This is a genomic window from Amycolatopsis samaneae (genome assembly GCF_039541975.1).
In the GTDB taxonomy this organism is placed as follows: Bacteria; Actinomycetota; Actinomycetes; order Mycobacteriales; family Pseudonocardiaceae; genus Amycolatopsis; species Amycolatopsis samaneae.
This window is the reverse complement of the sequence record NZ_BAABHG010000009.1, coordinates 335,755-448,037: the sequence shown is the minus strand read 5'-3', so window position 1 is coordinate 448,037 and position 112,283 is coordinate 335,755. Positions and strand designations below refer to the sequence as shown.

At 70.5% G+C, this 112,283-nt stretch carries 111 protein-coding genes and 1 tRNA gene (2 of these 112 only partly in view); 75 read left to right on the top strand and 37 right to left on the bottom strand.

Annotated features, from left to right (window positions below; translation table 11 throughout):
• Positions 1-930: the final stretch of a glycosyltransferase gene (locus ABD987_RS25800; RefSeq protein WP_345398774.1), read on the top strand. 2,280 nt of this gene lie to the left of the window's left edge; 930 of the gene's 3,210 nt are visible here — the last part of the coding sequence; the start codon falls outside the window, past its left edge; its stop codon occupies positions 928-930.
• 1 nt (position 931) lies between these two features.
• On the opposite strand, the gene ABD987_RS25795 is transcribed toward ABD987_RS25800, so the two are convergent.
• Positions 932-2,095 (bottom strand): hypothetical protein, encoded by a 1,164-nt coding sequence (locus ABD987_RS25795; RefSeq protein ID WP_345398771.1) that lies wholly within the window; start codon positions 2,093-2,095, stop codon positions 932-934.
• A 129-nt stretch (positions 2,096-2,224) separates the two neighbouring features.
• Between ABD987_RS25795 and msrA the strand changes: the two genes are divergently transcribed.
• Positions 2,225-2,893 (top strand): peptide-methionine (S)-S-oxide reductase MsrA, encoded by a 669-nt coding sequence (msrA, locus tag ABD987_RS25790; protein WP_345398768.1) that lies wholly within the window; start codon positions 2,225-2,227, stop codon positions 2,891-2,893.
• A 19-nt stretch (positions 2,894-2,912) separates the two neighbouring features.
• Here msrA and ABD987_RS25785 read toward each other — a convergent pair whose 3' ends face one another.
• Together ABD987_RS25785 and ABD987_RS25780 are read right to left on the bottom strand one after the other, a co-directional pair.
• Positions 2,913-3,173 carry a Txe/YoeB family addiction module toxin gene (locus ABD987_RS25785; RefSeq protein ID WP_345398765.1) on the bottom strand — a complete coding sequence of 87 codons (261 nt, stop codon included), beginning with the start codon at positions 3,171-3,173 and terminating at the stop codon, positions 2,913-2,915.
• Positions 3,170-3,421 carry a type II toxin-antitoxin system Phd/YefM family antitoxin gene (locus ABD987_RS25780; RefSeq protein WP_345398762.1) on the bottom strand — a complete coding sequence of 84 codons (252 nt, stop codon included), beginning with the start codon at positions 3,419-3,421 and terminating at the stop codon, positions 3,170-3,172. The genes ABD987_RS25785 and ABD987_RS25780 overlap by 4 nt, the downstream gene beginning before the upstream one ends.
• A 171-nt stretch (positions 3,422-3,592) precedes the next feature.
• Here ABD987_RS25780 and ABD987_RS25775 point away from each other — a divergent pair, with 171 nt between their 5' ends.
• From ABD987_RS25775 to ABD987_RS25745, 7 genes are all read left to right on the top strand, one after another.
• Entirely contained in the window at positions 3,593-3,838 is a 246-nt protein-coding gene (locus tag ABD987_RS25775; RefSeq protein ID WP_345398759.1) for a helix-turn-helix domain-containing protein, read from the top strand.
• A 128-nt stretch (positions 3,839-3,966) separates the two neighbouring features.
• Positions 3,967-4,110: a hypothetical protein gene (locus ABD987_RS25770; RefSeq protein WP_345398756.1), complete on the top strand. Its 144-nt coding sequence runs from the start codon at positions 3,967-3,969 to the stop codon at positions 4,108-4,110.
• Between the two features lie 141 nt (positions 4,111-4,251).
• Entirely contained in the window at positions 4,252-4,857 is a 606-nt protein-coding gene (locus ABD987_RS25765; RefSeq protein ID WP_345398753.1) for a hypothetical protein, read from the top strand.
• Positions 4,858-4,870: 13 nt separating this feature from the next.
• Positions 4,871-5,224, top strand: a complete 354-nt coding sequence (locus ABD987_RS25760; RefSeq protein WP_345398750.1) for a hypothetical protein — start codon at positions 4,871-4,873, stop codon at positions 5,222-5,224.
• 214 nt (positions 5,225-5,438) lie between these two features.
• A complete protein-coding gene (locus ABD987_RS25755) occupies positions 5,439-5,978 on the top strand; it encodes a DUF2716 domain-containing protein (protein WP_345398747.1) in 540 nt (179 codons plus the stop codon).
• Between the two features lie 46 nt (positions 5,979-6,024).
• On the top strand, positions 6,025-6,426 hold the full coding sequence (locus tag ABD987_RS25750) for an immunity 7 family protein (RefSeq protein WP_345398744.1): 402 nt from the start codon (positions 6,025-6,027) through the stop codon (positions 6,424-6,426).
• Positions 6,427-6,502: 76 nt separating this feature from the next.
• Positions 6,503-6,796 carry a YiaA/YiaB family inner membrane protein gene (locus ABD987_RS25745; RefSeq protein WP_345398741.1) on the top strand — a complete coding sequence of 98 codons (294 nt, stop codon included), beginning with the start codon at positions 6,503-6,505 and terminating at the stop codon, positions 6,794-6,796.
• Between the two features lie 76 nt (positions 6,797-6,872).
• Here the strand turns inward: ABD987_RS25745 and ABD987_RS25740 are convergent, their stop codons facing one another.
• The 3 genes from ABD987_RS25740 to ABD987_RS25730 form a co-directional block, all read right to left on the bottom strand.
• Complete coding sequence (locus ABD987_RS25740; protein ID WP_345398738.1) at positions 6,873-8,345, bottom strand: phosphocholine-specific phospholipase C; 1,473 nt, start codon at positions 8,343-8,345, stop codon at positions 6,873-6,875.
• Between the two features lie 150 nt (positions 8,346-8,495).
• Positions 8,496-9,089, bottom strand: coding sequence for a lytic polysaccharide monooxygenase auxiliary activity family 9 protein (locus ABD987_RS25735; RefSeq protein ID WP_345398735.1), 594 nt, complete (start codon positions 9,087-9,089; stop codon positions 8,496-8,498).
• A 358-nt stretch (positions 9,090-9,447) separates the two neighbouring features.
• A tRNA-Gly gene (locus ABD987_RS25730) sits at positions 9,448-9,520 on the bottom strand.
• A gap of 190 nt (positions 9,521-9,710) precedes the next feature.
• Between ABD987_RS25730 and ABD987_RS25725 the strand changes: the two genes are divergently transcribed.
• From ABD987_RS25725 to ABD987_RS25715, 3 genes are all read left to right on the top strand, one after another.
• On the top strand, positions 9,711-11,324 hold the full coding sequence (locus ABD987_RS25725; protein WP_345398732.1) for a sigma-70 family RNA polymerase sigma factor: 1,614 nt from the start codon (positions 9,711-9,713) through the stop codon (positions 11,322-11,324).
• Between the two features lie 114 nt (positions 11,325-11,438).
• Positions 11,439-11,879, top strand: coding sequence for a DUF983 domain-containing protein (locus tag ABD987_RS25720; protein WP_345398729.1), 441 nt, complete (start codon positions 11,439-11,441; stop codon positions 11,877-11,879).
• A 27-nt stretch (positions 11,880-11,906) separates the two neighbouring features.
• The gene (locus ABD987_RS25715; RefSeq protein ID WP_345398726.1) at positions 11,907-12,767 is read left to right on the top strand and encodes an Fpg/Nei family DNA glycosylase; all 861 of its coding nucleotides are present in this window, start codon (positions 11,907-11,909) and stop codon (positions 12,765-12,767) included.
• A gap of 363 nt (positions 12,768-13,130) precedes the next feature.
• Here ABD987_RS25715 and ABD987_RS25710 read toward each other — a convergent pair whose 3' ends face one another.
• Positions 13,131-14,243, bottom strand: a complete 1,113-nt coding sequence (locus ABD987_RS25710) for a serine hydrolase domain-containing protein (RefSeq protein WP_345398723.1) — start codon at positions 14,241-14,243, stop codon at positions 13,131-13,133.
• A 188-nt stretch (positions 14,244-14,431) separates the two neighbouring features.
• On the opposite strand from ABD987_RS25710, the gene ABD987_RS25705 reads away from it, so the two are divergent.
• The 7 genes from ABD987_RS25705 to ABD987_RS25675 all read left to right on the top strand — a co-directional run bounded on the left by ABD987_RS25705 (position 14,432) and on the right by ABD987_RS25675 (position 22,074).
• Positions 14,432-15,736 (top strand): GAF domain-containing sensor histidine kinase, encoded by a 1,305-nt coding sequence (locus ABD987_RS25705; protein WP_345398868.1) that lies wholly within the window; start codon positions 14,432-14,434, stop codon positions 15,734-15,736.
• Positions 15,737-15,753: 17 nt separating this feature from the next.
• Entirely contained in the window at positions 15,754-16,611 is an 858-nt protein-coding gene (locus tag ABD987_RS25700) for a S49 family peptidase (protein ID WP_345398720.1), read from the top strand.
• An 85-nt stretch (positions 16,612-16,696) separates the two neighbouring features.
• Positions 16,697-17,530 (top strand): LytR/AlgR family response regulator transcription factor, encoded by an 834-nt coding sequence (locus tag ABD987_RS25695; RefSeq protein WP_345398717.1) that lies wholly within the window; start codon positions 16,697-16,699, stop codon positions 17,528-17,530.
• A 13-nt stretch (positions 17,531-17,543) separates the two neighbouring features.
• Positions 17,544-18,044 carry a hypothetical protein gene (locus ABD987_RS25690; protein WP_345398714.1) on the top strand — a complete coding sequence of 167 codons (501 nt, stop codon included), beginning with the start codon at positions 17,544-17,546 and terminating at the stop codon, positions 18,042-18,044.
• A 30-nt stretch (positions 18,045-18,074) separates the two neighbouring features.
• Positions 18,075-19,865: a sodium/solute symporter gene (locus ABD987_RS25685; protein ID WP_345398711.1), complete on the top strand. Its 1,791-nt coding sequence runs from the start codon at positions 18,075-18,077 to the stop codon at positions 19,863-19,865.
• Between the two features lie 254 nt (positions 19,866-20,119).
• On the top strand, positions 20,120-20,473 hold the full coding sequence (locus tag ABD987_RS25680; RefSeq protein WP_345398865.1) for a DUF485 domain-containing protein: 354 nt from the start codon (positions 20,120-20,122) through the stop codon (positions 20,471-20,473).
• Positions 20,470-22,074 carry a solute symporter family protein gene (locus tag ABD987_RS25675; RefSeq protein ID WP_345398708.1) on the top strand — a complete coding sequence of 535 codons (1,605 nt, stop codon included), beginning with the start codon at positions 20,470-20,472 and terminating at the stop codon, positions 22,072-22,074. The genes ABD987_RS25680 and ABD987_RS25675 overlap by 4 nt, the downstream gene beginning before the upstream one ends.
• Before the next feature lie 61 nt (positions 22,075-22,135).
• Here ABD987_RS25675 and ABD987_RS25670 read toward each other — a convergent pair whose 3' ends face one another.
• Positions 22,136-22,996, bottom strand: coding sequence for an alpha/beta fold hydrolase (locus ABD987_RS25670; RefSeq protein ID WP_345398705.1), 861 nt, complete (start codon positions 22,994-22,996; stop codon positions 22,136-22,138).
• 105 nt (positions 22,997-23,101) lie between these two features.
• On the opposite strand from ABD987_RS25670, the gene ABD987_RS25665 reads away from it, so the two are divergent.
• The 3 genes from ABD987_RS25665 (at position 23,102) to ABD987_RS25655 (ending at position 25,080) form a co-directional block, all read left to right on the top strand.
• Positions 23,102-23,581 carry a CGNR zinc finger domain-containing protein gene (locus ABD987_RS25665; protein WP_345398702.1) on the top strand — a complete coding sequence of 160 codons (480 nt, stop codon included), beginning with the start codon at positions 23,102-23,104 and terminating at the stop codon, positions 23,579-23,581.
• Positions 23,582-23,644: 63 nt separating this feature from the next.
• On the top strand, positions 23,645-24,004 hold the full coding sequence (locus tag ABD987_RS25660; RefSeq protein WP_345398699.1) for a rhodanese-like domain-containing protein: 360 nt from the start codon (positions 23,645-23,647) through the stop codon (positions 24,002-24,004).
• Positions 24,005-24,006: 2 nt separating this feature from the next.
• A complete protein-coding gene (locus ABD987_RS25655) occupies positions 24,007-25,080 on the top strand; it encodes a DUF4328 domain-containing protein (protein ID WP_378214291.1) in 1,074 nt (357 codons plus the stop codon).
• Here the strand turns inward: ABD987_RS25655 and ABD987_RS25650 are convergent.
• Complete coding sequence (locus ABD987_RS25650; protein ID WP_345398696.1) at positions 25,077-25,322, bottom strand: hypothetical protein; 246 nt, start codon at positions 25,320-25,322, stop codon at positions 25,077-25,079. The two genes, ABD987_RS25655 and ABD987_RS25650, sit on opposite strands and share 4 nt — an antisense overlap.
• Positions 25,323-25,469: 147 nt before the next feature.
• On the opposite strand from ABD987_RS25650, the gene ABD987_RS25645 reads away from it, so the two are divergent.
• Together ABD987_RS25645 and ABD987_RS25640 are read left to right on the top strand one after the other, a co-directional pair.
• On the top strand, positions 25,470-26,315 hold the full coding sequence (locus ABD987_RS25645; protein WP_345398693.1) for a helix-turn-helix domain-containing protein: 846 nt from the start codon (positions 25,470-25,472) through the stop codon (positions 26,313-26,315).
• 13 nt (positions 26,316-26,328) lie between these two features.
• Entirely contained in the window at positions 26,329-26,556 is a 228-nt protein-coding gene (locus ABD987_RS25640; RefSeq protein ID WP_345398690.1) for a DUF397 domain-containing protein, read from the top strand.
• A gap of 106 nt (positions 26,557-26,662) precedes the next feature.
• Here ABD987_RS25640 and ABD987_RS25635 read toward each other — a convergent pair whose 3' ends face one another.
• Entirely contained in the window at positions 26,663-27,826 is a 1,164-nt protein-coding gene (locus tag ABD987_RS25635) for a cytochrome P450 (protein ID WP_345398687.1), read from the bottom strand.
• 197 nt (positions 27,827-28,023) lie between these two features.
• On the opposite strand from ABD987_RS25635, the gene ABD987_RS25630 reads away from it, so the two are divergent.
• The 4 genes from ABD987_RS25630 to ABD987_RS25615 all read left to right on the top strand — a co-directional run bounded on the left by ABD987_RS25630 (position 28,024) and on the right by ABD987_RS25615 (position 30,835).
• On the top strand, positions 28,024-28,905 hold the full coding sequence (locus ABD987_RS25630) for a DUF5926 family protein (RefSeq protein ID WP_345398684.1): 882 nt from the start codon (positions 28,024-28,026) through the stop codon (positions 28,903-28,905).
• A gap of 25 nt (positions 28,906-28,930) precedes the next feature.
• Positions 28,931-29,278, top strand: coding sequence for a DUF952 domain-containing protein (locus tag ABD987_RS25625; RefSeq protein WP_345398681.1), 348 nt, complete (start codon positions 28,931-28,933; stop codon positions 29,276-29,278).
• A gap of 211 nt (positions 29,279-29,489) precedes the next feature.
• Complete coding sequence (locus tag ABD987_RS25620; protein ID WP_345398678.1) at positions 29,490-30,002, top strand: SigE family RNA polymerase sigma factor; 513 nt, start codon at positions 29,490-29,492, stop codon at positions 30,000-30,002.
• On the top strand, positions 29,999-30,835 hold the full coding sequence (locus tag ABD987_RS25615; protein ID WP_345398674.1) for a hypothetical protein: 837 nt from the start codon (positions 29,999-30,001) through the stop codon (positions 30,833-30,835). Before ABD987_RS25620 ends, ABD987_RS25615 begins: the two co-directional genes overlap by 4 nt.
• A gap of 100 nt (positions 30,836-30,935) precedes the next feature.
• Here the strand turns inward: ABD987_RS25615 and ABD987_RS25610 are convergent, their stop codons facing one another.
• The 3 genes from ABD987_RS25610 to ABD987_RS25600 form a co-directional block, all read right to left on the bottom strand.
• Positions 30,936-31,493 carry a ferritin gene (locus tag ABD987_RS25610; RefSeq protein WP_345398671.1) on the bottom strand — a complete coding sequence of 186 codons (558 nt, stop codon included), beginning with the start codon at positions 31,491-31,493 and terminating at the stop codon, positions 30,936-30,938.
• Between the two features lie 184 nt (positions 31,494-31,677).
• Positions 31,678-32,877 carry an arginine deiminase gene (locus ABD987_RS25605; protein ID WP_345398859.1) on the bottom strand — a complete coding sequence of 400 codons (1,200 nt, stop codon included), beginning with the start codon at positions 32,875-32,877 and terminating at the stop codon, positions 31,678-31,680.
• Between the two features lie 36 nt (positions 32,878-32,913).
• Complete coding sequence (locus tag ABD987_RS25600) at positions 32,914-33,726, bottom strand: CPBP family intramembrane glutamic endopeptidase (protein WP_345398668.1); 813 nt, start codon at positions 33,724-33,726, stop codon at positions 32,914-32,916.
• 22 nt (positions 33,727-33,748) lie between these two features.
• On the opposite strand from ABD987_RS25600, the gene ABD987_RS25595 reads away from it, so the two are divergent.
• A complete protein-coding gene (locus tag ABD987_RS25595) occupies positions 33,749-34,219 on the top strand; it encodes a PPOX class F420-dependent oxidoreductase (RefSeq protein ID WP_345398662.1) in 471 nt (156 codons plus the stop codon).
• Here the strand turns inward: ABD987_RS25595 and ABD987_RS25590 are convergent.
• Entirely contained in the window at positions 34,216-35,016 is an 801-nt protein-coding gene (locus ABD987_RS25590) for a DUF2470 domain-containing protein (RefSeq protein WP_378214292.1), read from the bottom strand. The genes ABD987_RS25595 and ABD987_RS25590 overlap by 4 nt on opposite strands.
• Positions 35,017-35,178: 162 nt before the next feature.
• Between ABD987_RS25590 and ABD987_RS25585 the strand changes: the two genes are divergently transcribed.
• On the top strand, positions 35,179-36,234 hold the full coding sequence (locus ABD987_RS25585) for a hypothetical protein (protein ID WP_345398659.1): 1,056 nt from the start codon (positions 35,179-35,181) through the stop codon (positions 36,232-36,234).
• A gap of 43 nt (positions 36,235-36,277) precedes the next feature.
• Here ABD987_RS25585 and ABD987_RS25580 read toward each other — a convergent pair whose 3' ends face one another.
• Complete coding sequence (locus tag ABD987_RS25580) at positions 36,278-37,447, bottom strand: homogentisate 1,2-dioxygenase (protein ID WP_345398656.1); 1,170 nt, start codon at positions 37,445-37,447, stop codon at positions 36,278-36,280.
• Positions 37,448-37,543: 96 nt separating this feature from the next.
• Between ABD987_RS25580 and ABD987_RS25575 the strand changes: the two genes are divergently transcribed.
• Genes ABD987_RS25575 through ABD987_RS25565 form a run of 3 tightly spaced genes read left to right on the top strand, consistent with a single transcriptional unit; the run spans position 37,544 to position 39,401 of the window.
• The gene (locus ABD987_RS25575) at positions 37,544-38,398 is read left to right on the top strand and encodes a hypothetical protein (protein ID WP_345398853.1); all 855 of its coding nucleotides are present in this window, start codon (positions 37,544-37,546) and stop codon (positions 38,396-38,398) included.
• A complete protein-coding gene (locus tag ABD987_RS25570; RefSeq protein ID WP_345398653.1) occupies positions 38,395-39,036 on the top strand; it encodes an IclR family transcriptional regulator in 642 nt (213 codons plus the stop codon). Before ABD987_RS25575 ends, ABD987_RS25570 begins: the two co-directional genes overlap by 4 nt.
• On the top strand, positions 39,033-39,401 hold the full coding sequence (locus tag ABD987_RS25565) for a DUF6188 family protein (protein ID WP_345398650.1): 369 nt from the start codon (positions 39,033-39,035) through the stop codon (positions 39,399-39,401). The genes ABD987_RS25570 and ABD987_RS25565 overlap by 4 nt, the downstream gene beginning before the upstream one ends.
• Here the strand turns inward: ABD987_RS25565 and ABD987_RS25560 are convergent.
• Both ABD987_RS25560 and ABD987_RS25555 read right to left on the bottom strand, forming a co-directional pair.
• Entirely contained in the window at positions 39,398-40,075 is a 678-nt protein-coding gene (locus tag ABD987_RS25560) for a DUF998 domain-containing protein (RefSeq protein ID WP_345398647.1), read from the bottom strand. The two genes, ABD987_RS25565 and ABD987_RS25560, sit on opposite strands and share 4 nt — an antisense overlap.
• A 142-nt stretch (positions 40,076-40,217) precedes the next feature.
• Positions 40,218-40,817, bottom strand: a complete 600-nt coding sequence (locus tag ABD987_RS25555; protein WP_345398644.1) for a TMEM165/GDT1 family protein — start codon at positions 40,815-40,817, stop codon at positions 40,218-40,220.
• A gap of 172 nt (positions 40,818-40,989) precedes the next feature.
• On the opposite strand from ABD987_RS25555, the gene cutA reads away from it, so the two are divergent.
• The 7 genes from cutA to ABD987_RS25520 all read left to right on the top strand — a co-directional run bounded on the left by cutA (position 40,990) and on the right by ABD987_RS25520 (position 52,398).
• Complete coding sequence (cutA, locus tag ABD987_RS25550; protein WP_345398641.1) at positions 40,990-41,310, top strand: divalent-cation tolerance protein CutA; 321 nt, start codon at positions 40,990-40,992, stop codon at positions 41,308-41,310.
• Between the two features lie 89 nt (positions 41,311-41,399).
• Positions 41,400-42,902, top strand: a complete 1,503-nt coding sequence (locus ABD987_RS25545) for a cytochrome ubiquinol oxidase subunit I (protein ID WP_345398637.1) — start codon at positions 41,400-41,402, stop codon at positions 42,900-42,902.
• A gap of 255 nt (positions 42,903-43,157) precedes the next feature.
• Entirely contained in the window at positions 43,158-44,165 is a 1,008-nt protein-coding gene (gene cydB / locus ABD987_RS25540) for a cytochrome d ubiquinol oxidase subunit II (RefSeq protein ID WP_345398634.1), read from the top strand.
• A gap of 44 nt (positions 44,166-44,209) precedes the next feature.
• Complete coding sequence (gene cydD, locus ABD987_RS25535) at positions 44,210-47,425, top strand: thiol reductant ABC exporter subunit CydD (protein WP_345398850.1); 3,216 nt, start codon at positions 44,210-44,212, stop codon at positions 47,423-47,425.
• Between the two features lie 14 nt (positions 47,426-47,439).
• Positions 47,440-48,582, top strand: coding sequence for a GAF domain-containing sensor histidine kinase (locus ABD987_RS25530; RefSeq protein WP_345398847.1), 1,143 nt, complete (start codon positions 47,440-47,442; stop codon positions 48,580-48,582).
• A gap of 277 nt (positions 48,583-48,859) precedes the next feature.
• Entirely contained in the window at positions 48,860-50,137 is a 1,278-nt protein-coding gene (locus ABD987_RS25525) for an HAD family hydrolase (protein WP_345398630.1), read from the top strand.
• A 74-nt stretch (positions 50,138-50,211) separates the two neighbouring features.
• Positions 50,212-52,398 carry a hypothetical protein gene (locus tag ABD987_RS25520; protein ID WP_345398627.1) on the top strand — a complete coding sequence of 729 codons (2,187 nt, stop codon included), beginning with the start codon at positions 50,212-50,214 and terminating at the stop codon, positions 52,396-52,398.
• A gap of 277 nt (positions 52,399-52,675) precedes the next feature.
• On the opposite strand, the gene ABD987_RS25515 is transcribed toward ABD987_RS25520, so the two are convergent.
• The 4 genes from ABD987_RS25515 to ABD987_RS25500 form a co-directional block, all read right to left on the bottom strand.
• Entirely contained in the window at positions 52,676-54,250 is a 1,575-nt protein-coding gene (locus ABD987_RS25515; protein ID WP_345398624.1) for a hypothetical protein, read from the bottom strand.
• Between the two features lie 74 nt (positions 54,251-54,324).
• Positions 54,325-54,951, bottom strand: coding sequence for a response regulator (locus ABD987_RS25510; protein WP_345398621.1), 627 nt, complete (start codon positions 54,949-54,951; stop codon positions 54,325-54,327).
• Between the two features lie 9 nt (positions 54,952-54,960).
• Positions 54,961-57,318, bottom strand: a complete 2,358-nt coding sequence (locus ABD987_RS25505; protein ID WP_345398619.1) for a helicase-associated domain-containing protein — start codon at positions 57,316-57,318, stop codon at positions 54,961-54,963.
• Positions 57,319-57,501: 183 nt separating this feature from the next.
• Positions 57,502-58,311 (bottom strand): excalibur calcium-binding domain-containing protein, encoded by an 810-nt coding sequence (locus ABD987_RS25500; protein WP_345398616.1) that lies wholly within the window; start codon positions 58,309-58,311, stop codon positions 57,502-57,504.
• 189 nt (positions 58,312-58,500) lie between these two features.
• On the opposite strand from ABD987_RS25500, the gene ABD987_RS25495 reads away from it, so the two are divergent.
• On the top strand, positions 58,501-60,051 hold the full coding sequence (locus ABD987_RS25495; protein ID WP_345398613.1) for a 3'-5' exonuclease: 1,551 nt from the start codon (positions 58,501-58,503) through the stop codon (positions 60,049-60,051).
• Here the strand turns inward: ABD987_RS25495 and ABD987_RS25490 are convergent.
• The gene (locus ABD987_RS25490) at positions 60,048-60,380 is read right to left on the bottom strand and encodes a nucleotide pyrophosphohydrolase (RefSeq protein WP_345398610.1); all 333 of its coding nucleotides are present in this window, start codon (positions 60,378-60,380) and stop codon (positions 60,048-60,050) included. The two genes, ABD987_RS25495 and ABD987_RS25490, sit on opposite strands and share 4 nt — an antisense overlap.
• A gap of 125 nt (positions 60,381-60,505) precedes the next feature.
• On the opposite strand from ABD987_RS25490, the gene ABD987_RS25485 reads away from it, so the two are divergent.
• The 4 genes from ABD987_RS25485 (at position 60,506) to ABD987_RS25470 (ending at position 64,294) form a co-directional block, all read left to right on the top strand.
• Positions 60,506-61,834, top strand: a complete 1,329-nt coding sequence (locus tag ABD987_RS25485; protein ID WP_345398607.1) for a hypothetical protein — start codon at positions 60,506-60,508, stop codon at positions 61,832-61,834.
• 72 nt (positions 61,835-61,906) lie between these two features.
• On the top strand, positions 61,907-63,460 hold the full coding sequence (locus ABD987_RS25480; RefSeq protein ID WP_345398604.1) for a hypothetical protein: 1,554 nt from the start codon (positions 61,907-61,909) through the stop codon (positions 63,458-63,460).
• 127 nt (positions 63,461-63,587) lie between these two features.
• A complete protein-coding gene (locus tag ABD987_RS25475) occupies positions 63,588-63,881 on the top strand; it encodes a type II toxin-antitoxin system prevent-host-death family antitoxin (protein WP_345398601.1) in 294 nt (97 codons plus the stop codon).
• Entirely contained in the window at positions 63,878-64,294 is a 417-nt protein-coding gene (locus ABD987_RS25470) for a type II toxin-antitoxin system VapC family toxin (protein ID WP_345398598.1), read from the top strand. Before ABD987_RS25475 ends, ABD987_RS25470 begins: the two co-directional genes overlap by 4 nt.
• A 55-nt stretch (positions 64,295-64,349) precedes the next feature.
• Here the strand turns inward: ABD987_RS25470 and ABD987_RS25465 are convergent, their stop codons facing one another.
• From ABD987_RS25465 to ABD987_RS25455, 3 genes are all read right to left on the bottom strand, one after another.
• Positions 64,350-64,520: a hypothetical protein gene (locus tag ABD987_RS25465; RefSeq protein ID WP_345398595.1), complete on the bottom strand. Its 171-nt coding sequence runs from the start codon at positions 64,518-64,520 to the stop codon at positions 64,350-64,352.
• A 420-nt stretch (positions 64,521-64,940) separates the two neighbouring features.
• A complete protein-coding gene (gene coaA / locus ABD987_RS25460; RefSeq protein ID WP_345398592.1) occupies positions 64,941-65,873 on the bottom strand; it encodes a type I pantothenate kinase in 933 nt (310 codons plus the stop codon).
• 118 nt (positions 65,874-65,991) lie between these two features.
• A complete protein-coding gene (locus tag ABD987_RS25455; protein WP_345398589.1) occupies positions 65,992-66,621 on the bottom strand; it encodes a macro domain-containing protein in 630 nt (209 codons plus the stop codon).
• A gap of 156 nt (positions 66,622-66,777) precedes the next feature.
• On the opposite strand from ABD987_RS25455, the gene pheA reads away from it, so the two are divergent.
• Positions 66,778-67,686, top strand: coding sequence for a prephenate dehydratase (gene pheA, locus ABD987_RS25450; protein WP_345398586.1), 909 nt, complete (start codon positions 66,778-66,780; stop codon positions 67,684-67,686).
• Positions 67,683-68,297, top strand: coding sequence for a histidine phosphatase family protein (locus ABD987_RS25445; RefSeq protein ID WP_345398583.1), 615 nt, complete (start codon positions 67,683-67,685; stop codon positions 68,295-68,297). The genes pheA and ABD987_RS25445 overlap by 4 nt, the downstream gene beginning before the upstream one ends.
• Here ABD987_RS25445 and tenA read toward each other — a convergent pair.
• Positions 68,290-69,006: a thiaminase II gene (gene tenA / locus ABD987_RS25440; RefSeq protein WP_345398580.1), complete on the bottom strand. Its 717-nt coding sequence runs from the start codon at positions 69,004-69,006 to the stop codon at positions 68,290-68,292. The two genes, ABD987_RS25445 and tenA, sit on opposite strands and share 8 nt — an antisense overlap.
• Before the next feature lie 70 nt (positions 69,007-69,076).
• Here tenA and ABD987_RS25435 point away from each other — a divergent pair, with 70 nt between their 5' ends.
• Positions 69,077-69,718, top strand: coding sequence for a DUF4232 domain-containing protein (locus ABD987_RS25435; RefSeq protein WP_345398577.1), 642 nt, complete (start codon positions 69,077-69,079; stop codon positions 69,716-69,718).
• Positions 69,719-69,720: 2 nt separating this feature from the next.
• On the opposite strand, the gene ABD987_RS25430 is transcribed toward ABD987_RS25435, so the two are convergent.
• From ABD987_RS25430 to ABD987_RS25415, 4 genes are all read right to left on the bottom strand, one after another.
• Positions 69,721-70,158 carry a hypothetical protein gene (locus ABD987_RS25430; protein ID WP_345398574.1) on the bottom strand — a complete coding sequence of 146 codons (438 nt, stop codon included), beginning with the start codon at positions 70,156-70,158 and terminating at the stop codon, positions 69,721-69,723.
• A 57-nt stretch (positions 70,159-70,215) separates the two neighbouring features.
• Positions 70,216-71,487: an MFS transporter gene (locus ABD987_RS25425; RefSeq protein ID WP_345398572.1), complete on the bottom strand. Its 1,272-nt coding sequence runs from the start codon at positions 71,485-71,487 to the stop codon at positions 70,216-70,218.
• Positions 71,488-71,664: 177 nt separating this feature from the next.
• The gene (locus tag ABD987_RS25420; protein ID WP_345398569.1) at positions 71,665-72,015 is read right to left on the bottom strand and encodes a metallopeptidase family protein; all 351 of its coding nucleotides are present in this window, start codon (positions 72,013-72,015) and stop codon (positions 71,665-71,667) included.
• Positions 72,016-72,021: 6 nt separating this feature from the next.
• Positions 72,022-73,038: a septum formation family protein gene (locus ABD987_RS25415; protein ID WP_345398566.1), complete on the bottom strand. Its 1,017-nt coding sequence runs from the start codon at positions 73,036-73,038 to the stop codon at positions 72,022-72,024.
• 91 nt (positions 73,039-73,129) lie between these two features.
• Between ABD987_RS25415 and ABD987_RS25410 the strand changes: the two genes are divergently transcribed.
• The 4 genes from ABD987_RS25410 (at position 73,130) to ABD987_RS25395 (ending at position 76,437) form a co-directional block, all read left to right on the top strand.
• Positions 73,130-73,759 carry a hypothetical protein gene (locus tag ABD987_RS25410; RefSeq protein WP_345398563.1) on the top strand — a complete coding sequence of 210 codons (630 nt, stop codon included), beginning with the start codon at positions 73,130-73,132 and terminating at the stop codon, positions 73,757-73,759.
• On the top strand, positions 73,760-74,932 hold the full coding sequence (locus tag ABD987_RS25405) for a glutathionylspermidine synthase family protein (RefSeq protein WP_345398560.1): 1,173 nt from the start codon (positions 73,760-73,762) through the stop codon (positions 74,930-74,932).
• 108 nt (positions 74,933-75,040) lie between these two features.
• Positions 75,041-75,493 (top strand): DUF350 domain-containing protein, encoded by a 453-nt coding sequence (locus ABD987_RS25400; RefSeq protein ID WP_345398557.1) that lies wholly within the window; start codon positions 75,041-75,043, stop codon positions 75,491-75,493.
• Positions 75,494-75,531: 38 nt separating this feature from the next.
• A complete protein-coding gene (locus ABD987_RS25395) occupies positions 75,532-76,437 on the top strand; it encodes a haloalkane dehalogenase (protein ID WP_345398554.1) in 906 nt (301 codons plus the stop codon).
• A 64-nt stretch (positions 76,438-76,501) separates the two neighbouring features.
• On the opposite strand, the gene ABD987_RS25390 is transcribed toward ABD987_RS25395, so the two are convergent.
• Complete coding sequence (locus ABD987_RS25390; RefSeq protein WP_345398551.1) at positions 76,502-77,797, bottom strand: aspartate aminotransferase family protein; 1,296 nt, start codon at positions 77,795-77,797, stop codon at positions 76,502-76,504.
• A 148-nt stretch (positions 77,798-77,945) separates the two neighbouring features.
• Here ABD987_RS25390 and serS point away from each other — a divergent pair, with 148 nt between their 5' ends.
• From serS to ABD987_RS25375, 3 genes are all read left to right on the top strand, one after another.
• Positions 77,946-79,214, top strand: a complete 1,269-nt coding sequence (serS, locus tag ABD987_RS25385; RefSeq protein ID WP_345398548.1) for a serine--tRNA ligase — start codon at positions 77,946-77,948, stop codon at positions 79,212-79,214.
• A gap of 79 nt (positions 79,215-79,293) precedes the next feature.
• The gene (locus tag ABD987_RS25380) at positions 79,294-79,641 is read left to right on the top strand and encodes a DUF3558 domain-containing protein (protein WP_345398545.1); all 348 of its coding nucleotides are present in this window, start codon (positions 79,294-79,296) and stop codon (positions 79,639-79,641) included.
• An 84-nt stretch (positions 79,642-79,725) separates the two neighbouring features.
• The gene (locus tag ABD987_RS25375) at positions 79,726-80,286 is read left to right on the top strand and encodes a DUF3558 family protein (protein ID WP_345398542.1); all 561 of its coding nucleotides are present in this window, start codon (positions 79,726-79,728) and stop codon (positions 80,284-80,286) included.
• A gap of 7 nt (positions 80,287-80,293) precedes the next feature.
• On the opposite strand, the gene lhgO is transcribed toward ABD987_RS25375, so the two are convergent.
• Positions 80,294-81,487 (bottom strand): L-2-hydroxyglutarate oxidase, encoded by a 1,194-nt coding sequence (gene lhgO, locus ABD987_RS25370; RefSeq protein WP_345398539.1) that lies wholly within the window; start codon positions 81,485-81,487, stop codon positions 80,294-80,296.
• 147 nt (positions 81,488-81,634) lie between these two features.
• Here lhgO and ABD987_RS25365 point away from each other — a divergent pair, with 147 nt between their 5' ends.
• Positions 81,635-82,135, top strand: a complete 501-nt coding sequence (locus ABD987_RS25365; RefSeq protein ID WP_345398536.1) for a nuclear transport factor 2 family protein — start codon at positions 81,635-81,637, stop codon at positions 82,133-82,135.
• 478 nt (positions 82,136-82,613) lie between these two features.
• Here the strand turns inward: ABD987_RS25365 and ABD987_RS25360 are convergent, their stop codons facing one another.
• Complete coding sequence (locus ABD987_RS25360; RefSeq protein ID WP_345398533.1) at positions 82,614-85,748, bottom strand: AfsR/SARP family transcriptional regulator; 3,135 nt, start codon at positions 85,746-85,748, stop codon at positions 82,614-82,616.
• A 145-nt stretch (positions 85,749-85,893) separates the two neighbouring features.
• On the opposite strand from ABD987_RS25360, the gene ABD987_RS25355 reads away from it, so the two are divergent.
• The 7 genes from ABD987_RS25355 (at position 85,894) to ABD987_RS25325 (ending at position 94,139) form a co-directional block, all read left to right on the top strand.
• A complete protein-coding gene (locus tag ABD987_RS25355) occupies positions 85,894-87,033 on the top strand; it encodes a DegT/DnrJ/EryC1/StrS family aminotransferase (protein WP_345398530.1) in 1,140 nt (379 codons plus the stop codon).
• A 74-nt stretch (positions 87,034-87,107) separates the two neighbouring features.
• A complete protein-coding gene (locus ABD987_RS25350) occupies positions 87,108-88,037 on the top strand; it encodes an NAD-dependent epimerase/dehydratase family protein (protein ID WP_345398844.1) in 930 nt (309 codons plus the stop codon).
• A gap of 29 nt (positions 88,038-88,066) precedes the next feature.
• Entirely contained in the window at positions 88,067-89,263 is a 1,197-nt protein-coding gene (locus ABD987_RS25345; RefSeq protein WP_345398841.1) for a glycosyltransferase family 4 protein, read from the top strand.
• Positions 89,250-89,879: an acyltransferase gene (locus ABD987_RS25340; RefSeq protein WP_345398527.1), complete on the top strand. Its 630-nt coding sequence runs from the start codon at positions 89,250-89,252 to the stop codon at positions 89,877-89,879. The genes ABD987_RS25345 and ABD987_RS25340 overlap by 14 nt, the downstream gene beginning before the upstream one ends.
• Before the next feature lie 58 nt (positions 89,880-89,937).
• Positions 89,938-90,513 carry a Uma2 family endonuclease gene (locus tag ABD987_RS25335; protein WP_345398524.1) on the top strand — a complete coding sequence of 192 codons (576 nt, stop codon included), beginning with the start codon at positions 89,938-89,940 and terminating at the stop codon, positions 90,511-90,513.
• A 54-nt stretch (positions 90,514-90,567) separates the two neighbouring features.
• A complete protein-coding gene (locus tag ABD987_RS25330; RefSeq protein WP_345398521.1) occupies positions 90,568-91,968 on the top strand; it encodes a M20/M25/M40 family metallo-hydrolase in 1,401 nt (466 codons plus the stop codon).
• A gap of 281 nt (positions 91,969-92,249) precedes the next feature.
• The gene (locus ABD987_RS25325) at positions 92,250-94,139 is read left to right on the top strand and encodes an MFS transporter (RefSeq protein WP_345398518.1); all 1,890 of its coding nucleotides are present in this window, start codon (positions 92,250-92,252) and stop codon (positions 94,137-94,139) included.
• 139 nt (positions 94,140-94,278) lie between these two features.
• On the opposite strand, the gene ABD987_RS25320 is transcribed toward ABD987_RS25325, so the two are convergent.
• Together ABD987_RS25320 and ABD987_RS25315 are read right to left on the bottom strand one after the other, a co-directional pair.
• Complete coding sequence (locus ABD987_RS25320) at positions 94,279-95,235, bottom strand: Gfo/Idh/MocA family protein (protein ID WP_345398515.1); 957 nt, start codon at positions 95,233-95,235, stop codon at positions 94,279-94,281.
• The gene (locus tag ABD987_RS25315; protein ID WP_345398512.1) at positions 95,232-96,338 is read right to left on the bottom strand and encodes a DegT/DnrJ/EryC1/StrS family aminotransferase; all 1,107 of its coding nucleotides are present in this window, start codon (positions 96,336-96,338) and stop codon (positions 95,232-95,234) included. The genes ABD987_RS25320 and ABD987_RS25315 overlap by 4 nt, the downstream gene beginning before the upstream one ends.
• Before the next feature lie 187 nt (positions 96,339-96,525).
• On the opposite strand from ABD987_RS25315, the gene ABD987_RS25310 reads away from it, so the two are divergent.
• The 10 genes from ABD987_RS25310 (at position 96,526) to ABD987_RS25265 (ending at position 107,162) form a co-directional block, all read left to right on the top strand.
• Positions 96,526-97,257 (top strand): UDP-N-acetylglucosamine acyltransferase, encoded by a 732-nt coding sequence (locus tag ABD987_RS25310; RefSeq protein WP_345398509.1) that lies wholly within the window; start codon positions 96,526-96,528, stop codon positions 97,255-97,257.
• Between the two features lie 9 nt (positions 97,258-97,266).
• A complete protein-coding gene (locus tag ABD987_RS25305) occupies positions 97,267-97,512 on the top strand; it encodes an acyl carrier protein (protein WP_345398506.1) in 246 nt (81 codons plus the stop codon).
• On the top strand, positions 97,505-98,236 hold the full coding sequence (locus ABD987_RS25300) for an SDR family NAD(P)-dependent oxidoreductase (RefSeq protein ID WP_345398503.1): 732 nt from the start codon (positions 97,505-97,507) through the stop codon (positions 98,234-98,236). Before ABD987_RS25305 ends, ABD987_RS25300 begins: the two co-directional genes overlap by 8 nt.
• Entirely contained in the window at positions 98,233-99,630 is a 1,398-nt protein-coding gene (locus ABD987_RS25295) for an AMP-binding protein (RefSeq protein WP_345398500.1), read from the top strand. Before ABD987_RS25300 ends, ABD987_RS25295 begins: the two co-directional genes overlap by 4 nt.
• On the top strand, positions 99,627-100,682 hold the full coding sequence (locus ABD987_RS25290; protein WP_345398497.1) for a LuxE/PaaK family acyltransferase: 1,056 nt from the start codon (positions 99,627-99,629) through the stop codon (positions 100,680-100,682). Before ABD987_RS25295 ends, ABD987_RS25290 begins: the two co-directional genes overlap by 4 nt.
• The gene (locus ABD987_RS25285) at positions 100,679-101,941 is read left to right on the top strand and encodes an acyl-CoA reductase (RefSeq protein ID WP_345398494.1); all 1,263 of its coding nucleotides are present in this window, start codon (positions 100,679-100,681) and stop codon (positions 101,939-101,941) included. Before ABD987_RS25290 ends, ABD987_RS25285 begins: the two co-directional genes overlap by 4 nt.
• Before the next feature lie 183 nt (positions 101,942-102,124).
• Positions 102,125-103,078 (top strand): lysylphosphatidylglycerol synthase transmembrane domain-containing protein, encoded by a 954-nt coding sequence (locus ABD987_RS25280; protein ID WP_345398838.1) that lies wholly within the window; start codon positions 102,125-102,127, stop codon positions 103,076-103,078.
• A 186-nt stretch (positions 103,079-103,264) separates the two neighbouring features.
• Entirely contained in the window at positions 103,265-104,929 is a 1,665-nt protein-coding gene (locus tag ABD987_RS25275) for a hypothetical protein (protein ID WP_345398491.1), read from the top strand.
• On the top strand, positions 104,926-106,401 hold the full coding sequence (gene wsfD / locus ABD987_RS25270) for a glycan biosynthesis hexose transferase WsfD (protein WP_345398488.1): 1,476 nt from the start codon (positions 104,926-104,928) through the stop codon (positions 106,399-106,401). Before ABD987_RS25275 ends, wsfD begins: the two co-directional genes overlap by 4 nt.
• A 32-nt stretch (positions 106,402-106,433) precedes the next feature.
• Positions 106,434-107,162 carry a lysophospholipid acyltransferase family protein gene (locus tag ABD987_RS25265; protein ID WP_345398485.1) on the top strand — a complete coding sequence of 243 codons (729 nt, stop codon included), beginning with the start codon at positions 106,434-106,436 and terminating at the stop codon, positions 107,160-107,162.
• Between the two features lie 380 nt (positions 107,163-107,542).
• Here the strand turns inward: ABD987_RS25265 and ABD987_RS25260 are convergent, their stop codons facing one another.
• Positions 107,543-108,346, bottom strand: coding sequence for an HAD family hydrolase (locus ABD987_RS25260; RefSeq protein WP_345398835.1), 804 nt, complete (start codon positions 108,344-108,346; stop codon positions 107,543-107,545).
• Between the two features lie 118 nt (positions 108,347-108,464).
• Here ABD987_RS25260 and ABD987_RS25255 point away from each other — a divergent pair, with 118 nt between their 5' ends.
• A complete protein-coding gene (locus tag ABD987_RS25255; protein WP_345398482.1) occupies positions 108,465-109,352 on the top strand; it encodes an LLM class flavin-dependent oxidoreductase in 888 nt (295 codons plus the stop codon).
• 172 nt (positions 109,353-109,524) lie between these two features.
• Here the strand turns inward: ABD987_RS25255 and ABD987_RS25250 are convergent, their stop codons facing one another.
• Positions 109,525-111,516 (bottom strand): DUF6541 family protein, encoded by a 1,992-nt coding sequence (locus tag ABD987_RS25250; protein ID WP_345398479.1) that lies wholly within the window; start codon positions 111,514-111,516, stop codon positions 109,525-109,527.
• A gap of 76 nt (positions 111,517-111,592) precedes the next feature.
• Here ABD987_RS25250 and glf point away from each other — a divergent pair, with 76 nt between their 5' ends.
• Positions 111,593-112,283 carry the 5' portion of a UDP-galactopyranose mutase gene (gene glf / locus ABD987_RS25245; protein WP_345398476.1) on the top strand. Its footprint extends 533 nt past the window's final position, so the window shows 691 of its 1,224 coding nt (coding positions 1-691); the start codon lies at positions 111,593-111,595; its stop codon lies off the right edge, out of view.

Below are 112,283 nucleotides of genomic sequence, written 5' to 3'. Positions count from 1 at the left end.
CAGCTCGCGTTCCTGCGCGAAGCGGGGCAGGACCTCCGGCTGGCGATCCTGTCGCGGCCGAACGTCGCCTGGCAGCTCATCGAGCAGGTCCGCGAATGCGCCCCGGACTGCGTGATCGCCTACGACACCGTCGATCTGCACTTCGTGCGGCTCAGCCGGCAGGCGGACCTCGCCGCGCAGTTCGGGGACACCCGTGAGGAGCTGACGCTGCGCCGCCGGGCCGAGGTGCTGCGGGAGTCCGAACTCGGGCTCGCCAGGGCGGCCGACGTCACGCTCGTGGTGTCCGATGTGGAGCGTCAGCTGCTCGGCGAGCTGGTGCCCTCGGCCAGGGTCGAGGTGCTGTCCAACGTGCACCGGGTCGAGGGCACGGTGTCGGTGCCCGAGGGCCGCGACGGCGTGCTGTTCGTCGGCAGCTTCGACCATCTGCCCAACCGGGACGCGGCCCGCTGGCTGGCCGAGGAGATCATGCCGCTCGTCCGGGCGAGGCGTCCCGACGCGGTGGCCCACATCGTGGGGAGCAACCCGCCGACGGAGATGCTCGAACTCGAACGGGACGGCGTCGTCTCCCACGGCTGGGTGGCCGATCTCGACGCGACCTACCGCACGGCCCGCGTGGTCGTCGCGCCACTCCGGTTCGGGGCCGGGGTGAAGGGGAAGGTGGGCGAAAGCCTTGCCCTCGGCGTCCCGGTCGTGGCCACCACGCTGGCCGCCGAGGGGATGTCCCTGACCCACGGGGTGGACGTTCTGGTCGGCGACACCGCCGAGGAACTCGCGGAGCACATCCTCACGCTGCTTCAGGACGGCAAGCTGTGGCAGCAGTTGTCCGAGGACGGCAAGGCCGCGATCGGCCGTCGGTTCGGTGACGACGTCGCGCGGGAGACGTTGGCCAGGCTCTCCGGTGGAGAGCCGGGGACGCTGCCGCTTCGCTGACTCAGCGAGCCGGAAGCTTCTGGCGCAGGGACGAGAGCGTCTGGTCGAGCTGCTTCTCCAGGGCGCTCTTGTCCGCGCCGAGCGGCGCGGAGATCCAGACGATGACGGCGACGTTGTCCGAGGCGTACCAGGACGCGTTCGCCATCAACTCGCCGACCTTGCCGGTCACGGTCGACTTGTCGGGCTTGAGCGCGGTGAAACCGCTGGCCAGCGCGCCCTGTCGCAGGGTGTCGGTCACCGCGCGCGCGTCCTCGCCGGAGTTGGTCGGGACCGCGAGGACCAGGTACCCGGTCCCTTCGGCCAGGGAGCCCCGGTAGACGACCTCGGTCGCACCGTGCTGGGCGAAGAGCTCGGACGACGCGCGCGGGTACAGGTTCAGGTCCACGCCCTTGGCGAGCGACAGGATCGAGTTGTTCGGATAGGGCTGGCCCGGCAGCTGGGGCAGGCGTTCTTCGATCATGGTCCCGGTGAGCCGCTGCGGTTGGCTCGGCTGGCTCGCGGAGGTCGCGGTTTCGCCAGGCTGCGGCGACTTGGCGCGGTCGCTGCCCAGCCACCAGGTCCCGCCGATGATCAGCACGAGCACCAGGAGCACGCCTCCGGCGAGGAACAGCCACGTCGGCAGCCGGCGCGAACGCCGCGGTGCCGTGGCCATCTCCTCGTCCCAGCGGTTGCCCTCGCCGCGTTCCGGGGCCGCGTACGGGAATCGGGCCGTGGACTGCCCCGCCGGTGCGGGAGTGCCGGTGTGCAGGGCGTCGGTCGGGTTGAGGTCGGCCGGGCTCGGCGCGGTGGTCGGCCGGTCGGTGAAGAAGGCCGTGCCGTGCGGGCCGGCCGCGGGTGCGGGCGGCACCGGCTGCGCGGGCAGGGTGACGGCGTCCTGCTGCGACGGGACGGGTGGCGAGTGCGGTGGTGGGACGGGCGCCTGCGGGATCGTCGGCTGCTGGGGTGGCGGTGGCCACGGCCGGGCTTCTGGGGGAGTGGCGGCCGGGTTGGTGCTGTGCCAGGTGTTGCCCGCCGGGTGCCGCAACGGCGACGCGACCGGTGACGGCACCGTCCGCCCGGAGGCCTCGGCGAGCAGGTCGTCGCGGAGCCTGCGATGCTCGGCCGGGTTGAGCCGACCGGCGGCCACTTCCGCGTCCAGCCGGCGCAGTTCGTCCTGCCAGCTCATCCCCACACTCCCTGCCACCCGTTAGGGGCACCAGTGTGACACGTGCGTCGCCCGGGGCGGCGCGTGTCACGGCAAACGGGCGGGTTTCCGGCCCCGGTGCCGAACTCGCGAACTGCGTACAGTTGGGGTATGGCGTGGTTCGGGCGAGACAAGACGGAAATCGTGGGTGCGGACGAGGCGCTGCCAGGACGGGCGGAGCCGATGGCGGTGTCCGGTGTGCACGCGGTCTTCACCGACCGGCGGAGCGCGCCGCCCTTCCCGGACGGCCTGCGCACGGCCGTGTTCGGGCTCGGCTGCTTCTGGGGCGCCGAGCGGATCTTCTGGCAGACGCCGGGGGTGTACTCCACCGCCGTCGGCTACGCGGGCGGGCACACACCGAACCCGACCTATGAGGAGGTCTGCAGCGGTCGGACCGGGCACGCGGAGGTCGTGCTCGTCGTGTTCGACCCGGCGCGGGTGTCCTACGAGACGCTGCTGAAGGTGTTCTGGGAGGGCCACGACCCGACGCAGGGCATGCGCCAGGGCAACGACCTCGGCACCCAGTACCGGTCGGCGATCTACTACACCGACGACGAGCAGAAGGCGACGGCCGAGGCGTCCAGGGAGTCGTTCCAGGCGGCGCTGACCGCGGCCGGGCACGGCACGATCACCACCGAGCTGGCGCCGCTCGGCGAGTTCTACTACGCCGAGGAGTACCACCAGCAGTACCTCTCGGACGCCAAGAACCCGAACGGCTACTGCGGCCTCGGCGGCACCGGCGTCTCCTGCCCCATCGGGCTGAACGTCCAGGGCTCCTAGGACTGGTGAGCCGCTACCGCTACTTGCCGTAGTGGTAGCGGCACTGCGCGATGCGGATCTCGGCGTCGACGATCTTGTAGACCAGACGGTGTTCGTCGGTGATGCGGCGCGACCAGTAGCCGCTGAACCCCTCCTTCAGCCGCTCCGGCTTGCCGATTCCTTCGTTGCCGTTGCGCCTGATGTCCTTGATCAACTCGTTGACACGTTTGAGCACCTTGCGGTCCTCGGTCTGCCACCAGAGGTAGTCGTCCCAGGCGTATTCGTTCCAGACGAGCTTCATTCAACGAGGTCGTGCTGTGTCCCGCCGCCTGACTCCAACTGCTCGATGGCGGTAATCAGCCGCCGTGCGTTCTCCGGGCTACGGAGCAGGTAGGCCGTCTCTTTGAGTGATTGGTAGTCCTCAAGCGACACGATCACGACCGGCTCATGCCCCGCGCGAGTGATCACGACTTCTTCGCGGTCGTTCACCACCGAGTCGAGCGTCTCGGCGTAGTTCGCGCGAGACTCGGAGTAGCTCATGGTCTTCATCAGCACCCTCCCTTCGACGTACAAAATACTGTACGTCTCGCCTGGCCTTGGCGACAAGGGTGCGTAGTGGACGATGGGTCACACCAGGGCCGGGCTTGAGGTGTTCGCCCGCCGCCGAACCGGCGCGGCGGTCCGTAGGGTGGGCGAAAGGCGTCTGCCGGAGGGAGCATCGTGGACGAGCAGCTCGCGGAATTCGCCGCGCCACCGATGACAGTGGAGGACCGCGCCAAATGGGACGCGGAGGACTGCGGCAGGCTGGTGCGGATCATGCGGGAGGAACGCGGCCTCACCCGCGCCCAGCTCGCCGAGCTGGCCGGGGTGCCGCATCTGGACGTGGTGCAGTTCGAGGCCGGTGCGATGCTCCGTGTCGAACCGTTGTCGACCACGCTGACCCGCGCGCTGGGACATAGCTCCTGACCTCGGCGAACGTCGGCGAGTGGGTACTACTCCGCGAGCGGCTGCACGACCTCGTCCAGGGCGCCGTCGCCCCGCTGCCCGGCGGCCGGCTGGTCCGCGAAGCGAGCGAACGGCTCGGCGAACCGGCCGTGCTGCGGGAGCTGGTCCGCTGGACGGAGCTGCTGGAAACCTGGATTCCGACCGACGTCACGCCGACGTCCTTCTGTGAGGAGCAGTTGCTCCAGCAGGCCCGTTTGCTGCTCGCCGGAACCTGGCCGCCGCGAGGTTCCTGAACGCCCCAAACACCTTCGCCGCGTCACCCGCAAGGCCGCCGAAACTGTCGTACGTATGTTCTAAAATTGGCGTTGTCCAGGGGAGATGTCGCCCGGCGGTCAACCAGGGCGCCGGGTGGCGAAGCGGCGAAAGGCGGCCTCATGGCTTACATCACCCTGCCCACCTTCGTGGGCTACAGCGCGAGCTCCGGTCCGGCGCGGTCCTCGTTCGTCCGCCGTCAGCGCCGGCTGTACGAGGACCCGGCGCGCGCCGCGTTCAACTACTACCGCCGGGCGGCGAACGCCGTCCGTGCCGGACGCGCGGCCGGGCAGGACGAGGTGGCCCTGCGCGCACTGGTCAACGCCGCCGACGACCGGACGAAGCCGCACTACGCCGCCATCGCCGAGGGCTGGCTGCGGTACCTGGGCCGTCGCAACCCGCGGCTGGTGGAGGTCGGCCGGGCGCGGTGCGTGCTCGGCGAGCTGGAGATCGGCATCAGCCCGCAGCTCGGGCTGCGCAAGAGCAACGGCCACCGGTACGCGACCTGGCTCTACTTCAAGGAGGAGCCGCTCACCCGGGACGCCGCGCTGCTGGCGCTGTGGCTGATGGAAAAGGCCATGCCGGACCTGCTGCCCGGCGGCGAGGCACTGGTCATCGACGTCCGGCGGGCCAAGGAGTTCATGCTGAGTCCCCGCGATCGCGCACGGCTTCGGCCGTGGGCGCAGAGCGAGGCCACGGCGTTCATGACCCTCTGGGACGCCGCCTAGCACCGGAGGTGTCATGCCGGAACCGCTGAGCGACGCGGTGCTCGCCGTGCTCGGCAGGCTGCTGCGCGCGGAGGACCCGATCGCCGCCGGGCTCCGCGCGCAGCTGCCGCACACCCGCGCGTCGCCGGGGTGCGAGTGCGGTTGCGCGACCGTGGACCTGTCCGTGGACGTGGGGGAGGTGGCGCCGGTCGAGGTGCCGCGGCGGGATTTCGCGTCCGCGCGGATCGAGGCCGCGGACGGCACGCCGCGCGGTGATCTCCTGCTCTTCGTCGAAGGGGGTTACCTGTCGCGGCTGGAGGTTTCGTCCTACGGCGAACCGATCAACGAATGGCCGCCGCCGGAGGAGGTGCGAGCGGAAGCACGCTGAGCCGTCGCCACCGGGAGAGAGCGTCCGGGGGCAGCGGGCAGACCCACTGGTCAGGGCCGCATCGCGAGCCGATTTCCGGCGCCGCGACCTGGCCGGACATGCACCCGGACGGGTGACGGATTTCGCGCGGCGCGGGAGCTGGACTGGACAATCTCGGCGTTGAACACGAAGCTTTCCGCAGTCTTGGACCGGCCGAAAGCTTCGAGGTCGAAACGTGAATGCTGCCTGGGAACCGCTCTCCCGCGTCGCCGACGAGCCCGCCTGGTACTGGGTGTACGACGAGCTCGGCTTCGCGCCGAGCACGTTTTCCCACGCCTGGCCTGGTTTCCGTGAGCCTTCGCCGTCCAAGACCTGGGATCTCTCTCCCGGCGACCTCGACCGCTCGTCCGCGGAGTTCCGGGTGGGCCCGTACGCCGTGGAGGAGCGCGACCTCGCCGACGTCGCGCTGGCGGCGCTGAAGGAGGCCGTCCGGCCCGACGAGTGGGTGTGGGTGCTGCACTGGCAGCACCAGTCCTACCGATTCTGGCCGCACCGGATGGCCGCCGCCGACACCTGGACCGTCCCGGTCTTCCCCCGCGTCGACTACCACATGTTCCTCGCGAGCGACTTCCGCTTCGGCACGCTCGGGCATCCGTGGGAGCGGACGTTGTGCGTGTTCGGCGAGCCGCTGCTGACCGCGTTCGGCCGCAACGGCGAGGGCGTGCTCAAGAGCGTGCTGCGCCGCGACGGCGCACCGAGCGCGTTGGCGCGCTGACCGCCCGGACCCCGGAAAACCCAGGTCTGCTGCTACCTTCCTAGGCGTGTTCGAATACCACGGCTGGGTGACGATCCAAGCGACCGCGAGCGGGGACGACGACGCCGCACTGCTCGAACGCCTCGTCGAGCGGGTGCATCGCGCCGTGCACGACGCCGACGTGGTCGATCTGGTGGACCTGCGCTGGAGCGCCGGGCTGCCGATGCTGCACCTCGGCGGGTTCGACAAGCACGGCGGCACGATCGGGCCGCGGCTGCTCGAACTGTTCACCAGGGTCGGTGAGCTGGCGGCGGGCTCGTACGGCCTGCTCCACGTCTGGGACGACCAGGACACCGAGCACGACAACGAGTTCCGCGTCTACCGGATGGCGCGCGGGCTGGTGAACGAGCGTCCCGATCCGCACCTGAGCCCGGTGGCGCCGACCGTGCTGGACCTCTACGAACTCTGAGCCGTGTTCGGTTCGAGACCGGTGGTCGAGTAGTCGTACTCAAGACTTCGCGGGGCTGGTCGGCGACCGTGAGGACATGACAAAAACCGTCTCCTCCGCGTCGTCCACCACTGCGGCGTTCTTCGCCCAGGCGGCGCTGTCGTTCGGTCTCGCCCTGATCGCGGTCGCCGCCGGGATCGTGTTCCTGCCGGTGAACGGCTGGGTCCGCGGCTTCCTCGCGCTGGGCATGCTCTATCTGGTCACTTCGGCGTTCACACTGGCCAAGTGCGTGCGTGACCGCCAGGACGAGAACTCCGTGGTCACCCGCGTCGACCAGGCCCGCCTCGACAAGCTGCTCGCCGAGCACGACCCCTTCAAAACCCCCGCCTAAGCCGGTCGAAAGTCCGTGGGGGCCTCCCTGAGGGGCCTGGAGTCCCTCGGGGAGGCCCCCACGGACAGTCAGAAAATCAGTGCGGCCTGCGCGGGACGTGCGGGCGCTGACCGGGTTCCTGCGTCGGCGGCTTCTGGTCCTTGCCGGGGAACTTCGGGGCCGGGAGCTGCGACTGCTCGTAGCGCGAAAGTGTCAGCGGGCCGCTGGTGTCCGGCAGCGTCGGCGGCTTCGCCTTCTGGTCGTCGAAACGGAACGCCGAGGTCAGGTCCCCGAACGTCTTCCGCCGCCACGCCGAGATGTTCGGCTCCGGTACCCCGGTCACCTTCTCCAGGAACTGCAGCGTCGAGGTGTGGTCGAAGTTCTCGCTGCACACCCAGCCGCCCGCGGTCCACGGCGACACGAGGATCGCGGGGACGCGGTACCCGGCGCCGACCGGCAGCCCGTTGCCCTTGGTCCCGCCCGGCGAGGTCTTGGTGACGAACTCGTGCGGCGTGCCCTTGGGCGGGGTCGGTGGGATGACGTGGTCGAACAGCCCGTCGTTTTCGTCGTAGTTGAGGATGAACGCCGTCTTCGCCCACAGGTCCGGGTTCGACGCGATGGCGTCGATCTTGCTGGCGACGAACGCGGCGCCCTCGGCGGGCGTGTAGTCGGGGTGCTCCGACGCGGTGCTGGTGCAGATGATCCACGAGACGGTCGGGAGCTTCCCGTTGCGCGCGTCGTACTCGAACTGGCCCTCGGGCCGGTGCGTGAGCCCGTTGACGTAGAGCGGCGAATCCTTCGGCGCGTCACGGAAGTTCTTGAACTGTTCGAGCATGTTGCAGCCGTAGGTGTCGCTCTGCTCGTACACCTTCCAGCTGACGCCGGCCTTGGTGAGCCGCTCGGCGTAGGTGGTCCAGGTGTACCCGCCGGCCGGGGCCTTGTTGTCGAGGATCGGGCCGCCGTGCTCGCCGTCGGGGTCGATGGTGCCGGTCATCCACATCATCCGGTTCGGCCAGGTCGGGCCGAACACCGAGCAGTGGTAGGAGTCGCAGATGGTGAACGCCTCGGCCAGCGCGAACTGGAACGGCAGATCGGCCCGCGTGTGGTAACCCATCACGTAGGGGCCGTTCTTGCCGTCGGCCTTGCGGTGCGCGGGCAGCCAGTTGTCCATCTTGCCGCCGTTCCAGGCGTCGTGCTGGACCTGCCAGGCGTGCGAGGTGGACGGGATCTTCTGCGCGTTGGTGGCGTGCGTGTCGAGGTGGAACGGCAGCGCGTAGCCCGCCGGGTTCTGCGGGTCCGGCTGGTAGAACACCGGCTTGCCGTTCGGCAGCTTCGCGGCGTGCGGGTCGTTGAAGCCACGCACCCCCGACAGCGTGCCGAAGTAGTGGTCGAACGAACGGTTCTCCTGCATCAACAGCACGACGTGCTCGACGTCGCGCAGCGAGCCGTGCTTGGGCGGGCCCTGGGCGAGCGCGCGCTGGACGTTCGGGGGCATCAGCGTGGTGGCGGCCGCGGTGGCGGCGGCCCCCGCGGCGGTACCGAGCAAACGGCGTCGGGTCAGTTCGGTCATGGTTCCTCACCCTCGTTCGCGGTAGTCACCTGAAGAGGTGGTAACTGGGAAACTAACAGCGAACGAGCGATGAAAAGCGGTCCCGAAACCGGGCAATCGGCACGGAACCGCGCGGGCGCCCACCGGTCCGGCGGGCGCCCGGCCGTGGGATCAGAAGGTGACGTCGGCGCACTGGTAGAACGCGTTGCCGGTGTCGGCGATGTCCCAGACGGACAGGATCATGTGCCGTCCGCTCTTGCCGCTGGGCAGCTTGCCGCTGTGCGAGACCGCGTTCGGCGGGCGCTTACCGCCGAACGGCACGGTGAGGAACGGCTGGGGATCCAGCTGCGCCCTGGTCAGCGGCGCGTTCGGGTTCCAGCCGTCCCTGGTGACGAAGTAGCGGAAGTTCGTCGTCGCGTGCGCGGCGGTGAGTGTCCACTTGAATGTGTAGTCGGCTCCGCTGGTCAGCTTGGACGCGGGCCAGGCACCGTTGCGCTGGTCGTTGAGCTGTCCGAACTGGCCCAGCCCCGCCGAGCAGATCTTGCCGTCGGCTGGCCCTCGCGAAGGAAAGCCCTTCGGCCCCTCGACGCTCTGAGGCTCGTACTGGACCTGCCCGCAGTTCTTCGCGGCACCCGTCTTGCAGTTGTACGCCCGGCTCACCGGCGTGGTCGTGTACCCATGTCCCCAGGCCACCCCGGCGAACACCACCGGCAGGGCGAGCACAGCAGCCGTCAACGAAGCCAATCCCAGCAAACGCTTACGCATGTGACTCCTCTCACAGCAGGTGTCACGAAGTGTGAACAATTCCCCCACTGGTTCAGACCACCACCCAGCCCAACCTGAAACAGCCCCAACTACCCCAAATGGTCCAGACCACTCACCGGCAAATAGGACAACCAGGATGAACGAACGCGCCCCGCAGCCTCACTCGGCCACGACGCAAAAAAGCCCCCACGCTGCCAACAGCTACCTGCCGCACCGTGGGGCCAACCTGACCAACAAGAGTCCCCAGGCTGCCAACAGTTACGTACCGCACCGTGGGGGTCCGGGGGCTCGGCCCCCGGGAAATATGGCGAGCAAGCCAAGGTTCACGCTCCCCGTGAACACGACTCGCCCACTTGCGAGCGGATGACGGGATTCGAACCCGCGACCCTCACCTTGGCAAGGTGATGCGCTACCAGCTGCGCTACATCCGCATTCGTAACCGGTCTGTCTTGGTTACGGGGCATAGACTACACCGGCTGTTGGGGCGCTCGTGACCGGCCCCCCGGTCGTCCTGTCGGTGTCACAGGCGGCGCACAGGGGGTGACGACGGCCGCATCGCTCCGTATGGTGTCCCCAATCGAGGCGATTGGTGAGTCCTTCGGGGAGGAGGTGCCGGGCCGGATGACCGAGCTGGGCACGGTGCCGCCACAAGCGGCCTCGGAATCCGATGAACAGGCACTGCTGCAGCGGCTGCGGGACGGTGAGGACGCCGCCTTCGGTGAGCTGTTCGAACTGCACGCGGCCGCGGTGCGGAGACTCGCGCAGAGCCTCGCGGCGGATCGTTCCGAGGCCGAGGACATCACCGCCGAAACGTTCTTCCGGGTGCTTCAGGCGCTGCGCCGGGGTGCCGGGCCTCGCGACTACGTCCGGGCGTATCTGCTGACGGTGGCGCGGCGGGTGTCGTGGGAGTGGCACGGTGCGCGCCGGGACGTTCCGGTCAGCGACGACGAGCTGAACTTCCATGCTGGACCCGGTGCGGACGCGCATTCGCGCACGGCCGAGCACACGTTGATCACCACGGCGTTCACGAGTCTGCCGGAACGCTGGCGCACGGTGTTGTGGCAGACCGAGGTCGAGGGCGAGCAGCCCGCGATGGTGGCGACGCAGTTCGGGCTGAGCGCGAACGCGACGGCGGCGCTGGCGCGGCGGGCGCGGCAGGGGCTGCGCGCGGCGTACCTGCAGGCGCATCTGTCGGTGAACCGCGGCCCGGATTCGTGCCGGGCGGTGGTGGAGAAGCTCGGCGGGTTCACCGCGGGGAGCGTGACGGGCGCGGAGGCGCAGCGCATCAAGGCGCATCTGCTGGGGTGCCCGTCGTGCCGGGCGACGCAGGACGAGCTGCTGGACGTGTGCTCGTCGTTGCGGGCGCACGCGGGGGTGCTGGTGTTGCTGGTGCCCGCGGCGGGTTCGCTCGGTGGCGCCGCGACCGGTGCGCTCGCCACGGTCAAGAGCCTCCTGTTCGGTTCCAAGGTCAAGGTGGGGCTGGCGCTGGCCTCGACCGCGGCGGCCGGCGCGGTGGGTTTCACGGCGGGGCCCGCGATGTTCGGCCCGCAGCCGTCTCAGGACATCGGACTGCCTGGTGGGGGCGTGCCGGAGCTGGCGGTGCTGCCGCCGGGGCCGTCGCCCCAGCAGCCGCCGCCGCAGCCGCAGCGGATCGGCGTGGGCTGGCTGAACGGGCGGGGCGTGGTGCCCGCCGCGGTGCGTCCGCAGCCGCCGATCGTGCCGGGCGGGCCGCAGGGCCACCTGGGCGCGGGCGAGGTGCCGCGGCTGCCGATCGTGCAGCTGCCGGTGAGCCGGCGTGACGGCGAGTCCGGGCGGCCCGGCGACGGCTCGACGGCGCCGCGTGAGGAGCCCGGCCGGTCACCGGGGCCGGGGATGACCACCGAGAGTTCGTCGACGTCGCCGCGGATGGATCCGCCGACCGACTCGCCTCGGCCGAGCCTCACGTCACAGCCGCCGGACGAGGGGAATCCGGTGTGCACCAGGACCAGGACGCCGACGTCGAGTAATCGGCCCACCCGGACGACGACGCCGACCGGTTCGCGGACGACGACCACCACTACCACCACCACGCGCACCGAGGTGACTCAGCGCGCCTCGTCGAAGACGACCAAGACCACGAAGACGACGACCCGGCGGGTGCAGCGGAGCACGCAGCAGAGCACGTCGAGCACGACGCGCGGCACCCAGGAGACTGTCACCGAATCGGCCTATTCCGCGTCGAGCTCGGGCTTCTGATCTGCGGGGATCGGCGGGGCGGCGCGAATTGTCCGGTTCCGGCCTCGCGTCCTCGCCCGCGCGCACGGTACCGTTGGTCCCGCTCACGTTGAGCGGCGCCCGGGAGGCAACTGAATGAACCGGCTGGTGCGCGGCGAGGACGGCCGCGACTGGGTGGTCCGTGCCCAGATGGAATGGCGTGCACCCGCGACGGCGGACGATTTCGAACACGACGTCGCCGGCAGTTACGGCCCCGGCATCGCGATGCTGGTGGTGGCGGGCGTGCTGGCCGTGGTGCTCGTCGTGTGGACGCCGGACCAGGTGAAGGTGCCGGCGTTCGTGCTGCTGGCCCTGTTGCTCGTGGTGCTGTTCTTCCCGCTGCGCTGGATTCTGCGGCGTCCGTGGACGGTGGTCGCGGAGACCGAGGGCGACATGACCGGCGACCGGCCGTCCGAGCGCTGGGTCGGCACGATCCGTGGCATGTTCACCGTGCAGGGCGAGGTCAAGCGGATCCAGAAGACCATCCAGCAGAACTCGCTGCCCGATTTCGAGGGTCCGCTGCACCCGGTGGAGTAATGCGCGCCGACGCGCGAGACTGAGGGTATGCCCGAGCTGCCCGAGGTCGAAGCCCTCGCCCATCACCTGCGTGAACACGCCGTGGGCGCCACGGTGTTCCGGCTCGACGTCGCGTCGCTGAGTGTGCTGAAGACGGCGACGCCACCGTGGACCGAGTTGCACGGCCAAGAGGTCACCGGTGCGACCCGGCACGGTAAGCACCTCGACCTGGTGGCCGGCGAGCTGCACCTGGTGGTGCATCTGGCGCGGGCGGGCTGGCTGCGCTGGTCGGACGCGTTGTCCCCGACGCCGTTGAAGCCGGGGAAGGGGCCGATCTCGCTGCGGGTGCATCTCGACGCCGCGGCGGGTCCGGGATTCGATCTGACCGAGGCGGGGACGAAGAAGGGCCTCGCGGTGTGGATCGTGCGGGACCCGAACGAGGTGCCGAGCATCGCGCGGCTGGGGCCGGACGCGCTGTCGCTGGACGCCGGGAAGCTGGGTGGGCTGTTCGCGGGCCGTACCGAGCGGCTCAAGACGGCGCTGACGGACCAGTCGCTGATCGCGGGGATCGGGAACGCCTACTCCGACGAGATCATGCACATGGCCCGGCTCTCCCCGTATGCCACGACGGGGAAGCTGCCGTCCTCGGCGCTGGAAGGCCTGGCGACGGCTGTGCAGGAGGTGCTGACCAGCGCGGTGACGCGCTCGGTCGGCCAGGACGCGGCGCGGCTCAAGGGGGAGAAGCGGTCGGGGCTGCGGGTGCACGCCCGGACCGGCCTGCCCTGCCCGGTCTGCGGCGACACCATCCGCGAGATCTCGTTCGCCGACAAGTCCTTCCAGTACTGCCCGACCTGCCAGACCGGCGGAAAACCGCTCGCCGACCGTCGCCTCTCGCGGCTGCTCAAATAGCGCGCTTCCCCCTTGCCCACGAGGAATTCCCCAGGTTGTCCACAGGGATTCCCCGGTTGTGGACAACTCCGGCCGCACACGCCGTTTTCCGGGGTTTCGTCGTACCCCGGCGATAGAATGGTCTTGGGGTCGCCCCCCCGGAGAGGGTGGGGGACACCCTCGCAGTGGGGCTGGTTCGGCGGTGCTGGGGCGAGGTGGGGGCTCACCCGTGCGGGGGAATTATTCGGCGGCCGATCGGCGGGTGCTGAAGGACGCCTTCAGTGCGTTGAGCGCGCTGAAGGACGCCTTCGGTGCGGTGGATGCACTGAAGGGCGCCATCAGTGCGTCGGCCGCTTCGTGGAACTGCCGGGGAACGCAGGGAGCTCAGCCGCAGAGCGCGGCGTTCACCGCGGGGAACGGGCTCGACGGGACCACCTTCGGCTCGTGCGCGGCGTCCGCCGCGAGGTCGTAGACCGTCGCCACGAGCACCAGCTGCCGCCGCCCGTCCGCGCTGCTCATCGACACGCTGTAGAACCCGGGGCCCGCGCCGGTGTTGCCCCACACCCGGCCGCACGGCAGGTCGAAGGTCTCCACTCCGGCGCCGTACGCGCCGCCCTCGTCGTTCGGCACCAGCTGCCGCAGCGAGGCCTGCTCGGCGGGCCGCAGCAGGCGCCCGTCCAGCAGCGCACGGTGGAACGTCGCCAGATCGTCCACAGTGGACACTATGGCGCCCGCGGTCCAGTCGTAGGACGGGCTGAACGTCGTCAGATCCGCGCCCCGGAGGTCGTAGCCGTGCAGGTGCGGGCCGGTCAGGTGGGGCGAGGTGGTCGGGAACGAGGTGTCCCGCAGCCGAAGCGGCACGAGCAGCCGGTGCCGGATCTCGCGGACGACGTCGTGCCCGGTGGCCCGTTCGATCACCTTTCCCAGCAGCAGATATCCGGTGTTGCTGTAGGAAACCCCGGCGCCCGGCGCAAACGACGGCGGCGTAAGCAGCGAGCGCCGGATCACCTCGTCCGGGGTGTACACGAAGTCCCGATGGCCGTGGAAGTACGGGTAGAGCAGCGAAACCTGGTCCGGGTCGTGGACACCGCCGGTGTGGTTCAGCAGCTGCCGCAGCGTGATCCGCGAAGCCTCGTAGCCCGGCCCGCGCACGACCCCTGGCAGCCACCGCTCGACGGAGTCGTCCAGCGACAGCCGCCCTTCCCCGGCCAGCTGGAGCACCACGGTCGCCACGAACGCCTTGGTGTTGCTCGCGATGCGGAAGCGCTGCTCCGCTCGCGCGGGTTCGCCGGTCGCGGTGTCGGCGACCCCCGCCGCGTACCGGCGCACCCGCCCGTCCTCCCGGTAGTACGCGACCGCTCCGGGAAAACCCCCTTCGGTGACGAGCTTGGTGACGGCGGTGCCCACCTCGTCCGCTCGCCGTGTGGCCGAAGCCGGGCCGATGCCGGCGGCCCCCAGCGCCGTCAGCACCAGCCCTACGACGATCCCCCGTGACACCCCGCGACACCCGGCCACCCGTTCGTCCCCTCCCGGAAGCGGTCGACCTCATCACTCTGTCGTGCGTTACGCGCCGTGACCATGCGGACTTCCCCCCAACCGTGGGTAGGGTCATCCCCACCGTCGGTGGTCACAGATAGACAGAAAGTAGGAGCAAGGCCTTGCACCCGGTTGTCCGAGCGCAGAGCATGGACGCCGTGTCCGGGTACGCGATAGCGCAGATCATTCCGTGGGCTCTCGTGCTCCTGCTCGGCATCGCCGTGGTGGTGCTGCTGGTCAAGCTGCGCCGCCCCGCCAGTGTCATCGAGGACGCCGTCCTGCAGGCGGTGCACCGCATGTCGAAGGCGACGCCCGACCTGCGCACCGGCCTCGACGAGGACGCCGCCGACAAGATCACCACGCAGCTGCTGGAGATGCTCGACTGTGTCGCGGTCGGCATCACCGACCGGGAGGGCACCCTGCTGTCCTGGGACGGCGAGGCGAACGAGCACTACGTCGACCTCGTCGAGGCGATCGGTGCCGCCATCCGCAAGCACCGCCGCGAGGTCGTCGCCCACGACCGGATGCCGTGCAACCACCGCGGCGCCTGCAAGATGCGCACCGCGGTCATCGTGCCGCTCATCGTCGAGGGCGAGACCGAGGCCGCGCTCATCGTGGTCGGCCGCACCCGCGGCAAGCTGATCCAGATGGCCGACGCCGTCGCGCAGTTCGTCTGCACCCAGTTCGAGCTCGCCCGGCTCGACGAGTCCCGCAGCCAGCTGCACCAGGCCGAGATCAAGGCACTGCGCGCGCAGATCTCCCCGCACTTCGTCTACAACGCGCTCAACACGATCTCCGCGCTGATCCGCACCGACCCGGAAGAGGCGCGCGAGCTGCTCCAGGACTTCGCCGACTTCACCCGCTACTCGTTCCGCACCTCGGGCATGTTCACCACGCTCGCCGAGGAACTGCGCAACATCGACCGCTACCTGACCATCGAGAACGCGCGCTTCGGCGGACGGCTCGAAGTGCGCATGAAGATCGCGCCGGAAGTGCTGTCGGTCGTGGTCCCGTTCCTGATCATCCAGCCGCTGGTGGAGAACGCCGTCAAGCACGGGCTGGCCAGCAAGCCGAGCGGTGGCTGCGTCACCGTGATCGCGCAGGACCACGGCACCGAGGCGCTCATCAGCGTCGAGGACGACGGCATCGGCATGGACCCGAAGCGGCTCGCGGAGCTGCGCAGCGCGCACCGCACCGGCGCGCACGTGGGGCTCGGCAACATCAACCAGCGCATGCAGCAGGTGTTCGGCATCGACTACGCGCTGATGGTCGAGACGGCACCCGGCGCCGGGATGCGCGTCACCCTGCGCGTTCCCAAGTTCACCCCCGGTGTGCGTCCGGATCTGCCCGACTACTCGGCCGAAGTGCCGTCGCAGGAAAGCCGGGAGGACGGCGCCGCCGCCGAAACCAATGGGGTGCACGGGTCGCGCAGCGGCGTCCTGCCTACGCGGTAGGTCGGTAGCCTGGCAAGATGAGCGTTACCGAAAAGTTGACCGCGCGGCTGCCGATGATCGGCGACCGCGTGGAGCGCAAGGACGTCGTGGCCGTCGTCAAACTGCACGGTGTGATCACGCCCAACGCCTCGCCGCTGGGCCGCGGCACGATCAACCTCGCCGCCGTCGAGTCCGCGTTGACCAGGGCGTTCGGGCACGACCGGCTCAAGGCGGTCGCGCTGCTGATCAACTCGCCCGGTGGCGCGCCGACGCAGTCCGGCCTGGTCGCCGAGCGCATCCGCCAGCTCGCCGACGAGAAGGGCGTGCCGGTCCTCGCGTTCGCCGAGGACGTCGCCGCGTCCGGCGGGTACTGGCTCGCCTGCGCCGCCGACGAGATCTACGCGCACCGGACGTCCATGGTCGGTTCGATCGGCGTGATCAGCGGCGGTTTCGGGTTCACCGGGCTGCTCGAACGGTTCGGCGTCGAGCGCCGCCTGCACACCGCGGGCGCGAACAAGTCGCGGCTCGACCCGTTCAGCCCGGAGAAGCCCGAGGACGTCGAGTGGCTGAAGAAGATGCACTCCCAGCTGCACGAACTGTTCGTCGGCTGGGTCAAGGAGCGCCGCGGTGACCGGCTCGGCGGGGGCGAGGACGCGGGCGAGGACCTGTTCACCGGCGACGTCTGGCTCGGCGTGAAGGCGCTCGAACTGGGCCTCATCGACGGGCTCGGCAGCCTCCGGCAGGTGATCTCGGAGCGTTATCCGGACGCGGAGATCGCCATCGCGGAGCCGAAGAAGCCGCTGCTGGCCAGGCTCGGCATCGGCGCGCCGGCGGCCGCGAGCGCGCTGCTGGACGCGGTCGCCACCAAGGCCGCGTGGAGCCGGTTCGGGCTGTGAGTGCCGGGGGACGTCGGCTCCGGTTGGTGCGTTCGGAGCACGAACACCGGGACAGGGCTGGACAATGCATCCGGCAATGGGCAATATGCGAGTCACTGTGAGTGCGCACGACGACACCCGTAAGCTCATCGTCCTCGCCGTGGACGACGAGCCACTCGGTCTTGACGAACTAGTCCACCGGCTGCAAGACAGTCCGTCGGTGGGCCGCGTCTTCCAGGCCCTCGACGCGTCCGACGCGCTGCGGCTGCTGTCCTCCGACGACCCCGAGCTGCGCGCGCGCAAGGAGCGCGGGCTGCCCACGGTCGACGCGGTGTTCGCCGACATCAACATGCCGGGGCTGTCCGGTATGGAGATGTCGCGCGTGTTCGCCGCGCTGCGGCCGGCGCCGGTGCTCGTGTTCGTCACCGGGAACTCCGAGGAGGCGGTCAACGCCTTCGACCTCGGCGCGATCGACTACGTCCTCAAGCCGTTCAACCAGGACCGCCTCGACCGCGCGGTGCGCCGCGTGGTCGAGAAGCTCAGCGCGGCGCCCGCGGTGCCGTCCCACGGTGGCGCGGGCGAGCCGGTGAAGAACGACGACGAGGTCATCCCGGTCGAGCTCGCGGGCACCACGAAGCTGATCCCGCGGTCCTCGGTGCGCTGGGTGGAGGCGCAGGGCGACTACGCCCGGCTGTTCACCACCGAGGGCAGTCACCTCGTCCGCATCCCGCTCGCCCAGCTGGAGGAACGCTGGGAGAAGGCGGGATTCGTGCGGATCCACCGGTCCTTCCTGGTCGCGCTGCCGCTCATCACCGAGCTGCGCATGGGCCAGGGCGGCTACCAGGTGGTCATCGGCAACGAGGAGAAGGTGCTGCCGGTGAGCAGGCGGCACACCAGGGCGCTCAAGGACCGGCTGGTCGGCACCGGCCGCAACGGTTAGCCACGGCCCGGCCATGACGGACGACTTCTACCACCGGCTGTCCAACGGGGTCCGGCAGCCGGATCCGACGCTGGGCAAACGCCCGCAGGTGCCGGAGAAGGCCGTCGTCGAGCCCGTGCCACCGGCGCCGCTGCGCCCGGAACCCGAACACCACGCCAAACCCAAGCGGCAGCGAGTGATCCTCGCCGACCCGCGACAGGCCTCCCGCGCGCTGCGCTCCCGTGTCGAACTGGAGGAGCAGACGAGCTGGGGGAAGCTGCTGATCAAGGACCTGGTCAAGGTGCAGCTGCGGACGGCGTTGCTGCTCGCCCTGCTCGTCGTGCTCGTCTTCGGCTCGCTGCCGGTGCTGTTCTACCTGTTGCCAGGGTTCGCCAGGGTGACGGTCGTGAACATCCCGGTGGCCTGGCTGATCCTCGGCGTGCTGCCCTTCCCGTTCCTGTTCGGGATCGGCCTATGGTACAACCGGCTGGCGGAGCGGCACGAACGCGACTTCGTGGACATGATCGAGAATTAGCCTTCTCCTCGACGTGCGAGGATTCCCCCTGTGCAGCTGAACCCCTGGGCGTTGACCGCGATCATCGTGGTCATCGTGGTGACCTTCTACCTCGGTCACCGCTCCTCGCGCTCGGCCACCAGCACGCACGACTTCCTGGTCGCCCGCCGCACCGTGCGCTCCCGCCGCAACGCCGCCGCGATCTCCGGTGAGTACCTCTCGGCGGCGTCCTTCCTCGGCATCGCGGGGATCGTGCTCAAGGAGGGCGCGGACGCGCTGTGGTTCCCGATCGGCTTCACCGCGGGCTACCTGGCGCTGATGCTGTTCGTCGCCGCGCCGCTGCGCCGCTCCGGCGCCTACACGCTGCCCGACTTCCTCGAAGCGCGCCTCGGTTCCAAGGCGCTGCGCAGGTTTTCGACGGCGTTCGTGATCTTCATCGGGATCCTCTACATGGTCCCGCAGCTGCAGGCCGCCGGGCTCACCCTGGCCACGATGCTGCCGATCCCGGCGTGGGCGGGCGCGGTGCTCGTGATGGTCGTGGTCGCGCTCAACGTCATCGCGGGCGGGATGCGCGCGATCACCGTCGTGCAGGCGTTCCAGTACTGGCTCAAGCTGTTCGCGGTCGCGGTGCCGACGTTCATCCTGTGCGCGGTGTTCTTCAGCGGCGGCGGGCCCGGCGGGGTCCGCCCGCTCGGCGCCTCCGCGCCGCCGGTGTTCCCGCAGGAGACCAAGGTCAGCGTCCAGACCGACGTCACGCTCAAGGTGACCGCGGAGACGTACTTCTTCGCCTACGGCCGGATCGACCACGCCCCGGCCGACGGCCCGGCCCGGTGGGCGCCGCTCGTGCCGCACTCGGTGTCCGAGGGGACGACGCTGCGGTTCCCCGCGGGCACCCCGGTGCCGGTGGTCGCCGAATCGACGGCGCTGAACGACGACTGGCTCAGTCCCGGTTCCAGCGGGCTTTCCGGCCTGCTCGAAACGTACTCGCTGATGTTCGCGCTGTTCCTGGGTACCATGGGCCTGCCGCACGTGCTCGTCCGCTTCTACACGAACCCCGACGGGAAGGCCGCGCGCCGCACCACCGTGCACGTCCTGCTGCTGCTCGGGTTGTTCTATCTGTTCCCGACGATGCTCGGCGCGCTGTCCCGGATGTACGTGCCGCAACTGCTCGTCACCGGGAAGACCGACGCCGCGGTGCTGAGCCTGCCGACGGCGATCCTGCCGGGGGTGGGCGGCCAGATCCTGGCCGCGGTCACCGCGGCGGGCGCGTTCGCCGCGTTCCTGTCGAGCACGTCGGGGCTGCTGGTGAGCGTCGCCGGGGTGGTGTCGACCGACGTGCTGCCCGGCCGGGTCTGGGACTTCCGGCTCGCGACCGGGATCACCGCCGTCATCCCGATGGTGCTCGCGGCGACCCTGCGCCCGGACGACATCTCGCTGTCCATCGGGATGACGTTCGCGCTGGCGGCCTCCACCTTCTGCCCGCTGCTGGTGCTGGGCATCTGGTGGCGCAAGCTGAGCTGGCCCGGTGCGATGGCCGGGATGACCGTCGGTGGCGGGCTGGTGCTCGCCGCGCTGGTGATCAACATCGTCAGCGGCTACACCGGCGGCTGGGCGCCGTGGTTCACCAACCAGCCCGCGCTGATCAGCGTTCCGGCCGCGTTCCTGACGACGTACCTGGTCAGCCGGGTGACCGGCTACGGGCGGCCGGAGCACGTGCATGACATCATGCTGCGCCTGCACGCCCCGGATCCGCTCGGCTTCATGCGGGACAGGGCCGTGGCGCGTTTCGGGCAGGCGGAGGAGAAGACCCGCACCGGCAAGGGCGGCAGGCACCGCAAGTAGACCGGCCTTCTCGACCGGGAAAGACAACCCGGTCGGCGGTTTACGTACCCACGGTCAGATTGTTTGTCCACGAACGAGAGTGTGTTTCCGGGCGATTCGCACATCCGGCGCGGAACCTCGCGGACAAACTTCTACTTTCCGTCATACCGTTCACTCAAATAGATGAGCGTTGAAACGGGTTATTCGGGGGCATGATCTCCCTGTCGCTGCGACGGAACGGTGTCGATCACGGGAACGGGAAGGCGGGGGACGCGGTGAGTAGCGCCGAGCGAGAGGTCGTCGGTGGGGTGGGGCCGGAAACCGACTGGGAGCGGGTGCAGAACAGCCCCGAGTTCGCGCGGCTGCGCAGAAGGCTGCGGGTGTTCGTCTTCCCGATGACCGCGCTGTTCCTGGCGTGGTACCTGCTCTACGTCCTGCTCGCCGACTACGCGCACGGGTTCATGAGCACGAAGCTGTTCGGCAACATCACCGTCGGGCTCGTGCTGGGCCTCCTTCAGTTCGTGTCGACGTTCGTGATCACCGGGCTGTATGTGCGGTACGCCAACCGGAAGCTCGACCCGGTGGCCGACGAGCTGCGCGCCGAGATCGAGGGGGAGCAGCGCCGATGACTCTCGCCGCGGGCGTGCAGGGCAGCAGCCCTGCGCTGAACATCATCATTTTCGGCGTGTTCGTGTTGATCACGTTGGTGATCGTGTTCCGGGCGAGCCGGAACACGAAGACGGCGTCGGACTACTACGCCGCCGGTCGCGCGTTCACCGGGCCGCAGAACGGCATCGCGATTTCCGGCGACTATCTTTCGGCGGCGTCGTTCCTCGGGATCGCCGGGGCGATCGCGGTGAACGGGTATGACGGGTTCCTGTATTCGATCGGGTTCCTGGTGGCGTGGCTGGTCGCGCTGCTGCTGGTCGCGGAACTGTTGCGCAACACGGGAAAGTTCACCATGGGCGACGTGCTCGCCTTCCGGATGAAGCAACGTCCGGTGCGCGCCGCGGCCGCGATCTCGACGCTGGCCGTGTCCTTCTTCTACCTGCTCGCCCAGATGGCGGGCGCGGGCGGGCTGGTCAACCTGCTGCTCGGCATCGAGGGCAATCTCGGCCAGGATCTGGTCATCGCCGTGGTCGGCGTGATCATGATCCTGTACGTGCTGATCGGCGGGATGAAGGGCACCACCTGGGTGCAGATCATCAAGGCCGCTTTGCTCATCATCGGCGCGTTCGCGATGACGCTGTGGGTGCTCGGCAAGTACGGCTTCAACCTGTCGAACCTGTTCCAGGCCGCGATCGACAAGGGCGGCAAGGGCGGGGCGGCGCTGCTCGACCCCGGCAAGCAGTACGGCAAGACCGGCACGACGAAGCTCGACTTCCTGTCGCTCGGGATCGCGCTGGTGCTCGGGACCGCGGGCCTGCCGCACGTGCTGATGCGCTTCTACACGGTGCCGACCGCGCGGGACGCCCGGCGTTCGGTGGTGTGGGCGATCGTGCTGATCGGTGTGTTCTACCTGTTCACGCTCGTGCTCGGCTACGGCGCGGGTGCGGTCGTCGGCCCGGAAAAGATCGCGAAGGCACCGGGGTCGACGAACGCGGCGGCGCCGCTGCTGGCGCTGGAGCTGGGCGGGCCGGTGCTGCTCGGGTTCATCGCCGCGGTCGCGTTCGCGACGATCCTGGCGGTGGTCGCGGGTCTGACGATCACCGCGTCGGCCTCGTTCGCCCACGACGTCTACGCGAACGTGATCAAGAAGGGTAAGACCTCGCCCGACTCCGAGGTCCGCATCGCGCGGATCACCGCACTGGTGATCGGCGCGGTCGCGATCGTCGGCGGCATCCTCGCCAAGGAACAGAACGTGGCGTTCCTGGTGGCGCTGGCGTTCGCGGTGGCCGCGTCGGCGAACCTGCCGACGATCCTCTACTCGTTGTTCTGGAAACGCTTCAACACCCAGGGCGCGCTGTGGTCGATCTACGGCGGCCTGATCGTGTGTGTCGTGCTGATCGTGTTCTCGCCCGCGGTGTCCGGCGGCGCGAAGCCGATGATCAAGGGCGTCGACTTCCACTGGTTCCCGCTGGAGAACCCGGGGATCGTGTCGATCCCGGTCTCGTTTTTCCTCGGCTGGCTCGGCACTGTGCTGTCGAAGGAACGCAACGCGAAGAAGTACGCCGAGATGGAGGTCCGCGCCCTCACCGGCGCCGGTGCCGAAAAGGCCATCGCGCACTGACGGTCCGTGGGGGCCTCCCCGAGGGACTCCAGGTCCCTCAAGGAGGCCCCACGGACCGTTCTCAGTCCAGCACGCGGGCGAGGAAATCGTGCATGTGGCCCGCGACGACGCCCAGATGGCTCTCCAGCAGGAAGTGGCCGCCGTCGATCAGGTGCACCTCCGCGTCCTTGGCGTCGCGGGCGAAGGCCCGCGCGCCTTCGGGTGCGAAGATCTCGTCGTTGCGGCCCCAGACGGCGAGCACCGGGACCTCGCTGGTGCGCAGGAACTCGTGCAGCAGCGGGTAAAGCGGACGGTTGCTCGCGTAGTCGCGGAACAGCGCCAGCTGGATCTCGTCGTTGCCCTCGCGGGAGACGAGGGCGAAGTCGTGCTCCCAGGTGTCCGGGCTGACCAGGCTCGGGTCGGCGACGCCGTGCGTGTACTGCCAGCGGATGGCCTCACGGCTCAGCGCGACGCGGACGGCGGGTTCGGTGTCCGGGCCGGGGTTCGCCGCGTAGGCCCAGACGTCGGCCCAGAACGACTCGACGAATCCGTCCTCGTAGCCGTTGCCGTTCTGGGTGACGATGGCGGAGATCCGTTCGGGGTGCTTGAGCGCGAGACGCCAGCCGATCGGGGCGCCGTAGTCCTGGACGTAGAGGGCGTAGCGGTCCAGACCCAGCTGGTCGAGCAGCCCGGAGGTGAGCTCGGCCAGCGCGTCGAAGGTGTAGGCGAACTCCGCGGTGGGCGGCGCGGCGGAGTGACCGAAGCCGAGGTGGTCCGGCGCGATGACGTGGTAGTCGCCGGCCAGCAGCGGGATGAGCTCGCGGAACATGAACGAGCTGGTCGGGTACCCGTGCAGCAGGACGAGCACGGGAGCGCCGGCGGGACCGGCTTCGCGGTAGAAGATCTCCTGGCCGTCGACCGTGGCCGTGCGATAGTGGGTCACGTATAACCCCTTTAAGTCGTTTATCTGGTTAGTTGCTCGCCATGGAAGCACGTCTTGAGCTAACCTGTCAAAGGGCTCAATCTGGTTAGAAGGAGAGGGTCGCCGATGGACGTGCTGCTGGACCTGCTCAACAGCAGGCCGCTGATCAACGGCGAGGAACAGGACGCGCTCGGCGACCCGGCCGAGGGCAGGCGCTGGGCGCGGGAGCACGGCGGTGACGGCAGCCTCGCGGAGCTGACGCTGCTGCGCGAGACGCGGGACATCCTGCGGGACGTCGTGTGCGCGAAAAGCTCCCCCGCCGCGTTGAAGCCGCTGCTCGACGGCGTCCACCAGGTCCCCCAGATCGGCGCGGACGGTCTCCGATGGACAGTCGAGGCCCCGCCGCACGCCCGGCTGGCCGTCGACGTGGTGCTCGCCTGGGCCGCCACCGAGCAGCAGTGGCCGGGACGGCTGCGTCCCTGCGCCAACGACGAGTGCCGGCTGTTCCTGCTCGACCGCAGCCGCGCCAACCGCGCCCGCTGGTGCTCGATGGCCGCCTGCGGCAACCGCGAGAAAGCACGTCGTCACTACCAGCGCACTCGCTGAGCTCGTGTGGTGTGTGCGGACTTTTCGGCAGCTCACGCGCGTGTCACGGGCGGGCGTGGCAGCATGGGGAGCGTGGTAAGCCCTGCTGAAATCCCCACCGCCGCGGTGCGCGACCTGCCGCACGACGGTCTGCCCCTGCTCGACGTCCGCGAGGACGACGAGTGGCGTGCCGGACACGCTCCCGGCGCCCTGCACATCCCCATGGGCGAGCTGCCCGCGCGCGTCAGTGAGCTGGAGGATCTCCCCGACGACCAGCCGGTCTACGTCATCTGCCGCACCGGCGGCCGCTCCGCCCGAGCGGCGGCGTGGCTCAACGCCAGCGGCTGGGACGCGGTCAACGTCGCGGGCGGGATGGCCTCCTGGCAGCGCGAAGGCCGTCCGATGATCGGTGAGCTGCCCGGCATCGAGCCCGAAGTCCTGTAGTCATGCAGCCAGGCCAGCCCCCAGGTCGGCAACACCCGGCCCAGCCGTATCCCGCGCCCGCGTACCCACCGGGCACGGGGTACTGGCCCTCCGTGCCCGCGGCGCCGCATCCCGCGCAGGCGCGGCACACGGGGCGTGCGCTGGCCACCCAGGGCGAGGTCTACCCGTACCACCGCGCGCCGGTGCATCCGCCGCGACTGCGCTGGGTCGCGTCGCCCCCGCCCGGCGCCTGGCCGCGTCGCCGTCCCGTCGTCCGCGAGCCCTACCTGGGCCCGCCGTCGTACCCGGTGCCGCCGCGCTGGGGTTTCCCGAACCTGGTCTGGCGCCGCCCGACGGCGGTGCCCGGCACCGCCTCCGGCGAGGTCCGCGCGATCGACCGGATCCCGGTGCTCTCCCGCAGTCTCGTCGTGGTGCTGTGGGCGTTCGTCGTGCTCGCCACGGTCGCCGCCGGTGCGGAGATCTGGCGGTACGTCCTGCTGGTACGCAGCCGCGAAGCGGCGCTGAGCACGTCGGTGGTGTCCTTTTCGGACGCTTTCGTCGTCACCGCCGGGCTGCTCACGACGATCCTGTCGCTGCTGCCCGCCGGGCTGTCGATTTGGTGGCTGTTCGTCGCCCGCCGCGCCGCCGCGGACGAGCTGGGCGAGGCCGTGCCGCGTCCACCATGGCAGGTGCTGGTCGGGATCCTGGTGCCGGTGGTGAACCTGCCGATGGCGCTGTCCGTGGTGGGCGAGCTGGAACACGCGGTGCTGCGCCGCTCCGGGGCCACCCGCCCGAAGCCGTCGCGGTTGGTGCTGTTCTGGTGGGGCGTCTGGCTGCTGAACTGGGTGCTGCTCGCGGTCACCCTCTACTGGCGTTTCCGCGATGGTGTGCAGGCACTGGCCGACAGCGTCGTGCTCGTCGCGCTGTGCGATCTCTCGGCCGCCGGGCTCGCCGCCGTGACGGCGCTGGTCGTCCGGCAGTTCTCGGAACTGTTGATGCCGGTCGCCGGGGCCAAGCTCCGTGAGTTGCGTGTGCTGCGCGTCGAAGGCGCCCCGGTTCCCGAACGCCCAGCCCGCCCGGCGACCGCCCCGCGTTAGGCAGGCAGGTCGAGCGCCGTTGTGCGCGTGACCTCGTGGAAGACGAGGGTGAGGTCGAGGCCGTACATCCGGCGATAGAGCCTCAGCGCGGCCATCGACGATTTGTGGGTCCCGAACAGGAAGTTCTCCTCGCCGATCGGCGGGCGGTAGGTGATGGCGTGGCCACCGAGCTCGATGCCCGCCATGAAGATCTCACCTTTCTCGGCGCTGACGAGCGTGAACAGCTGAGGCTTGCCTGGCATGGGATTCCTCCGTCCATAGTGGAATGACGGCGGCCAGTATCCGACCGGCGGCACCAGTCTTGACGCGCCGGAAAACCGGAAATCCCACTTTTGCCACTTTCGGTGTCAAGATGATCGAGATCACGGGGAGTGGGGAGGTCGTCACGCGTGTCCGGGCAGGTCGGCCCGCCCTTCCGTCGACGACGGCTCGGGCATCGCCTCCGCGGTCTCCGCGAACGTGCCGGGCTGACCTTGGACGAGGCGGCCGAGCAGCTGGACAAGAAGCGCACCAGCCTGCACCGCGTCGAGACGGGGGAGACCAGGGCGGATGTGCACCTGGTCCGCTCGATGATGGATCTCTACGACGCCTACGAGGACGGCCTCCTCGACGCGACCCGCGAGGCATACAAGCCCGGCTGGTGGCGAGCTTTCGGCCTGAAGGACTTCGGCTACGTAGACGTGGAAACCGAAGCTTCTGGCCTGATGGAGTTCAACGCTCTCAACATTCCTGGCTTGATGCAGCACGAGCCCTACAGCAGGGCACTGCTCCAGACGGGCACGCGGCGGACCGAGCAGGAGTTGGAGAACATGCTGGCTGTCCGGGCAATCCGGCAGAAGCGGTTGACCGCCAAGGACAAGCCTCTGGAACTGGCCGCCATCATCGATGAGGCGGCTTTGCATCGTGAGGTCGGCGGTAGCGAAGTGATGCTTGAGCAACTGCGGCACCTCGTGCAGCTGAGCGCATACCCGACGGTGGCCTTCCAGGTGATGCCGTTTCGCTCCGGGGCACACGACGCTATGAGCAGCTCGTTCATCGTGTTGGAGTTTCCAGGGCAGGACGAAGCCGACCTGTTCTATGTCGAGTACACAACCGGTGCGATCCATATTGAGGACGAGGAGCAGGTGGTAGCGGCTAGACTTGTGTTCGACCGGCTTCGTTCCCAAGCGTTATCACCGGAGGACTCGGTGGAGCTGGTGAACCGGGTTGCTCGCGAACGGTACGGCGGTTCTTGAGAGAGGCGGTGCCATGTCCCCGGCAACGTTCCTTGCGGACTTGGATGCCGCGGTGTGGCGCAAAAGCAGCCGCAGCAGCAATACAGGCTCTAACAACGCGTGTGTCGAGGTCGCGTTTCTCCAGCCGGTGATCGCTGTCCGTGACTCCAAGGCACCGCAGGACGGCGTACTCCTCGCCTCCTCCTCGGCATGGGCGAACTTCCTCGGCTCTCTGGGCCACGCCGCCGAACAGCGCTCCTGAGCACCAACGCCGAGCCGTCCCTTCAGGTACGCGAGTCGACCGTCTGGGTACGTGAGTCGTCCGTTCCGGTACGCGAGTTCGCCGTTTCGGAACGCCGCCGAAGCAGCTAGGTCGTTACGCGTAGTTCCTTCAGGCCCCGGATCACGAACTCCGGGCGACGTTCCGCCGAGACCAGCCGCAGGCCCGGCAGCCGTGTCGTCAAAGCCTTCAACGCAGCGCCGATCTCCACCCGTGCCAGCGGCGCCCCCACGCAGTAGTGGATCCCCATCCCGAACCCGAGATGCGCGTTCGGCGACCGGCCGATGTCCAGCACGTCCGGCTCGGCGAACACCTTCGGATCCCGCGCCGCCGCGCCCAGCAGCGCCCCGATCTTCTCCCCGCGCGCCACCCGGAACCCGGCGATCTCGACGTCCTCGGTCGCGGTCCGCTCGAACAGCTGCAACGGCGAGTCGAACCGGATCAGCTCCTCGACCGCCGAGTCCAGCAGCTCCGGCGACGCGATCAGCCGCTCCCACTGATTCCGGTACGTCAGCAATGCCGCGACGCCGTTGCCGATGACGTTCACCGTCGCCTCGTGCCCGGCCATCAACAGCAACACCGCCGTCGCGACCAGCTCGTCCGGTGTCAGCCCGCTGCGCAGCAGGTCGCTGACGATGTCCTCGCCCGGCGCCGCCGCCCGCGCCCGAGCCAGCTCCCGCAGGTACGCGACGAATTCCGCGGCCGCCCGCTCGGCAGCGTCGCGATCTTCCTCGGGCAGGCCGAACTCGTACATCTTGACGATGGAGTTCGACCAGGGCACCAGTCGCGGCCGGTCGGCGTCGGGCACGCCGAGCAGTTCCGCGATGACGGCCACCGGCAGTGGCTGGGCGAGGTGCTCCAGAAGATCAGCGGACCCGTCGGCCGCGATCTTCTCGGCCAGCTCGTCGACCATCGCGTCCGCGAACTCGGCGACCATCGGCCGCAGCCGTTCGACGTGCCCGCGCGCGAACGCGCCGGAGATGAGGCGCCGCAGCCGGGTGTGCGCGGGAGGTTCGTTCTCCAGCAACGAATTCCGGTGCAGCAGGTTGAACGACGCGAACCGTTCGACCGGCTGCGCGTCCTGCCAGATCCGGCCGAGCCCGCGATGCCGCAGCACCGCGGCGGACGCGGCGTGCGAGACGGCGATCGCGAGCCCGAGGCCGTCGTGCCGGTGCACCTCGCCTTCGGCGCGCAGCGTGGCGAACGCGGGATACGGGTCGGCGAGGAAGACAGGATCGCGAGGGTCGAACACGCCCCGACTCTAACCCGGCGTACACACGCGAGGTCTCCATCCGGTCACGCGAGATGTCCGTCCGCACACGGGAGATCGCCGGGGCATGACGCGCGATCTCAGGCGGTCCGGCGGAAGTTCTGGCCCGCTTGGGGGCCGACCGCTCCCCGGGGCCGCGTCTTCGATAGCGTCTTGACCCGAGCTTTGAGGAGGCCGCAGTGGGCAAGGGTGGGCGCAAGAAGGGTCCCAAGAAGGACGCGAACCGGACGCCGAAGGTGCGCGACGTCTTCGTCGGGCAGCCGTTCGAGGGCCTCACCGCGGAGCCCGAGCTGATCGCGCTGCGTGAGTTCGTGCCGTCCGCGACGGCGAAGCTGTCGTTGAAGGACGGCGGCGACGTCACCCTGGGCACCGTGCTGCCGATGGCGGCGGCCGCGTTCGTGCGGTCCGACGGCGAGCGGTACCTGGGCCTGCAGGTGCAGACCCGTTCGTCGGACATCAGCCGGGACCTCGGGCGCTCGCTCAGGTGGCTGCTCGAGGCCAAGCCCGGCGACGTCCTCGCGGTGCCCGACACCACCATGCCGCCGCAGGCCGACGAGCACGCCCGCCTCCAGGATCTCCTGGTCGCCGACGCCGAACTCGACGTCACCCTGCACACCGACTTCGCGTGGTGGCTGCCCGAGGACGCCGACGCGACCGGCGACGTCGCCGTCTCGCTGGAGCGCGCGAACGCCGCGATCATGCCGACCGAGCGGCTCGGCGCCGGCGCGTACTGGGTGCTCGCCGGGGAGAAGGCGCACCTGCGCTGGATCCGCCCCGAGCAGGAGAACCTGCTGCTGCAAGCGCTTGCGCGGCTGTCGGCGGCGGGGGAGCTGGGGCTCGGCGAGGGCACTCGCTACGCCGGTTCGTTCCGCGCGCACGGGCTGCTGGTGCCGGTCTGGGACCTCGACCCCGAGGCCCACGCCCGCGAGTGGGCCGAGGCGAAGGACCAGCTCGGGACGCGGCTGGAGGCGGCGCTGAAGTCGCTCGACTCCGAGCCGCTCAACGCCGCCGAGCGCCGTGCCCGCGACGGCCTGATCGGGCGGCAGCTCACCCTCCGCTGACCCGTCCGGGTGGCACGATCGGGGCATGATCGTGCATATCTGTGGTCGCGGTGAGTGGGAAGCCGTCACCGACGAGTACCGCCCGGCGTCGCTCGGCGACGTCGGGTTCGTGCACTGTGCCGACCCCGGCACCGCGCATCTGCCCGCGAACGCGTTGTTCACCGGCCGCACCGACCTGGTGCTGCTGGAGATCGACGTCGCCGCGGTCGGCGCCCCGGTCCGCTGGGAGGAGGGCGACCCGCCACATCCGGCCGGGATCTGGTTTCCGCACGTGTACGGGGCGATCCCGCGCGCGGCGGTCGTAGCCGTGCACGAATTCCCAGCTCAGGACGATGGTCGTTACCTTCCCCCGGACGCGCTGACCCAGCGATGAGCAGGGCAACGTAACGCTCATCCGGGCGTCCCACGAAATGATGATACGGGCGGGACAACCTGTGGGGGGTGCGATGCGTGTTGGGGAGGACGGCGACTCGGCGCCTGGCAACGTGGATCTCGGAGGGGGCGATACGGTGACCGCAGCGGCACCCGTCTTTTCTCTGGGAGACACGGGGGTGGCTCTCGAGAGCCGAGGGAGGTCGACGTCCGTGCCGGGCGAGTTCGCGGATTTCGGCGACTTCGTGCGGACGGCGTTGCCCGGGCTGCTTCGCTATGGGCACGCGCTGACCGGGAACCCGCACGACGCGGCGGATCTCGTCCAGACCGTGCTGGAGAAGATCGGCTCGCGCTGGACGTACGTGCAGAACAAGACCGGCGACCCGCTGGCCTACATCCGCAGGTCGATGGCGAACGCGCACGTCAGCCGCTGGCGGCGGACGAAGCGGGAGAGCCTCGTCGCCGAGATCCCCGACGCGCAGCCGTTCAGCCACGCCGACCCGTTCGAGCACGAACCGCTGTGGCAAGCGTTACGCGCGTTGCCGCCGAGACAACGCGCGGTGATGGTCCTGCGTTACTACGACGGACTGTCCGAGTCGGAGATCGCGGCCGCGCTGGGTGTCACCCAGGGCACGGTGAAGAGCCAGGCCAGCAAGGCGATCGCCTCGCTGCGGACGAAACTGACCTTGACCGGACTCGACGGCGAAGGGAGTGAAGCCGAATGAACATGTCCGAAGACGAGCTCGAGCAGCGGCTTCGCACGTTGTTCGCCGATGACCGTCTCGGCGTGATGCCGGGGGCGAGCGCCGAAGAAACGATCGTGGCCGGGGCGCGGCGCCGTCGCCGCCGTCGCCGCGTGGTCATGTCGGCCTCCGGGGTGACGATGGCCGCGCTCGTCGCCGTCGGTGGCTTCACCGCGGTGAAGATCCACGGCAGCCAGAGCACCGCGGCGCTGTCTCCCGGCTCGCCGGAGCTGTCGACTCAGGCGCCCGCCCCGTCGACTCCGGGCTCGCCCGCGCCGGCCACGTCCAGCCCGCCGCCCACCCCGGCGGCGCCGCCGGACCCCGGGCCGACCCAGCACGAGGAGACGCCGCCGCGGGCGACCGGCAGTCGTGCCGCCACCACCACGCCGTCGAAGCCGCAGACGACGAAGGTGACGACGGGTCCGCTGCTGACCGCGTCCGGCATCGGCGCGCTGAAACTGGGGATGACCGAGGCGCAGGTGACCGCGCAGGGCATGAAGCTCGGCAAGAAGACGACCACGGACGCCTGCTCGTTCGCCAACGTCCAGGGCGGCGGGTTGCCGACCACGGTGAACGTGACGATCTCGCAGGCGAACGGCGTCGTCGCGGTCACGCCGACGGCCGCGGCGCACACCCCGGAGGGCATCGGGGCGGGTTCGTCCAAAGAGGACGTGATCAAGAGCTATGCTGGTGCCTCCGAAGAGCCGGACGGCCTGGTCGCCCCGGCCGGGCAGGTCGCCAACTACCACTTCACGCTCACCCCGGAGGGGGACGTGGCGAGTGTGAACCTGGCCAGCGTCTACCAGGACTGCTGACGGCACAACGGAAAACCCGGGCTGCTCCACAGGGGGAGAGCCCGGGTTCTCTATTTCTCCTGATGCCGTCGGCGTGGTGGGAGAAACCTTGGGGGAAACCTCAGAGCGCGCCGCCGGCGACCGGGGGCATACCGCTGTCCGCGCCGCCGTCACCGACGGATTCGCGGTGCAGATGCGCCTCGACCTCGAACAGGTTGCCATTGGCGCGCTTGACGATGGTGAGCAGCGTGGTCATCTGCGCGATTTCCTCGACCTGCTCCTTGAGGAACCACTGCGTGAACTGCTCGCTGATGTAATCCTCTTCGGCGCGCGCGGCCTTGGCCATGGCCGAGATGTCGGCCGCGACCTCCTTCTCCTGGTTCAGCGCGAGCTCGACGACCTCGACGGCGTCGGAGAACTCGGTGCGGACCTCACCGGTGCCGGGGATCGTCACCGGGTGGTCGCGGTCCATCAGGTACTGGACGAGCGCCATGGCGTGGTTGCGTTCCTCGACGGACTGCCGGTAGAAGTGCTTCGCCAGCTGGGGAAGGTCCTGCGCGTCGAACCAGACCGCCAGCGCGATGTACTGCTGTGAAGCGTTGAACTCGTTGTGGACCTGGGTTTGCAGCAGCTCGTAGAACTTCGAGCCGGATTCCTTCTTCAACTTCGTGACGGCCATGGCGAAAACAATACACTCGCTATGTAGTCGTTTCCACTTTTGGCTGGTGATCTACCCCCTATTAGGTTACCATTCCTAAAGCAAGTCTCCACTTATTTCGGTTAGCCTCCCCTAATGAAAAGCCATTAATTTAGGAAAGGCTAACTTGGCCTCTCTTATTCGTGTTCGGCCATGTTTCCCCGGCTCAGAGCGGGTCGCGGCGGATCGGGCAGGACATGCACCGCGGCCCGCCCCGGCCCGACCCGAGTTCCGACCCGGTGATCGGCAGTACCTCGACCCCGGCCTCGGCCAGCCGCGCGTTGGTCTCGATGTTCCGCTCGTACCCGACGACGACGCCCGGCGCGAGCGCGAGGGTGTTGTTCCCGTCGTCCCACTGCTCCCGCTCGGCGGTCACCGGGTCGAGACCGGTGTCGATCACCCGGAGCCGTTCGATGCCCATCGCCTCCGCGGCGGCGTCGAGGAACGGCGCGGGGCCCGCGACCTTCACACCGCCGTCGCCGGTCGGGCGCAGCGTGAACGCGGTCAGCGAATCGCGGGCCAGCGGGTACATCACGACCGCGTCGGCGGCGACCATCGTGCACACCGTGTCCAGGTGCATGGTGGCGCGCGACTGCTCGATCGGCACCGCGAGCACGGTGTGCGCGATCCCGTCGGCGAACACCGAGCGCGCGAGGGATTCCGCGCCGGCGGCGGTGGTCCGCTCGCCGACGCCGATGGCGAGCACGCCGGGCGCCAGCAGCAGGATGTCGCCACCCTCGATCGGCGCCGAATGCGCGCCGTACGCGCGGTCCGCGTGCCGGAAGCGCGGGTGGTAGGCGTAGACGAGGTCGAGCAGCAGCGTCTCGCGGCGCCGCGCGGGCATGGTGAGCGACGAGATCGCGACCCGGCCGCCGATCCAGGCCGACGAGTCCCGCGTGAACAGCAGGTTCGGCAGCGGGTCGACCGCGAAGTCGTGCGGGCGGTTCATCATCCGCACCAGCGAGGCGCCTTCGGACGCCGGCAGCTCCTCGAAGGTCATCCCGGCCATCAGCACCTCGGCGAGGGTGGCCGCGTCGACGCCGGAGAGGTGGGAACGCAGCGAATCACCCAGCTCGGCGCCGAGCCGCCGGTCGTCGACCGCGGCCCGTACCCCGGCCGCGTGCGCGCGGGTGTCCGCCAGCGTCGTGCGCAGCGTGTCGGCGAGCAGCAGCACCTCCACCCCGCGGCCGCGCAGCACCTCGGCGAACGCGTCGTGTTCCTCCTGCGCGCGGTCCACCCACGGGATGCCGTCGAAGAGGAGCTGGTCGTTGTTGCGGGGCGTGAGCCTTTTGAGCTCGTTGCCCGGCCGGTGCAGCAGCACCGTGCGGAGAGGTCCGACTTCGCTGTCCACCCGGGGTGCTGTCATCTCGTCAGTCACCCGGCCGAGCCTAATGTTTGGCGGTCACGGCAACCAGGAAACACGGCCCTTCAACAGCGAATATCCGACGAACGACACCACGTCGAACAGCGTGTGCGCGGCCACCAGCGGCCAAAGCCGGTTCGTCTTCTGCCACAGCCTGCCGAAGATCAGCCCCATCACGAAGTTCCCGACGAACCCGCCGAACCCCTGGTACAGGTGGTACGAACCACGCAGCACCGCCGCGCCGAGCACCGAGCTGTTCTCGCGTACGCCGAGCTGGCGCAGCCGGGTCAGCAGGTACCCGATGACGAGCACCTCCTCGGCGAAGGCGTTGCCGAAGGCCGACAGGCTCAGCGTGATCGGCCGCCACCACGTACTGCCCAAAGTGGACGGTTGGACCGCGAGGCTGAAACCGAGGTGGTAGGACAGGAAGTACAGTCCCAGCCCGGGAATCCCGATGATCGCGGCGAGCGCGACGGTGAGCAGTGTGTCCTTGCCCGGCGCCCGCCGGTCGAGACCGACCTGCGCGAGCTTGATCCCGGCCCGCCACAACAGGTACAGCCCGAGCGCGCCCCAGGCGATCAGCTGCGCCGCGGACAGCAGCTGCTTGGTCATGTCGATCAGGCTCGACACCGCCTGCGGCACGTTGATCTGTGCCTGCTGCTGGGCGAGCGGGACCGGTTTGAGCAAGGAGTCCACAAGGGACAGCAGGCTGCGCAGCCCGGACATGCCGAGCGTGATGGTGAAGACGATGACCAGCTCGACCACGATCGCGCGGCGCTCGCCGGGCTCGGTGACCGCGCCGGGGAACGCCGGACGCGCCGGAGCCAGCCAGGACCGCACGGGGGAATGCATGTCCGCACGCTACCGTCGGGTTATGCCGAGGAGCATTGCCACCAACGAAAAGGTCGACCGCGCCGCGCTGGTCGAGTTCCTGTCCACCCGCCACCGCGTGATCCTGTCGACCACCAGGGCCGATGGCACGCCCCAGCTGTCACCGGTCACCTGCGGCGTCGACGGCGAGGGCAGGCTGGTCATCGCGACCTACCCGAAGCGGGCGAAGGTGGTCAACGTCCGGCGCGAGCCGAAGGTGTCCGCCTGTGTCCTTTCCGACGAGTGGAACGGGCAGTGGGTGCAGGTGAACGGCACCGCCGAGGTGCTCGACCTGCCCGAGTCCGTCGAACCGCTGGTCGAGTACTTCCGCAGCATCTCGGGCGAGCACCCGGACTGGGACGAATACCGTGAAGCCATGCGGAAGCAGGGCAAAAGCCTCATCCGCGTGACGATCGAGTCCTGGGGCCCGATCGCGAAGGGTGGATTCCCGCCCGAGCCGGCGGAGCAGTCCTAGCCGCCCATGCCCTGCTGACGCAGGAACGGGCAGCCGAGCAGCCGCTGTAACTCCGCCGAGAGCTGACGCGGGCAGGCCACCGACCGCGAGAAGGCGAGTCGGACGTCGTGGTCGCCCGCGTCGGTTTCGACCCGCAGCCGCAGGCCGAAGCGGTCGAGGCCGAGCGGCCGGATCCGGCCGCCGCGCAGCTCCTCCGGCAGATGCCGGGCGAGCTGCTCGACGACGTCGGGGTGATCGCTTTCCAGATGCCGCAGCCACTCCGCCTCGTAGTCGTGGAACGGGTCCGGCGGTGCCGCGCTGAACATGTGCGGGCGCAGCGAATGCGTGCCCTCGGCGTCGGCGAGCACGATCGAGGCCGGGGTGAGCCGCAGCAGGGTCATGCCGTGGCCGACGTCGAGCAGCCGCGGGTCCGGGCGGGTCTCGGCGATCGACACCGCGCGGGCCCGCGCGGAAACCTCGCTGAGCGGGCGCAGCCAGCCGGTGATCCACAACAGCCCGCGGACCGGCTCGCGCAGCTCCACCGGCGCCTCGTCGGTCAGTTCGACCATCACCGCGAGCTCGCCGCGCTGGGCCTGCCCGGCGGCGCGGACCAGCGCGTGCGCGTCCGGGAGCAGGATGCTGACGCTGCCGCTGTGGTGCACGTGGTGCAGCACGGGCACCACCCGGCCGGTGTCGCAGTCGGCGCGTTCCACGGTCGGCACGAGCGAGGCCGGCCCATTGCGGGTGGCGATCGTCTTCGCGCGTTCGGCCGGGTTCGGTGCCGGCGGGCGGCGGATGGTCATCGGTGCCTCGGTCACGGCTCACCTCCTACTTAGGTGAGCCTAACCTGAACTTGTGAGCCAAGGGAAGACGTGACGTTTTCACAGGGGGCCGTCACGGTCGCCGAGTCGCTGTAACGAACGTGAACGTGCTTACGAAAAGGCCGTCGACCAGCCAAGACGGCTGCCGAGGGGGAATTCGTGGAGAGCACCACGCCGTCCGAACACGTCCAGGTACTGGAACCGGACCCGAACGAGTCCGCGGTCACGATGGCGATCTTCGAGCAGCTCGTCGGCAAGTGGACCCGGGGACCCGCCAACATCCTCGTGCTCGTCCTCTTCGGCGGCCTCGTCTGCGGCGGGTTGTCCCTGACCATGGGCACGGTCCCGGTGCTGCTGGTGGTGTGGCTGGGGCTCTGCGTGGTGGGGCAGGTCATCCGTTCACTGCGGTATGCCGGGCTGGCGGCCTACAGCCGGTCGAGGTTCACCGGGCTGACGCTCGGTCCGGAGGACGCGCTGGCCGCGAAGTCGCGGGTCAGCCTGCGTCACACCGACGGCGACACCGCGGGCTGGCTCGTCACGCGGCTGCCGCGGGCCGAACGGCTCCAGCTGGCCGGGCAACGCCGGATCTGGGTTCTCGGCCCGGGAACGGACGGCCGCGCGTTCGTCATGCTGCCCGGGACGCTCCGGCCCCGGCGTGCCCGGCTCCGTTCGCGGCCGGTCGACGGCTCGGCCGCGCTGACACCCGTGTCCAGGGAACCGTCGCCGCCGCACCGGGATCCGGTCCTGCGCGCGCACGCGGACCGGGTCGGCGTGGCGCTGGTCTGGAACGCGGTCTTCCTGCTGGCGTTCGCCGGTGCGCTTTCCTGGTCGGTCCTGCGCAGCTCGGCTGTCGAGGTCCTTGGCCCGCGTGTCGCGGTGGTTCCGCTCTGCTTCGCGGGGCTGATCGTCCTCGGCGCCTGCTGGTACCTGGTGCTCGCCGTCCGGCTGGCGACCTGGCGGCCCGCCGAGTGGACCGAGTTGCGGATCGTGCTGGACAAGCCGGTCCAGGTCGTCAACGGTGCCGTTGCCCGGCTCGCCGGCCGGGCCGTGCTGCCCGGTGGCTGGACCGTCGGCTTCCGGATGCGGGCGGATCCGAGCCTGGCCGCCACGATCGGCGAAACCGGGCGGCTGTGGGTGATCGGCGAGCCGAGCGGGAGCACGCGGGTGGGCGTGCCTGGCTATCCGCTCGTCGGAATCGCCAGGTTCAGCGGCTGACCGGCCGGTGCTTCCCGGGAAGCACCGGCCGTGACGGGATCGCTCAGGCGGGGCCTCGGCCCGACCAGGTCCAGGCGTATCCGGGGTCCTCGGAGGATTCGGCGGCCTCGCCGAGGTCCAGCGGGGCGAAGGTGTCCACCATCACCGCGGTCTCGTCGAAGAACTCGGCGCCGATCGACGCCTCCGCGGCGCCGGGCTGCGGTCCGTGCGTGAACCCGGACGGGTGCAGCGACAGCGAGCCGATGCCGATCCCGGAACCCCTGCGGGCCTCGTAGTTCCCGCGCACGTAGAACATCAGCTCGTCGGAGTCGACGTTGGCGTGGTTGTAGGGGACCGGGATCGAGTCCTTGTGGTAGTCGACCTTGCGCGGGCAGAACGAGCACACGACGAAGTTCGGGCCCTCGAACGTCTGGTGCACGGGCGGCGGCTGGTGCACGCGGCCGGTGATGGGCTCGAAGTCGTCGATGTTGAACGCCCACGGGTACAGGCAGCCGTCCCAGCCGACGACGTCGAACGGGTGCGTGGCGTAGGTGTAGCGCGTCAGCCCGGCGCGGTGGCGCACGAGGACCTCGACGTCGGTCCCGTCGGCCAGCAGCGGCTCCGACGGGCCCCGGATGTCGCGCTCGCAGTACGGCGAGTGCTCCAGGAACTGGCCCTTCGCCGAAAGGTAGCGCTTCGGCGGCCCGATGTGCCCGCGGGCTTCGAGCGTCAGCAGCTTGACCTCGCCGTGCGGGATGACGCGGTAGGTGCACGAGGTCGGGATGACGAGGTAGTCGCCGTCGCCGACCTCGAGGGCGCCGTAGATCGTCTCGACCGTCGCCGAGCCGCCCTGGACGTAGAACAGCTCGTCGCCCGCGGCGTTGCGGTAGAGCGGGCTGGGCGCGTTCGCGGTGACGAAGCCGATGGTGACGTCAGCGTTGCCGAACAGGCGGCGCCGGTCGGTGACCGCGTCGGTGCCCTCGGCGAACTTGAGGTCCTGCGTCTTGAAGTGCCGGGGCTTGAGCGGGTGGTTCGGGGCCAGCGCGCCGCGCTCGTCCGCGATCGCCACCGCGTCGACGATCGCCGTCGGCATCCCGCGGTGGTAGAGCAGCGCGGAGTCCGCGGAGAAGCCCTCGACGCCCATCAGCTCCTCGGCGAAGAGGCCGCCGTCGGGCTTGCGGAACGCGGTGTGCCGTTTGTGCGGGACCTCGCCTACTTGCCGGTAGTAGGGCATCGGTGCCTCCTTCGTGACCGATCGAGATGTGTCCGTTTAACGAACGATTTTGTCCTCATGTCGTACGCTACTAGCGTGTCAGTCGTGTCAAGCGCTGTGGAACTCACGCCCCCCGGCCCCCGTGGAATTCCTCCCCTGTTCGCGCGGCTCGTCGACGACTCGGCACTGTTCCCGCCCGCCGACGTGAAGATGCCCGACGCACTGCGTGCGCACTTCGCGTCGCGGACCGGTGAACACGCCGGTGTACTGGGGGTTTTCCTCTGCCAGGCCTCCCGCCTGCCGGAGCTGATCACCGAGCTCATCAAGATCAAACCGAAGGAGCCGCTGCCGCTGTCGCTGATCATCGACACCGGCCTCGGCGGGGTACCGAAGGCGATCTCGATCGTGGAATCCCGCGGCGAGCTGCTCGCCCTGCGGATGGTCGAGATGCCCGCCCCGTCGGACGTCGACGAGGTGTGGCTGGAGCGGGTCTCGGAGTTCGTGCCCGAGGACGTCATCCGTGTCGTCGAGCCGCGCCGCGGCGTCGGCTGGCTGGACGGCGTCCGCAAGGTGATCGAGCACGGCAGCTGGCCGAAGATCCGCTGCGGCGGCCAGGCCGGGGAGAACTTCCCCAGCGTGGACGAGGTCGCGGACTTCCTGTCCGTGGTCAGCGGCGCCGAGGGTGCCTCCTTCAAGGCGACCAACAGCCTGCACCGGGCCGTCCGGCACACCGACGCCGACTCGGGCTTCACCCACCACGGTTTCCTCAACCTGCTGGTCGCCTCGGCCCGCTGCCTCTCCGGCGGCGACGTCCGCGCGGCACTGGAGTCGACCGACGGGAAGGCGCTGGCCGACGAGGCACGCGCGCTGCCCGAGCCCGCCGCGAAGGCGGTCCGGCAGCTCTTCGCGTGCTACGCGGCCGCGTCGTTCGACGAGCCGGTCGCCGACCTCGGGGAACTCGAACTGTTGTGACGCGTGAAGGCTCGCTGACGCTCGATCGCGGACTGGCGCTGCTCCAGGCGGTCGCCGACGCCGGTGGCGGCGCGGCGACCATCTCGGAGCTCGCGGTCGCCATCGGGGCCAGCCGGGCGGCGGTGTACCGGCTGCTGGTTCCGCTGTCCGAGCGCGGGCTCGTCTGGCGGGACGGCACCAAGGTCCGGCTCGGCGTCGGCCTGCTCCGGCTGGCCGGCCAGGTGCTGCCGCAACTGCGCGACGCGGCGGTCCCGGTGCTGCGCGAGCTGGCGGAGAAGGTGGGCGCGACCGCGCACCTCTCGGTGGCCCAGGGCGATCAGGCGCTCGCCGTCGCGGTGGTGGAGCCGACGTGGACCAGCTTCCACGTCGCCTACCGCATCGGCACGCGGCATCCGCTGGCCGCCGGCGCGGCGGGGAAGGCGATGACGCTGCGTCCCGGCGGCGACGGTTGGGCGACCTCCAGCGGCGAGCTGGAGGCGGGCGCGTCCGGTGTCGCGGCGCCGGTGCGCGGTGTGCCGGGCCTGCGCGCGAGCGTCGGCGTGGTGTCGCTGGAGCCCCTGACGGCGGCAGACATCGGGCCGAGGGTCGTCGCCGCGGCGGCGCGCCTCGCGGAGATCCTGAAGACGGAGGCCTCGTGAAGACACCGGACCTGGTCGGCTGCGAGGTCACCCGGACCGCGTTCGACTACCAGACGCGGCTCCTGCTGGTCCGCGTGGTCGACGGGCGGGACGAGGTCTCGGCGGAGCTGGCCGTTGCGGTGCCGTTCACCCTGCTGGGCGCGGACGGTGTGCGGCGCGAGATCGATCCGGAGGAACTGAGCACGCTGCCGCCCGTGCTCGCGTTGTTGCGCCGGACCGTGGTGGCGGCCGACCTCCTGGACTACCGGTTGACGTTGACGTTCGACGACGGCGCCGAACTGTGGGTCGGCCCCGACGAGCAGTACACGTCGTGGTGGATGTCCGGCGACGGCATCGAGGACATCCACGTCGACCCGGTCGGCTAGCGGGGGCGGGCGGTCTCCAGCAGCGGCCGGACCATGGTGAGCAGCAGCGCCAGGTCGATGGTGAACAGCAGCCGCTCGAACAGGCCCATGCTGACCTCCTGCCGCGCCGGGCCGACCACCAGCGTCGCGACGAACCCGCCGAGCACCACCAGCACGCTCACCATGCTGGCCACGGCGAGCCACCGGATCGTGGTCCGGCGCGGCTCCCACGGGCAGCGGGCGCGGCCGCGCCGGGTGAGTACCCACGCGGCCGCGGGCAGTGCGAGGAACGCCGTCAGCGCGGCGTAGTTGTGCACCTGGCCGGCGAGTGTGCGGGCCTGGCCCTCGGGGTCCACCGGAACCGTCGCGCAGACCAGCAGCCCGGCACACCAGACGCCGAGCAGGACCAGCACCGGCCGGGTGCCCTGCCCGCGCGCCCTGGCGATGCCGGTGAGCAGCGCGAGCGAACCGAGCGCCAGCGCCAGGCACATCGCGGCGAACAGCGGCGCGGCGGACTCGCGGCCGATGTGGCCGTAGACGTATTCCGACAGCGTCTGCCAGATCGGGCTGACCTGGCCGGACAGCCGGATGTGCAATACGGCCGACAGCAGCACGGCCGTCGCCATCCCGATGACCGCGAGCCGGCCGTGCGCAGGCGAAACGGCGCGCGCGACGGCGGTCTTCGGCGAGGTCACCGGAGGATCTCCTGAACGGGGTCGGGCGGCATCAGCGAGGGCAAGGACCCGCGACGTCACCGCCGGTTCACCTTGCCCTCATCCGTGGTTCCGCGCGAGGTTACCCGGTGATCCTGTGAAACCCCTGTAGTCCCCTCGTGGCTCAGAACGCCAGCTGGGCGAGGGACAGGCCCGCGAAGCCCGCGAAAACGAACCCGGCACAGCGCTGGATGAGCCGCGGCCGGATGCGGCTGCGGATCTTCGCGCCGATGACCACGGCGAGCCCGGCGACCGAGACCAGCGCGAAGAACGCGCCGAGGCCCACCGCGAGTGGGCTGCCGAACTTGGCCGCGACGCTGGCCGTCGCGAGCTGGGACGCGTCGCCCCACTCGGCGGCGAAGAGCACCCCGAACGAGGTGAGCGCGGAACGCCAGAAAGACAGCGGGGACGGGCCGGAGCGCGACGCGTCCTCGCCGCCGTCGGTGCCCTTGGCGAATCCCTCCCGCAGGAGCATGAAGGCCCCGAATCCGAACATCGTGGCCACGATCAACGCGACAACGGTGTCCGGGAGCAGGGTGAGCACACTGCCGAAAGCGACCGCGACGACACATTGCACGGCGAACGCGGCGCACACTCCGGCGAAAACCGGCCAGGCCCGGAAACGGGTGGTGAGAACCAGGGTGGCGACCAGGGTCTTGTCCGGCAGTTCCACGGCCAGCACCAGGCCGAACGCACTGAGGAAGGCCAGCACAGCGGGAGACATCGTGGTTTCGCACCCCTTTCACTGCAACGATAAAGGCGTGATTCAGAAAAAGGCAAGCAGATAGGGTTCGCGAAATGCGTGATCGGGGCGCGTGAATACTGTTTCCCGGGTTCCCGGATTTGTTTTTTCGGCACGCCGAATTCTCTTTTGTGGTCTGCGGTACCGTGACGACATGCCTGTTGACCACGTCGTCGTCACCACGACCGCCGATTCCGCGGACGCCGCCGGTGTGTTGGCCGCGGCTGCCGTCGAAGCGAGCCTGGCGGCGTGCGCGCAGATCGTCGGCCCGATCACCAGCGTCTACCACTGGGAAGGCGCGGTGCAGACCGAGACCGAGTGGCGCGTCGAGTGCAAGACGGCACGGGATCGCGCGGCCGCGCTCGTGGAACTGTTCGAGGCGCGGCACTCCTACGACGTCCCGGAGATCATCGTGACGCCGATCGAGGGCGGCGGCGCCGACTACCTCGAATGGGTAACCCTCGAAACGCGATAGGCCGGTTTTCCCGTGCGGGACCTAGGTCCCGCCGAGGACAGGACCAGTTGAACTGGCCGGGCCCCGGCTACCGGAGCAGGCTTGATCGCGTGGAGGTTCTGGAGCTCGCGCGGTGGCAGTTCGGCATCACCACCGTCTATCACTTCCTGATGGTCCCGCTGACCATCGGGCTGTCCATCCTGGTCGCGGTCATGCAGACGGCATGGGTCCGCACCGGTTCGCTGAAGTACCTCAAGATGACGAAGTTCTGGGGCAAGCTGCTCCTGGTCAACTTCGCCATGGGGGTGGTGACCGGACTGGTGCAGGAGTTCCAGTTCGGCATGTCCTGGAGCGCCTACTCGCGCTTCGTCGGGGACGTGTTCGGCGCACCGCTGGCGTTGGAAGGCCTGCTCGCCTTCTTCGTCGAATCGACCTTCCTCGGCCTGTGGATCTTCGGCTGGGACCGGCTGCCGAAAAAGGTGCACCTCGCCTGCGTGTGGGCGTTCTCGCTGGCGACGATGGCCTCGGCGTACTTCATCCTGGCCGCGAACTCGTGGATGCAGCACCCGGTCGGCGTCACGTTCGAAAACGGCAAGCCGACCATGAACTCGATCTGGGCGGTGCTGACGAACAACACCGCGCTCGCCGCGATTCCGCACACGCTGGCCGGCGCGTTCTCGGTGGCGGCGGCGTTCCTGGTCGGTGTCGCGGGCTGGCACCTGTGGCGGCGCCGCAAGAGCGACGACGAGCACCGCGCGGTGTGGCGGTCCTCGCTGCGGCTCGGTGGCTGGGTCGGCGTCGGCGCGTTCGCGGTGCTCGCGATCACCGGCGACATGCAGGGCAAGCTGATGTTCGAGCAGCAGCCGATGAAGATGGCGTCGGCGGAAGCGTTGTGCCACACGGAAAAGCCCGCGAGCTTCTCGATCCTCGCGATCGGTGACGTGGAAAACGCCAACTGCGAGTCGGTCAAGACGTTCACCGTGCCCGCGCTGTTGTCCTTCTTGGCGCACAACGACTTCTCCACCGAGGTCAAGGGCGTGGAGGACCTGGTCGGGGAGTACCAGGCGAAGTACGGGACGAACTACCCGGACGATCCGGCGCTGGGTTCGCTCGCCGGCAAGCCGATCGACTACGTGCCGAGCCTGCCGGTGACCTACTGGGGTTTCCGGGCCATGATCGGCTTCGGGGCGATCTCGGCCGGGATCGGCCTGCTCGCGCTGTGGCTGACGCGCCGGGGCCGGATCCCGGGCGGCCGGTGGTTCCCGCTGCTGGTGCTCGGCGGGATCGCGACGCCGTTCATCGGCAACAGCGCCGGCTGGATCTTCACCGAGATGGGCAGGCAGCCGTTCGTGGTCGCGCCCAACCCGACCGGGATCGACGGCGTGTGGATGTTCACCGCCCGCGCGGTGTCGCAGTTGTCCACAGGCGAGGTGTGGACTTCCCTGATCGTGCTGACGGCGCTCTACGGCGTGCTCGGCGTGGTCGAGGTCTACCTGATGCGCAAGTACGTCCGCGGCGGTGTCGACGCCGTCATGCCCCCGAAACCCCAGCAGGACAACGATTCCGATGAAGAACACGACGACAAGGACGAGGCCCTTGCCTTCGCCTACTGACCGGCGAGGCCCGGCCGCCACCCCCGAGGTATCCCCCACCCTCTCCGGGGGGCGACCCCGAACTCAGTGTATCGAGATGATCACCCGGGCGGGTTACCCACAGCGGATCTGTGGACAACTCGGCCAGTTGTGGATAACTCGCCGCGACGGCGTCCCCGGGGAGGACGGACGTCGGCGGGACGGGGTGGCGGGCCCGGCGGGTGACCCGCGGCCGACGCGGTCCCCGGCGGGACCCGAGGAGAAGGAGCGGAGCCGATGACGCTCGAGACGATCTGGTTCTGCCTCGTCGCACTCTTCTGGCTGGGATACCTCTTCCTCGAAGGGTTCGACTTCGGCGTCGGCATGCTGCTGCCCATCCTCGGGCGCGACAACACCGAGCGCCGGGTCATGGTCAACACGATCGGCCCGGTCTGGGACGGCAACGAGGTCTGGCTGATCGTCGCGGCCGGCGTCATGTTCGCCGCGTTCCCCGCGTGGTACGCGAGCCTGTTCTCGGCCGCCTATCTGCCACTGCTGCTCGTGCTGGTCGGGCTGATCGGGCGCGGGGTCGCGTTCGAGTACCGCGGCAAGGTCGACTCCGAGCGCTGGCGGCGCACCTGGGACCGGGTCATCGTGTTCGGCTCGTGGATCCCGCCGCTCGGCGTCGGTCTGCTCCTCGCGACCACCGTGCTCGGCCTGCCACTCGACGCGGCGGGCAACCGGGTCGGTTCCGCGTTCGCCTCGGTCCGGTGGGACACCGTGCTCGGCGCGCTCGCGGTCGTCGGGTTCGCGCTGACCCACGGCGCCGCGTTCCTCGCCCTCAAAACCACCGGTGAACTGCGGGAACGTGCCCGGGTGCTGGCCTACCGGATCCTGCCGGTCGCGCTGCTGCCGCTGGCGGCGTTCCTCGTCGTCGTGCAGTCGCGCACGGGGAAGGTGTGGACGCTCGTGACACTGGTGATCGTGCTGGTCGCGGCCGTCGTCGCCTGGTGGCGGCTGCGGGTCGACCGGGACGGCCAGGCGTTCGCCGCGCTCGGTGTCGCGGTCGCCGCGGCCGTGGTCACGATCTTCGGCGCGCTGTACCCGAACGTGCTGCCCTCGACGCTCGATCCGGCGCACAGCCTCACCATCGCCGGCGCGGCGTCCAGCCACTACACGCTCGTGGTGATGAGCTGGGTGTCGGTGTTCGGCGCGCCGGCCGTGCTGGTCTACCAGGGCTGGACGTACTGGGTGTTCCGCAAGCGCATCGGCACCCAGCACATCCCGGCGGTGCACGCGCCATGACGAAGCTTCCCGGCGGCGCATCCCTTTCCGCCACGGTGTCCACAATGGACCCAGCGCGGCCGGGAAAGGGTCCGCTCGGCGCGTTTCGGGCTCTCGGGCCCGCGGCGCGCCGGGCGTTGACCCAGGTCGCGGCGCTTTCGCTGCTCAACGCCGCGCTGCTGGTGACACAGGCTTTTCTGCTGGCCGACGTGCTCGCGGCGGTCGTCTCCACAGGGATCGGGGGCCGCACCGCCCAACTGGCCGTCCTGCTCGCGGTGGTCGCGGGCCGGGCACTGACCGGCTGGGCGGTGCGGGTGGTCTCGGCCCGCGCTGCCGCCACCGCCAAGGAGGAACTGCGAGCCCGCGTCGTCGACCACGTGCTGCGGCTCGGGCCGGAGTGGATCGCGCGCCGGGGGCACGGCGAGCTGACCGCGCTGACGACCCGGGGCCTCGACGCGCTCGACGCCTACTTCCGCGAGTACCTCCCGGCACTGATGACCGCGGCGGTCCTGCCGCTCGGCGCCGGGGCCGCGGTGCTCTTTGCCGACTGGCCGTCCGCGGTGATCATCGCGCTGACCGTGCCGCTGCTGCCGATGTTCGCGATCCTGGTCGGCCGCTACACCGCCGACCGGGTCGCCGGGGCCACCGACGCGACGCACCGCATGTCCGGACGGCTGCTGGAGCTCGTCCGCGCGCTGCCGGTGCTGACCGCGTTCCGGCGCGCCCGCGCCCAGGGCGACGTCGTCCAGCGGCTGTCGGAGCGGCATCGCCGTGCCACGCTCAAGACGTTGAAGGTCGCGTTCTCCTCGGCGTTCGTCCTCGAACTCGCCGCGACGCTTTCGGTGGCCCTGATCGCCGTGGTCATCGGCGTCCGGCTCGTCGGTGGCAGCCTGCCGCTCGCCATCGGCCTCGGGGTGCTGATCCTCGCGCCCGAGTGTTACCAGCCGCTCCGCGCGGTCGGCGCGGCCTTCCACTCCAGCGAAGACGGCGTCGAGGCGGTCCGGCGTGTCACCGCGATCCTGGCCGAGCCCGTGCCGGCCGAGGGCGCGGCGCGGCTTCCCCACGGTGAGGTGCGGGTCTCGCGCCTGCGTGTCGCCCGGCGAGGCGGCTTCGCGCCGGACGGCGAGACCTTCGTGGCCAGGCCGGGCGAGATCGTCTGGCTGCGCGCGCCGAGCGGAGGCGGTAAGTCGACAACGCTTTCCGCGCTGCTGGGCTTCGTCCCGGCGCACGACGGGACGATCACCGTCGGCGGCGTCCCGCTCGCCGGCGCCGACCTGACGCATTGGCGGCGTGCCGTCGCCTGGGTGCCGCAGAACCCGGTCTTCGCGGGTGGCACCGTCCGCGAGGAACTCGCCTCGGCGGGCGAGGACGTCTTCGCCGTGCTCGACCAGCTCGGCCTGACCGGGCTGGCCGACCGGCCGGTGGACAAGCTTTCGGTGGGCCAGCGCCAGCGCGTCGCCGTCGCGCGGGCGCTGCTGCGGGTGCGGTCGGGCGCGTGGCTGCTGCTGCTCGACGAGCCCACCGCGCACCTCGACGAGGTCAACGCCCGCCGCGTGATGGACGCGGTGGAGCTGGCTGTCGACAACGGCGCGGCGGCGATCATCGCCGCCCACGAACGGTCCGCCGCGGTTTCCGTGGCGCCCGAGCCGGTGGACCGGACCGAGGTGGGTGCCCTCGGCCCGGTCCACCGTCCCCTCTTCCGCCGGTTGTTCGCCGACCGGCGGCTTGTCGGCGGCGGCCTGCTCGGCGCGCTCGCGCTGCTGTGCGGGATAGCGCTGACCGCGACGTCCGGCTGGCTCATCGCCCAGGCGTCCCTGCGCCCGCCGATCCTGACCCTGACGGTCGCGGTCGTCGGCGTGCGCGCGTTCGGGCTCGGCCGGGCGGTGCTCCGCTACGTCGAGCGTCTCGTCACCCACGATGCCGCGTTCCGCGTCGCCGGACGTCTTCGCGTGCGCCTGTGGGAGTCGCTGACCCGGCTCGGCCCGGCCCGCGGTCTCCGCGCGGGGGAAGGGCAACGCCGCCTGGTCGCCGACGTCGACACCGTGCGGGACCTGCTGCCCCGGGTCGTTTCGCCGCCGATCGTCGCCGGGCTGGTGGCGGCGGGCGCGATCGCCGTGCAGACCTGGCTGCTGCCCGCCGCCGGTCTCACGCTGGCCGCCGCCGTGCTCGTCTGCGCCCTCGCGCCGTTCGTGGCGCTGCGCGCGGAACGGCGGGCGACCTCGGCGCTGTCGGCCGGACGACGAGCCGTCTCCGCGAAGGTGCTCGTGCTGTTCGAGTCGGCGGCCGAACTGCTCGCCTTCGGCACGGCACGGCAGCACCGCGAGGACCTCGCCACGACGGACGCGAAGCTCGCCGCGGACACCCGTAGGCAGGCGTTCGGTACCGGAGCGGCGGAAGCGCTGATCACGCTGGCCTGCGGAGCGGCCATGGTGGTCAGCACCGGCTTCGCCGCGCAGGCCGTCGCCTCGGGCGGGCTCGAACCCGTGCTCGCGCCGGTGCTGGCGCTCGTGCCGCTGGCACTCGCCGAGGTGCTCGCGCTGCTCCCGCCGGTGGCACAGCACTGGGACACGCTGCGCCAGGCCAGGGCCCGCGTCGCGGAGATCGACGAGCTCGCGCGGACGGACGCGTCGGGCGGCCACCTCACCCGGGGCGGACACGTCGAACTGCGCGCGGCCGATCTCGGCTGGCCGGACGGCTCGCCCGTGCTGCGCGGCGTCGACCTCGAACTCACCCCCGGCACCTACGCCGCCGTCGTCGGCCCGAGCGGCGCGGGCAAGTCGACGTTCCTCGCGGCCCTGCTCGGCTTCCTGCCACCCACTCGGGGTGAGCTGACCGTGCCGGACCGGGTCGCGTGGGCGCCGCAGGAGCCGATGCTCGTTTCGACCACCGTCGCGGAGAACCTCCGTCTCGCCGATCCGGCCGCGACCGACGACGACCTCCGCCGCGTGCTCGCGCAGGCCGAACTCGGCGACCTGGACCCCGCGACGATGCTCGACAGCGCCGGCGCCGGGCTCTCCGGCGGACAGGCACAGCGGCTCGCCCTCGCCCGCGCGCTGCTCGCCGCGCCCACGGCCGACCTGGTGCTGCTGGACGAACCGACCGCGCACCTCGACGAACCGACCGCGCGGGCCCTGCGGACCACGTTGCGCGACACCCTCGCGGGCCGGACCGTCGTGCACGTGACCCACGGCGCGGACGAGGCGGCCGGGGCCGACGTCGTGTTCGAGATCCATGAGGGCCGCGTCACGACGCGTCGGCCCGCCGGGGCCGAGGCGGTCTAATGTCGGTACTGCTCATGGATCCGACACTCGCCGCGCGGGCACTGTCCGCCGCCACCGAGATCACCAGCACCGCCCTGTCCGGGGACGACCCCGGCGCGGTGCTGGACACCGTCGTGGCCAGGGCCGCCGAACTCGCCGAAGCCGAACTCGGGCTGGCCATGGTCAGCGCCGACGACGGCCAGGTCGTCGTCGAGGCGGTGCACGACCACGGCGACATCGCCGAATCGCTCCGCGGCCTGACGTTGCCCGCCACCTCGGCCGCCGGACAGGTCGCGCGTGGCGGCGAGGCCGTGGTGACCGAGGACTTCACCGTCGACCCGCGCACGGCGCCGTTCGTGCCGGAGGAGCTGCGCGGTTTCGGCCCGTTCGCGGCCGCGCCGTTCGGCTCCGGTGGGCGCGTGCTGGGCGCGCTCACCGTCTACCGGCGGCACGGGCGCGAACCGTTCTCCGCGGGCACGGTCGAGATGCTCGTCGCCTTCGCCGCACAGGCGGGTGTGGTGCTCGCGCTGGCCGAGGGTGCCAACGCGCGGCACCGCGTCACGCTCTACCAGGAGCGCGAACGCATCGCCCGCGAACTGCACGACGTCATCGTGCAGCGGCTGTACGGCGCCGGGATGCAGCTCGACCGGGTCCGGCGCAACATGCGCAAGCGGTTCGCCCAGGCGGACGGCGCGCGCCTGTCCGACGCGATCGACCAGCTCGACCAGACCATCGAGGAGATCCGGGGCACCGTGCGCGCGCTCCGGTCACCGGAGCCGAGGCACGACACCGGCACACCGGCCGATCTGGCCGAATCCGCGCGCGGTGAGGTGCGGATCGCCGGCGAGCTGCTGGGTTACCCGCCGACGCTCGAGCTTTCCGGGGAATTCGCCGATGTTCCCGCCGAACGCGCCGATCACATCCGCGCCGCACTGCGCGAAGCACTGTCCAATGTGGTCAGACATTCCGGCGCCAGCGCGACCAGGGTGACCCTCACACGCGATGCGGAGGGCGTGAAACTCCGCGTACGTGACAACGGTTCCGGTGTTCCCCAGGGTGTTGCCACCCGTGGTCTGCGCCATCTTTCCGAACGTGCGGAAGCCGCGGGCGGGAAGTTCTTCATCAACTCCTCGCCCAGCCTCGGCACGCTCGTCGCCTTCGATCTGCCGGTGGACTAGTTCGCTTCGGCTCCGGTGTGGACTTGTCGTCCGCCGTGCTCAGCCTTCTCGGGTCATCGGGTCACCTTCCTCTCGGGGATCGTCGCGACAGGGCGTCCACAACGGACGCCGTGTGGTCGATCGTACCGGAGAGTCGAACATACATTCGACTATCTAACGAGTGAAAAACACGTCCCGAAGGTGGCGGTGCGTGATGGTGGTTAGGCCGGACAAGGGAAGATCCGCATCAGTCGTTCGTGGCAGGATCGCATCGCCCACCGACGACGCTGGAGAACGCATGCCGAAGCTCGCCCGCGCACTGACCACCGGGTTCGCCGCCGCCGCGCTGATCGCCGCGATCACCCCGGCCGCCACCGCCGAGCCGGACACGGCCGGGTGGCCGTGCCCGCGGCTGGGGCTCGCCGACCACTGGTACGGCGGCAACGCCGCGAAGATCCAGCGGGTGATCGACGAACGCGGCCGGTGCGGCGGCCATCGCGATCGCCCGGCGCCGCTGGCCGTGTTCGACTGGGACAACACGGTGATCAAGAACGACATCTCGGACCAGACGGTGTTCTGGATGATCCGGCACGACAAGGTGCTTCAGCCGCGCGAGCGGGACTGGCGGAGCACAAGCCGCTACATGACCGAGGACGGCGCGAACGCGCTGCGCGCTGCCTGCGGCACCGCCACCCCGGCCGGGAAACCGTTGCCCACCAGCACGAACGTCGCCTGCGCCGACGAGCTGCTTTCGGTGCGCAAGGACGGGAAGACCACCGCGGGCAAGGAGGTGTTCGCGGGCGCGGACCGGCGGAAGATGGAGGCCGCCTACGCCTGGGTCGCGCAGATCAACGCGGGATACCGGCCCGACCAGGTGCGGGCGATCGCGCGGCAGGCGAGGGACGAGGCGCTGCGCGCGCCGGTCGGCGCGACCCAGCGGGTCGGTTCGACGACCCAGGTCGCCTGGGTCCGGTACTACCCGGAGATCAAGGACCTCATCGCGACCCTCGACCGCGCCGGGTTCGCCACCTGGGTGGTTTCGGCCTCGCCCAAGGAAACCGCGGACGTCTGGAGCGCCGGCGCCGGGATCCCGCCGAGCCGCACCATCGGGATCGGCTCGCTGACCACCCACGGCCGGATCAACGGGCATCTCGAAGGCTGCGGCGGCATCCCGGACGGTGCGGACGGGATCATCACCTACATCGACGGGAAACGCTGCTTCATCAACAAAAAGATCCTCGGTGTCCAGGGCGCCGCACAGCTCGACCCGGCACCGGCGGCGCTCCGGCAGGCCGTGGCGGGCGGCGACGCGACGACCGACGTGTCGATGCTGCGCGACGCGACCGGCGTCCGGATCGCGCTCAACCGCAACAAGGACGAGCTGATGTGCCGTGCCTACGACAACGCCGACGGCCGGTGGGCGGTGAACCCGATGTTCATCCAGCCGCTCCCGGAGCTGAAGCGCACCTATCCGTGCTCCACCACGGCGTACGAAAACGCCGACGGCACGCGGGACCCGGTGCTGCGGGACGATGGCAGTGTCATCCCCGACCAGCGCGACACCGTGCACGGCTGACCCTGTTCACGGTGGGTGACGCCGGGCATTCACGCTGCTAGCGTGGGTGTTCAGAGTCGGTTGAGGGGGCGTGTGTGACGGATCCGTTCACGACGGAGATCGCCAAACAGACGGTCGCGCTGGCGTTTTCCTCGGGCGGCAAGGTGGCCGGGTACCTGTGGAAGAAGTTCACCCAGCGGGACGCGAAGCGGCTCCAAGCCGACCCGGAGGCGCTCGAGGCCGCTGTCCGCGCGCTGCTCGACAAGGATCCGGAGGCCGCGCGGGAGCTGCGTGACCTGCTCGATCGTGAACTGGCGCTGCAGGGGACCCGGCCGTGGATCGTGCCGGGAACCCCGTATTTCGTCGACCGGGCGGGTCCGTGGCGTGAGCTGGGCGGGACCGGCGTGCGCGTCGTCTGGGGACTGTCGGGGATCGGGAAGACCACGCTGGCCGAGCACTACGCGGCGGGGTCCGCCGGTGCGTTCTCCGACGGGACGTTGCTGATCGACCTGGCCGAGTTTCGGTCGCCGGGCGGCTCGGTGCGGCGCAGTGAGGTCAGGGCGGCGGTGCTGCGCGCGTTCGGGCTCCCGTCCTCGATGATCAGTACGGTGGCCGCCGAACTCATGGCCCAGTACGACAACTTCCTGGCGCCTCGGCGGGTGTTGCTCGTGTTCGACTCCGTCGAGAGCGCGGAGGACCTGCATCGGCTGCTCCCCGCCGCGCCGATGAGCCTGGTGCTCGCGTTGACCGACGCGCCTGTCGAGGAGCTGGATCGGTATCCGCACGTCCAGCTCGGCCAACTGGAGGAGCACGCCGATCGGCAGCTGCTCGAAGTGATCTGCGGAGCGGACGTCGTCCAGGCGGACCCGGTGGGCATGGGTGAGCTGCTGGCGCAGTGCGATCGGTTCCCGGGCGCGGTCGTGGCCGCCGCGCACGCCGTGCGGATGCGTGCTGCGCTGAGCAAGTGGCCGATGCGCTTGCTGGCGGGCGAGTTGCGGGCCGGTGGCTCGCTGGGCGGTGTCAGTGCCGGGTTCGACCGGGTACTGGCCGAGCTGTCGGAGGCGGAACGGGAACTGTGTCGTCGGCTGGCGGTCTATCCCGGGCCGGGCCTGCCGCTCGACGCGGTCGCCGCGCTGGCCGGGCTCACGGTCACCGAGGTCACTCCGCTGGTGGTGCGCCTGCGGTCGGTGCATTTCGTGACCACGGAGCCGGGCGAGCGGATGCGGCTGGGAAACCAGGCGCGGCAGGCGGTCATCCGAGCCGGACTGTCCACTGTGGATGACGACGTCTTCGCCGGGCTGGTCCGGTTCTACCGGGATCGCGCGGTGCGGGCGGACTGGACCAAGAGCGCGGATCGTCTTCGGTTGTACGAGCCGTTGCGCGGTGAAATCCCGCCGTGGGACTTCGCGGTCTCGCAGGTCGACTGGCTGGTCGCCGAGGTGCCCGTCTTCCGGGCGCTGGCCGGTCTCGCGCACGATCGTGGCCTGCATGTCGAGCTGACCCAGATCTGTGGCGCCTTGGAGATTGTGGGGATACATCGGGGTTTTCAACGCGAACTGGTCGAGATCAACCACTGGGGCGCACAGAGTGCGGAGGCGATCGGCGCGGTCGCGGTGCGGGTGCGGATCCTGAGTCAGCAGGGTCGGCTGTTCTCGCTCCTGCACGAGTTCGAGCGTGCGGATGCCGCGTTGTCGCAGGCGGAATCGTTGTTCGGGACGCTGCCTGATCCGGACACGGCGGAGAACCGGTTGCTCGCCGCGTCGTTGTGTGAGTTTCGCGCGCTCTTCTGCCGGGAGCAGGGCAAACTCGCCGATGCGGCGCGGTGGTACGAATCGGCGCTGGAGATCAGTCGTGCTCTGGGGGAGTTCGGGGCGCGCGGACGTGCGTTGCATTCCCGGATGCTGGCCAATGTGCTGGTGCGGATGGGTAGTTACGAGCGGGCTTTCGAACTGCTGACGGAGGCCGAAGCCTGCACGAAGCCGGAGGCGCACCGGGATATCGCGCAGATCTGGGTGGTGCGCGCGAAGGCGATGATCGGAACTGGCTCGGCCCGTGCCGCGTGGGATCTGCTGTCGGAGGCGTGGCGGCTCACCGTCGGAGCGGGAAGTAACCAGTACGACCTGGAGATCGCCGAGGCGCAGGGCGACGCCGCCTGGTGGTGTGGTGACGCGTACCAGGCACGGCAGCACTGGTCCGGTGTGTACGAACGGCTCAGCTGGGCCCGGCACGCGCGGGCGGCCGAAGTGTACGCGAAAATCCTCCACGGCTTGTCGCGGCACTGATTTTCCTTGCTCCACAAGGAAAATAGCTTCGTCGTACCGAGCGCTCGGTAGCCTTTTTCATGCCCCGTAGCAGCCAATTTCCCGTAGCTCGGGTCCCGTAGGCACCCCCCACCCGCCCTGGGGGCCAGCCCTGCAACAGCATACCGCCCGAGACCGACGCTCCCGGAAATTCGGTGGAGTTGTCCACAGGGGACGACGGTTGTGGACAACTCGGCCGCCCCGGGCCGCTTTTCGTGGGAACTGTCGGCCGGTGGGTGCAGAATCGAAATTGAGCCAGTCAGGAGGAGGTGGAAACGATGCGGCAGGAATGAACGCGGTGCCCGGCACGATAGCGGAATCGCCCGGTGAGCGGCAGATCGCGGCGCGCACGCCAGTACAGCGCGGAAACGGCGGGCAGTGGATCGGTGCTGTCGGTGGTCAGTTCCACCGTGTCACCCTCGGGTGTCCACACCAGACACTCGTGGCGGGTGACGCCGACGAGGAGCCGCGCGTCCGGCCTGAGACGTGCCGTGGCGCGTGCCCAGCCGGGGAACTCGCGTGCGTCGGTTTCGCGGTAGTCGATCGTGGCGCCGTCCAGTTCGGCGAGCGTCGAGAGTTCGTCGTGCGCCAGGACGTGCTGATACGGCAGCCGCCCCGAACGCCGGGGAAGCTCCGCCGGGAAGCGGCTGACGTCGAGCAGGTCGCCGTCGGCACGCACGCCGGCCACGAAGGCCGAGACATCGGCCCGTGCGGGCAGCGGCTCGGCGAGGGGCCGGAACGACGCGCGGAACTCGGGCTCTGGCAGATCCATCAGCTCGTAGAGCAGGGGGCGGAGCACCTCGGCGCACTTGCCGGAGTACTCGACGGCCTGCGCGGCGATCTCGGTGAAGGCGTCGCCGGTCGCGGCCTGGTCGATCTGCGCGCGCAAGTCCGCGCGGTCGTCGAGGCGGGCCGCGCGCCCCAGCAGCTCGGCGAGCGGGGAACCGGGGACCACGGTGTCCGCGCCGGGGCTGCCGATCAGCACCGGAATCCCGGCGGCCGCGGCGTAGAGCGGAAGGGAGCCACAGTCGGAGACAACGCAGTCGGCGGCGAGCAGCGTGGCCTGCCAGCCGCGGTGTGGCGGGAGCACGGCGAGTCCCGAGCGCCGGGCGGCGGCCAGCCAGGCCCGGACCTGGCGTGGTCCGTGCGCGGCCCACACACCCGGGTGCAGGACCATACTGACGCGGTAGCCGTCGTACGGGAGTTCGGCCAGCAGCCGCTCCGGTAGTTCCGGTCGGCTGCCGAGCAGGGAGTCCGGGCCCCAGGTCGAGGCGAGCACGACGTGGGTGTGGTGCTCCGTGCCCAAGGCGCGGCGGTACCGGGCGAGGCGATGGGTGCTGGCCAGCAGCCGGTCGTGGCACGGATCGCCGATGACGACGGCGTGCGGCAGCGCCGGCGGGCAGGCCTGGTCGAGCTGACGGAGCTGGTTGCTGTGCGACAACCCGATCCGGGCGGGCACGACCCGTCCTCCGTGGACGAGGCGAGCCGGGTCGAGGCCGGAGACTACGGTGCCGCGTGGGTAGTACTTCTGGTGGCCGATCCCGTGGGGCACCAGGAGAACCGGGGCGTTCAGCCGGTGGAGCGCGTCGTTTTCGCTGGCCGCGATCGCCAGGTCGAATCGGCTCGCGACGGCCTGGTCCCACGGGATGACGCTCGCCTCCAGCTCGGCGAGCGCCTCCGGGACGCCCGCGGCGAAGATCGCGGGAGCGCGCTCGTCATGGGTGAAGACCACCTGCACCCGGCGATCGCTTTCGATCAGGGAGAGGAGGTCGAGCAGCCGGGTGAGGGTGGTCACGGTGCGGACGACGACGAGAACCCGGCGCCGCACGTCCATGGTCAGCCAGTGGTCATACGCCGGGTCGACCGGGACCTTGCGCCAAAACGACGGGGGGGGGGCGTTTTCGAGCACTACTTGCCCCGCCGCGCGATCCACGCGGCGGCCTGGGTACGGCGTTGCATGCCGAGTTTCGCCAGTACGGAGGTGACGTAGTTCTTCACGGTCTTCTCGGCGAGGAACAGCCGTTCCGCGATCTCCCGGTTCGAGAGGCCCTGGCCGATCAGCTCCAGGACGTCCCGTTCACGGTCGGTGAGTGTGTCGAGATCGTCCGCGGGTGGGTGGCGGAGCTTGTCGAGAACGCGGGCGGTGGTGACCGGGTCCAGCAGCGACCGGCCGGCCGCGACCTCGCGCACGGCGTTGACCACGTCCTGCCCGCGGACCTGCTTGAGCAGGTATCCGGAGGCGCCGGCCATGATCGCGCCGACCATGGCCTCCTCGTCGTCGAACGCGGTGAGCATCAGGCACTGCGGCGCGTTCGGTTTGGAGCGGAGTTCGCGGCAGAGCGTGATGCCGTCGCCGTCGCCGAGCCGGACGTCGACGACCGCCACGTCGGGCTCGACGTGCATCGCCACCGCGAGCGCCTCGTCGACGCCGCCCGCTTCGGCGACGACCTCGATGTCGGGCTCGTCGCCGAGAAGGTCACGCAGGCCGCGACGGACCAGTTCGTGGTCGTCGACGAGCAGTACCTGGATCGGCATACCCCGAGGCTACGACATGCCCGGTTCGAGCCGGTCCAGTGCGAGGCGGCGGTACTCGTGCTCGTGCACGCACCAGGCGTCGAGGACGTCGCCGTCCAGCTCCGGGGCGTGGATGAGCAGGGAGGACGTTTCGCCGTTCTCCTCCCGATAGCGCACGGGGACCGGCTGCCCGGCCTCCAGCTGCCAGCACACGCGCTGCTGCTCCGGGGTGAGACGGCCGCCACGGTGGTCGCTGAACGCCTTGGCCAGCCGGCCGCGGGCCAACGGGGGCGCCGATCGCGGCGCGGCGAGCAGCCGGCTCGCGTGGCTGACCGGATCCTCGGCCGGGGGCGGGGTGACGGTTCTGGCGGGCGTGGATGCCACCGCCGCCGGAGCCGGACGTGGCTGCTGCGCGGTGGCGGGGAGGATGACGCTCCCGTCGGCTTCGTGGTGTGTCGGCGCGTAGCCCGCTTCGCGCAGGGCCGCCAGCGTGCTCGCGGCGTCCATTGTGGACGTCAGCACGGTCGGGGCGACCGCGCGCAGGCCGAGTTTCGCCAGTTTCCGGTGCGCGGCGATCTCGGCGAGCGTGGCCGGGTCCTGGCCGATGACGACGCTCGCGACCTCCGTCACGCGGACCTCGCCGTGCCGCCTCGCGACGTCGTTGACGAGGTAGATCAGCGGCTGCGGGAGTTCGCCCTGCGCGATCGAACCCAGCTCGTCGAGCAGGGTTTCGGCCGTGGCGCCCTGGTCGAACGCGCGCCGGACGGTCGCGGGCGTGAAGCGCCAGCTGGTCGCGGTGCCCTGTGCCTCCCGGTCGGCGACGCGGTCGAGCAGGGCGGTGAGCCGGGTGCCGGGCGAGCCGGGCACGATCGCGGTCAGGTCGGTGCCGAACAACGCGGTCGTGCGCGCACGGGACACGAGCGCTTCGACGGCGCGCCGCAGCTGCTCCTCGTCGGTCTGGACGTGGTCGAGCGCTCGCCCGACCGTGGACAACGCCCCCGACGCGAAGACGCCGAGCAACTCGCCTTCCGCAAAGACCGCTTGAAGGTTCTCGTCCAGCTCCTCCTCGTCCAGCATCGGCGCGCGCCACTCGGCCAGCCGGACGAACGCGGCCTGGTCGGCGATCGCGGTCCCGGGCTCGAGTTCGGCGAGCAACCGGACGGCCAGCTGGCGGTAGCCGGCCGCCACGTCCGTGGCGTCGTGCTCATAAGCGGCCGGGGCCGGGGACCACCAGGCCGTGAGCAGCAGGAAGGCCAGCTCGGCCTGCTCCGGCCTGGCGAACTCGTCGTTCGGGACCAGTCCCAGTGGCCGGGGCGGTGCCTTGCGGCCGCGACCGGAGGGAGCCGGGCCGGTCTCCTCGGCCACCAGCAGCCGTGTTTCGAGGAGCAGATCCAGCGCGAGCTCGATTTCGGGGACCGAAGCGCCGGTGTCCTTGGCGAGCTTTTTGATCAGCCTGGCACCGACGTTGCCGTCCTTGAGCAGGGGCAACGGTTCCGCGGCGGCCGCGTCGAGGGTGGCGGTGGCCCGGTCGAGCAGCCGCAACGTCGCCGCCGACGCCAGCGTGTCGGTGTGTTCGGCGTCGCCCGGGCTGGTGGGGAGTTCGGGCTTGTCCGGGGCGAACGGCAGGTGATAGTCCGGTCCACGCAACGCGAGCGAGACTTCGAGGGCCATGTAGCCGGTGCCGACGTAGGTGCTGAACAGCAGCGCGCGCTCGAAAGCCCAGGTCATGGCCGAGACCGGGGTCAGGCCGTCGATGCTCAGGTCCTCCGCGTCGGGACCGTTGGCGGCGATCTCGGCGAGCGTGGCCCGTGCCTTCGCGGGCGCGGTGGCGACCAGTTCCCGGATCCGGTCGCCGTCGCGGTAGAACGCGACCAGGTTCTCCAGGAGTTCGCGTTTCGTCCCGGTCTGCGGAAGACCCAGCGTGCCACTGAGCCGCCGGAGATCCGGGTTGCCCAGGTTCTGGAGCATGTCGGCCATGGACCGGCCGAGCCCGTACTGTCCGTAGCCCTCGGCGTGCAGGACTTCGGGGAGCACCACGCCTTCGTCCTCGCGCCAGGCCAGCGCCCTGTCCCGCAGCCCATCCACAATGGACTCGACGGTCGCGGGGTTCGTGCCGAGCCACCGGGCGACCTCCTTGATGGGCGCGGGGTCGTGGCCGAGCGCGAAACACAGCTGAACGGCGTGCAGCACCTGGACATACGGGGTGGGCAGCGGCCCGATGGCGTCCGACAGCGACGAACTCGACAGCAGCCTCGCGGCGAGCACGTCGAGCCGGCGGGGCCACGGTGGCAGCAGAGTGTCCGGCCGGTGCTGCAGTACGGTTGCCAGCTGCTTCTCGTCCAGCCCCGCGAGCCAGTCGAGCAGGTCTTCGGTGCCGCTTACACGCATGCCCCGAGGCTAGTGGGCGGGCGGCCGGGCAGGACGGCACGGGGTGGTGGCGTTCCCGGCCTCGGTCATGTGTGCGAGAAATTGGCGGGACGCCCCGGATTCAGTGGTCGTTTTCGCGGTTTCCGGATGCCGATTCACGCACTGATCAACGATCCGGAAAAGAACGGCCGGGCACGAATTCGGTCAGCGTTCGCAGGCGACGCCGTCGTGGTCGGCGTCGAGCGCCGGTCGATAGCCTGGCTCACCGAGGTGTAACGGCGCGGCGCCCGCCGCCTTCGCCGCCGCGCAGTTCTTGTAGTAGACGCCGGGGTCCGGCTTCGGTGCGGGGGCGGGCTGTTCCGTCGTTTCCGGTCGGGGCGGGGCCGCTTGGGTACTCGGCGCCGGTTCGGTCTTCGGCGCGGGCTGTGGCGTGGGCGTCGCGACGGGCGCCGGCGCGTCGATCACGCCGTTGCACGGCGGTCCCCACAGGCCGCTGCCCGCCTGGTGCGCGGCCTTCTCGGCGGCTTCCAACGGGGCCAGCGCCGCGTCGGTGGCGTACTTGGCGTACCCGCCTTTGAGGGCCGCGGTGGCGTAGTCCGTCCCGTCGGCGAGGGTGAGCGCGACGCCGCGCGCGGTCTGCGTGCCGAGCTTGACGACCTTGCCGACCAGCAGGTTCTTCGTCCAGGCCAGGGTTTCACCCGAGTAGCAGCCGGTACCCGTCACCGGTGCCACGAGCCCCAGTACGCGCAGGGTCTGCTGGGTTCCGTCGCTGCCGGTGACCGCCAGCGTCGCGGTGTCGAGCGCCGAAGTGACCGTGTAGGTGACCGGGGCGGGCGGCGCGGTGGTCACGGTCGGGGCCGGGGCCGGGGCGGCCGCGAGGGTCGGTGTCTGCTCCGGAGTCTTGCCGAAAATGGCGCCGAGGATGAACAGGACCAGGAAAACGCCAAGCGTGACACCGATCCACTTCGGAATCCGTTTTTTCGGGCGCGTTCGGCCAGGGGAGGTGGGGTGCATTGGCGGACCTCGTTCCTCGTTCCGTCTGCCGGTGCTTTCGTGTTCGCACCGATCGGCGTTACGCGCCGAACGGGAAGATTCCCCGGGCGTCACGGTTTTGTCACGGATCGGGAATTGACGGGAAAAGCGGTGACGCGGTGATCACGCGGTCGATAGTCCGGAGAGTCGTTTGAGGAGAAGGTGCTTGGTATGTCCGCACTGTTCGAACCGCTGATCCTCGGCCGCGATGGTCGTTTCCCGGCGCGTGCGTCCGATTTCACCGTGCTCGAACTCGGCGTCACCGGCCTGCGTCCGGGGCGGGTCGTCGAGGTCGGCGCCGTCCGGATCGGCCGGGACGGCGCGGTGCTGAGCGAGTTCTCGACCCTGGTCGATCCCGGGCACGGTGTGTCACCGGGGTGGACGGCCGCCCACCGGATCACCCGCGCGGAGCTCGACGGCGCCCCGGGCTTCGGTGACGTGCTCGGGCCGCTGCTCGACCTGTGCCGCGGCAGTGTGGTCGTCGCGCACGACCTCCCGCTCGTCCAGGCGTTCCTCGAGGCGGAGCTGGCCAGGGCCGGTGTCCTCCCGACGGGGCTGCCCGGGATCTGCGTGATGGACGCCGTACGGCGGACGGTGCGCCTGCCCAACTACCGGCTCGGCACGGTCGCCGGGGCGCTGGGGATCGACGCGTTTCCCGCGCACCTCGCCGCGAGCCGGGCCCATGTGACCGGGCGGGTACTGACGACCTTGATCGCCACGCACGGCCTGCTGCTCGCTAGCCCGCCGGAGTTCCCGGAACTGCCTCGTTTCGGCGCGCGGCGTTCACCGGTGCGCCGGGCCGAGGCCGGGGCACCGGAGCCCGGCTGGATGGCGAACGTCGTCGAGCGCGTGGCGACCGGCCCGGCCGACGACACCGCCGACCGGGCCTACCTGGACCTGCTCGCCGAGGCCGTCGCGGACGAGTACCTGTCGCCGGAGGAGGTACGGGCGCTCGCGGCGCTGGCCGCCGAGGCCGGTCTGTCCGAAGTGGACGTACAGCGCACGCACACCGCGTTCGTGAGCGCACTGCGCGCGGTGGCCGAGGGCGACGGCGTGGTCACCGGCGCCGAGCAGCGGGCGCTGGGACAGATCGCCGAAGCGCTGGGAGTGCCGGAGGTGGTCGAGGGCCTGCGCCTCACCGGTGCCGGGGGCAGGCCCGCGCGCGTCCTGGTGATCGGTGCTTCCGCCGACGCCGATCGGCTGCGTGCGGCGGTGCTCGCCGAGGGCGTCCAGCTCGCCCAGCGGCTGACGGCGACGGTCACCCATGTCGCGTACGACGCCGGTGCGCGGGGTGAGGAATCGCGGCTGGCTCGCGCCCGGGAGCTGGGTGCCGAGGTCATGGAGCTGACGGCCGCCCCGGCGGCGCTCGGCCTGGAGCCCGCTACGCCGAGCCTGGTCGCTACGCCGAGCCCGGCTGCCACACCACGCCCGGCTGCCGCGCCGAGCCCGGCTGCCGCGCCGCGGACGCCCGCGCCCCAGCCGGTGCCGCGTCCGTCCGTCCGGCCCGAACCCGTGCCGGACGGCGTGTCCCGCCCTTATCGGCAGGGGCTGCTGGTCGGTGGCCGGTGCCTGCTGGCGGTGGGGCTGGTTCTCATGTTCGTGACGGTCGTCGCGCTGTTCGCCGGGTCCGGTTTCGCCGGTGGGCTGATCGTGGGCCTGATCGGCGTCGGACTGTTCCTCGGCGGCTGGTGGGTGGCCGAGGAGGGAAGGGGCGCCGCCTAGTCCTCACCGACGGTTTTCGGCGGCGGGAAACGGATTTCGTTGCGGTCGATCTTGGCGTTCGCGGCGGCGAGCAGGTCGATGCCGAGGCTGTTGGCGAGCTGGACGAGGTAGAGCGTGACGTCGGCGATCTCGTCGAGGACGTTCGCCTCCAGCTCCGGATCCGAGCGCCAGTCCGTCGCTTCCTCGGGGGTGAGCCACTGGAACAGCGAGATCAGTTCACCCACCTCGCCGGACAGCGCCATGGTCAGGTTCTTCGGCGTGTGGAACGGCTCCCAGGCGCGGGCGGCGGCGAAGTCTCGCAGGCGCTGGGTCAGGTCTTCGAGGGTCACCGCACCTGCCTATCACCCCGGGAAGGCGGCCGGTGAGGCGGTCACCCGGCGTATCCGCGTTACTCCAAGAAGAGTACGCGGTTGGCGCACACGTCCGCGCGATCGGGTAAGGCAGACTGAGGCGCGTGAACTCCCCGGCGGATCTGCGTGCCTACCTGCGTACTTTGGACGCGGAGACGCTGGTCGAGCTGCTGTGCGGGCAGGCCGATCGTGACCCTGAGTTACGGCATTCACTCGAACTGCGGGCGGTCACTCAGGGGAGTGACGTCGCCGAGGCGCACCGCCTGCTCGACACCGCGGTCGGCGGTGGCAACGTCGACTACGGCGCCAAGATCGGCGCGGTGCTCGACACTCTGCAACGCCTTCTCGACGCCGGGAGCAGTGCCGATCTCGCACCGCTGGCCCGGCGCACGGTGGACGACATCGGGGAGACCCTCCAGCGGTCCGGGGACCACTCCGGCGAACTCGCCGACCGGCTCGACCGCGCGGTCGAGCTGTACGCGCGGGCGTGCGCCGCCCGGCCGCCGGACCCCGAACGGCTGGCCGACTGGATTCTCGAGGCCGTGTTCGCCGGGCAGGGCGGGCCGACGATCGAACTCGCCGACTTCGCCTCCGCGTTGGGGGAAAAGGGACTTCTCCGCATCAAGTCCACTGTGGACGAACAGCTCGCGGACGGCGGGGCCGGGCGGCGCCGGGACGTCGCCGAGCGGTTGCGGGAGGAACTGGCCGAGGTGCGTGGCGACGTCGACGGGCTGGTCGCGCTGCTGTCCGCGAAACCGCCGAGGGTCGAGACCAGCCTCAAGATCGTGCGGGTCCTGCGCGCCGCGGGCAGGCACGGCGAGGCCATCGCGCACGCGGCCAGAGCGCTCGCCCTGGACAAGCCGGAACCGGAACCCGAGCCGGAGGACGAGACGGTTTCCTTGCGTCGCAAGGAGTTCGACGCCGATCCGAACCGGCACACCTATGCGGCGCTGCGCACCGCCGCGGTGGCCGCGGGCCGGTGGGCGGCGCACCAGCGTGCCGCGTCGGCCCGCCTTCGGGAGCTCGCCCGTGCGGGGGAGCAGGGAGCGGACGAGTTCGCGCACGTCCTGCTCGCCGAGGGGCGGGTGGACGAGGCCTGGCATGCCTGCGTCCGCTTCGGCGCGTCGCCAGGGCTTCGTTTCGAGCTGGCCGAACTGCGGTCCGCCGAGCATCCGGCGGACGCGATCCCGGCGTATCGGGCGCGGATCGGGGAGCTGATCGAGCGCAGGGACCCGCAGTCCTATCGCGAGGCCGCCCTTCGGCTGCGAAAGCTGCGTACGTTGCATCGGCGCGCGGGCAGCACCGACGAGTTCACGGAGTACCTCGGTGAGCTCGTGGAGACGCATCGGCGCAAGACGCGGTTGATCGCGGAAGTGCGGGCCGCGCGGATCGCGCTGCCGAAGCCGCGCGCCGCTCAGCCCGCGACCAGCTGAAACGGGTCCTGTCGCGGTCACGAACGGCGCCCGAGGACGGCGGCCGGGCGGGGCGGTGCAAACATGTCCGCCATGAGCCCGGTGAGTCGTGCCCGCAAGATCGCTGCCCAGCCCACAGCGCCCAGCCTGAACGGGGTGTTCAAGGACGTCCTCCGGGACTTCTCGGCGCTCGGCGCCGACCCCGGCGCGTTCGACGTGGAACTGCTCGCGTCGGAGGTGCTCGGGCAGTGGTGGGATCTGCCGCTGGAGGAGGACCAGGAGCCGCTCGGGTTCGAACTGATCGCGTTCGCCCAGCGCAAGATCACCCCGGGGGCGGCCGCGCTGCTGGCGGCGTTGCGAGGCGTGGCGGAGACGCCCGAGGAACGCGACGCGGCGGCCGAGGCGCTCGCGGTCGTGCTGGGGCGGGGCATCCCGGAGCCGGAGTGGGCGGCCGCGGTGGGCGAGGTGAAGGTCGGCGAATGCTGGCGTACCGGCGATGTCTACGGCGACGAGGCGTCGCTGCTGTGTGTGTTCTCGCGCGGTGAACTGGAGCACGGCCTGCTGGCGCTGCTCGACTTCGCCGACGGCGGCCGGGTCCGGGACCTCGTGGTCATCGACGAGCCCCGGGAGGTGCTGGCGGAGATGCGCGAGCAGGCCACGACGGAGCCCGAGCTCGTGTTGCTGTCCCAGGTCGAGCCCGCCGAGGCGCACCGGTTGCTCGCGGACGGTCTCGCCGCGACCGACGTGCTGGAGGAACCGGACGTCAGCGAGGACTACGCCCGCTTCCACGCCATCGCGCTGACCTGGTGCCGTTCGCTGCCCGATCCCGCGCCGGCGCCGGAGACGCCCGAATGGGCCGAGGAGACGCGCGAGGCGGTGGTCGAGGAGTTCGTCGCGCAGAGCGGGATCGAAGACACCGGCGCCGCGCGGGCATTGGCTCGGCTGCTGGTCGACCACGGGTGCGCGGCCGAGCCGTCGGCGCCGTTGCGGGTCGGCCCCGAGAAGCTCGCGCGGTTCCTCGAACTGGTGCTGGACGGGGAGTTCGAGCTCGACCCGGACCACCAGGACGCGCTCGCTCCGGTGCTGCTGGCCTGGACGACGTGGGCCGCGGCGCGGGCCGGGCTCGGTGAGCAGGCGGTGGTCACGCTGGTCGACGCCGTGACGGAGTATCTCGACGAGTACGCGACCGACGACTCCGCGCTCGATGCCTATCTGGACGGTTCCGAGGAACTGGAGGACCCGGCCGAGCTGGCCGAGGCGCTCGACCGGCGGATGTTCGCGGTCCCGTCCCTGTCGACCGTGATCGGCGACGAGGAGGTCGATCTGGAGCCGACGGATCCGGAGCAGCGGCGGCTGCTGGTGATCGGGGAACACCCGGAGTACCACGAGTCGCTCGCTTCGGACACCTTCGACGGCGCGCCCCGGGTGCGCCTCGAACTCAAGACCGCGCTCGTCGACCAGCTGTGGGAGAACGAGCCGCCGGAGGCGTGGGCGGCGGCGAGCAGGCTGCGGGAGAACGGTCTGGAACGCGAGGAGATCCTCGACCAGCTGGTGGACGTGCTGGCGGGTCAGCTGCAGGAGACCGGGCCGGACCGCCTGGACTACGACGTCGACGGCTACCGCAAGGCACTCGATCAGGTGAACTGACCCAGCCGCCCAACAAGGCGCTGACCAGGGAATTCTTTCCAGAAAGCCGACGAACAGGGGTCGGGCTCCGCGGTCGCGGAGCCCGACCTTTCTTGTCTTCCCCTTCAACTCTGTCTAGTCTGTCTAGATGCAGGGTGACAGGTGGCAGGTCCAGGACGCGAAACAACGACTCAGTGAACTGTTGCGCAGGGCTGAGGAGGGTCCTCAGTTCGTCACCAAGCACGGGGAGGAGGTGGCCGTGGTGATCGATGTCAGGTTTTTCCGTGAGCTCACCGGAGCTGAGCGTGGCGTGGACTTCAAGCTCGCACTGGCACCTCACCACGCGGTGGAAGGGGAGGCATTGGCGGACGTGCTGGAGGAGGTGGCGGCGGAACGGGCGGAGGAACTGCCGCGAGAGGTGGCACTGGAGGTGGGGGAGTGAGTTTTCTCCTCGACACGAACATCGTGTCCGAGGCCAGGCGGCGAACGTGGAACCCGGGGTTCGCCCAGTGGTGGGGAAGCGTGCCGTCGAGCGGGCTCTATCTGAGCGTGCTGACGATCGGCGAGATCGAGAGGGGGATTCACAAGCTGAGGCAGCGGGGCGGTGCGGACCACGAACGGGCCGAGGCGCTGGGGACGTGGCTGGACGGACTCGGCCGTCAGTTCGCCGACCGGATTCTCGCCGTCACGGCGGAGATCGCGACCGAGTGGGGGCGCCAGGCGGCGCCGCGACGAGTACCGGCGATCGACGGGCTTCTCGCGGCCACCGCGCGCGTGCACCGGCTGACGCTCGTGACGCGCAATGTGGCGGATGTGGCGGGTACCGGCGTACGGGTGCTCAATCCGTTCAGCTGACCATGGGAGGTGGAACAGGTGAGGTGGAGCAAGGGGTAGGGCGCGTGGCTGTGGCTCAGGTCAGCGGGGCCGCGCGGGTGCCGGTGTTGTCGCTGACGTCGGGTGCCTTCCGATGCCGGTCGCGGAGTGCGTCGTCGAAGTCGACGACGAAGGCGCCGGCCGCCATGGCGACCAGCAGGGTGAGTCCCAGAACCGCGCCGACCCAGGTCACGATGATCGAGAACATCGTCGGCCTCCCTCCAGCTCAGGGTCGTTTCTGCTCCCTTTCAGAGTCGCCGCCCCGGCGACCTGCCGGTATCGGCCAACCGGTTACAGGTCAAGGTGGCTTTCTCGGCCGATCGGCCGAGAAAACGCCGGAACGTCGGGGAAGGGCGACGGATGGTGCCCGTGCGTTCGCCCACGGTGCGAACATTCGTGCAGCCGGGTGACCCCGCCGGTCACCGGAGTAACGGGGCGGTCCGCCGAAAGCCGGGCGCGTGCACTCCGGCTTGCCCGGCCCGCGTGGTACGCCCGACGGCGACGCGCCTCTGCGTAGGGGCGCGCCCTGTCGGCTCGTGCCCCGCAGGAGCGGGCGCGGGGCTGCGGAACGCGCCAGTGCGGGGGGAAGGACTGGAGGGCGAGGGAGGGGTGGGGGGCGGGGCGGGGGTCAGAGTTTGCGGAGCCGGACGCGGTTGATGGTGTGGTCGGCGTCCTTGCGGAGGACGAGGGTCGCGCGGGGCCGGGTGGGCTTGATGTTCTCCATCAGGTTGGGTTCGTTGATGGTGCGCCAGAGGTGGCGTGCCTCGGCGCGGGCCTCGTCGTCGGGGAGACCGGCGAAGTGGTGGAAGTGCGAGGCCGGGTCGGCGAACGCGGTGTGGCGCAGCTTGAGGAAGCGTTCGACGTACCAGTGCTCGATGTCGTCGATGTGCGCGTCGACGTAGATCGAGAAGTCGAAGAGGTCCGAAACGGTGAGCCGGGGGCCGGGCTGCAGGACGTTCAGGCCCTCGAGGATGAGAATGTCCGGCTGCTGCACGACCTGTTCGCGGTCGGGGAGGATGTCGTAGGCGAGGTGGGAGTACACCGGGGCGCTGACCCGTTCGGCCCCGGACTTGACCTCGGTGACGAAGCGCAGCAGGGCTCGCCGGTCGTAGCTTTCCGGGAAACCCTTGCGGTGCATGATCCCGCGGCGCATGAGCTCGGCGCGCGGGTAGAGGAAACCGTCGGTGGTGACGAGGTCCACGCGCGGGTGATCCGGCCAGCGGGCGAGCAGGGTACGCAGGATGCGGGCGGTCGTGGACTTGCCGACGGCGACGCTCCCGGCGATCCCGATCACGTAGGGGGCCTTGGTGCTGCGGCAGTCCTCGCCGAGGAACGTCGTGGTGGCCTCGTACAGCCGTTGCCGGGCGGCGACCTGGAGGTTGATCAGCCGGGACAGCGGCAGGTACACCTCGGCCACCTCGGCCAGATCGACCTGCTCCCCGAGGCCGCGCAGCTTGACGAGCTCGTCGGCGGTCAGGGGCAACGGGGTCGAGCTCCGCAGCTCTCGCCACTGTTCCCGGTGAAGCTCCACGTAAGGGCTGAGCTCGCGGACCCGTGACATGCACACTCCTCGGCCGTCGCCTGCGCTGGCGCCGAAATAACGCGCTATCAACGGTAGGGCTTACCGCGCGTGAACGCGCTGTGATGTGGTGCACGCCGCTTGTGGCGTCGAGACGCGGTCAGCGCGCCGAGGGGACCTGCCGGGTACCGAAAACCTCGTCCCAGGCGGCCGCGACCTGCCGGGCACACGAGGCGGGTTCGACGCCGCCGACACCGGTACCAAGCCCCGGCATCGCGATCGTGTCCACGAGATCACACAGCCTGCCCTGGTCGACCCGGCCGTCCCGCCACTGCTGGAACACCGCCCGCGCCGCGAGATAGGGGTGCACGGTGTCCGCGGGGAGGTGCTCGCCGGGTTCCCGCATCGTCGGCGCGCTGATCAGCCACGCCGGGGCGGCTTCCCCGGTGGGGACGACGACGGCCTCCCCGATCGGCAGTTCCCCGCCGTGGAAGGCCAGCACGGCACTGCGGACGCTCTGCTCGACCCCGGGGAACGCCCTGGCGTAGACGGCGTCGATCCCGCCGCGCATCCAGCCGTAGGAGTTCGCGGGGCTGACCACGGCCTGGGCGAGCACGTCGAGCACCGACCCGCGATGCACCCGGACCGTCCCGTCGACGGCTTCCGCCGCGGTGGTCCAGGCGGTGGCGAGGGGTTCGTCGACGGCGCACAGCACCAGTTCCGGGGTGCGTGAGGAAGCCGGAGGACCGATGCCCTCGCGGCCGGTGTGGGTGCCTGAGTCGGCGGTCACCCGCCTAGCATGGCAAAAAACGCCACCCGGCGTAACCGGTTTGCATACCGGCTGTCCGAGTGAAAGTGGCCACTCCGGTGACGTCCGGGAGACATCGCGGTGACCGGACGACGTGGCTGCGACGAAGTGCTTCCGGGTACTGCGTAGCCTGGCGGCGTGGCAAGGATCGCGTATTTCGGCCCTCAGGGCACGTTCACCGAACAGGCCGCGCGGGTGCTCGCCGCCGGCGACGAACTCGTACCGGCCGAAACCATCCGGCTGGCGCTCACCGCGGTCCGCCACGGCGAGGCCGACGCCGCCTGCGTCCCGGTGGAGAACTCGGTGGAGGGCGCGGTCACCGCGACCCTCGACGGCCTGAGCGACGCCGACCCGCTGGTCGCCGTCGCCGAGGCGATCCTCCCCGTGCACTTCAGCGTGCTGAAACGGCCGGGCACCACGGAGATCCGGACGGTGGCCAGTCACCCGCACGCGCTCGCACAGGTCAGGGACTGGCTGGAGGCGAACCTGCCCGGCGCCACCCCGGTCGCGTCCTCGTCGACGGCGGCCGCCGCGGTCGGCGTGCACGCGGGCGACTTCGACGCCGCCGTGACCGCCCCGGTCGCGGTCGAGCACTACCCGCTCGAAGTCGTCGCCACCGGCGTCGCCGACGTGTCCGACGCGCGGACCCGCTTCCTCCTGGTCCGCAAACCGGGCGAGCTGCCCGAACCCACCGGCGCCGACCGCACCTCGATCGTGGCGGCCGCGGTGAACCGGACCGGCACCCTCGCGGAACTGCTCACCGAGCTGGCCTCGCGCGGGATCAACCTCACCCGGCTCGACGCCCGCCCCACCCGCGACAACTTCGGCGAGTACCGGTTCTTCATCGACTTCGAAGGGCACGTCGCCGAGCCGCGGATCATCGACGCGCTCGCCGCGCTGCGCCGCCGCTGCCGCAACCTGCGCTTCCTCGGCTCGCACCCGCGCGCCGACGGCATCCGGTCCACGATCGAGCCCGGCGCCGACAACGACAGCTTCCTCGACGCGACGGCCTGGGTCGACGCCGTCCGGAAGGGGGACCTCGCATGAGGCTCCTGCTCGTCCGGCACGGCCAGACCGAGGGCAACATCCGGGGCGCGCTCGACACCGCGCTGCCCGGCCCGCCGCTCACCGAACTCGGCCGGGAACAGGCGCGCAGCCTCGCCATCCGGCTGGCAGACGAGCCGATCGTCGCGGTCTACGCCTCGCAGGCCGTCCGCGCGCAGCAGACCGCGGCGCCGCTCGCCGCCGTGCTCGGCCTCGACGTCCGGGTCGTCGAGGGCGTCAAGGAGATCGACGCCGGTGACCTGGAGAACCGCACCGACCAGGAGTCCATCGGGATCTACCTGAAGACCGTCGGTCAGTGGATCCAGGGCGACCTGACCCCCGCGATCCCCGGCGGGGAGACCGGCGAACAGGTCCGCGCCCGGTTCCTCGGCGCGGTCGCGACGCTGCGGGCGGCGCACGAACGGACCGACCCCGACGGCACCGTCGTGCTGGTCAGCCACGGTGGCGCGATCCGGGTCTGTGCCGAATGGCTCGCTTCGAACGTCCGGCCCGAGGTCGCCAACAGCGCGCTCATCCCCAACACCGGCATCGTCGAACTCGAAGCCGTGCCGTCCGGCTGGCGGTGCCGGACCTGGGTGGACACGGTCATCTGAACGCGGCGGTGGGCCACGGCTCCCGCCGGTAGGCGCTGTCCCAGAACAGCCATTCGTACTCGCACGCGCGGGTGAACGCGGCGAGCATCCGGGCACGGGTCGCCTCGTCGGCCGAGGCCGCCGCGCGATCCACCGCTTCGCGGCAGGTGCGCACCGCGGTCTCGAAGTCCTCGTCGGCGTAGGTGTCGATCCACGCCCGGTACGGGTTGTCCGCCCCGTCCGGCAGGCGCCCCAGGATGTCCGAGCCGACGTGCTGGTAGATCCAGAAACAGGGCAGCAGCGCCGCCAGCAGTTCCGGGTAGCCCGCCGACTGGGCCGTGGCGAGCAGGAACGAGGTGTAGGCGAGGCAGGTCGGCGAGGTTTCGATCGCCGCGAGATCGTCCTCGCCGAGCCCGAACCGGGTGAAGTACCCCTCGTGCAGCGCCCGCTCGACGACCACGGCCTCCCGCGCGGCGCCCGCGAAGAACGCCACGTCCGCCGGCTCCGGTGCCCTGGCCGCGGCGACGGCCAGCGCGCGGCCGAACCCGATCAGGTAACGCGAGTCCTGCGCGAGATAGAACTGGAACCGGTCCACGGCCAGCGTGCCCGCGGCCAGCTCCTCGTTGAACGGGTGAGTCAAGATCGCTTGTTGTAGGTTCGCGGTGTGCTGCCACGCATGGTCGGAAAATTCCGTCACGTTTACCCCTGTCGCCGGGTGGAAAGTAACCATGGGCGCAACCCCGCGCCGCGGCCGCACGTCTTCACGGTAGGAGTCACCCAGCACAGGGGAGGCGATTGACATGGTACGCAGCAAGATCATCCGTACCGGCGCGATCATCACCGGTGTGGCAGGCGTTCTGGTGCTTTCCGCCTGCGGGCAGGGCGCGCCGGCGGCGTCGAACGCGGCAAGCACGCCAAGCTCCGAGACCCCGTCGACCTCGGCCGCGACGTCGGCGTCCACCAGCCCGAGCAGCGGGTCTTCCCAGCCCAGCAGTCCCCCGGCGCAGCCGGTGGCCGAAGGACACTGCAAGGCCGCCGACGTGAAGCTCTCGTTCGGCCAGGGCGACGCCGGCGCGGGCACGGCGTACCGCCCGCTGGTGATCACCAACACCAGTGGCCACGAGTGCACGATCCAGGGTTTCCCCGGCGTGTCCTACGTGGCGGGCGCAGACGGTCACCAGGTCGGCCCGGCCGCCGCGCGGGACGGGGGCGCCGGTGGCCTGGTCACGCTGGCCAAGGGGCAGAGCGCGACCGCCGACGTCGGGTTCGTCCAGGTCCGTAACTACGACGAGGCCGTCTGCAAGCCCACCGAGGTCACCGGGGTGCGGGTCTACCTGCCCGGCGAAACCGCCTCGAACTTCGTGCCCTCACCGGGCGCCGGCTGCGCCGGCGAGAAGATCCCCGGCAACCAGCTGACCGTGAAGGCCGTCCACAAGGGCTGACCTCAGAGCCGGGCGCACTGCTGCTCGGCCTGCGCGAGGTGGCGCTGTCCGGACAGGTCGTTGAAGTGCAGGCTGAACACCATCCGGCTGACACCGTCGATGTGGTCGGCGAGCGGCTGGTAGGCCGGATCGACCTCGGCGGCGGCCGCGGACAGCTCGCGTGCCGCGGTCATCCGGTGCAACTGCCCGGCGGACATGGTCGTCAGGCTCCGCGAGGCACCGGAACGGGTGGTGTCCGGAATGGCGCCGACCCGGTCGAGCGCGGCACACGCGTCGCGGGCGTCCTGCAGCGCTTCGGCGTGGACCCCCGACAACGCCCAGAGCAGGCCGAACACGCCGCCGCCCACGGCGAACCCGGCGAGTGCGGCCAGCACCAGCGGACGGCGTGACGGGACGTCCCCGGCCCCTTGGCCGGGCTGCCCGGTTTCCCTCGTGCGCATCGCCTGCCTCCCACCGGTGCGGGTGATGCGCTATTCCAGCACCTGAGGCGCGCGTTTTCACTGGTCGGAGTGGACCGCGTGCCCAGCTGAGGCCGATTCGTCATCCAGGGAGAACCGCCGGAACGCGAAAAAGGTGAGCACGGCGACGCCCAGCAGCCCGGCCCCGGAGACCGCGAAGGTCTTCGACGCCGAGCCCAGCGCCTCGGTGAGCACGCCGCCGAGCAACGCGCCGAGCGGGATGGCACCCCAGACGACGGTGCGCCACACGCCGAGCACCCGGCCGAGCAGCGCACCGGGCACCAGGGTGTGGCGCGCGGTCGCGAAGACGACGTTGACCACCACGATCGCGGCCGCGAACAGCCCGAACAGCACCGCGGCCACCACCGGCTGCCGGATCAGGCCCATCCCGCCGAACCCGGCCCCGCAGCAGGCGATCCCGGCCACCAGCACCGCCGGACGGCCCGCGGCCCGCACCATCCGGGGCGCGGCCGCGGCGCCGAGCAGCCCGCCGATCCCGCCGACGAACGCGAACAGCCCGAACGTCGCCTCGCTCAGCCGCAGATCGTCCAGCGCGTAGAGCACGAGCTGGGCCTGCGCCAGCTCGCTGACCAGGCTGAGCAGCCCGGCGACGGCGACCATCCGCAGCAACAGCGGGTGGCCCTTCAGCCAGCGAAGCCCCTCCAGCAGTTCGGTGTGCAGCCGGGTCGGCGGCGCGTCCTCGCCCGCCTCGCGCACGGGTTTCGGCCGGAAGCTGCCGGCCAGCCCGACCAGCAGCGCGGCGGCGAGCGCGAACCCCGCCGACGTCAGCAGGAAGGGGAACAGCGCGAACAACGCGAACGTGGCACTGCCGACCGGTCCGCCGAGGAAGGTTTGGCCGACGATTTCGCACGCCTGGAGCTTGCTGTTGGCGCTTTCCAGCGACCGCTCGTCCACCACCGACGGGATCAGCGCGTTGGCGGCGCTCTCGGCGACCGTTTCCGCGGTCCCGATCAGCAACGCCGCCGCGTAGACCAGCCAGATCGACATGCCGCCCGCGGCGATCAGCACCGTCAGCGCCCCGATCACCACGGCACGCCCGATGTTCGCGAGGATCATCGCGCGGCGGCGGTCGAGGCGGTCCACCAGCCCGCCCGCGATCAGGCCGAACAGCAGCCACGGCAGGAACTGGGTCGCCGACAGGCCGGCGATCAGGACGGGATCGTGGGTGAGGGTGGTCGCGAGCAGCGGGAAGGCGACCTTGGCGATGCCGTCGGCCAGGTTCCCGGCCCCGGTCGAGGACAGCAGCCACCAGAGTCTGCGATTCCCCGTGCCGCCCTGTTCCTCACGCACCGTGCCTCCCCCGCAACGTTCGCGGCCGCCCCCCGGCCACGCGTGACAGTCTGCCAGAGGCGTCGCCCGATGTGGTGGCGTTGTCACGAAGAGTAAGGAAAGCGGAACGGTTGTGCGGTACACCGTGAAATGCCCGCCGGTAACCGCTTCCAACCGTGGATCCGGTACCGCCGCCGGTCAGCCCCAGCCCAGCTCGTGCAGCCGCGCGTCGTCGATGCCGAAATGATGCCCCAGCTCGTGCATCACCGTGACCAGCACCTCCTCGACGACTTGCTCCTCGTCCTCGCACATGTCGAGGATCGGCCGCCGGTAGATCGAGATCCGGTCCGGCAGCACCCCGCCGTAGTCCGAGGTCCGCTCGGTGAGCGCGACGCCGTGGTAGAGCCCGAGGATCGTCGGCTCCTCCTCGTTGAACTCCTCGACCAGCACGACGACGTTGTCCATCGCCTCGGCGAACTCGGGCGGGACCTCGTCCAGCGCCTCGGACACCAGCTCCTCGAAGCGGTGCCGCGTCATCTCGACCGGCATCGTGACCTACCGGCTCGGCTTCGGCGCGGTGCCGCTCGCGGACGGGCCCTCGCCACCCATCGGCGGCCCGTCGCCGTTGCCCTTCGCGGGCGCGTCGCCCGGCGGGCCGCCCTTCACGCTCCCGGTGACCGCCTGCAGCCCGGAGCTGTCGGGCAGCTTCGCGGCGATCTTGCAGTTCACCTTGGTCGACCCGGCGTCCCAGCTCTCCTGTTCACGAAGGTCCCAGCCGAGGCTGAGCTTCTTCGCGGCCAGGTCCGCGCCGTCGGTGTAGGTGGCGGCCGCCTTGACACACTCGGTGTCCAGCCAGGCCTTCTGCTTGTCCTGCGACGGGTAGCCGTCGGTGAACTTCGACTTCAGGTCCAGCTTCGCGATCATCTCGTACGAGTGCGGCTGGGCGCAGTCGATCGGGTCGCCGACGCCCTTGCCGAGCAGGGCGAGGCAGGTGCCCGGCTCCCACACGGCCGACTGGTCCTGGTCCTTCGCCGGACCGGTGGTCGGCTGCAGCTTGCCGCCGGGGCCCGCCCACTGCAGTCCGCAGCGCAGCTGACGGTCCCCGTCGTTCCACTGGGCGGGGGTCGGCCGCAGCAGGTTCGTGGTCAGCCTGCCGTAGGGATCGAGCGCGTGTCCGAGGTACGGCTTGACGTCGGTGGTGCACCGCGTCTGCGCGATCTGCTGCCACTGCTCCAACGCGGGCGAGGGCACGCCGGGCGGGAACTGGGCGCCGACGTCCACGACGCTGGTCACCTCGAACAGGTGCGGCTGCGCGCAGTCGACCTTGTGCGCGTCGGTGGCGTCGGGATTGTCCCAGGTCAGGCAGCTGCCGGGGGGTGAGCTGAACGCTTCCTTCGCGGCCGGGCTGAGCTTGCCCGCGCCGCCGCCGGTGCCACCGCCCGTACCGTCACCCCAGGAAAACGTGACGTTGAGGCCGAGCGCGATGAGGGCACCGACGAACGCCCCGGCCATCACCACACGGGTGCGCAGGGCTTTCACCGGCATTGGGAACCGTTCGGCGTCGGGAGACATCAACGTCCATGATGCCCGCGCCGCGCGCACCTTGCCCGCGGCGGGTGGTTAGTGTGGGTAGAAGGCGATGGCCGGTGATTACGGAGCGCGCATGACGCAGGACAACAACTCGGGGGACTCGGGGGAGCAGCCAGCTCCGGAGCCGACGCAGCGCGGCTCGATGCGATTCCAGGACGAGACGACCAAGCCGCGAGAACCTTCGCTCGCCGAGCAGCGTGCCCGGAAGCAGGCGATCGCGCAGCAGGAACGTGAGGCGGCCGAGGCCGCCGAAGTGGCACGGATCGCCGGGCAGAAGGCGGCGACCAAGCGCAAGATCCTGATCGGCAGCGGGGTGACGGTCGGCCTCGCCGGCCTCGTCGCGACGTTCTACACCGTCGCGCACACCACGAACGTGACCGCGGTCTGCACCGACAAGAACGACGTCGTGCAGGACGACAAATACTGCGACGAGAGGTACGTCACGGCGAACCACGGCTACCACAGCGGCGGGTTCGTCTTCATCCCGATCCCGGGCGGTGGCTACAACAGCTATCGGTACAACTACGGCGGCACCGGCGCGGTCGGTCAGCACGTCAGCGGCGGTACCTTCAACCAGCCCTCCTCGCGCACGAACGTCTCGACCAAGTCGGGCACCTCGGTCCAGCGCGGCGGGTTCGGCATCAGCGGCAAGAGCAGCGGGACCGGCGGCACGGGCGGGACCGGGAAGAGCGGGGGCTCGTAGGTGTACCGGGATTCGGCCGCGCCGCGGCGCGGCTGGCAGCGGATCGTCGAGGAACAGGGCCTTGTCTACGGCACGCCCGCGCGCGACGAATCGGGCAAGGAACGGCCGTACTGGGACGAATCCGTCCACTACGTCTTCGACATGGACGAGATCCTCTCCATCGAGGCCGACGTCGAGCTGCTGCACTCGATGTGCCTTGAAGCCGTCGACAACGTCGTGACGACCGAGGGCTACCAGCGCTTCGGCATCCCCGAGTGGGTCTGGCCGCACATCGCCGAGTCGTGGAAGCGGCAGGACCCGCACGTCTACGGCCGGTTCGACCTGCGCTACGACGGCAAGAGCCCGGCGAAGCTGCTGGAGTACAACGCGGACACGCCGACCACGCTGCTGGAGGCGTCGATCCTCCAGTGGCACTGGAAGACCGACGTGTTCCCGGACGACGACCAGTGGAACTCGCTGCACGAGAAGCTGGTCGAGCGTTGGAGCCTGCTGAAGGACAAGCTGCCCTCGAACGAACTGCACTTCACCTGGTCCAGCGCCGATCCCTCCGGCGAGGACCACGTCACCACGGCGTACCTGCAGGAGACCGCGGCCGAGGCGGGCCTGGACACGGTCGGCCTCGCGATCGAGGAGATCGGCTGGGACCCGGTGCTCAAGCGCTTCGTCGACCTCGAAGAGGCGCAGATGGCGACCGTGGTGAAGCTCTACCCGTGGGAATGGGTGGTCGACGAGGAGTTCGGCCGCTTCGCCGTCGAGACGATGCCGCGCACGCTGTGGGTCGAACCGCTCTGGAAGATGCTGCTGTCGAACAAGGCGCTGCTCGCGGTGCTGTGGGAGAACTACCCCGGCCACCCGAACCTGCTGCCCGCGTTCACCGACGACCCCGGCCTGCTCACCGAGTACGTGCGCAAGCCGAAGCTCGGCCGTGAGGGCGCGAACGTGCAGATCGTCGCGACCGGGTACGAAACGCAGACCGACGGCGTGTACGGCGCCGAGGGTTACGTCTACCAGGCGTTCGATCCGCTGCCCGAGTTCCAGGGGTACCGGCCGGCGCTCGGGGCCTGGATCGTCGGCGACAGCGCCGCCGGGCTGGGGATCCGCGAGACCGGCGGGCTGGTGACCGACGACGGCGCCGCGTTCGTGCCGCACCGGATTCCCGACGCGGGGGCCTGACCACGGTCGACGCCGGTGGGCCCCGGTTCGTGACGGTGCCGGGCGAAAGGCACAATCTGGACGAAGCGACGTCCACGCCGCCCGGCATCGACACCTCTGGGAGAACCCGTGACGACCACCGTTGCGCTGTCCGCCACCTTCGGCTCCGACCTCGTGCGGGGTATCGGCGCCATCCTGCTCTACGGCATGATCGGCCTGCTGCTCATGTTCGCGGGGTTCTACGCGATCGACTGGACCACGCCGGGCAAGCTGTCGAAGCTGGTCCAGGAGGGCAAGCCCAACGCCGTCATCGTCACCGCGTCCGGGCTGCTGTCGATGGCGTTCATCGTCGTCGTCGCGATCTTCAACTCGGCCAGCGACCTGACCGAGGGCCTGGTCACCTCGCTGGTCTACGGCCTGCTGGGGATCATCGTCCAGGTCGTCGCGGTCCGGCTGCTGGAGTGGGCGACCCGCATCGACGTGGGCAACACGATCGAGAGCGACAAGTTCGCGCCCGCGACCATCGTGGTCGCCGCCGCGCACCTCGCGCTCGGTCTCGTGGTCGCGGTCGGGATTTCCTGATCTGCTGACCGGGTGGGATTCCCACTAGCGTGGGACCCATGCGCCTGCTCAGGACGCCGGAGGACAGGTTCACCGACCTGCCCGGCTTCGCCTTCGAACCACGGCATGTAGATCTTCCCGACCCGCACGGCGGCCTGATCAGAGTGGGCTACGTCGAGGCGGGACCCGCCGACGGGCCCGTGGTGCTCCTGCTCCACGGCGAGCCGAGCTGGTCCTACCTGTACCGCACGATGCTCCCGGTGCTGGCCGCCGCCGGGCTGCGCGCGATCGCGCCGGACCTGGTCGGGTTCGGCCGGTCGGACAAGCCCGCCGAAATCGTCGACCACAGCTACGCCCGGCACGTCGGGTGGATGCGCGCGTTCGCCTTCGAGGCGCTCGGCCTGCGGGACGTGACGCTGGTCGGGCAGGACTGGGGCGGGCTCATCGGCCTGCGGCTGGTCGCGGAGAACCCGGACCGGTTCGCCCGCGTCGTCGCCGCGAACACCGGCCTGCCGACCGGCGACACCGACATGCCGAAGCTCTGGTGGGCCTTCCACGACGCCGTCGAGAACGCGCAGGTCCTCGACATCGGCCGCTTCGTGCAGTCCGGGTGCACGACGAAACTGTCCGAAGAGGTGCGGGCCGCCTACGACGCGCCGTTCCCGAACGAGATGTACAAGGCGGGCCCGCGCGCGATGCCCGCCCTCGTGCCGACCCGGCCGGACGACCCGGCGTCGGAAGCGAACCGCGCCGCCTGGCGGACGCTCACCGAGCTGGACCTGCCGCTGCTGTGCGCGTTTTCCGACGGCGACCCGATCACCGGTCCGATGGCCCCGGTGCTGCGGCGGTCGATGAAGGGCGCGCAGGGGCTCGACCACCCGACGATCCAGGACGCGGGCCACTTCCTCCAAGAGGACGCGGGCGAGCTCCTCGGCGAACACGTCGCCCGCTTCGTCCGGTCCTGACGTTCCGTGGGGGCCTCCTTGAGGGACTCCAGGTCCCTCAAGGAGGCCCCCACGGACCTTCGCTTCAGGAAAGCGCGGCCTGGGCGGCGGCCAGGGAGTCGACGAGGATGTCCAGGCCTTCCTGGGCCTCCTCGGCGGTCAGCGTCATCGGCGGCGCGATGCGCAGGACGTTGCCGTGCAGCCCGCCCTTGCCGACGAGCAGCCCGCGCCGCTTGGTCTCCTCCAGCACCCGCCCCGCCGCGCGCACACTCGGCTCCGTGCCGCCCGGCTCGACCAGCTCGACGCCGATCATCAGGCCCTTGCCCCGCACCTCGCCGACGAGCGGGCTGTCCGCCGCGCGCAGCCCGGACAGCAGCTGCTCGCCGCGGGCGGCGGCGTTGGCCTGCAGATCGTGGTCGGCGATGTAGTCGAGCACCGCGGTGGCACCCGCCATCGAGACCGGGTTGCCGCCGAAGGTCGAGAACGAGTTCGCGGTGAAACAGTCCACCAGGTCGCCGCGCGCCACGACACCGCCGACCGCGAGCCCGTTGCCGAGGCCCTTCGCGAACGTCATCGCGTCCGGCGTGACGTCGTGCGCGCCGATACCCCAGAAGTGTTCCCCGGTACGGCCCCAGCCGGTCTGGACCTCGTCCGAGATGAACAGCACGCCGTAGGAGTCGAGGACCTCCTTCATCGCCTTGAACAGGCCGTCCGGCGGCAGGCTGAAGCCGCCCACGCCCTGCACCGGCTCGGCGATCATGCAGGCGACGTCGCCCGCGGTCGCGGTTTCCAGTACGTCGACGAGGTCCGCGACGCACGCGTCGATGTAGGCGGCGTCGGAGAGGTCACGGAACGGGCTCCGGTAGCGGTAGCCGCCGTGCACGTAGTTCACCTTGACCGGGCTCAGCGCCGAAGCCGACCAGCCGCGGTTGCCGGTGATCGCGACCGTCGCGAACGAGCGGCCGTGGTAGGAGTTCCGCAGCGCGAGCACCTGGTTGCTGCGGCGGTACTGCGTCGCGAGCATCAGCGCGGTGTCGTTCGCCTCGCTGCCGGAGTTGGTGAAGAACACCTTCGCGTCCGGGATCCCGGACAGCTTCGCGATCCGCTCGGCCAGCTCGACCTGCGAGCGGATCAGGTACAGCGTCGAGGTGTGCAGGATCCCGGTGTCGAGCTGCTTGCGCACGGCGTCGCTGATCTCGGCGACGTCGTAGCCCATCGCGTTGGTGAGTACGCCGGCGAAGAAGTCCAGGTACGTCTTGCCGGACCCGTCGATCACCCGGCGGTCGCGGCCCTGCACGATCTCGATCGGCTCCTCGTAGAGCAGTCCCATCCAGGTGGGCATGACGGCCCTGTGCCGGGCGAGCAGATCCGCTTCGGTCATCGTCGCTCCTCATCCTCGTCGCTTGCTCGGAGTATGGGGAGCGGGGGAAACCGCGGACAACGATCAGACTGTCGGGTTGTCGAAGCCGGGCCGCACAGTGTGTATGCGGTATGAGTTCCGCACGCCAAGGCGACTACTCTCATCTCTCGTGATTGACCCCAGGACCCTGCGCGAAGACCCGGAAGCCGTGCGCGCGTCGCAGCGCGCCCGTGGCGAGGACGAAGGAGTGGTCGACAAGCTGCTCGGCCTCGACTCCCGCCGCCGGTCCGCGATCGCGGCCGCGGACAAGCTGCGCGCCGAGCAGAAGTCGCTGGGCAAGTTGATCCCGAAGGCCTCCGGCGAGGAGAAGGCCGGCCTGCTGGCGACGGCCAAGGACCTCTCCGCCCAGGTCAAGACCGCCGAGGCCGAGCAGAACGAGTCCTCGGAGGAGTTCGAGCAGCTCTTCCGCACCCTGCCGAACCTGGTCCACCCGTCCTCGCCGATCGGCGGCGAGGACGACTTCAGCGTGCTCAAGCACGTCGGCGAGCCGACGAAGCTCGGCTTCACCCCGCGCGATCACCTCGAGCTGATGGAGGGCCTCGGCGCGGTCGACATGGAGCGCGGCGCCAAGGTGTCCGGCTCGCGGTTCTACTTCCTCACCGGCGTCGGCGCGCAGCTGCAGCTGGGCCTGCTGAACATGGCGATCGCGCAGGCGCTGGAGAACGGGTTCGTCCCGATGATCACGCCGTCGCTGGTGCGCCCGGAGATCATGGCGGGCACCGGGTTCCTCGGCGCGCACTCCGCCGAGGTCTACCGGATGCGCGACGACGACATGTACCTGGTCGGCACGTCGGAGGTGCCGCTCGCCGGGTACCACGCGGACGAGATCCTCGACCTGAACGACGGCGCGAAGCGCTACGCCGGCTGGTCGTCCTGCTACCGCCGCGAGGCCGGTTCGTACGGCAAGGACACCCGCGGCATCATCCGCGTGCACCAGTTCGACAAGGTCGAGATGTTCGTCTACACGCGTCCCGAGGACGCCGAGGCCGAGCACGAGCGGCTGCTCGGCTGGGAAGAGCAGATGCTGGCGAAGATCGAGGTGCCCTACCGGGTCATCGACACCGCGACCGGCGACCTCGGCACGTCCGCGCACCGCAAGTTCGACTGCGAGGCCTGGATCCCGACGCAGGAGACCTACCGCGAGCTGACCTCGACGTCGAACTGCACCACGTTCCAGGCACGGCGGCTGTCGGTCCGCTACCGCGACGAGAACGGCAAACCGCAGATCGCCGCGACACTGAACGGGACTCTCGCGACCACGCGCTGGATTGTCGCGATCCTGGAGAACCACCAGCTCGAAGACGGTTCGGTCCGGGTCCCCGAAGCGCTGCGCCCGTTCGTCGGCGGCCGCGAGGTGCTGACGCCGATCGGCCGCTGAACCGGCAGGGGATTTCCGCGGATGCCGGGTGCGGGCGCGTTCGGCCCAGTAATGTGCGGGCCGAACGGAGGATGAGCACATGCGGATCAGTCGGCTAGGGGCGGCCGCGGCGGGGGCCGTCGCGGTGCTGGTGCTGGCGGGGTGCACGACGTTGGTCGGCGGGGCGGCCGCGCCGGTACCGGGCCAGGGGCCGGTCAAGAAGGTCGCCGATGCCTGCTCGCTGCTTCCCCCGGACCAGGCACAGGGGCTCGGCTACGGGGTGCCGGGCAAGGCGAATCCCGCCGACGAGAAGCGGCGCACACCCGCGTCGTGCATCTTCTCGCTCAAGGACAGCAGCGAGGGGGCGATCAGCACCTCGATCGGCTGGGCGGTCGGCCTGCGGCTCGACGACTACCTCGGCGGCGCGCAGAAGAAGGACACCGTCTAGGCGGGCGGGTTCACCTGGACCCAGTACGCCTCGATCTTCCCCGGCTACTGCACCTACGTCCTGCCGCTCGGCCCGGACTCCTTTGTGGACATCGGCGTCTCCGCCAGCGAAGAGGCGAAGTCGTGCGGGGCGGCGAAGAAGGTCCTGCCGTTCGTCTCGGCGCACCTGCCCGGCGGGGAACCCGCGCCGTCGATCACCCCGTCGGCCGCGCCGCAGCCGTCCGGTCCGCTCGCCACGGTCGACCCGTGCACGGCGCTCAAGCCCGAACAGGCCCAGCAGCTGAAGATGGAGCCCACCGGGAAGTCGTCGAAGTCGACCGCGACGCCCAACGCGGTGTACTGCCTGTGGAAGGACACCGACGGCAGTCGCGGGCAGAAGGCGTTCGAGGTGTGGTTCGGGCTGACCACGCCGTACAACAAGTGGCCGGCCTTCACCCCGCCAGGACAGCCGCAGGACGTCAACGGGCGGAAGTGGCTGCTGCTGCCCAACGAGGGCGGCATGCGCGTGAGCTGCGGTGCGGTGCTGGCGGTCACCGACACCACCTCGGTGTACGTGACCAGCGGTTTCCTCGACGACGACAGCAAGTCCTGCGACGCGGTCAAGGCCGGGCTGCCGTTGGTGACGGGGAACCTGCCCGCCTTCTGAGCCCGGCTCAGGCCGCCGCGTCGCTCACCACGTCCGCGATGTGCTTGGCGATCTCCAGCGCGCTGGTCGCCGCCGGCGACGGCGCGTTGAGCACGTGGACCTGGTTTCGCGTGGTCTCGATCAGGAAGTCGTCCACCAGCGAACCGTCCGGGCGCAGCGCCTGCGCCCGGACACCGGAGCCGTGGCGCACGATGTCGTCGGCGGTCACCGCCGGGACCAGCCGGGCCAGGCTGGCGGCGAAGCGGTGGCGGGAGAACGAGCGCCGCACCTCGTCGACGCCGGTCGGGTAGGCGTACTTGCGCGCGAGCCGCCACACCCCGGGGAAGCGGGCGACGTCGGCGACGTCCCTCGCGGAGACGTCGCGCCAGCGGTAGCCCTCGCGACGCAGCGCCAGCACGGCGTTCGGTCCGGCGTGGACACTGCCGTCCAGCATCCGGGTCAGGTGCACGCCGAGGAAGGGCAGCGAAGGATCGGGCACGGGGTAGATCAGGCCGCGCACCAGGTTCCGGCGTTCGGGTTTGAGCTCGTAGTACTCGCCGCGGAAGGGCACGATCCGCGCGCTGGGCGTCAGCCCGGCCAGCCGCGCGATCCGGTCGGAGTGCAGGCCGGCGCAGTTGACCAGCGCGCTGCCGTGCACGACGTCGGTGCCGGTGGCGACCTCGACCCCGCCGTGGCGGCCCGGCCGGATGCCCAGCGCGGGGCTGTTCAGCCGCAGGTCGGCGCTCGTCTCGTCGAGCAACCGGACGAGGGTGGCGCAGACGGCGGGGAAGTCGATGATGCCGGTGGACTCCACGCGCAGCGCGCCGACGCACGACACCTCCGGCTCGTGGTCCCTGGCTTCGGCGGGGGAGATCAGCTTCGCCGGGACACCGTTCGCCTCCGCGCGCTCGGCGAGCACGGCGAGCGCGGGCAGCTCGGCGTCGGAGGTGGCCACGACCAGCTTGCCGCACACCTCGACCGGGACCCCGTACTGCCGCGCGAAGTCCACAATGGACCGATTGCCCGCGGTGGACATCCGTGCCTTGTACGAGCCGGGCTTGTAGTACAGCCCGGCGTGCACGACGTTCGAGTTGTGCCCGGTCTGGTGGGCAGCCCAGCGGGCCTCCTTCTCCAGCACCGTGACGTCCTGACCGCGCTTGGTCAGCTCCCAGGCCACGGACAGCCCGACGATCCCACCACCGATGACCACCACATTCCGCACGATCGACCAGGCTACGCGGGGTCGGGGTCAACGGTCCGTAAGGCCACCCCTCAGCGGGTACGCCGGTAGGCGTCGTCACAGGAACGGGGCACGCGGGCGTCGGGGGAGTTAGCGTGATCGCGGCGGAAGTGTCAGCTGGGAGGCGTCATGACAGGTTCGGCCGAAGCCACTGCGGAGCGGTATCGCCGCGCGGGGGAGACCGGGGACATCGAGCTGGCCATGAGCACCTTCGCGCCGGACGCGGTGCTGCACTCGCCGCTCACGTCGCGCGTGCGGTTCACCGGTCTCGGCCAGTTGCGGCAGCTCATCGGCGTCGCGTACGCCCATCTCGAGGACGTGCGGTTCCACCTCGACGTCGGGGACGATCGGACGCGGGTGGTGGTCTACACCGCGCGCGTCGGCGGCGAGGAGATCGAAGAGGCGACCGTGTTGCGCTTCGACGACGAGGGCCTGATCGCCGAGGCGACGTTGTTCGTGCGCACCCTGCCGGGGCTGGTGGCGCTGATGGACCGGTTCGGTCCCGACATCGCACGCCGTAACGGTCGTCCGCTCGCCGCGAGGCTGCTCTCGGTGGCGGTGAAACCGTTGCGGGCGATGATCCGCTCGGGCGACCGGTACGCCGTCCCGCTCGTCGCACCACGGCCGTGAAGGTCCGTGGGGGCCTCCCTGAGGGACCCAGGCTCCCTCAGGGAGGCCCCCACGGGCAGTGGGAACGTGCGCGGTACCGCCGGCGAACGCGTGCCCTGGTCCGGTCCGTGAATGCCACATTCACGGACCTTGGTCAGCAGGGGCCGTGGCGGGGGCCGAGTTGTCCACAACGGGTGCGGCTGTCCACAGATTCACCGAGCACCCTAGCCCGGATCCCCTGCCGCGATACGATGGTTGTGGGGCGCCTCCCCGGGGAGGGTGGGGGCTGCTCCAGGGGATACCGCAAGGAAAACCGTCCGGATGAGTCCATAAAGGACTGTCGGCGGGGGTGGCGGGGGATGGCGCTCGCGCGGTGTGCCGCACGTCGCGCACGGCCGTGCCGGACGGTGTGCCGGGCCGAACCGAAATCGCGCACCGCGACACCGGGCCGCGACGCCGTGATGCCGCGACGTCGTGCCGTGTGACGCGGGCCGTAAAGTCACGACTCGGCGGGGACCCCGGCCGTCGTCAACGCCTTCTGCCGGGGCATCGCCAGCCCCTGTCCGTAGGCGCGGTCGAACTCGTCGGCCCCGATCCGGTCCCGCGCCGCCGAACGCACCCGCGCCACGTCGCGGTCCCCGGCCACGGCCATGCCCCGCACGGCCACCGCCGCCCCGAGCAGCAGCGCCGCCCGTTCGCCCTCATTCTCCAGCAGCGCCACCCCGGCCAGTCCCTCCAGCGCCGCGGCCACCGCCGTCCCGTCGCGCCACCGGTGGCTGGTGCGCAACGCCAGCCGATGGCGTTCCCCGGCTTCGGTGGCCGCGCCCTGCTCGGCGGCGAGCCAGCCGAGCGCGATCATCGCCGCGATCCGCACGCCTTCGGTGGCGAACGACCCACCGGGACACTCCGCCAGCGCCCGGTCGATCAGCGCCCGCGCCGCCGCCGGATCACCACCGCGGCGCGCGAGCCCGGCGAGACCGAGGTAGCCCGAGGCGCGGCTTTCCGGCATCCCGGCCCGCTTCGCGAGCGCGATCGCCACCTCGTAGTCCTCCCGCGCACCCGCGAGGTCACCCCGCGCGGCGCGGCTGTCGCCGCGGCGGCACAGCAGATCGGCGCTGTCGTCGGTGGCGCCCAGCTCCTGCATCAGCGCCATCGCCTCGTCCATCAGGTCCAGCGCCTCGTCGTACCGGCCCTGCCAGCTCAGCAGCTGGGAAAGGTGATCCAGTGTCATGGACAGGCCCCACCGTTCACCGAGCGCGCGGAACCGCGCCGACCCTTCCCGCAACCCCTGCTCGGCCATGGCCGGCCTGCCGGTCATCAACGCCCACATGCCGAGCCCCATCGGCACCAGCGCCCGCACCCACGGGTCGCTGTCGTCGAGGAGCGCCTCGCCCCGCCGGACCAGGTCCGCGTCGTCGCCCGGCGGGCCCTGCACGATGCCCAGCAACATGGTCAGCGCCGGATGCCGGAGCGTGGTCACCCGGTCTTCGGTGGACTCCCGGACCAGCGCCGCGTGCCTGGTCACCAGTTCGTCGTCGGGCGCGCTCGACATCGCGTTGAGCACGCACACCACGAAGTCGTCGACGTGTTCGGCGGGCGGTTCGGCGCCGACGTGCCGGACGACCTCCAGCGCGAGCGCCGCGCCCTCGAACCGGCGTCCCCGCATCCACCAGTACATCGTGAGCGCCGTGACCAGCCGCATCGCGATCTCGGGAGCCGCTTCGGCGGACCAGTGCAACGCGGCGAGGATGTTGTCGTACTCGGCGTCGAGCCGGTCCAGCCACGTCAGCTGCTCGGCGGTGCGCAGCTTCGCGTCGGCTTCTTCGACCAGCCGCAGGAAGTACTCGCCGTGCGCGCGCCGCACCTCGCCGTCCTCGCCCGCGGCGTCGAGCCGCTCGCCGCAGAACGCGCGGATGGTCTCCAGCATCCGGTAGTGCCCACCGGTGACTTCGACGAGCGACTTGTCGACAAGGCCGGGCAGCAGGTCGACCGTGTCGGCCACGCCGGTGACCTTTTCCGCGGCCGCCAGCGTCGTGCCACCGGCGAACACGGTGAACCTGCGCGCGAGCCGCCGCTCGTCCTCGTCGAGCAGGTCCCAGCTCCACTCGACGACGCCGCGCAGCGAACGGTGCCGGACGTCGGCGGCCCGGCTCCCGCGAGCCAGCAGCCGGAACCGGTCGTCGAGCCGGGCCGCGATCTCCCCGACCGGCAGCGCGCGGACCCGCGCGGCCGCCAGCTCGATCGCGAGCGGCAGCCCGTCCAGCGCCGCGCAGACGTGCTGGACGTCGCCGATGGTCCGTTCGTCCACCGCGAACGCCGGATCGGCCGCGGTCGCGCGGTCGGCGAAAAGCCGGACGGCGGAGTACTCCAGCGCCCGCGCCGCCGAGGTACCCGGCGGCGGCACCGTGAGCCGGGGCACCGGGGTCAGGAGTTCGCCGGTGATGCCCAGCGGTTCCCGGCTCGTGGCGAGCACCCGCAGCCCGGGACACGCGGCGAGCAGCCGGGCCACCAGCCGCGCGACGGCGTCGACCAGGTGCTCGCAGTTGTCCAGCACCAGCAGCCCGGCGCGTTCGGCCAGTACCGCGGCCAGCCGGTCCGCCGGGTCCCTCGGCACGCCGTCGCCCCGCGAGCCGAGCGGGACGTCACGCAGGCCGAGTGCCGCCAGGACCGCCTGCGGTACTTCGGCGGCCTCGGCGCACGGGGCGAGCCCGACGAACGTCGCCTCGGTCGCCCCTGCCCCGGCGGCTTCGATCGCGAGCCGCGTCTTCCCGGCACCGCCCGGCCCGACCAGCGTGACGAGCCTGCCGCGCGCCAGCAGCTCCGAGACCTGCCGCAGCTCGCCGTCGCGGCCGACGAAGCTGGTGAGCTGGGCGGGCAACGGGGTCGCCGACGGCTTCTCCGGCGCGCCGCGCAGCACCGTCAGATGGGCATGGGCGAGCTCCGGCCCTGGATCGGCGCCCAGCTCGTCGGCCAGCGTCCTCCGCGCCTCTTCGAACGCCTCGAGCGCGTCGGCGGGCCTGCCCAGCGCGTGCAGCGCGCGGATCAGCTGCGCCCGCGGCCGTTCCCGGAGCGGATGCTCGGCGATCGCCGACCGCAGCTCGCCCACGACCTCCTGCGCGTGGCCCAGCGCCAGCTCGGCGTCGACGCGGTCACCGGCGGCCTCCGCCCGCACCTCGTCCAGCCGGGCGACCTGCGCGCCCACGAACGGGGCAGCCGGGACGTCGGCGAAGGCGGGCCCGCGCCACAACGCCAGCGCCGCGCGCAGCGACTCCGCCGCGCGGGCCGCGTCCCCCTCCGCCAGCGCACGCCGCCCCTCGGCGGCCAGTCGCTCGAACCGGTGCACGTCGACCTCGGCCGGGTCGGTGTCGAGGCGGTACCCGGCGGTCGTGAACTCGACGACGGCGACGTCCTTCAGCGCGTTCCGCAGACGTGACACCTGGGACTGGAGGGCGTTGGCCGCGCCGTCCGGCGGGGAGTCGCCGTACATCCCGTCGATCAGCCGCTCGGCCGGGACGAACCGGCCCGCGTCCAGCGCGAGCAGCGAAAGCAGCGCCCGCGACCGGGGGCCGCCGACCGCGATCCGGCCGCCGCCGGTGTCCCACGCGGCGGTCTCCCCCAGAATGCCGAAGCGCATGTGGTCAGCCTATGCCGAGCCCTGGCGCGACGGCGGCGACGTCCCGCTTACCCCATACGTCACGGCACGCCCGGATGTCACCCGAACGGCTCTTGGTATCCGGCGCTCTATACACTTCGCCGCATCCGGGCGCAATGGGAGAGGTATGTCCAACAGCGAGGAATCCGTGGTCCTCGGCCAGCCGACCGTCGGTGACGAAGAGCTGGCCGCGGTGGCCGAGGTCTTCCGTTCCGGGTGGCTCGCCGGTGCGGGGCCCGCGTGCCGCCGCTTCGAGGAGCGGTTCGCCCGCACCGTCGGCACGGCGCACGCGCTGAGCACGAGCAACTGCGGCTCGGCCCTGTTCCTCGGCCTCAAGGTGCTCGGCGTCCAGCCCGGCGACGAGGTCGTCGTCGGCGACTACACCTTCCCCGCCACCGGCCACGCCGTGGTCCAGGCGGGCGCGAAGCCGGTGTTCGCCGACATCCGCCCGGACGTCTGGAGCGCCGACCCGGCCGCGGTCGAGGCCGCGATCACCCCGCGCACCGTCGGCATCCTGGCGGTCGACGTCGCGGGCCAGCCCGGCGACTTCGACGAGTACCGCGCGATCGCCGACCGGCACGGCCTCTGGCTGTTCGAGGACGCCGCCTGCTCGGCCGGCGCCACCTACAGGACGCGACCGGCGGGCAGCCTCGCCGACCTCGCCGCGTTCTCCTTCCACGGCCGCAAGGGCATCACCGCGGGCGAGGGCGGCGCGCTCGTCTCCGACCGCGAGGACCTGATCGCCCGCGCGCGCAAGCTGCACACCTACGGCATCGAGCCCGCGATCTCGCGCGAGGGCTCGGACACGTTGCCGATCCCGAGCTTCCACGAACTGGGCTACAACTTCCGGCTCTCGGACATCCAGGCCGCGATCATGAACGTCCAGCTGGACCGCCTGCCCGACCTCCTCGCGGCCCGCCGCTCGGTGGCGAAGCGCTATCACGAGGCGTTCGACGGCGTCGACGGCCTGACCGTGCCGGTCGAACTGCCCGACCGCGAGCACCCGTGGCAGGCCTACATCCTCACCGTCGCGCCGGAGATCAGCCGCGACGCGCTCGCGCTGCGGATCCGCGAGCGGGGCGTCCAGTGCAACTTCGGCACCTACGCCTCGCACCTCCAGCCGATCTACGGCGACCAGCCGCCGCTGCCGGTCTCGGCCGACGCCTTCGCCCGCCACCTGGCGGTCCCGATGCACGCGAACCTCACCGACGCCGAGGTCGAGCGCGTCGCCACGACCGTGCGCGAAGCCGTGCACAGCCTCACGTGAGCAACGGTGTTCAACGCTCAGGCCGCGAGTCTCTTACCCACCGCCCGGACGCCGAACGAGGAGAAAGCGTGACCATGTCCGACAAGAAGGTTCTCTTCACCGGGGGCGGCGGGTTCATCGCCGCGCATGTCATCCCGCTGCTGATCGAGGGTGGCTACACCGTCCGGATCCTGGACAACATGACCCGCGGCGACCGGGAACGGGTCAACGAGTTCGTCGCCACCGGCAAGGTCGAGCTGGTCGAGAAGGACGTCCGCTACGGCGGCGCGGTGCGCGAGGCCATGCGCGGCTGCACGCACGTCATCCACTTCGCCACGGTGTCGATCAACAAGTCCGTCGCCGACCCGCACGAGTCGCTCGACATCAACATGACCGGTAACCACAACGTCTTCGCCGCCGCCGCGGACGAGGGCGTCGAGCGGCTGGTGTTCGCGTCCACGGCCTCGGTGTACGGCGACCCGGAGCGCCTGCCGATGCACGAGGACGACGCGCTGCGCCCGCTCACGCCGTACTGCATCTCCAAGCGCGCGGGCGAGGACCTGCTCGGGTTCTACGAGCGGCAGAAGGGCCTGTCCTGGAACGCGTTGCGGTTCTTCAACGTGTACGGCCCCGGCCAGAAGATCGAGGCCTACTACACCTCGGTGATCAACCACTTCATCCAGCGCCTGCGCGGCGGCCAGCCGCCGATCATCGACGGCCGCGGCGACCAGTCGATGGACTTCGTGCACGTCTCCGACCTCGCGCGCGCCGTCGTCGCCGCGCTGGAATCCGAGCGGGGCAACCTGCCGATCAACATCGGCACCGGCATCGACACGTCCATCGCGACGCTGGCCAAGATCCTCATCGAGGCCGTCGGTGTCGACGTCGAGCCGGTGTTCAACGACCGTGACGTGCTGGTCTCGCGCCGCGCCGCCGACATCACCCGCGCCCGCGAGGTGCTCGGCTGGGAGCCGAAGATCTCGGTCGAGGACGGTATGCGTGAACTGGTGAGTGACACCCCGTGACCTCCGCGGGACCCGCGCGGGGACGCGCGCTGCGCATCGCGGTGGTGAACAACTTCTTCCCACCGCGGGTGGGCGGCAGCGCGCACATGTCCGCGTCGCTCGCCGCGCAGTTCGCGGCGCGCGGCCACGAGGTCCTCGCGATCACCGCGGCCTACGGTGAGGCGCCCGCCGAGGAGGAGCGCGACGGTTACCGCGTCGTCCGCCTCCCGGCGGTGAAGATGCCGCAGCTCGGCCTGTCGATCGACTTCGACATGAGCTTCGTCTCGCCGCGGCCGGGCAACTGGCGGCGGCTGTGGAAGCTGCTCGACGAGTTCAAGCCGGACGCGATCCACCTGCACGGCCAGTTCTTCGACCTGTCCTGGCTGGCCGGGATCTACGCGCGGCGCCACGGCATCCCGTCGTTGCTGACCATCCACACGCTCCTGATCAGCGACAACAAGCTGTACGGCCGGGTGTTCCGCTTTCTCGACGCGGTGCTGGTGCGGCCGATCCTGCGTTACCTGAAGCCGCGGTACGTCATCCTGGACAAGCTCGGCGTCGACTACTGCGTCGAGCGCTACGGCACCAGCGACGAGAACTCCGAGTACTTCCCGATCGCCGTCGACGTCGCGCACTTCGACAAGCCGCTGACGAAGGATGTCCGCGAGGAGCACGGCATCGGCGACGCGCCGTTGATCGTGTCGCTCGGCCATGTCATCCCGCTGCGCAACCGGCTCCCGCTCGTCGAAGCCCTTCCGTCCATTGTGGACAAACATCCCGGGGTGAAGGTCGTCGTCGTCGGCCGGGTCTACCACGACGCCTTCCTCAAGCGGGCCGAGGAACTCGGCGTCGCGGAATCGCTGATCGTGACCGGCGCGGTGCCGAAGGAAGACGTCCCGTCGTACTTCGCCGCGGCCGACATCGTCACGCACGACCTCAACGGTGGCTGCGGCACCGCGTCGCTGGAGGCGATGCTCTCGGGGACGGCCACGATCGCGTCGGTCACCGAGGACAACTACCCCGGAATCCAGCTGCGCAACGGCGAGAACATCCTGCTGGTGCGCCCGGACGACGCGGAGGCCGTCGCGCGCACGGTCGTCGAGCTGCTCGACGACCCGGAGCACCGCGCCGTGATCGCCCGCCGGGAAAGCGCCATGGTGCGCGCCAACTTCGGGCTCGACGTCGTCGCCGAGGAACACCTGCGCACCTTCGACAAACTCGTGGCGGACGCCGATGTTCTTCGATGACGAGCGCAGCAACCGGCTGCGCCCGCAGATTCTGACCGAACTGGTTTCGCAGTACATGAACGACGCCGAACGCGCGAAGTTCTACGGGCTGCCGGAGACCACGCGCGTGCGGGAGCGCGTCAAGATCATCAGCCCGGAGAACCTCACGATCGGTGAGCACTGCTGGATCGGCGAGGGCGCCGCGCTGGACGCCAGCGGCGGCCTGGAAATCGGCGAGCACACCAGCATCGGGCTGAACACGCTGATCTTCACGCATTCCAGCTGGCTGGCGAACATGGCGCTGCAGAACCATTCCGGCAGTGACCTGATCGAGCGTAAACCGGTGAAGATCGGCAAGGGCTGTTTCATCGGCGGCCTCGTCGTGATCATGGCGGGCGTGACGATCGGCGACTTCGCCACCGTGCAGCCGAATTCCGTGGTGGCCAAGGATGTTCCGCCGCGTTCGCTGGTCGCCGGGAACCCGGCGCGGGTATTCCAGCGCTACGACGAGGAATACATTCAGTCCGAAGTGGACCGTGTGCGCGCGGAAAACGCGCGGCGCCGGGAGATCGCCCAGGAGCGTAGTGGCGACGTAACAGGATGGGGCGCCCCATCGGGCGACTTCACAGACCGGTAGCTATGCGGCAGTCTCCGTGAGAGACTGGTCCAGTAACGGACGGTGAAGGAGAAAGCTGATGAGTGTCGTGGACTGGCCTCACCGCTTCCTGACCCTCGAGGACTGGGCAGAACTGCCGGAAACCCCGGAGTTCCAGGTCGAAGTGGTCGAAGGGGTCCTCGTAGTGTCGCCGCGTCCGTTGTGGTTTCACCAGCGGGCAGTTACCCGCCTCGGCTACTTGCTCGATGACCTGTTGCCCGCTGAGTTCGGTGCGTTCAGCGAGGTGGAGGTAGTAATCCACGAGTCTCCGGTAACGGTCCGGGTGCCCGACGTAGTCGTGGCTCCGAGCCGCCTAGTGGATGAGGACACCGCTCGCCTCGGCGCAGATGACGTATCGCTGGTGATCGAGGTGCTGTCCGAGGGTACGCGCCGGACCGACCGGGTGACCAAGTTCTCCGAGTACTCCGAGGTCGGCATCGAGCACTACTGGATCGTCGACCTCGACGACCCGGTCAGCATGATCACCTACCGCCTGATCGACGGCGAGTACGAGAACTTCGGCGAGCACTCCGGCGTCGCCGAACTCGACTTCGCGGGCACCCCGGTCACCATCGACCTGGACGCCCTCACCAGCGCCCGCGCCCAGCGCCTCTGATTCGCATACGGTCGGCGGTATCCCGTCGTGCCGCGCCCCGGTAACAAAGTCAGCATGGTGCAGCGGCGTGTGTTCCTGGCGGCATCGGCGGCGCTTCCCCTCGCCGCCACGGCTCTCGGCTCCGTTCCGGCGGGTGCCACCGAACTCGGTGATCGCGGTCCCGGACGTCCGGTGCTCCCGCAACGGCCCGGCCCGGAACTACGTGCGATCCTGCGAGAGGTCGACCAGCGTCGCGTCGAGGCGATCGTGCGCAAGCTGGCCTCCTTCGGCACCCGGCACACACTGTCGTCGCAGGACGATCCGCGACGCGGCATCGGCGCCGCCCGCGGCTGGATCTTCGCCGAAATGCGGCGCTACGCGGCGGCGTCCGAGGGCCGGATGACCGTCGAACTCCAGTCGTACGTCCAGCCGCCCGCCGACCGCGTTCCCGTGCCCACCCGGATCACCAACGTCGTCGCCACCCTGCGCGGCACCACCGAACCCGGCCGCGTCCACGTCGTTTCGGGCCACTACGACTCGCGCTGTTCCGATCCGATGGACGCCACCAGTGACGCGCCCGGCGCGGACGACGACGCGTCCGGTGTCGCCGTGTCGATGGAGCTGGCCAGGGTCTTCGCGACCCGGAAGACCGCCGCGACGATCGTGTTCGCCGCCGTGGCGGGGGAGGAGCAGGGGCTGTACGGCGCGCGGCACCTGGCGACGGAGTTCCGCGCGGCGGGCACGGACGTGCGGGCGATGTTCACCAACGACATCGTCGGCTCCAGCACCGCCGACGACGGCACCCGCGACCCGCACACCATCCGCCTGTTCGCCGAGGGCGTCCCGACCGCCGAGACCCCGGCCGAGGCGAACCTGCGGCGCAGCATCGGCGGCGAGAACGATTCGCCGCCGCGTCAGCTGGCCCGTTTCGTCCGTTCCGTGGCGGAGAACGACGCGACCGGTATGAACGTGCGCGTCGTCTACCGCCGCGACCGGTACCTGCGCGGCGGTGACCACATCCCGTTCCTGGAGCAGCGGTATCCGGCTGCGCGGTTCACCGAACCCGCCGAGAACTTCGCGCACCAGCACCAGAACGTCCGCATCGAGAACGGTGTCCAGTTCGGTGACCTGCCGGAGTTCTGCGACTTCGGCTTCATCGCCCGCGTCGCGCGGGTCAACGGCGCCGTGCTGTGGTCACTCGCGACCGCGCCGGGCGCGCCGTCCGGCGCGGGCATCCGCACGGCGGCACTCACCAACGCCACCGAGCTGGTGTGGCAGCGTTCGCCGGGCGCGACCGGCTACGAGGTGCTGTGGCGCGAGACGACCGCGCCGGACTGGACGCACCGGATCGACGTCGGCGACGTCACCAGCGCGAAGATCGACCTTTCCAAGGACAACGTCTTCTTCGGCGTCCGCGCCGTCGGTGCCGACGGCCGCCGAAGCCCCGTCGCGTACCCGGCGCCGGTGAACAGCTGACCACACAATTTCCGCGGCACATCCGAAAAACGCGACGAGTGTTCTCGCGGGTGCATTCCGTCACCGGAATATGACGGAAAATCGCCGAAAATGCACGCCGATGTTGCGCTCCGTAAACAGACATAGTGCGCGGGAACGGCTTCAACCTGCGGTGATACGGTCGCTCGGCCCGACGGATCTCCGCGAACAGAGCCGGAAAGGGGTGTGTCCCCATCGGCACGCCAACCGTGGACACGGTTTCCGCGAAACCCCGGACGTCCACCATTCATCTCGCACGCCGAGTGCTGGCTTCCCGGCCCTTTCGCCGGTTGTGGCTGGTCACCGGGCTGTGCAGCTCCGCGGACTGGCTGACCGTCATGACGCTGGCCGCGCTGGCCGGCAAGCTCGCGCCGAACGCCGTCGGTATCAACTTCGCGTTCAGCGGTGTCCTTTTCGCGAACATCCTCCCGGGTCTGGTGTTCGCGCCGATCGGCGGGCTGCTGGCCGACCGGTTCAACCGGCGCCTGGTGATGGTGATCGCCGACGTCCTGCGGTTCGGGCTGCTGTTGTCGATCGTGTTCGTCGACGAGTACTGGTGGGTCTTCGCCGGGACGTTCCTGGTCCAGGTCGCGGCGATCATGTGGATCCCGTGCAAGGACGCCGCGCTGCCGAACCTGTTGCGCGGTCCCGAGCAGGTCGAGTCCGCGACCCAGCTGGGCCTGGTCATGACCTACGGTGTCTCGGTCGCGATCGGCGGCGGGCTGTTCACCTTCGTCACCGGTTTCCCCGCGCTCTTCCATGTCCCGCAGGACATGCTGGGACTGCGCGGCTTCCTGAAGCTGTGCGTGGTCATCGCCGCGCTGCTGTACCTCGCGAGCGCGGTGTCCATCGCCACGCGGCTGCCCGAGCTGTCCCAGCGCGTCGCCCGTGCCGTGCCGGGCGGTCCGCAGGGGCCGGGGTTCCGCGAAATGCTGCGGGACAGCGCCCGGTACATCCGGGGCAACCGGGTGGTGCGGGGTCTGCTCGTCGGCATGATGGGCGCGTTCGCCGCGGGCGGGGCCGTGGTCGGGGCCGCGCAGCCGTACGCGCTGAGCCTGCTCGGCGGGCAGGCCGCCTTCGGCCTGCTCCTGCTGGCGATCTTCGTCGGGCTCGTCGCCGGTCTGCTCGGCGCGCCGAAACTGGCCCGCCGGGTGCCCCACGCGCGGCTGTTCGGCCTCGCGATCGTGCTCGCCGGGATCGGCCTGGTCCCGGTGGCGCTGGCCCCGCACCTGACCGTCGCGATGATCGCCGTGACGGTCGTCGGGGCGTGCGCGGGAACGGCGTTCCTCACCGGGATCACGATCATCGGGTCCAAGGTCGAGGACGCGATGCGCGGCCGCATCAACGCGATCTACCAGGCCATGCTGAAGGTCGTCGTCGGCTGCACGGTCGCCGTGACCCCGCTGCTGATCACGCTGATCGGCAAGCAGCGGTTCTCCCTGTGGGGGCACCCGCTGGCCGTCGACGGCACCCGTCCGGTGATCCTGGGCGCCGGGGTGGTGTGCGCCGTCATCGGCGTCGTCGCCTACCGGCAGATGGACGCCAGGAGCAAGGCGCCGGGGATCGCCGACCTGGTGCGCGTGATGAGCAGGCGGCCCGCGCACACCAGGGGATTCCTGCTGGTGCTCGAAGGCGAGACCGACGGTGCCCGCGCCGACCGGCTCGTCGAGCGGCTCGGCGCCGAGTTCGGGGACTCGCTGTGCGCCGTCGACCCGACCATGGACCTCGCCCGGCAGCACGACGTCGTCTCGCTGGTCGACCTCACCGGCACGCGGGCACGGGCGCTCGTCGCCGCGGCCGTGCACGCCGACACCGTCGAGCGCGTGACGTCCGCGCTGGAGTCCGGCCGCATCGTCCTCACCCGCCGCTTCGCCGAACTGGTCCCGCTCGCCTCCGCCGCCGAAGACACCGACGACCTGCGCGAGCTCGCCGCCTGGGCCGCCGATCCGGCCCCGGATCTCGTGGTGCTGTTCGACTCCGCGGCCTCGGCGTCGTCGGAGGACCAGCACTGGCAGGTCGGCCAGATGATCGCGGAGATCGCGACCTACCGGGCGGACCGGCACCTCGTGGTCGACCCGGAGGAGTCCGCGGACCACACCGCGGCACGGGTCACCGCGATGGTCCGTGCCGGTCTCGCCCGCTCCGCGCACTGACCGGTCCACAAAGGACGGACGTGCCGTTAAGGTGGCCTTCACGGCTTTACGAGGTTGAGTGTCGGCGCGAAAAGCCGTGGGGGCCTCCCCGAGGGAGCTAGAGTCCCTCAGGGAGGCCCCCACGGACCAGAACGAAAACTCAGGCGGCGGCCTGTGTGAGCACCTGCGCGACCACGTCGTGCGAGGGCAGGATCCGGGACCGCTCGTCCTCGGCGTCGATCTTGCCCTCCAGCAGGTCCACGAACCGGTCCAGCTGGGTGGCAAGGGGCTCGCGAGCCGTGACCAGCTCCGGGATCTCGATGACCGTCTGCTGCCGGTAGCCGAGCCCGTCCGGGGTGACCGAGTCGTGCGACACGTGCCGGTAGATGGTGACGTCGCGGCGCAGCAGGTCGATCTCGATCAGCCGGTCCAGCTCGGACACCACGAGCGAACGCACCTTGCGCTGCCCCAGCCGCGAGGCCGACACGGTGGCCAGCCCGGTCGGGAACGACAGCACCGTCTCGATGGTGTCCTCGGCGCCTTCCACCGACGACGGGTGGAAGTACCCGGCGCCGGAGGCGACCCGCGACGGCGTCAGGCCGCCGAAGAACTGGATCGCCAGGTCGACGTCGTGCACCAGCAGGTCCCACGCGACACCGGTCTTGATCCGCGGCGCGTACGGGCCGTGCCGCCGCGCCATGAGGTGCACCGGCTCGTTGACCAGCGCCCGCGCGGTCATCACGGCGGGGTTGTAGCGCTCCAGCAGCCCGCACATGAGCGGGACGTCCTTCTTCGCCGACAGCCCGACGATCTCCTGCGAGGCCTCGAGGCTGTTACACACCGGCTTCTCCACCAGCAGCGGCTTGCCCTGGCCGAGGATCTCCTGCGCGAGGTCGTAGTGCACCTCGGTCGCCGAGGCGAGCACCACAGCGTCCACATCGGACAGTGAGCCGATCTCCGGCGTCCATCGCGTCTCGTAGCGATCGGCGACGGCGCGACCCGCCTCCTCGCGCGGATCCACCACCCGGACCAGGTCGACCCGTTCGTTCGCCGACAGCACACGGGCGTGCAGCGAGCCCATGTTGCCGGTGCCGATGAGAGCGATGCGGTGCGTCATGCGCCGAGTACCTCGCGAACCGTCTCGATGATCTTGTCCAGGTCGGACTCGCTCAGGTGCGGGTGCACCGGGAGCGAAAGTGCCTGCGCCGCGACCGAGGCCGCGACCGGGAAGTCCTCGACACGGGCGTCCGGAATCAGCGGGTGACCGCGGTAGCACTCGTAGTCGAAGACGATCTTCGGGTAGTAGATCCCGTTCCCGATGCCCCGTTCGGTCAGCGCGGCGGCGAGCTCGTCCCGCGAGAGCATCGCGTGCGGGCCGACCAGCACGGTGTACTGGTGCCACACGTGCTCGCGGCCGGGCAGCACCTGTGGGACGTCGAGGCCGGGCGTCCCGGCGAGACCGTCGGACAGCCGCTTCGCGTTCGCCTGGCGGGCCGCGGTGAGCTGGTCCAGCTTCGCCAGCTGCGGGATGCCGACGGCGGCGTGCAGGTCGGTCATCCGGTAGTTGTGCCCGGCGACCTCGTACTGGTACCGCGCCCGCATGCCCTGGTTGCGCAGCACGCGCAGCCGGTCGGCCAGCTTGTCGTCGTCGGTGGTGATGACACCGCCCTCGGCGGTGGTGATGTTCTTGGTCGCGTACAGCGAGAAGCAGCCGATGCCGTACGACCCGGCCGCCTTGCCCTCGAAGGTCGCCCCGACGGCCTGGGCCGAGTCCTCGATCACCCGCAGCCCGTGCTCGGCGGCCAGCGGGGCGAGCTTGCCCATGTCGGCGGTCTGGCCGTACAGGTGCACCGGCATCAGGACCTTGGTCCGGCCGGTGATCGCCGCGGCGACCGCGTCCGGGTCGATGGCGAAGTCGTCTCGGCGGATGTCGGCGAACCGGACGGTCGCGCCCGCTTCCAGGATCGCGTTCAGCGTCGCGACGAAGGTGAACGGCGAGGTGACGACCTCGTCGCCCGGCTGAAGGTCCAGCGCCTGCAGGGACGCCACCAGCGCGGTGGTCCCGTTGTTGACGGCGATGGCGTGCTTCGTGCCGGAAACGTGCGCGAAGGCGTCTTCGAAGCGCTTGACCATCGGCCCCTGGGCGATGGCGCCGGAACGCAGCACCTCGACGACGAGGTCCTCCGCGTCACGGACGTCGACCACGGTGATGGGGATCATCGGCAAGTCTCTCTCGGCAGGTGGTTTCGGCGCGTCGGGTACAGTGCTTAGCGCTCAGGCCACGAGGCCGGAAGGCCGCCGGTTCCGCGCCCGGCCGCCCTGCACAACGCGGGCCACACGTTACCGGGCGCCGCTGCCCGGCCTCGACCCCCCAGGCTGCCAGCAGCCGCCGACGAACGGAACACGCGTGTCTAACCGGATTCACCCGACGGCCGTCATCGGCGAAGGCGTCGAGCTCGGCGAGGACAACGTCGTCGGCCCGTACACGGTGATCGTCGGTCCCGCCCGCATCGGCGACGGCAACTGGATCGGCCCGCACGTGACGATCGGCACGCCGGGGGAGGACCGTAACCGCCCGCACCCCGCCGGCTGGGACACCGCGCCGACGGGTGACCCGGATCACGACGGGCACGGCGTCGTCATCGGCAGCCGCAACCGCGTCCGCGAGTACGTCAGCGTGCACCAGGGCACCTGGCGCACCACCACGCTCGGCAGCGACGGCTACTACCTGCGCGGCAGCCACCTCGCGCACGACTGCCTCGTCGGCGACGGGGTGACCATCGCCTCGAACGTCGTCACCGGCGGCCACTGCCACATCTGGGACGGCGCCAACCTTGGCATGGGCGCGGTGCTGCACCAGCGCGTCGTGGTCGGCCCCGGTGCGATGGTCGGCATGGGCTCCGCGGTCCGCCGCGAAGTGGGCGCGTTCACCATCGCGGTCGGCAACCCGGCCCGCGTCACCGGCGTCAACCAGGTCGGGCTGTCCCGCCGCGGCCTGGACGAGGAGACGATCGAGGCGCTCGGCCCGTGGCTCAAGGGCAAGGAAGCCCTCCCCGACGGCGGGCTGGTCGACCGGCTGCCGGGTGACCTCTCTACCTTGGTGAAGGCGTGGGAAGCCCGCCCGCGCGACGAGCATTAGGAGTAATCGATGGCGGAAGTCGCCCCCAAACTGCGTGAGGTCTTCGTCGAGGCGCTCGACCTCGGTGACGGCGTCGACGTGGAGAACCTGAAGTACCGCGACATCGAGGCGTGGGACTCGGTCGGTCACATGGCGCTGGTCGCGGCGATCGAGGACGAGTTCGACGTCGAGTTCGACACCGACCAGGTCATCGACATGTCCAGCTTCAAGGTCGCCGTCGACATGGTGACCGAGCTGCAGTCCAAGAATGCCTGATCTCAGCGGCAAGATCGCACTGGTCACCGGCGGCACGCGCGGCATCGGCCTGGCCACCGCGCGGGCGCTCGCCGAGGCGGGCGCGACCGTGGTGCTCACCGGACGTGACGAGGAGCGCGCGAAGCGGGCGGCCGCCGAAGCCGGTGCCGCCGCCGGGCTCGCGCTGGACGTCACCGACGCGAAGGCCGTGTCGACGCTGGTCAGGGGTGTGGCCAAGGAACACGGCGCGCTGGACATCGTCGTCGCGAACGCCGGGATCATGGAGGACGCGCTCCTCGGCATGATCCGCGAGGAACTGGTCGAGACCACGCTGAGCACCAACGTCGCGGGCACGCTGCACACCGTGCAGGCCGCCGCGCGGGCGATGATGCGGAAGAAAACCGGCGCGATCGTGGTGCTGGCCAGCATCGTCGGCGAGCACGGAAGCGCCGGTCAGACGGTGTACGCGGCGTCGAAGGCGGCGGTGGCGAACATCGCCCGCTCGGCCGCGAAGGAACTCGGCCGCTCGGGGATCCGCGTCAACGCGGTCGCGCCGGGCGTGATCGAGACGGACCTGACCGCAGGCCTGAGCGAGGACGCGGTCGCGGAGAACGTCGGGAAGACGCCGCTCGGACGGCTCGGCCGTCCCGAGGACGTGGCGAAGGCGATCCGGTTCCTGGTGAGTGACGAGGCTTCGTTCGTCACCGGCCAGGTGCTGGGGATCGACGGAGGCTTGGTGCTATGACCTTGCTGGGTGCCGGGGCCCGGCTGATCGATGTGGCCGGGGGCCGCACGCTGGCCGGTCAGGAACTGGACGCCGAGGTGGCCCGGCTCGCCGCCGCGCTCGCCGAGCTGCCCTCCGGGGTGCTGTTCGCGCGGATGTCGGTCGATCTGGCCAGCGTGCTGAACTACCTCGCCGCGTTCGAGTCCGGCCGCGCGATCGCGCTGATCGACCCGGCGCTCGACGCCGACGTGCTGAGCGGGCTGATCGAGCGTTTCCGCCCCGCGGCGGTGCTTTCGGCGCCCGAAGGCGACGTCCCGGCGGAGTACGCGGCGTCCGACGGGCACTGGGTGCGGACCACGGCCGCCGCGGTCGAGCCGCATCCCGAACTCGCGGTCCTGTTGCCTACCAGCGGATCCACCGGCAACCCGAAGCTCGTCCGGCTCTCGCGCGGCGCGGTGTACTCGAACGCGGACGCGATCGCGCGGGTGCTCGGCATCGACTCGGACGAGATCGCGCCGACGAGCCTCCCGCTGCACTACAGCTACGGGCTTTCGGTGCTCAACTCGCATCTGGTGCGGGGCGCGACCGTCGTGATCGAGCCGTCCGGCGTGCTGGGTCGCGGGTTCTGGGACGCGGTGAACGAGCACAAGGTGACCTCGCTCGCGGGAGTGCCCTACCACTACGAGATGTTGCGGCGCCTCAAGTTCGACCCGGCCAAGTACCCGACGCTGCGCACGCTGACCCAGGCGGGCGGGAAGCTGCGGGACGACCTGGTGGCCCAGTTCAACGACAAGATCCGCGCGGTCGGCGGCCGGATGTTCGTGATGTACGGGCAGACCGAGGCGGCGCCCCGGATGACCACCGTCCCGGCCGAACGGCTGGCCGAGAAACTCGGGTCCGCCGGTCCGGCGCTGCCCGGCGGCGCCTTCGCGGTCCGGCGGGACGACGGGTCCGAGACGACGCATCCGAAAATTGTCGGTGAGGTCGTCTACCGTGGTCCCAACGTGATGATGGGCTACGCCGAGGACGAAACGGGCCTGGCCAAGGGTGACGAATACGGCGGCGTGCTGGCCACCGGTGACCTGGGATATCTCGACGAGGACGGATTCCTGTTCATCACCGGGCGGCTCAAGCGCATCGGCAAGGTGTTCGGCAACCGGGTCAGCCTCGACGATCTCGAACAGGCGGTGCGCACCGCCGCCGTCGGGATCGACGTCGTGGCCGCCGTTCCCGCCGGGGACAAGGTGGTGCTCTTCGCCGAGGGGGCGGACAAGGACATCTGCAAGGACGCCGCGAAGGCGTTGTCCGAGCGGCTGCACCTGCACGTCAGCGGGTTCGACGTACGGCCCGTCGACACCGTGCCGCTGCTGGCCAGCGGCAAGATCGACTACCGGACATTGGAGGCGAGGGTATGAGCGTGTTCACTCGGTCGCAGGCCGAACGGGAGGCGTCGCTGCTGCCCGAACTCGCCGAGCTGACCGCGCACCACCGCGCGAATTCCGAGGGCTACCAACGGATTTTGTCCTCGCTGGGCATCGGCGCGGACACGAGGTTCGAGCGCATCGCCGATCTTCCGTGGCTGCCCGTGCGCATGTTCAAGACGCACGACCTCAAGAGCGTCCCGGACACCGAGGTGTTCAAGACGCTGACCTCCTCGGGTACCACCGGCGCGGGCGCGTCGCGGATCTACCTGGACAAGGAGGCCGCGGCGGCGCAGACGAAACAGCTCGGCGCGACGCTGCAGGAGGTCCTCGGCGGCGAGCGGCTGCCGATGCTGATGGTCGACACCGTCGGCATCATCAAGAACCGCCGCTCCTTCTCCGCACGGGGTGCCGGTGTGCTCGGCATGGCGAACTTCGGCCGCAAGCACACCTACGTGCTCGACGAGAACGACGAGCCGGACATCGAAGCGGTGAAGAAGTTCCTCGCCGAGTACGGGGACAAGCCGTTCCTGATCTTCGGCTTCACCTTCATGGTCTGGCTGTACCTGTACGAGGTCGCGCGGGACAACGGGCTCGACCTGTCCAACGGCATCCTCATCCACTCCGGCGGCTGGAAGAAGCTGATCGACCGCGCGGTCGACAACACCGAGTTCCGCCGCCGGTTCGCCGAGGACACCGGGCTCACCCGGATCCACAACTACTACGGCATGATCGAGCAGATCGGCACGGTCTTCCTCGAAGGCCCGTCCGGGAACTCCCTGTACTGTCCCGATTTCGCCGACGTCGTGATCCGGAACCCGGAGACCTGGGAAGAGCAGCCGGTCGGCGAGCCGGGCGTGATCGAGGTCGTCTCGACCCTCCCGCGCTCCTATCCCGGCCACGTCCTGCTCACCGAGGATCTGGGCGTCTACAACGGGATCGACGACGGTGACTGGCCGGGCAAGCACTTCTCGGTGCTGGGCAGGCTGCCCAAGGCCGAGGCCCGCGGCTGCTCCGACACGTTCTCCGGGGGTGCCGCCGCATGACCAGCATGCTGACCCAGCGTTTCCCGCTGGCCGAGCAGATCGAGGTCGGGGCGCTTGTCGACGAGCTGCGTGCCGAGCCGCCGGGCGGGCGCCTGCGCGTGGGCGATCCGCGCGTCGTCGAGTTCGTCACCAAGTTCGCGCGCAAGCTGCTCGCGCCCGCGACCGCGCGTCGCTTCCCGGAGCTGGCCTCGCTCGGTTTCTTCCTGCGCAAGGGAGAAATCGCCAAGGCACTGTCCACACTGGACACTTCAGGCGAGGCACTGCGCTTCCCGCGTGGCCTGGTCTTCCACGTCCCGCCTGCCAATGTGGACACCATCTTCGTGTACTCATGGGCGCTGTCGGCGCTGGCGGGCAACCACAACGTCGTCCGCGTCTCCTCGCGGTCGGCGGGCGCGGCCGAGGCGGTGCTCGACGCGCTGAACGACGCACTGTCCGAAGTGGACCCGGCGACCGCGGCGGCGATCACCGCCACCCAGCGCATGGTCACCTACGACCGCAGCGACGAGATCAGCGGCGCGCTGTCGCTGGCCGCCGACCTCCGGGTGATCTGGGGCGGCGACGCCTCGGTCGCGGCGCTGCGGAAGTACCCGCTGGCGCCGCACGCTCGTGACCTGACCTTCCCGGACCGCTCGTCGTTCGCGGTGGCGTCGGTCGCGGGCTGGCAGAACGCGTCCGAGGCCCAGCGTCGCGCGGCCGCCGAGGGCTTCTACAACGACTCGTACTGGTTCGACCAAGCAGCCTGCTCGTCCCCGCGCGCGGTGTTCTGGGTCGGCGACGAGGCGGGCGCGAAGGCGGCGGGGAGCGAGTTCCGCACCCTGCTCGCCGAGGTGCTGGCCACGAAGCAGCACGTCACCGAGCCCGCGATGGCCGTGCAGAAGCGCGTCTCCGCCTACGGCGCCGCGGTCGACGGCGTCGTCACCGCGATCTCGTTCGACGGCGCGGGTGCCGACCGGAACGGACTGGCCACTTTGGAGCTGGCCGAGCCGGCGCGGCTGCCGAGGGAGTGGCTGGGCGCGGGCACCTTCGCCAACGCGCGGGTCGACACGCTGGGCGAGCTGGTCCCGATCGTGGTCCGCAAGGATCAGACCATCAGCCAATTCGGCTTCAGCGCTGCGGAACTGACGGAATTCGTGACGGAGCTGGCCGGCCGCGGTGTCGATCGGATCGTCCCGTTTGGATCGGCCCTCACCTTCTCGGCGGTCTGGGACGGTTACGATCTGCTGGCCGAATTCAGCCGCCTGGTCACGGTGCAGGCCTGACCTGCTGATTTCCGTGGCCGTGAGGAGTGCCAGTGCCTGTCCGGGAACCCGCGATCGCCTCGCCGGGGCGCTCCCGCCGTGCTCCGGCCCGCCGTGTGGTCCGGGCCACCACCGCCTCCGGAAGGGCCGCTCGTGACGACGACCGTTGAGCCGGAGGGCCCGGGGTCCGGTGACGAGGGGCCGATCGCCCTCGCGCCGTCGCGGCGCAAGTCCGCCAAGGCCAGGATCCTCGACATCGTCCGCTGGGTCGCGATCCTCGCCGTCGTCGGGTTCGCGGTCAACGCGCTCGTGTCGCACTGGGACGAGTTCTGGCACACCCTGTCCGACGTCGCCTGGCAGTCCTCGCTGCTGAGCCTGCTCGCGCTCGTCGCCGCGATCATGGTCTCCACCTACGGGTGGCAGGTCATGGTCGACGATCTCGGCGCCCCGATCGGCTACGCCCGCGGTGCGCAGATCTGCCTGGTCGGCTCGCTCGGCAAGTACGTCCCCGGCTCGGTGTGGGCATATCTCCTGCAGATGGAACTGGGTCGCAAGGCCGGGCTGGCCAGGGCGAGGATCTTCACCGCGTCGCTGATCCAGCTCGGCGTCGGCGTGGTGTCCGCGCTCGTCGTGTCGTTGCTCGCGGCGCCCGCGGTGTTCAGCAACAGCCCCCGCGCGCTGTGGCTGTTCGTGCTCATCCCCGTCGGCCTCGCCATGCTGCATCCGAAGGTGCTGACCTGGGGCACCTCGCTCGTGCTGCGGATCCTGCGCCGCGCGCCGCTGGAGCACCCGCTCGGCTGGCCGGTGGTCGGCAAGGTCTTCGGCGCGTCGACGGCGGCGTGGGCGCTGCAGGGTGTGCACCTGTGGCTGCTGGCCAACTCGGTCGGCGCGCCCGGGCTCGACGGCTTCGTGCTGTGCGTCGGCGCGATGGCGGTGTCGATGACGGTCGGGACGTTCGCATTCATCCTGCCCAGCGGCGTCGGCGTCCGTGAGGTCGCGCAGGTCGCCGTCCTCACCGCGAGCGGGCTCACCGTCGGCCAGGCCACGGCGTTCGCCGTCGCGTCGCGCGTGATGTTCACGCTCGCCGACCTGCTCACCGCCGGGGGCGCCGCGGTCGCCGCGCGCGCCGGTTCGTCCCGGGCCCTCACCTCCGCCTGAGCCCGGCGGGTACCTCCGAACGGTTGATCACGTGCCGGCCGGTTCCGGCCGATTGAGTGACGTGGGGGAACGAATCGCGGAGATTTGGCCCGCATTGTCCAGCTGACGCGAAACATCCTGCCAGGATGATCGATAATCATTCGCATGCGGTGAGAACGCGGTCGGCGGTCGAGGATTGGGGGCCGGGTGGTTTACGCGGTCGTGGGTGCCTGGCTCCTGCTGGCCGTACTGGTCGTCACCACCTGGGGCCGGATCGCCACGGACCGTCGCTGGCGCACCATCGTGCTGGTTCTCGTTCTCGCGTTCTCCCTGGCACATCAGCTGCTGTTCGCCACCATCACCGAAGACGCGTACATCGCGTTCCGGTACGCGGGCAACATCGCCGACGGGAACGGGCCCGTGTTCAACGCGGGCGAGCGTGTCGAGGGCTACGCCAACTTCCTGTGGCTCGTGCTCATCTCCCTGCCGAAGGCCGCGTTCGGTGTCGGCGTCGAAGGCGCGGCGGTCGCCCTCGGTGTCGTCGCGGCGCTCGGTTCGGTGCTGCTCACGTACTTTCTCGTCAACCGGATCGCCGGGCTCGCGCTGCCGGAGGGCGCCGAACCCCGCCCCGCGCTCGGCATCGCCGCCGCGATGCTCACCGCGGGTGCCAGCGGGCTGGCCGTCTACGGGCCGTCCGGCGGCGAGATGCCGTTGTTCGTCCTCCTGCTGCTGTCCCTGTGCTACGCGCTCGCGGCCCGGCGCCCGGTCGTGGCGGGGGTGCTCGTCGCGTTCGCCGTGATGACCCGCCCGGATGGACTCGTCGCGGCGCTGCTCGCCGGGCTGTGGCTGGTCTTCGCCGCGGCCCGCGGCAGGCACAGCTGGTGGGCGCCCGCCGGGTACGCGCTCGGCGCGCTGGTGTTCCTCGCGCCGTGGACGGCGTGGCGGGTCACCTACTACCACCACCTGCTGCCGACCGCGGTCGACGCGCGGCTGAGCGGCACGTTCGGGACCCGGGTCGCCGAAGGCTGGCACTACCTGTCCGATTTTTCCTTGGTACATCAGGGTTTCCTGTTGCTGGCCCTGGTCGCCGCGGTCGCGTTGCTGCTGCGCCGCGGCGGCCCGGACCGCGAGGCGCGTTCGGTCATCTGGCTGTTGTTCGCCGTCGCGGCGGGCCTGGCGGTGTTCGCGGTCCTGCTGGGCGGCGACGGCTCGTTGTCGTGGCGTCAGCTCGCGCCGCTGCCGCCACTGCTCGCCGTCGCGTCGGTGTCCGCGTACGGCGTGCTGACCGCCGTCGCGACCGCGAAACCCTCGCCGCGGCCGCGGGCGTGGCCCGCCGGGACCCGGCTGGTGCCGGTGGCCGCCGCCGGGCTGGCCGGGATCGCCGTGCTGGTCTCCATGTTCAGCCCGGAGGTGCTCGACCGCGTCCGGGAGTGGCAGACGCGGAGCGCGCAGCTGGCGGAGATCGGTGACTGGCTGGCCGACTACCTGCCGCCGGGTTCGGTGATCAGCGCCTCCTCGCCGGGCGCGCTGTCCTACCGCATGGGCGCGCAGCTGCTCGTCGTCGACGTCCTCGGCCAGACCGACGATCACATCGCCAGGGAGGGCAGGCGCGAGCGTGGCGTGGTCACCGACTACGACTACGTGGTCAACCTGCGCCGCCCGACGGTGGCCGTGCCGACCGGGACCGGGTACACCGACGGCCAGCGGTGCGGCATCGATCCCGTCTACGCCGGGAAGTACCAGGTCGCGACGTTCCAGCGGGAGGGGACGTCCTCCTGGGTCGCGGTGTACCCGAGAACCGAACAGGCGCAGACCGTTGTCGACGACCTCGACAGGTCACCGGAGTTCCGTCACGTACCTTGCCCTTCGTGAGTGTCGATACCGCGCCCAGCCCAGTACCTGTCAAGCAGCGTCGTGGGGAAGAAGCGGTACTCGGCTTCGGTGTCTTCGGCGCGGTGCTGTCGGTGCTGCTGGTCCGGTTCCTGGTGCCGCGTCCGGTCTCGATGTCGGACAACGGCGACGGGTTCCGGGTGCTGTGCGGCGCCGGGATTCCCTGGCGGAGCGGTCCGGAACCGTTCGCGCGCCTGGTGTACGACGTGCCAGGCGGGACCTGCGAGCCGACCTACCTGCTGAGCCAGAGCTGGCTCGCGAGCGCCGCCCGGCGGATCGGTGCTCACTTCGGCGAGCACGAATCACTGAATCTCGCGGTGCTCGGAATCGTGAGCAGTGCTCTCATCGCGGCCGCGATCACGGCGGTCGTCCTCGGCCTGCCCGGCCGGCGCGGTGTCCGGCTCGCGGTGGCCGCCGGGCTGCTGCTGGTCGTCGGCGACTCGGCCTTCTTCGGCTACTTCGCCTCGGTGCTGGGCGAGGGGGCGGCGTTCCTGGGCCTGCTGCTGGTGGCCGGTGGGCTCCTGCTCACCGCCCGCGTCGGCTGGTGGAGCTACGCGGGGATGGCGGTGACCGTGCTCGGCGGGGTCGTCGCGATCAACGCCAAGGTCCAGACCCTGATGATCCTCCCGCTGCTCGTCGTCGCTGTGCTGCTGGTCCGGCCGGGTGGCCGTCGTGGGCTCGCGCGCTGGGTGCCGTCCCTGCTCGTCGCCGCCGCGCTCGGCGGGCTGACCTACGCCGCGCAGCAGAGCGTCGAGCCCGCGAAGGCACCGGACGGCACGCTCGCGGCGCGTCCCGGTGACGACTCGCGCGAGATCAACATGTTCAACACCGTCTTTTTGAACATCGTCGACGGGAAGCACGACACCCAGGCCGACCTCGCGGCGCTCGGGCTGCCGCCCGGCTTCGCGCGGTACGCGGGCAACGGCTGGTGGCACCCGAACCCGGCGACGCTCGATCCGGAGTACCCGCGCTACCGCGACAAACTGAGCCGGCACAACGTCGCGGGCTACTTCGCGAGTCATCCCGGGCGCACCCTCGAAGTGCTGAACCGCGCCGCGAGCGACCTGCTCACCGCCCGCCCGGACTACCTCGGCAGTTTCGACGCCTCCGCCGGCCTGCCGCCCCACGCGCAGGAGTACCGGATGCCGGTGGTGTCCTGGCTGACCGGGTTGTTCGCGCCGCTGGGGCTGTTCGCGCTGGTCCCGTTGTGGCTGTTCGTCGCCTGGCGGGGAGTGCGGCACCGGCGCGCCGCGCTGGGCGCCGTGCTCGGCCTGCTCCTGGCCGTCGCGGTCGGCCAGTTCGTGCTGGCCGCGCTGGGCGACGGCATCGAAAACGTCAAGCACCAGGCGGTGGCGTTGTTCGCGACCCTGCTCGCCGTCCCGCTCGCCCTGCTCCCGCGTGGCGCCGGTCGCCGCGACCCGGTGATCTGCTCCGCAAAACCTACGCATCCGTAGGTTCACTCCCTACGGTCGCGTAGCCTTGCGGGATGGAGCTGGTGTATCCGCCCGTGATCGCGGCGGCGAGGTTGATGTTCCGGGTGCTGGACAACCGCATCCGGGTCGAGGGCGCGGAGCACATCCCGGCCCGCGGCGGCGCGGTCATCGCGTGCACGCACGTGAGCTACCTCGACTTCATCTACTGCGGTCTCGGCGCCCAGCCCGCGAAGCGGCTGGTGCGGTTCATGGCGAAGAAACAGATCTTCGAGAACCGGATCGCCGGACCACTGATGCGCGGCATGAAGCACATCTCGGTCGATCGCTCGGCGGGACAGGCCTCCTACGCCGAGGCCGTCGAGCGGCTGAAGGCGGGTGAGGTCGTCGGCGTGTTCCCGGAGGCCACGATCAGCCGGTCGTTCACGGTCAAGGAGATCAAGTCCGGCGCGGTGCGGATGGCCGCCGAGGCCGGGGTGCCGGTGGTGCCGATGGCGCTGTGGGGCACCCAGCGGCTGTGGACCAAGGGCAGGCCGAAGAACCTGACCCAGCGGCACGTGCCGATCTCGATCATCGCCGGAGAACCGCTGCGGCCCGGCGCGGGCGAGGATCCCGAGGTGCTGTCCAAGGACCTGCGCGTGCGCATGGGGGAGCTGCTGGACCGCGCCCAGGCCGGTTACCCGGACGAACCCGCCTCCGACGACGAGCGCTGGTGGCTTCCCGCCCATCTCGGTGGTACCGCCCCGAGCCCGCAGGAAGCCGCCGAACTGGACCGGAAGCCCTGAAGCCGATTCGTCCTTTGTGGACTTCAGTGCCGTGAAGGGGTCCTTGAGGATGTTGGGCGCTGTGAAGGACCCCTTCAGGACATGAGATGAGCCTCGGCAGCCCCGCCACCTAGGGCAAACGTCCTCAGCGAATCCACCTGTCCACAGGGACACCTCACTGTGGACAACTCGGGCCGTCACGCCACGTTCGCCGGGGTTTCGTCGTACCCCGGCGATAGACTGTCGAGGGGACGCCCCCCAGGGAGTGGTGGGGGATGCCTGGAGGTTGGCGCGGGGCCGAATCCGCGCGTTGTGTCCGATATGGACAGTGAGGGTGGCGGGTTCGTCGCGGTCGTGACGGCGTGGCGGCGCGGGAATCCGGCGGTGGCCCGGCGCGGGCGTCAGAACCAGCGTTCGAGGATCTGGGCGACGCCGTCTTCGCTCGCGGGGCCGGTGATCTCGTCGGCGACCTTCGTCACGGCGCGGTGGCCGTTCGCCATCGCCACCCCGTGTCCCGCCCAGGTGAGCATCTCCACGTCGTTCGGCATGTCCCCGAAGGCGACGATCCGTTCGCGGGGTACCGAGAGCCGTTCGGCCACCTCGGCGAGTCCGGTCGCCTTGGTGATCCCGTGCGCGGCGATCTCGATCAGCCCGCCGGAGGAGGAGTAGGTGACGTCGACCGCGCCGTCGAGCAGCTCCCGCGCCGCGAACGCCATCTCGTCGGACTCCATCCCGCGTTTGCTGATCAGCAGCTTGATCGCCGGGTGACCCAGCACCTCCGCGCGCGGTGCGAAGCGGCCTTCGCCGTCGCCCCACGGGTTGTGGTACTCGGGTTCGATCACGAAGTTGTGCATGTCGGAGTCGCCGAGCGGCCCGAGGACGACCCGCTCGGCGGCGAGCCGGCAACCGGGCAGCGCGTGGTCCAGCGTCGCCGCGACGTCGTGCAGCAGCTCCGGCGCCAGCAGGCCGTGCACCGCGACGACCTCGTGCCGGCCAATGTCGTGGAGCACTGCCCCGTTCGCGCACACCGCGTACCCGGTCAGGCCCAGCGGCCCGGCGATCGGCGGGATCCAGCGGGGCGGGCGGCCGCTGGCCAGCACGAAGGGCACCCCGTCTTCGAGCACCCGGCGCACGACGCCGATCGTGCGTTCACTCGGCACCTCGGCGGGGCCGAGCAGGGTTCCGTCGACATCGGACGCGATCAACAGGGGCTTCTCCACTCCTTCATTGTCCCCGAAACCCCCGCGAGATCATCCGGTTTACGTGATCGACGACATCGCCGCCCGCCGGAAGGAAGGTCACCCTCACTGCTACCTTCCAGGCGTGCGAGTAGGCATCGTGATCCTTCCGGAAGATCGTTGGTGGGCCGCCGAGCCGAAGTGGCGCGCCGCCGAGGAGTACGGCTTCGACCATGCGTGGACGTACGACCATCTCGGCTGGCGCAACCTGGTCGACGGGCCCTGGTTCTCCGCCGTCCCGACACTGACCGCGGCGGCGACGGTCACCTCGCGGATCAAGCTGGGCACGTGCGTCGCCTCGCCGGTCGCCCGGCACCCGGTGCCCTTCGCCCGCGAGCTCATCACGCTCGACGACGTCTCCGACGGCCGGTTCATCCTCGGCGTCGGCGCGGGCGTCGACCACACCCGTTACGACGGTGCCGTGCTCGACGGCCCCGAACTGACCGCCCGCCAGCGCGCCGACCGCTTCACCGAGTTCGTCGAGGCCCTCGACGGACTGCTGATGACCGACAAGTTCGACTACACCGGCGAGTACTACCGCGCCAGGGGCGCCCGCAACCTGCCGGGCACGGTCCAGCGCCCCCGGCTGCCGTTCGTCGTCGCCGCCAACGGACCGCGCACGATGACCCTCGCCGCCCGCTTCGGCGCGGGCTGGATCACCACCGGCAAGGGCGGGGACACCCTCGACGCCTGGTGGAAGGGCATCGCTGAGCTGTCCGCGCGCTTCGACGAGCGAGCCGCCGCGGTGGGCCGCGACGTCGCGACGGTGGAACGGCATCTGAGCCTGGACGCCGCCCCGGTGTTCTCGCTGTCCAGCGTCGAGGCGTTCCGCGACGCCGCCGGACGCGCCGCCGAGCTGGGCTTCACCGACATCATCGCGCACTGGCCGCGTTCCGGTGAGCCCTACCAGGGCCGTGAACTCGTGCTCGAAAAGGTCGCGAGCGACGTCCTCCCCGGCCTCCAGGCCCAGTAGCACCGGGACGGCCTTACGGCGAACGGGTGACAGCGGTCGCTCTCGGAAACCGATTACCCCCGCCGATCGTCGAAAAGGTAGGGCGTACGGGGGACCGCCCGTCAGCCACCCGGGGGTGTTCGGGGAACAGGGTCCTCGTGGCGCGGCAGGGGCGGCCGCGCCACGAGGACCCTTACCTCACGATCGTGTAGATCGCCGCGCCGCGATTGGCATAGTCGCGGCGCAGGAAGTCCAGCCCGTCCAGGTCCCGCAGCCCCGGCGCGGGCAGCCCGCCGACCACGATCGATCCGCTGCCGGTCAGCACGTGGTGGACGTTGAGCCGCCGCACCGCGGCCCGCACCTCGGGGTCGGTGTCGTACTCGCGGAAGTGCAGCGCGAGGTAGGCCGCGTCCTTCGGCGGCACTCCGGCGTCGTAGTGCGCGGCCACCGGGTGAACCCCGGCGATCGCGTACATCCACGCCGTGCCGTCCAGCCGGTCGTTGAGCACCTTCTCGTCCGCCGGGATGCCCATCCGGCCCAGCTCGGCCATCGCGGCCAGCTCGTCGGTGTTGACCGGCGGCACGACCTCGCCGGGCAGCCCGTTGTAGTAGAGCAGCGACACCGTCTTCGCGTTCGCCGCGGTGGAGAAACCGCCGGTCAGCACCCCGAACAGGGCGACGATCACCGCCGCGCAGGCAGGCCCGGCCCAGGCCCGTGGCCGCGTGGACCGGGAGACGAGCTTCGCGAGCCAGCGTTGGAGCTGGGCCATCCCGTGCGCCGCGAACAGGCACAGCGGGATCGCGGCGAGGGCCATCAGCCGGTACCGGTCGTTCCACCACGGCCGCGACAGCGTGATCACCAGGTCGGTGTCGCCGAAGCACGCCACCAGCACGAACAGCACGCTCAGCGCGACCCCGGACAGCAGCAGCCAGCGCATCCGGCCCAGCGCGCGGAAGCTCAGCACCCCCACCGCGAGCAGCGCGGCGAGGACCAGTTGCGGTTCGGGCAGCACCTGGTGGAACGTGGCGAGCAGGCCCAGCGCCTTGTACACCGGCAGGTGCGAGCCCCACGGGTGATACGGGTAGGAACCCGACGTGAACCCGATCGCCCCGAAGACCATCGGCGCCGCCAGCACGACCGCGACCACCAGCACCGGCAGCATCCGCAGCAGGTCGCCGCCGAGCACTCGCCCGAAGCCCCTGCCCTCGGCGACGCCGTCGGCGCGCCTGCCGCGCAGCACGCGGTACCAGCGCTGCAGGGCCAGCGGGAAGGCGAGCAGGATCGCGCCGAACAGCGCGCTGGAGTGCTCGGCCAGCAGCCCGACCGCGCTCAGCGCCAGTACCGCGCCACCGCCGATGTCCGGGCGCACGAGGTACCGCTGGAGCGCGACCACCGCGAGCGGCGTCAGCACGATGCCCAGCGCGAACGGCAGCAGCCCGCTCGACACCTGTTCGTAGGCCCCGGTCGTCGCCGTCCCGGCGAGCAGCGCGGCGCAGCCCGCGAGCACCGCGCGCCCGCCGAGCTGGCGGACCAGCGCGACCAGCGCCAGCGCGAACAGGCCCGCGGTCGGCATGATCATCGCGTTCATCGTGATCGGGACGGTCGTGCCCGACAGCTGGTAGACCAGCGCGCCGACCAGGTGATAGCCGTTCGGGTAGAAGCTCCCGTCCGGGTACCAGTTGAGCTTGCCCATCCCGGTGAGCGAACCGTCGCCGGTGTCGGCGATGTAGCGGATACCGTTCCCGTGGTACACGGTGTCCCAGCGCTGGAACACCGGGAACGTGCCGCTCTTGGCGGTCACCACCGCGGCGATCGACAGCCCCAGCGCGAGGAGCACGCAGGCCACGACGGCGAGGTGTGCGCGGCGTGTCCAGGTCGTCACCGGTTCCGCCGTCCCCGGCGCGGACCACCCGCGGGCCGCGGCGAGCCTGCGCAGCCCGAACACGACACCCGCGAGCAGCAGCGTGCAGCCGGCGACGCTGAGCGCGTTGTACGGGACGTGGACCTTGGCCAGCCACGGACCGGCCAGCCCGGTCACCGTGTAGCTCAGCAGCGGCGCGAGCCCGGCCAGTGCCCAGCCCCGCAGTCCCGCCGCCAGCCCGATGAGGCCGCCGGGGAGCGCCAGCACGCCGACGTAGGTGGCGAGAGCGCCGAAATAGCTCCAGAAGTCGTCGGGTGTGGGCACTGCTTCCCTGTTGGATCGAGGTGAAATACGACGGTCGGTGCGGGTAGCGGTGAGCGACTGCGTACCCTGGGCGCCCGTGAGCGCGCACACGAACCCCGCCAACAGTACTGAAGACGATTTCGCAGGTTACGACCTCATCGTCGTCGGGTCCGGTTTCTTCGGTCTGACCGTGGCCGAACGGGCCGCCGCCGAGCTGGGCAAGAAGGTCCTCATCCTCGAGCGGCGCAGCCACCTCGGCGGCAACGCCTACTCCGAGGCGGACCCGGAGACCGGCATCGAGGTGCACAAGTACGGAGCGCACCTGTTCCACACCTCGAACAAGCGGGTCTGGGAGTACGTGAACCGGTTCACCGAGTTCACCGGTTACCAGCACCGGGTCTTCGGCAAGCACAACGGGCAGGTCTACCCGCTGCCGATGAACCTCGGCATGATCAACCAGTTCTTCGGCAAGTCGCACACGCCGGACGAGGCGCGCGAGCTGATCGCCAAGCAGGCCTCGGAGTTCGAGACCGAGAACGCGCAGAACCTCGAAGAAAAGGCGATCTCGCTGATCGGACGTCCCCTCTACGAGGCGTTCATCCGGGACTACACCGCGAAGCAGTGGGAGAACGACCCCAAGAACCTCGGCGCCAACATCATCACGCGCCTGCCGGTCCGCTACACGTTCGACAACCGGTACTTCAATGACACCTACGAGGGCCTGCCCGTCAACGGGTACACCGCGTGGCTGGAGAAGATGGCCGAGCACGAGAACATCGAGATCCGGC

Coding starts and splice junctions, on each gene's coding strand:
- ABD987_RS25410 (WP_345398563.1), top strand. CDS start 73,130: ATGACGCAGGACAACAACTCGGGGGACTCGGGGGAGCAGCCAGCTCCG.
- ABD987_RS25695 (WP_345398717.1), top strand. CDS start 16,697: ATGCGAGTCACTGTGAGTGCGCACGACGACACCCGTAAGCTCATCGTC.
- ABD987_RS25735 (WP_345398735.1), bottom strand. CDS start 9,089: ATGCGTAAGCGTTTGCTGGGATTGGCTTCGTTGACGGCTGCTGTGCTC.
- ABD987_RS25595 (WP_345398662.1), top strand. CDS start 33,749: ATGCCGAGGAGCATTGCCACCAACGAAAAGGTCGACCGCGCCGCGCTG.
- cydB (WP_345398634.1), top strand. CDS start 43,158: ATGACGCTCGAGACGATCTGGTTCTGCCTCGTCGCACTCTTCTGGCTG.
- ABD987_RS25285 (WP_345398494.1), top strand. CDS start 100,679: ATGACCAGCATGCTGACCCAGCGTTTCCCGCTGGCCGAGCAGATCGAG.
- ABD987_RS25610 (WP_345398671.1), bottom strand. CDS start 31,493: ATGGCCGTCACGAAGTTGAAGAAGGAATCCGGCTCGAAGTTCTACGAG.
- ABD987_RS25480 (WP_345398604.1), top strand. CDS start 61,907: ATGAGCCCGGTGAGTCGTGCCCGCAAGATCGCTGCCCAGCCCACAGCG.
- ABD987_RS25640 (WP_345398690.1), top strand. CDS start 26,329: ATGTCCCCGGCAACGTTCCTTGCGGACTTGGATGCCGCGGTGTGGCGC.
- ABD987_RS25745 (WP_345398741.1), top strand. CDS start 6,503: ATGACAAAAACCGTCTCCTCCGCGTCGTCCACCACTGCGGCGTTCTTC.
- ABD987_RS25530 (WP_345398847.1), top strand. CDS start 47,440: ATGGATCCGACACTCGCCGCGCGGGCACTGTCCGCCGCCACCGAGATC.
- ABD987_RS25330 (WP_345398521.1), top strand. CDS start 90,568: ATGGTGCAGCGGCGTGTGTTCCTGGCGGCATCGGCGGCGCTTCCCCTC.
- ABD987_RS25380 (WP_345398545.1), top strand. CDS start 79,294: ATGCGGATCAGTCGGCTAGGGGCGGCCGCGGCGGGGGCCGTCGCGGTG.
- ABD987_RS25600 (WP_345398668.1), bottom strand. CDS start 33,726: ATGCATTCCCCCGTGCGGTCCTGGCTGGCTCCGGCGCGTCCGGCGTTC.
- ABD987_RS25525 (WP_345398630.1), top strand. CDS start 48,860: ATGCCGAAGCTCGCCCGCGCACTGACCACCGGGTTCGCCGCCGCCGCG.
- ABD987_RS25295 (WP_345398500.1), top strand. CDS start 98,233: ATGACCTTGCTGGGTGCCGGGGCCCGGCTGATCGATGTGGCCGGGGGC.
- ABD987_RS25625 (WP_345398681.1), top strand. CDS start 28,931: ATGATCGTGCATATCTGTGGTCGCGGTGAGTGGGAAGCCGTCACCGAC.
- ABD987_RS25690 (WP_345398714.1), top strand. CDS start 17,544: ATGACGGACGACTTCTACCACCGGCTGTCCAACGGGGTCCGGCAGCCG.
- ABD987_RS25760 (WP_345398750.1), top strand. CDS start 4,871: ATGCCGGAACCGCTGAGCGACGCGGTGCTCGCCGTGCTCGGCAGGCTG.
- ABD987_RS25300 (WP_345398503.1), top strand. CDS start 97,505: ATGCCTGATCTCAGCGGCAAGATCGCACTGGTCACCGGCGGCACGCGC.
- ABD987_RS25675 (WP_345398708.1), top strand. CDS start 20,470: ATGACTCTCGCCGCGGGCGTGCAGGGCAGCAGCCCTGCGCTGAACATC.
- ABD987_RS25355 (WP_345398530.1), top strand. CDS start 85,894: ATGTCCAACAGCGAGGAATCCGTGGTCCTCGGCCAGCCGACCGTCGGT.
- ABD987_RS25555 (WP_345398644.1), bottom strand. CDS start 40,817: ATGTCTCCCGCTGTGCTGGCCTTCCTCAGTGCGTTCGGCCTGGTGCTG.
- ABD987_RS25265 (WP_345398485.1), top strand. CDS start 106,434: ATGGAGCTGGTGTATCCGCCCGTGATCGCGGCGGCGAGGTTGATGTTC.
- ABD987_RS25340 (WP_345398527.1), top strand. CDS start 89,250: ATGTTCTTCGATGACGAGCGCAGCAACCGGCTGCGCCCGCAGATTCTG.
- ABD987_RS25420 (WP_345398569.1), bottom strand. CDS start 72,015: ATGCCGGTCGAGATGACGCGGCACCGCTTCGAGGAGCTGGTGTCCGAG.
- ABD987_RS25335 (WP_345398524.1), top strand. CDS start 89,938: ATGAGTGTCGTGGACTGGCCTCACCGCTTCCTGACCCTCGAGGACTGG.
- ABD987_RS25500 (WP_345398616.1), bottom strand. CDS start 58,311: ATGCACCCCACCTCCCCTGGCCGAACGCGCCCGAAAAAACGGATTCCG.
- ABD987_RS25605 (WP_345398859.1), bottom strand. CDS start 32,877: ATGACAGCACCCCGGGTGGACAGCGAAGTCGGACCTCTCCGCACGGTG.
- ABD987_RS25715 (WP_345398726.1), top strand. CDS start 11,907: ATGCCCGAGCTGCCCGAGGTCGAAGCCCTCGCCCATCACCTGCGTGAA.
- ABD987_RS25305 (WP_345398506.1), top strand. CDS start 97,267: ATGGCGGAAGTCGCCCCCAAACTGCGTGAGGTCTTCGTCGAGGCGCTC.
- ABD987_RS25615 (WP_345398674.1), top strand. CDS start 29,999: ATGAACATGTCCGAAGACGAGCTCGAGCAGCGGCTTCGCACGTTGTTC.
- ABD987_RS25780 (WP_345398762.1), bottom strand. CDS start 3,421: ATGAAGACCATGAGCTACTCCGAGTCTCGCGCGAACTACGCCGAGACG.
- msrA (WP_345398768.1), top strand. CDS start 2,225: ATGGCGTGGTTCGGGCGAGACAAGACGGAAATCGTGGGTGCGGACGAG.
- ABD987_RS25660 (WP_345398699.1), top strand. CDS start 23,645: ATGGGGAGCGTGGTAAGCCCTGCTGAAATCCCCACCGCCGCGGTGCGC.
- ABD987_RS25650 (WP_345398696.1), bottom strand. CDS start 25,322: ATGCCAGGCAAGCCTCAGCTGTTCACGCTCGTCAGCGCCGAGAAAGGT.
- ABD987_RS25320 (WP_345398515.1), bottom strand. CDS start 95,235: ATGACGCACCGCATCGCTCTCATCGGCACCGGCAACATGGGCTCGCTG.
- tenA (WP_345398580.1), bottom strand. CDS start 69,006: ATGGTTACTTTCCACCCGGCGACAGGGGTAAACGTGACGGAATTTTCC.
- ABD987_RS25465 (WP_345398595.1), bottom strand. CDS start 64,520: ATGTTCTCGATCATCGTGACCTGGGTCGGCGCGGTTCTGGGACTCACC.
- ABD987_RS25415 (WP_345398566.1), bottom strand. CDS start 73,038: ATGTCTCCCGACGCCGAACGGTTCCCAATGCCGGTGAAAGCCCTGCGC.
- ABD987_RS25505 (WP_345398619.1), bottom strand. CDS start 57,318: ATGCGTGTAAGCGGCACCGAAGACCTGCTCGACTGGCTCGCGGGGCTG.
- ABD987_RS25430 (WP_345398574.1), bottom strand. CDS start 70,158: ATGCGCACGAGGGAAACCGGGCAGCCCGGCCAAGGGGCCGGGGACGTC.
- ABD987_RS25435 (WP_345398577.1), top strand. CDS start 69,077: ATGGTACGCAGCAAGATCATCCGTACCGGCGCGATCATCACCGGTGTG.
- ABD987_RS25315 (WP_345398512.1), bottom strand. CDS start 96,338: ATGATCCCCATCACCGTGGTCGACGTCCGTGACGCGGAGGACCTCGTC.
- coaA (WP_345398592.1), bottom strand. CDS start 65,873: ATGTCACGGGTCCGCGAGCTCAGCCCTTACGTGGAGCTTCACCGGGAA.
- ABD987_RS25580 (WP_345398656.1), bottom strand. CDS start 37,447: ATGCCCTACTACCGGCAAGTAGGCGAGGTCCCGCACAAACGGCACACC.
- ABD987_RS25705 (WP_345398868.1), top strand. CDS start 14,432: ATGGACGCCGTGTCCGGGTACGCGATAGCGCAGATCATTCCGTGGGCT.
- ABD987_RS25360 (WP_345398533.1), bottom strand. CDS start 85,748: ATGCGCTTCGGCATTCTGGGGGAGACCGCCGCGTGGGACACCGGCGGC.
- ABD987_RS25475 (WP_345398601.1), top strand. CDS start 63,588: ATGCAGGGTGACAGGTGGCAGGTCCAGGACGCGAAACAACGACTCAGT.
- ABD987_RS25655 (WP_378214291.1), top strand. CDS start 24,007: ATGCAGCCAGGCCAGCCCCCAGGTCGGCAACACCCGGCCCAGCCGTAT.
- ABD987_RS25795 (WP_345398771.1), bottom strand. CDS start 2,095: ATGAGCTGGCAGGACGAACTGCGCCGGCTGGACGCGGAAGTGGCCGCC.
- cydD (WP_345398850.1), top strand. CDS start 44,210: ATGGACCCAGCGCGGCCGGGAAAGGGTCCGCTCGGCGCGTTTCGGGCT.
- ABD987_RS25390 (WP_345398551.1), bottom strand. CDS start 77,797: ATGACCGAAGCGGATCTGCTCGCCCGGCACAGGGCCGTCATGCCCACC.
- ABD987_RS25515 (WP_345398624.1), bottom strand. CDS start 54,250: ATGGACGTGCGGCGCCGGGTTCTCGTCGTCGTCCGCACCGTGACCACC.
- ABD987_RS25785 (WP_345398765.1), bottom strand. CDS start 3,173: ATGAAGCTCGTCTGGAACGAATACGCCTGGGACGACTACCTCTGGTGG.
- ABD987_RS25350 (WP_345398844.1), top strand. CDS start 87,108: ATGTCCGACAAGAAGGTTCTCTTCACCGGGGGCGGCGGGTTCATCGCC.
- ABD987_RS25510 (WP_345398621.1), bottom strand. CDS start 54,951: ATGCCGATCCAGGTACTGCTCGTCGACGACCACGAACTGGTCCGTCGC.
- ABD987_RS25720 (WP_345398729.1), top strand. CDS start 11,439: ATGAACCGGCTGGTGCGCGGCGAGGACGGCCGCGACTGGGTGGTCCGT.
- ABD987_RS25765 (WP_345398753.1), top strand. CDS start 4,252: ATGGCTTACATCACCCTGCCCACCTTCGTGGGCTACAGCGCGAGCTCC.
- ABD987_RS25665 (WP_345398702.1), top strand. CDS start 23,102: ATGGACGTGCTGCTGGACCTGCTCAACAGCAGGCCGCTGATCAACGGC.
- ABD987_RS25725 (WP_345398732.1), top strand. CDS start 9,711: ATGACCGAGCTGGGCACGGTGCCGCCACAAGCGGCCTCGGAATCCGAT.
- ABD987_RS25740 (WP_345398738.1), bottom strand. CDS start 8,345: ATGACCGAACTGACCCGACGCCGTTTGCTCGGTACCGCCGCGGGGGCC.
- ABD987_RS25395 (WP_345398554.1), top strand. CDS start 75,532: ATGCGCCTGCTCAGGACGCCGGAGGACAGGTTCACCGACCTGCCCGGC.
- ABD987_RS25365 (WP_345398536.1), top strand. CDS start 81,635: ATGACAGGTTCGGCCGAAGCCACTGCGGAGCGGTATCGCCGCGCGGGG.
- ABD987_RS25290 (WP_345398497.1), top strand. CDS start 99,627: ATGAGCGTGTTCACTCGGTCGCAGGCCGAACGGGAGGCGTCGCTGCTG.
- ABD987_RS25700 (WP_345398720.1), top strand. CDS start 15,754: ATGAGCGTTACCGAAAAGTTGACCGCGCGGCTGCCGATGATCGGCGAC.
- ABD987_RS25445 (WP_345398583.1), top strand. CDS start 67,683: ATGAGGCTCCTGCTCGTCCGGCACGGCCAGACCGAGGGCAACATCCGG.
- ABD987_RS25495 (WP_345398613.1), top strand. CDS start 58,501: ATGTCCGCACTGTTCGAACCGCTGATCCTCGGCCGCGATGGTCGTTTC.
- cutA (WP_345398641.1), top strand. CDS start 40,990: ATGCCTGTTGACCACGTCGTCGTCACCACGACCGCCGATTCCGCGGAC.